We start from the raw sequence: 115,343 nt of genomic DNA on the forward strand, positions 1-115,343 counted from the left end.
GTCGTACCCCTTCACCTCACCGAAGCGCGACCCCGTCATCCAGTCCGAACGGGCCTGCTGGATGTCCTCGTTGGACCGCCCGATGAAGTTCCACCACATCACGATCTCCTCCTCGAACGGCTCGCCGCCCAGCAGCATCACGGCCGCGTCGGAGGTCGCCCGGAGGGGGAGTTCGGTGCGGCCGCAGCCCAGGTAGAGCATGGAGCCGGGAAGGACCGGTACGTCGTCCACGTGGGCCTCGCCCGACATGGCGAGGACGGCGTACTCGAAGTCGGGGTTCACGGGAAGTCGTGCTTCGGCGCCGGCCGTGAGGGCCAGATCCGCGCCGACGATCGGGGTGTAGGTGCTGCCCGGTGACGCGGCGCCGTCGAGTTCGCCCAGGATGACCGTCGCGTCGATGCCCGGTGCGGTGGCGTGCGGCAGATCGGCGTGGTGCTGGAAGTGCGGCTCGACGTGGCGGTGGGCATCGGGCAGGGCAACCCACAGCTGGGCTCCGTGCAGGAAGCGGCTGTGCGACTTGGGGGTTTCCTCCGAGTGGCTGATGGCCCGGCCCGAGGTCATCAGGCCGAGCTCCCGGGGGCGTACGGTCTGCAGGCTGCCGAGGCTGTCGCGGTGCAGCACCTCACCCTGGTGCAGCCAGCTCACGGTCTGCAGGCCCATGTGGGGGTGGGGCGCCACCTGCATGCCGGGTTCGTCGGCGATGTCGTCGGGGCCGTAGTGGTCGACGAACGCCCAGGCGCCGACCATCCGGCGGCCGAGGTTCGGCAGCAGCCTGCGCACCTCGGTGGACTCGCCGAGTTGCACGGTGCGGGGCGAGAGAAGCTCGCGCACCGGCTCGGCCACGACGAAGCCGCGTCCGCCGCAGACGGAGAGCACGGGCTGGCGATCGAGATTGCTCATGCGGTCAACCTATTCCCTCGCGGGGCACGGAGCCCCAGGATCCCGGCACAACCCTGCCAGGTCCCGCCGATGGCCCGCAGCTCTTCGTGTTTCGGCAGGTCAGCCGGGCGTCGGGAAGAGGCCGTTGGCGCCTCGTGGGCGACAAGCCCGCCCCGTGTCGCCCGGCCAACCCCGCCCCGCCCATGAGACGTCCGCCGTACGCCATTCACCTCGCGCTCTCCTCATGCCCCACCATCCGCTCCCCATCGTTCTACATCGTGTAGTAGGTTCTCGTGGCAGCCCCCGCCGGCCCGCTGTCGCGGCGCCGCGGGAGGCGGAGTTCCGCATGCTCTTCAGGAGGCTGACCGGCCGTGCCCCGTCGCGACATCCCGGATGACGTCCGGCCCACCCACCCGCCTCACGGCAGCCCCGCCGGCGGCCGGATCACCATCGTTTCCGCGAGTGTGGGCGCGGGGCACGACGGTGCCGCCGATGCGCTCGCCCTGCGTTTGGAGGCGGCCGGGTTCGCGGTGGACCGGCACGACTTCCTGGATCTGCTGCCGTTCCGGCTCGGCCGGGGCCTGTCCGACGCATACCACCGGCTGCTGACCAGCGCGCCGTCCGGCTACCAGCGGATCTACGCCGTCACCGAACGCTCGGGCTCCCCCGGCCCCGCGATCCGCGCCCTGCTGCGCAGCGCCGAGAGGCGTACGCTCCGGACGATCCGGCCACAGACGCGGGCGGTCGTGTCGACCTATCCGCTCGCCGGCCAGGTACTCGGCGCGCTGCGGCGCGGCGGGCGCCTCACCGTCCCCGCGTTCACCTACCTCACCGACTTCTCCGTGCACCCCCTGTGGGTCGCCCCGGGCATCGACGCGCACCTCGCCGCGCATCCGGTACCAGCGGCACAGGCGGCCGCGCTCGGCGCGGCCGGTGTGAGGGTGACCGGGCCGGTGACCGGGCCCCGTTTCACCGCGGCCGACGAGGCCGAACGCCGGGGCGCCCGGGACCGGTTCGGGCTCCCCCACGATGCCGCGCTCGCCCTCCTGGTGGCGGGGTCCTGGGGCGTCGGGCCGGTGCGGGAGTCCGCCGCGGAGATACGGGACAGCGCGGCTGCCGAGCCGGTCGTCGTGTGCGGGCGCAACGCGGCGCTGGCCGAGCAGTTGCGTGCGGACGGCTTCCGGTACGTCCACGAGTGGGTCGGGGACATGCCGCTGCTGATGCGCGCCTGCGACGTCCTCGTCCAGAACGCGGGTGGCCTCACCTCTCTCGAAGCGTTCGCCAGCGGGCTGCCCGTGGCCAGTTACCGGTGCATACCGGGACATGGGCAGACCAATGCGGCCGCCCTCGACGAGGCGGGTCTTGCCGCCTGGATTCGGGAGCCGCAGGGGCTCACCTCCGTACTGTCGGATCTCGTCAAAGGGCCTCTCGGGGAGCGCCAGCGTGCGGCCGGGCTTGCTCTTTTCGCGACGGCGCCCGGTCCCGCTGCCGTCATCGCCGACGCGGCTCTCCCCCGCGCGAACCCGACGGCGAAACCCCAACTCGCCCGGCATAGAGGGAAGTTGGTGGCTTCTGCCCTGACCGTCACCCTCTCGCTCGGAATCGGCGCGCCGCTCGCCCATGCCTATGAGAACGATCGCGGGCGGCTGCCTCACCTCGCCCACAGCTTCTTCGAAAGGTGCGAGCTGTGAGCTCACGTAGCACCAGGGCCGCGCTGGTCGTGGCCGCCGGGGCGCTGCCCGCGCTCGCCGTCGCCCACGCGGCGCCGGCCGTGTCCACCCTCGGCCCGCTGCGCAACCGCACCATGCCCCGGCTCGCCGGCCTCGGACACCCCGACCACATCGCGCTGACCTTCGACGACGGACCCGATCACCTGTCGACCCCGCACTTCCTCCGCCTCCTCGAACGGGAGGGCGTGCGGGCGACGTTCTTCCTGCTCGGCTCGATGCTCGCCCGCTCGCCGGGTCTCGCCAAGGAGATGGCCGCGGCCGGGCACGAGATCGGCGTACACGGCTGGGAGCACCGCCCGCTGGTCCTGCGCGGCCCGCGCGCCACCCATGACGACCTGGCGCGCGCCCGCGACCTGGTCGGCGAGGTCACCGGCGAGCGCCCCCGCCTCTTCCGGCCGCCGTACGGGGTGATGAGCACGGGTGCCCATCTCGCCTGCCGGGACCTCGGTCTCACGCCCGTGCTGTGGACGGCCTGGGGCGAGGACTGGCGCCGCCGGGCCACGCCGGGCTCGGTGCACGACACGGTGATGGGCTCGCTGCGCGGCGGCGGCACGGTGCTGCTCCACGACTCCGACTGCACCTCCGCCACGGGCTCGTGGCGCACCACCCTGGCCGCGCTGCCCGCGCTCCTCGACACCTGGCGGGCCCGGGGCTGGCGGACCGGCCCGCTGCGCGACCACGGCTGCGACCGGCTCTACGCCACGTAGTAGCTTGGGCTCCACCCGGTGGCCACCGGGATCAGCGCGGCAACAAAGGGGTACGAACGTGGCGAACGACGGCGCCGGGACGGCCGGGCGGCGGGCGCCCGGTGAGCTGGAGAACGAGGTGCTCGCCGCGCTCTGGGCGGCCGGCGAACCAGCGGCGGCCAGTACGGTCCGCGAGCACGTCGCCGGCGATCCGGCGTACACGACCGTCCTGACCATTCTGTCCCGGCTGTACGAGAAGGGCCTGGTCACCCGGAAGCGGGCCGGCCGCGGCTACCTCTACTCCCCCGTGCGGGACGAGGCCGGGCATGCCGCGGCCGGCATGCGGGCGCTCCTGGAGAAGGGCGGCGACCGGGCCGCGGTGCTCGCCCGGTTCGTGTCCGAACTCGGCACCGAGGACGAAGAGATCTTGGAGCAGTTGCTGCGCGGGCACAAGGAGGGCTGAGCGGTGCGCGTCGCCCTCTTCACTCCCCTCGCGGTCAGCGCGGTGCTCGCGCTCGCGGCGCCCTGGGCCGGCGGCCGGCTGCCGCCGCGCATGGCCGCCTGGCTTTTGACGCTGGCCTCGCTGGTCGCGGCGGTCGGCGCGGCGACCGCGCTCGGCATGATGGCCTTCACTCTCATCGCGCAGATCCCGGCCGTGGCCGCGGAGGGCGAATGGTCGCCCGGTCTGGTGGCCGCGCACACCCCGGTCAACTGGCTGGTGGCCGCGGTCTGCACATTGGCCGTCGTCGGCTGTGCGGGTGCGCTCGCGGTCAGCGCCTGGCGGCAGGGCGCGGTCTGGCTGGCTGCCCGACGGGAGTGCGGTGCGCTCCCAACTGGCAGTGATTTGGCGGTGGTTGACGATCCCGTACCGCATGCGTTCGCGCTGCCGGGTTCGCCCGGGCGCGTGGTCATCTCGTCCGGGATGCTGCGCGCGCTGTCCACCGACGAACGCTCCGCGCTGCTCGCCCACGAGCGGGCCCATCTGCGCCACCGCCACCATCTGTTCCTGCTGGTGCTGCGTCTGGCGGCGGCGCTCAATCCGATGCTGCGGCCGGTGGCGCGGGCCGGGGGTTTCGCGGTGGAGCGCTGGGCGGACGAGGAGGCCGGGACGCTGGTAGGCGACCGGTCGCTGGTGGCGCGGGCGGTGGCCCGGGCAGCTCTCGCGGCCAAGCGGACCCCACAACGCTCGCTGGCCGCGACCGGCGGCCCGGTCCCGCAGCGCGTACGGGCGCTGCTCGCTCCGCCGCCGCCCCTGCGCCGCGATCTGGTCGTGGCACACGCGCTTCTGATGGTGATCTGCTGTTCCAGCCTGGCGCTGTCCGCCAATGACATGGACCAGCTCTTCGACACGGCCTCGCCCGGCCACGCGTACGCGGCCGGGCGTCTCCACCACCATCACCACCACGAGGGCTGAGAGCCTGTCCGGGCCCGCCCGAGCCTCAGGTCGCGAGCAGCCCCCGGCCCAGCCAGTCCGAGGAGTCCTTCACGCCCGGCAGCGCGAAGAAGTAGCCGCCGCCGGTCGGGGAGATGTAGTCGACGAGCGGCTCGTCGATGAGGCGTTCCTGGGTCGCCTCGAACTGCCGCTTGACGTCCTGCTGGTAGCTGCAGAAGACCAGGCCCATGTCGAGGTTGCCGACGTTGTCGATGCCCCGGTCGTAGTTGTAACCCCGGCGCAGGATGCGGGTGTTGTCGGTCTGGGGGGTCCTGGGGTTGGCGAGGCGGATGTGCGCGTCCATCGGGATCGCGTTGCCCTGCGGGTCCTTGGCGTAGTTGGGGCTGTCGGTCTCGACCGCGCCGTCCAGCGGGGCGCCGGTGTCCTTGCGGCGGCCGAACATCTTCTCCTGCTCGGTGAGCGAGACCCGGTCCCAGAACTCGACGAGCATGCGGATCACGCGGATGACCTGGTAGCTGCCGCCGACCGCCCAGGACGGCTCGCCCAGCGTGTCGCCGACCCAGATCAGCCGGTCGGTCTCGCGCACGGACTTCACGTCCGGGTTGACGATGCCGTCCTTGAAGCCGAGCAGGTTGCGCTGGGCGCCGGTGGGGCGCGGCGCGTTCTGGAAGCCGTCGATGCGCCACTTGATCTGCATGGCGCCGCGGGTGTGCCGGGCGATGTCGCGCAGCGCGTGCAGGACCACGTCCTGGCGGGCGCCGCAGATCTGGAGCGAGAGGTCGCCGTGGCATTCGGCGGCCTTCAGGTTGTCGTTGGGGAAGGTCCGCATGGGCGTGAGGCGGACCGGCTTGGCCTTGGCGAGTCCGTACCGGTCGTCGAAGAGCGAGGCGCCGACGCCGACCGTGACGGTCAGCGCGTCGGCGGGGACCTCCGGGCCGAGGATGCCGTTGTCGGACGGCGGGGCGCCGACGCCGAGGTCGGCGGGGGCGCCGCCCGCGGTCAGGAAGCGGGCCCGTTCGGTGATGGTGCGCAGCAGGTCGGCGAGGTCGCCCCGACTGTCGGCTATGACGTCGAGGGAGACGAAGGTGGCGGCCGCGGGCTGTGGCGTGACGATGCCGGCCTGGTGGGCGCCGTGGAAGGGCACCTTCCCCGAGTCGGCGGTGCCGGCCGCGTGCGCCTCGCCGGTACCGGCCTGGCTCAGCGCGAATCCCCCGCCGGCCAGGACGGCACCGGCCGCGCCCGCGCCCAGGGCCGTCTTGACGAACGAGCGCCGTCCGGCGGGGCAGCCGCCTTGCGGGGCAGGGGTTTCGGCGGGCATGTCGGGGTTCCCTTCGGGGCGTGCGGCAGGTCGTTCGGCGGGCATCAGGCGGACTTCCGGATCTCCAGGAGGTCCGGCACCGGGGCCAGGTCCTCAAGGAGCTGGCCGGTCGCGCCGTTCAGGCGGGCGCGGCCGGCGGCGTCCAGCTTGTCGACGGGCGTCCAGCTCCGGTCGTGGTGGACCGAGTCGAGCAGTTTCTGTACGCGGTCGATGTCTGCGTCGACCCTGGGGAGCAGCTGCGCGTCCCGGGAGGCGAGCAGGGGGCGCAGCACGCCGAGGAGTTCGCGCGTTCCCGCGAGGTTGGCGTCGGCGGTGGCGAGCGTGGTTCCGCTGCCCTGGTCAGCGTCGCCGGTCAGCTCGAACTGGAGGGTGTTCTCCAGGATCTCGTGAGTGCGCAGCGGCAGGTCCGCCGGGTCGAAGTCCTGGGTGGGGAACGCCTTTTGGAGGCCCGTCACATCGTCGGCGAGGCGGGCGGCGGGCGCGGCGAGGTCACTCGCCGACTGGCCGTGCCACAGGCCGTACTCGACCCGGTGGAAGCCCGTGAAGTCCTTGTCGTTCACCCCGTCCGGGAGTCCGGCCGTGCGCCCGTTGATCTTCTTGTCGAAGTCCTGGAAGGTGCCGTAGGCGGCGCCGAGCGAGGCGTACGTACGGTGCGCGGTGAGCCAGTCGGTGCGCGCGGCGTCGAGGTTGCCGCCCGCTATGTCGTCGCTGAGCTGCTTGGTCTGGGCGACCAGGGTGGCCAGACCCTGGTTCACGTACTGCTTGTACGAGGTGAGGGGCGCGGCCAGGTCGGCCTCGGAGACCGGCACGACCGCCTTGCCCGCGGCGCCGCCGCTGACGCGTACGGACGCGGAGGTGACGGCCTTGCCGCCGGTGGGCACGCAGCGCCAGGCGTAGGAGCCGCCCGCGACGGTGGCGACCAGGTCGCGGGTGGTGCCGGGGGCCAGGCCCTCGATCTCGCCGTACACCGCGTTGCTCGCGGGGTCGATGAGATAGACCTCGGAGGCCTTGTCACCGGTGTTGTGCATCTGGAAGGTCTGGCGGCCGGGCTTCGGCGCGGTGAAGCCCTTGCCGCAGTCCTTCTCGGACACGGCCACGGTCTGCGCATCGGCCGGCTTGGAACCGCCGAGGGCGACGACCGCACCCGCGACGACCGCGGGGACGGCGACCACGGCGACCGGGATCACCCAGGCGGGGCGGCGGGACGCGGCCGTCTCGGGCTCGGCGGGCTTGCCCTCAGCGGCCGGTTCGGCGGACTCGGCGGACTCGGCCGACCCTGCCGATTTGGCGGGCGCCACGGGCTTGGCGGGCTTCACCGCGACCGTCCGCACGCCCCGTACGAACAGGGTCATCACCACGGCGAGGTAGCCGGCATAGGCGACGACCTGGAGCCACGTCATCGTCGGCGTCAGGTTGAACACGCCCTGGACGAGGGTGCTGTACCAGGAGCCAGGGTCGATGCTCTGGCTCAGATCCACGGCGTACGCGGACTTGCCGGGCAGCACTCCGCCTTCCTGGAGGTCGCGCAGGCCGTAACCGAGCACTCCGGCGGCTATGACGATGAGGACGGCGCCGGTGGCGGTGAAGAACTTCGTGAGGTTGATCTTCAGGACCCGGCGGTACAGGCCCCAGCAGAGCCCGGTGGCGATGACGATGCCGATGCCGGCGCCGATCATCGGGCCCGTGGACTCGCCGGCCGCGCGGGCCGTGGTCCACAGGAACAGGGCGGTCTCCAGGCCCTCGCGGCCCACCGCGAGGAACGAGGTGGCGACGAGCATGCCGGCGCCCATGGCGAGCGCCCCGGTGACCTTCTCCTTGATCTCGCCGGAGAGGCTGCGCGCGGAGCGGCGCATCCAGAACACCATCGCCGTGACGAACGCGACGGCGATCACGCTGAGCGTGCCGCCGAACGCCTCCTGGGCGGTTCCGGACATGCTGGCGGCGGTGAAGGTGAGCACCGCGCCGAAGCTCATCGCCAGGGCGACCGCCGCGAGCACTCCCGTCCACACCTGCGGCAGGCGGGACTTGGCCCCGGCGCGCACGAGCGTGGCGACCAGGATCGAGACGATCAGCCCCGCCTCAAGCCCTTCCCTCAATCCGATCAAGAAGCTTGGAAACGCGTCGTCCCACATGCCGTTCTCCCCAGCCCTGCAAAGGCGTGCCTCGCCTCAGTTAGCGAAGGCATACCTTAATCAAAGAGCCTGTGAGCCGTCTACGCGGGTGTAGTCAAGGGGTTCCCAAGGCATAAGGGGCCCAGGTGGCCGGCCGATCCGGACCTCGCGCTTCCATACCGTCGCACACGACCCGCAAGCGGCGGACGACCCCTCCCCGCAGACCTCACAGGTCGATCGTCTACAGTCCCGTAGACATTCACTTGGCGGCAATCACCGCCAGGTCGGACTCATTGGCCCAACCATGCCTGAATCAGGGGCAGTTGGGGCTGGGCGCGGCCGCGCCGGGAGGGCAGGAACGACCATGGGGCAGCCGAGCAGCGAGGCGACGACGAGGCCCGTACCGGAGGAACACCCCCACTGGGCCATGTCCCCGACCGGCTCCGGCCTGAGCAAGGTCCCCGCCGTCACGGCCGTCTTCTGGGTCGTCAAGGTGCTGACGACCGGCATGGGCGAGACCGCCTCGGACTACCTGGGGCGCACGCTGGGGCCCATTCCCGCCGGAGCCCTCGGGCTCGCCGGTCTGGTGGTCGCGCTGTTGGCGCAGTTCCGGAGCGACCGATACCGGCCCTGGACGTACTGGTCGGCGATCGTCATGGTCAGCGTGTTCGGCACGATGGCCGCCGACGTCGTCCACGTCGTGGCCGGCATCCCGTACGCGGTGTCCGCGGTGGCCTTCACCCTGGCGCTCGCCGCCGTGCTGATCGCCTGGTACGTCAGTGAGCGGACGCTGTCGATCCACAGCATCCGCACCCGCCGCCGCGAGGTCTTCTACTGGGCCACCGTGCTCGCCACCTTCGCCCTGGGCACCGCGGTCGGCGACCTCACGGCGGGCACGCTGAAGCTCGGGTACCTCGCGTCGGGCCTCCTCTTCACCGCCCTGATCGCCGTGCCCGCCCTGTCCGGCCGCTATCTCGGCCTCAACGCGGTGGCCGCGTTCTGGTGGGCGTACGTCCTGACCAGGCCTCTCGGCGCGTCCTTCGCCGACTGGATGGGCGTCCCGACCACCCGGGCGGGCCTGGGCTGGGGCACGGGCCCGGTGACCCTGGCCCTGGTCATCCCGATCGCAGCCCTGGTCGGCTATCTGGCAGCGACCCACAAGGACACCCCGCAGGACGACCCGACCCCCTGACCGGGCCGACCGAGCACCCGGCCACGCGAGCGCCCCACCCAGCGGGGCCGGTAACACGGCCCCGCCCCATAGGCCAGAGGCAGCCGCCGGACGGCACATTCCAGCCAACTCGACTGCACCGGGTGACAGTTCAATCACTCCGTGCCACATTGCTGCCCATGAACAAACCCGCCATCTGTCACGTCGTACCTCCCCACGTCCTCGACCGGCTCGCCCAGGCCGAGGACCCCGCCGTGTACGGGCCCGCGCGCCGCACCCTGGAGCACGACGCCCAGCTGCGTACCCAGCGCCGGATCACCACCGTTCGCGGCGCCGCGGCACCCACCGGCACCCCGTCCGACAAGCCCGAGCGCACCATCTACGACGCCGGGCACCAGGAGACGCTGCCCGGCACGAAGGTGCACTCCGAGAGCGACCAGCCCTCGGCCGACGCCACCGTCAACCGGGCGCACGCCGGCCTCGGTGCCACGTTCGAGTTGTATCTGAAGGCGTACGGGCGCCACTCCATCGACGACTCCGGACTGCCGCTGATCGCGAGCGTGCACTACGGCGACAAGTACGACAACGCCTTCTGGAACGGCGAGCAGATGGTGTTCGGCGACGGCGACGGGGAGCTCTTCCTCGACTTCACGCTGCCGGTCGACGTCATCGGCCACGAACTGACCCACGGCGTCACGCAGTACACCGCGAACCTGGACTACTTCGGCCAGTCGGGCGCGCTCAACGAATCCGTCTCCGACGTGTTCGGCTCGCTCATCAAGCAGTACGCCCTGAGCCAGAGCGCCGACCAGGCGGACTGGCTGATCGGCGCCGGGCTGCTCGGCCCGCGCATCCACGGCGAGGCGCTGCGCTCGATGAAGGCCCCCGGCACGGCGTACGACGACCCGCAGCTCGGCAAGGACCCGCAGCCGGCCACCATGGACGACTACGTGCGCACGAGCCGCGACAACGGCGGGGGGCACATCAACTCGGGCATCCCCAACCACGCCTTCTACCTGCTGGCCACGGCGCTGGGCGGCAACGCCTGGGAGCGGGCCGGGAAGATCTGGTACGCCACGCTCACCGGCGGCGAGCTCGGCGCGAACGCCCAGTTCGCCGACTTCGCGCGGCTGACCGCGGCGTCCGCGCGCAGCCTGTTCGGCGACGGCGACGAGATTCAGGCGGTGCTCAAGGCCTGGTCCCAGGTCGGCGTGCCGGCAGCCTGACGGACGGCCTGCCGACGACCGGCCGGTCGCACGGAATCGTCGCGCGCACCTCGTCGCATACGTCCTCGACCTCGGAGGTTTCGGGGTCGTGCCGGGGCGCGGGCGCGCGGTCGATCAGCCGCCCGGCCGGTCGCAGCAGCAGGTGTACGGCGAGCACGGTGGCGGTGCCGAGCAGCGCGAGGTCGATCCGGCCCGAGGCGGCGAGCACCCCGAGCGCGGCCGAACACCACAGCGTGGCCGCGGTGTTGAGGCCGTGCACGGAGGCTCCGTCGCGCAGGATGACGCCGCCGCCGAGGAACCCGATGCCGGAGACGACGTAGGAGGCGACCCGGGTGGGGCTGCTCTCGTCGCCGACCGCCTCGCTGTAGAGGACGAACAGGGTGGCCCCGGCGGCGACGAGGGCGTTGGTGCGCAGCCCCGCGGTGCGGGCGCGCCATTGGCGCTCGATGCCTATCAGGGCGCCGCAGCAGACGCCGACGGCGAGCCGCAGGGCGAAGTCGAAGGTGGTGAGGGTGGACATGGGAGCTCCTCTCACCCGGCCGGGATCCGGCCGGACGCGCCGACCGCGCGGCGCGCCGAGGACGGCGCTACCGCGGGCCGGAGGGGTGTGGGGACAGGGGGTCTCGCGGCCGATGCCGGTCCGCACTGCTGCGACTTCGCTCCATGTCCTCACCCCCTTCCCGTGCTCCTCGTGGCTACCGGACGACCGTACGCCTATTTGCACATCCGCGCAAATAGCGCCCCCGTCACTTCGCGTATACGGCGACGAAGTCCCTGGTCGCCTGGTTGTAGTAGCGCTCCGGCGGGTTCTCGAAGTCGAGGATGTTGGTGGGCTTCGGGTCGGCCGGGTTGTTTGTGGGGTCGTAGCTCATGAAGGAGGGCCAGGCGCGGTTCATGTCGAGCGGCATCGCGCGCACCGCGCCCGCCTGATGCATGAGTTCGGCCAGCGTGCGGGCGGTGAGGGCCTGGCCGACGACCATGATGACGTCACCCTGCGCGGTCACCCCGACCCCCGATCGCGGCACGAACATCCGGCTCTGGTCGGTGGCGCCCCACTTGGAGTCGATGTCGATCTCCGGCACGACCCTGCCGTTGTCGACCATGAGCTCCAGGCACTGCCGCACGCCGACCACGTCGCGCGTCATCCGCATGTCGCGGCCCCACTTGCCGATCCCGATCGAGCCGTCCTTGTAGAAGACCTCCGACGCCGCGCCGTCGCGCAAGTCCCCCGCCGTCTCGCCCTTGAGGTAGAAGCCGCCGCGCGAGCCGCCGTCGGTGACCTTGAAGCCGCCGTTCCAGGTGGCGAGGAGACCGGTGCGCTTACCCTCCGGAATGTTGGGCGGCACGGAAAAGGTGCCGCCCGGCTCGCGCACTCCGGGGTGCAGTTCGAAGCGCGCCTTCTTGCCGCTGATCCAGGCGACGGCCGCCTGGTAGGAGGTGTGGTCGCTGTCGGGCCGTACGTAGGTGCCCTGCACCACGGGTTCGCCGTGCGCCGTGCTCAGCACCCGCCACACGCCCTCGCCGGGCAGGGCCGGGGTGACCAGCGGCGGCATCGAGGCGCGCAGCGGCACTTCGTGGTGGTGGACCGGCATCGCCGGGGCCGTCGCCTTCATGCGGGCCAGCGCCGCGCTCGGCAGGGAGCCGCCGACCTGGGGCGGGTCGAGTTCGTACTGGAGATTCTCCAGCTTGTCGACGACCGTGCCCAGCTCGTGCTCGCGGGCCCAGCCGGCCAGGCGGGCCGCCGTGCTGTCGTCGCCGGGGTAGGTCAGCGCCTCCCCCACCGAGTAGCCGACCGCGCCGACGCACAGCAGGCCCACCGCGAGTGCGCCGCGCGTGGCGAGCTTGCGGCGTTTGAGCTGATGTGGCGTCAGGGCACCCCGGGACCTCCCCGGCCCCCGGCGTCGTCGGCCGGCCGCTGCCGCGCCGGGGGGAGCCGCCGCGTCCGGTCCGTTCCCCTCTCCCTGAACGCCGCTGCCCTCCGGCCGTCCCGCCCTGTGCGCCATGTCGCCCTCATCTCGGCCTTCTCGGGACCTCGCGGCCCCATCGCACGGAGGTATCACTCCTCCGCGGGCGGCAGCCGTGAGCGGTCTGCCATGCCGATTCACAACCTAAGCGGGCTTATCTCACATATCGACCGGGGTCAGGCGACCGGATTACCTTCCGGCCGCCCCGGACTCGCGCTCACCGAGTGAAGTGACGGGGTTTCATCCGGCCCGGATGCCGGGCGGCTGCCGGACAGCGATGCCGCGGATGCCTCGCCGGCGTCGCACGCGACGCAGCCCCAACCACCAACTACCTTCAGGAAATGGGGAGTTCGAGCTCCGGACGGTCCCACATCACGGCGGGCGGGTTGGCCGTCACGGTGCCGGTCCGCCTCGCCCCCACGCTGAGGTAGAAGCCCTCGGCGGGCGGATGCGAGACGATCCGTACGCTGTCGAGCCCGGCCGCCTGCGCCTCGCGCTTCATGTGGGCCATGAGGAGGCGGCCGATGCCGAGGCCCTGGGCGTCGTCCGCGACGAACATCAGGTCCAGCTCGGGCGGGCTCAGGATCAGCGCGTAGAAGCCGAGCACCCGGCCGTCCGGCCCGACGGCGACGTGGACCTCATGGGTCTCGATGTAGTCCGGGCCCACCCGGTACCCGGCGATCATCGGCGCGTACGGGCCCTCGTAGGCGCTGGAGGTGCGCACCAGGCGGGTCAGCCGCTTGGCGTCGCGCGCGGTCGCCCGCCGGACGCTCACCCCGCTCTCCTGATCCGTAACACGTGAATTCATGGGGAGAGTATTACTCACGAGCCCGTCCGCCTCATCCCCGGCCGCCCGGAGCCGAGACCAGGACGTCCCCGGCCGGGGTCCGGTAGTAGAGGACCGACCGGCCCGAGCGGCGCCGTCCCACCAGGCCGGCGTCGAGCAGGACCTTGAGGTGCCGGCCCACCGAGCCGAGGCCCTGGCCGGTCAGCGCCACCAGGTGGCTGGTGCTCTTCGGGGCGTCGAGCAGCACGAGCACGCCCGCGCGGGCCGGTCCGAGCAGCGCGCCCAGGGCCCCGGGCGCCGCCGTCCGGCCCGCTTCGGCGAGCGCGCCCGTGCAGGAGTACACGACGGCGTAGTGACCCCGGTCGTCCCAGGTCACCCAGCACGGGCGCGGGGTGACCGGCAGGAACAGGAGCCGGGCCGCCGAGATGTCCTGGGGCGGATGGTCGTACACGTTGATCTGGAGGCGGCTCTCGCCGAGCCAGCGCATCCCGGGCCGCATGTCGTCGAGCACCGCGGCCCAGCCGCCCCGGCCCAGCTGCCCGGTGCGCGCGATGATGTCGGCCTCGACGATCCGGCGGCGGCGCGGCCAGTCCGGGAGCACCACGTTCGTCCACAGCCACTCCAGGAGGTCCGCCGTGCGGTGCGCCAGATCCGCGCGGCGCAACACGGCAGGGAGCGGGCCGCCGATCGTCTCGGCCAGATCGGCGTGCACGGTCGCGGCCGGGGTTTCGCGGATCTCGGCCAGTTCCTCGGAGAAGGACCGCTCGCCGTCGCCGGTCGGCGTGGGCACGAGGTAGTCCGCGGTCCAGCGGACGCTGCGCACGGCACGTACGAGCTGGGCCGTGACCGGGTCGGCCGCCAACAAGGCCTGGAACGCGGGCAGTTGGGCATCGAGCCAGGCCCGCTCGCCCGGGTGGCGGGCCGTCGGGGCGAGCAGTGCGAAGAGGGTCGCGGTGGTCTCGGCCAGCGGCGAGACCACGAACCGGCTGCCCGCGAGCGTGTCCGCGCCGACCTGCCACCACCCCATGGTTTCGCCTCCCCGCGAAACAGTAACGCCCGCGCCGCGCGGCCCCGAAGACTCCCCGCCATGCCCACCACCTACCGGGAGCTCCTGCGCACACCGGAGTTCACCCCCTTCTTCCTCGTCTCCTGCGCCCAGGTCGCCGCGGCGACGGTGAGCGGCCTGGCGCTCGCCACCCTCGTCTACGCGGCGACCGCCTCCCCACTCCTGTCCGCGCTCAGCATGTTCGGCGCCTCGTTCACCCAGGTGATCGGCGCGAGCCTGTTGATGTCGGCGGCCGACCGGCTGCCGCCGCGCGCCGCGACGGCCGCGATCGCGCTGGCCTTCGCGGCGAGCACCGCCGTGCTCGCCGTCCCGGGCCTGCCCGTCGGCGCCGTCTTCGCGGTCCTGCTCTGTCAGGGCCTGGTCGCCTCGGTCGGCGGCGGGGTGCGCTACGGGCTGCTCGACGAGATCCTGCCGAGAGAGCGCTATCTCCTGGGCCGCTCGGTGCTCAACATGAGCGCGGGCGCCCTGCAGATCTGCGGGTTCGCCGTCGGCGGCGTCCTGGTGGCCGCGCTCTCCCCGCGCGGCACCCTGCTCGCGGGCGCGGTCCTGTACGTGATCGCCGCGGCCGTGGCCCGCCTGCGGCTCGCCCGTCGGCCACCCCGGGCCTCGGGACGCCCGTCGGCAGCCGAGACCTGGCGCGTCAACTCACGCCTGTGGGCGTCGAGTTCGCGCCGCCTCCTCTATCTCGGCCTGTGGGTGCCGAACGGCCTGATCGTGGGCTGCGAGTCCCTCTTCGTGCCCTACGCGCCCGATCACGCGGGCCTGCTGTTCGCCGCGGCGGCTGTCGGCATGCTGGCCGGAGACACCGTCACCGGCCGGTTCCTGAGCGCGAGTTGGCGCCGCCGGCTTCCCGTTCCCCTTCTGCTGCTGCTCGCCGTCCCTTACCCGGCACTCGCCCTGCACCCGCCCCTGCCGCTCGCCGTCGCGGCCGTGTCGCTGGCCTCCGTCGGATACGCGGCGAGCCTGCTTCAGCAGGAACGGCTCGTGGCGCTGGTCCCGGAGGGCATGACGGGCCAGGCTCTCGGGCTGCATTCCTGCGGGATGCTCGCCTTCCAGGGCATCGGCGCGGCCCTCGCGGGCGCGGTCGCCCAGCACACCTCGCCCGGGACGGCCATGGCGGTGACGGCTGCGGCATCGATCACCGTCACGCTCGCCCTCGCGGCGGGATCAGGCCGAATTCACGGGCCCCGCAGCCCTGTTGAGGGCGGGCGCCCCGCACCGCAGCGGCTGTCCGAGGCGTGAGGGAGGCGTGGCCGATATCGCGTGGTGTCGGGAGGACAGGGGGGACACGGGGTAGATAAGGGTCATGACCGACCATTTTCTGTCGCCCGCTCTGTACGTCTTAATGATCGTCCTGGTCATGAAGGTCATGGACGGGCTGCCGCAGCGGACGTTCAGCCTGCGCAGGCCACCGAAGGTGGCCATCGGCCTCTGGCTGCTGGTGGCGATCCCCTCCCTGCTCCAGTTCGCGTTCCCGGGGATCTACGACAACCTGCACCGCGACTCCGACCTGATCATCGACCACGGCCAGTGGTGGCGGGTGTACACCTCGTTCATGGTGCAGGACGGCGGGGTCGGCGGAACCGCGTTCAACCTCTTCGTGCTCGCTCTCATCGGCTTCGCCGCCGAGCGCGTGTGGGGCACCCGCATGCTGCTCGCGTTCGTGCCCGCCCTCATGCTGGTGTTCAGCGTCGACACCTTCCTGGTCCACGGGCCTCCCGGCGGCGGCAACTCGGGCCTGACCTTCCGGCTCGCCACCAGCATCGCCGGGCTCGCCCTGCTCATCCGCCCCGGCAGGCGCCACTACCTGCTGGCCGCCGCGGTCGTCGTCGACGGCGCGGTCCTGCTGCTGCTCGGCGACGGCCACGGCGAGCCCATGATCACCGGCATCGTCGCCGGCCTGATCGCGGCCCTCGTCCAGCGTCGCTGGCCGCTCGTGTGGCAGCCGGTCGCCGATGAGCCGGCCGCTCGGGGGATCGCGCCCGAGCCCAAGCAGGCGCCGCAACCGGAGAGCGACTTGGAGGGCCACTGACGCCAAGCACCGTACGGAGCAGTGGAGTTGACTGAGAGTGCACTTCAACTCCTAAGTTCGTCACCATGACGACTTCAGAACAGCACACCCCTCAGCACAAGATCGGATCGGGCTTCGGGGCCCGGAGCACCACCGCGGACGTACTGGCCGGGACCGACCTCACCGGGAAGCTCGCGGTCGTCACGGGCGGCTACTCGGGGATCGGCCTGGCGACGACCCGCGCGCTCGCCGGTGCGGGCGCCCGCGTCGTGGTCCCCGCCCGGCGGCTCGACGTAGCCGAGGCGGCCGTGGCCGGGATCGCCGGCGTCGAGGTCGACACGCTGGACCTCGCCGACCTCGACAGCGTGCGCGCCTTCGCCGACCGGTTCCTGGACTCCGGGCGCTTCATCGACATCCTGATCAACAGCGCAGGCGTCATGGCCTGCCCGGAGACCCGGGTCGGGCCGGGCTGGGAGTCCCAGTTCGCGACCAACCACCTCGGGCACTACGCGCTGGTCAACCGGCTGTGGCCGGCGCTCGCTGCGGGCGGAGGCGCCCGGGTCGTGGCGGTCTCCTCGCGGGGCCACCAGCTCTCCGCCATCCGCTGGGAAGACCCGCACTTCGCCCGCGGCTACGACAAGTGGCAGGCGTACGGGCAGGCGAAGACCGGCAACGCGCTGTTCGCCGTGCACCTCGACGCGCTGGGCCGGGACGCGGGCGTGCGGGCGTTCTCGGTGCACCCCGGCGAGATCCACACCCCGCTGGTGCGCCATGTCTCGGCCGAGGAGCGGATCGCCGCGGGCTGGGTGGACGCGCAGGGCAACTGGTCCTTCGACTTCAAGACCCCGGAGCAGGGCGCGGCCACCCAGGTGTGGGCGGCGACCTCCGCGCAGCTCGCGGGCCTGGGCGGCGTCTACTGCGAGGACTGCGACATCGCGGAGCACGCGCCGGCGGGCGCGGTCGGCGCCGTCGACGGTGAGCTCGACCACGACGCGCTCACCAGCGGGGTCCGCCCGCACGCGACCGACCGCGAGCAGGCGGCCCGGCTGTGGGCGCTGTCGGCCGAGCTCACCGGCGTCGACGCGTTCGCGGCCTAGCGCGCTTCAGCCCCGGTACGTCTCCAGGAGGCGCAGCCACACCTCGCTGATCGTCGGGTACGACGGGACCGCGTGCCACAGCCGCTCCACGGGTACCTCGCCCGCGATGGCTACGGTCGCCGAGTGGATCAGCTCGCCGACGCCGGGCCCGACGAAGGTGACGCCGAGCAGGACGCCCCGGTCCTCGTCGACGATCATGCGGGCCCGGCCCGTGTAGCCGTCGCCGTAGAGGCCGGCGCCCGCGACGCCGCTCATGTCGTAGTCGACGCAGCGCACCCGGCGGCCCGTGGCCTCCGCCTCGGCCAGGGTGAGCCCGGCCGAGGCGGCCTCCGGGTCGGTGAAGACGACCTGGGGGACGGCCACGTGGTCGGCGGTCGCGTTGTGGGCACCCCAGCGGTCGCTCTCCAGGACCGGCGTCCCGGCGGCGCGCACGGCGATGGCCGCCCCGGCGATCCTGGCCTGGTACTTGCCCTGGTGGGTGAGGAGCGCACGGTGGTTCACGTCGCCGACCCCGTACAGCCAGTCGCTGCCCTCGACACGGCACGAGTCGTCGACGGGCAGCCAGGAGCCGGGGGCGAGGCCGATGGTCTCCAGGCCGATGTCGTCGGTGCGGGGTGCGCGGCCGGTGGCGAAGAGGATCTCGTCGGCCTCCAGGCGTTCGTCTCCTTGGGGGCCGCGCACCGACACGGTCACCGCGCCCGTCGCCACATTGCGTACGACGTCGGTGACCGAGGTGTGGGTGCGCAGCTCGGCGCCCGCCTCGCGCAGCGCGTCGGCGACCAGCTCGCCCGCGAAGGGCTCCATCCTCGGCAGCAGCCCCTCGCCCCGCACCAGCAGGGTGACCTGGGCGCCGAGCGCCTGCCAGGCGGTGGCCATCTCGGCGGCCACCACTCCCCCGCCGACGACCACGAGCCGACCCGGCACCTCCTGGGCGCTGGTGGCCTCGCGGCTGGTCCACGGGTTCACGTCGGCCAGGCCCGGCAGGTCCGGCAGCTGGGCGCGGCTGCCGGTGCACACGGCGACGGCGTGCCGGGCCGTGAGGACGTGGTGCTCGCCCTCGGGGCTGGTGACGCTGACCTTGCGGGTGCCGTACAGGCGGCCGTGGCCGCGGTAGAGGTGGGCGCCGATGCCGTCGAGCCAGGCGACCTGGCCGTCGTCCTTCCAGTGGGAGGTGTATTCGTCGCGGTGGGCGAGGACAGCCCGGGCGTCGAGCGGGCCCTGCACCGACTGGCGCAGTCCCGGCACCCGGCGCGCCTCGGCGCGGGCGACGACCGGGCGGAGCAGCGCCTTGCTGGGCATGCAGGCCCAGTACGAGCACTCGCCGCCGACCAGCTCGCTCTCCACCACCGCGCAGCTCAGGCCGGCCGCCCGTACCCGGTCGGCGACGTTCTCGCCGACCGGTCCCGCACCCAGCACCACCACGTCGTATTCCTCGGCTTCGGTCATAGGCACAGTCTGGTGTGCGGTGTACTCCATGGCCACAGGGGCACACGCCAAGGACGGAATACCGCGGCGGCGCACGCGGTTGTGCGAGGCGGTCCCACCCCCGGGGCCGGGAAGAGGTGTGTGTGATGGCGACTGTCGAGCTGACCAAAGAGAACTTCGACTCGGTCGTGTCCGAGAACGGATTCGTACTGATCGACTTCTGGGCCTCCTGGTGCGGCCCGTGCCGTCAGTTCGCCCCGGTGTACGAGGCCGCGTCCGAGCGCCACGACGACCTGGTCTTCGCGAAGGTGGACACGGAGGCCCAGCAGGAGCTGGCGCAGGCCTTCGACATCCGGTCGATCCCGACGCTGATGATCGTCCGCGACAACGTGGCGGTCTTCGCCCAGCCCGGCGCGCTGCCCGAGGCGGCCCTGGAGGACGTCATCGGCCAGGCCCGCGGCCTGGACATGGACGAGGTCCGCAAGTCCGTCGAGGCGGCGCAGCAGAAGTAGCCCCCCCTTCTCCCACTCATCACGGCTCCCTCCCCGCCCAGGGGAGGGAGCCGTGACGTTGTCCCGGGCGGAATGCGCCATTGCTGGGTCCGGCCGGGGGCATCGGTTACCGGTCAGCTGCCTGTCCCCGCACACCTGTCGCGGCTCTCCACGCTGTGCGTCATGTGCGGTCAAGACGCCAACTGGCGCCAATCCGCGGCCAGTTCACGCCCACAGGGTTCGAGCCAGGGAGCGCTCCACAATGTGGTGATCCAGCGGACGTTGCGTGTGCTTCCTCCTACTCTCCGTCCTCATGCGAATCACACACCTGAGGCGTTTCGGCCTCGCCACGGTCCTCGCCTCCTCCCTCGCCCTCTTCGGCATGAGCCAGTCCGCGAGCGCCGACACCGCCGCCGACGTCAGCTTCAGCGCCGACCACACGGCGGCGACCCCCGGTGGCACGGTCAACCTGAGCATGACCTTCACCAACAACCAGACCACCGACGTGTGGTTCGTATACCAGTCGGTTCAGCCGACCTGGCAGACCACCCAGCGCACCGACCTCAAGTACGCGCTCGCCTCGTGTTCCGGCACGGGTGTCACCTGCACCGGGGCCGGCACCACCACGCTCGGCGTGAACTACTCGGTCCCGGTCGCGCCGGGCACCAGCCGCACCGTCACCATCCCGGTGCAGATAGCCGCGACCTCCGGCTGCAACGGCGACATCGCGTTCTACTCGTACGTCTACTACGAGTACAACAACAGCCAGAGCCACAAGGACGGCGTCTTCAACTCCCCGACGATGCACGTCAACTGCGCCACGCCCGCCCCCGCAGGCGCTCACTGACCAACCCCCGGCCGCGCCTGTCCGCGGCCCACGGATGCCGGTCGGCCCATCCCCCCGGGTCGGCCGGTTTCGTGTGTCCGGGATCGAACGTCCACGACCCTTATTCGAGTGAATGTTTCGCTCGCGTGGCCGAAAACCGGATACGTCCTGGAAAGCCGAGTTGTCTGGACCATTGGCGGTTCGCGCCGTCGTGCGCCCCCTGCCCCGAAAGCGGTTACTCCGCCGGGCCGCTCCGATTTTCCCGCCCCGGCACACCCCGCCAAGAGCATCCGGAAACCCGCGAATCTTCCTGTGCACCGGTCTGCGCCCCATCACAGCGGCCACGGTTTTTCGTCATGTTTCACAGTAGCCACTCGAAAACTCCTCGCAGAGCCGCACTATGTGACGCGTCAGAGCGGAACGGCGGGCCCTTCGAACAAGGGCAGGCCCGTTCCGTCGTGGGCGGGGTCCGCGCAGGCAGGGGAGCCGAACGGACCTCCAGGGGAGGGGACTTCACCGCGTGAAGCGGAACACACACCGCAGCAGACACATCACCGGCCTGGCCGTCGGCGCAGTGCTGCTCGCCATGGGCTTACCGGCGGCGCCGGCGTACTCGGCGACGCCCGCGCCGCGCATCGACCTGTTGGTCCTCGTCGTCTCGGACGGCGGCCCCGCCACCGAGGCCATCACCGCGGAACTGGACGGCGAAGGCACTCCGTACACCGTGGTCGACCTGAAGCAGTCCGGGCGGCCCGTGATCGACCAGGCCTTCCTCTCCGACACCGTGAACGGTCTGCCCCGCGCCAAGTTCCAGGCCGTGGTGCTGCCGAACGACAACCCCTTCCCGACCGGCTCCGCGGAAATGGCCGCGCTCGCCGCGTATGAGCAGTCGTATGCGATCCCGCAGGTCGACGCCTATACCTACGCGCGTCCACAGGTGGGTCTGCAACCCGCCGCCACCAGCGGCTACAGCGGCTCGGTGGACGGCATCAAGGCCCAGGTGACGGCGGCCGGCCGCAGCTCCGGGCCCTTCGGCTACCTCAACGGGAGCGTCCCGTTCGAGGACAACTCCCCCTCGGTGAGCGAAAGTTACGCCTTCCTCGCGCAACCGGCGGCGGGCGCTGACTTCACGAGCTACGTCGAGGCGCCGATCCCCGGCAAGACGGGCAACGGCACGCTCGTCGGCGAGTACCGCCACGACGGGCGCCGGGAGCTGGTCGTCACCTTCGCGTACAACCAGTACCAGGAGCAGTTCAAGCTGCTCGCCCGGGGCATCGTCGACTGGATGACGCAGAACGTGCGCCTCGGCGCCTCGCGGAACTACTTCGCGGTCCATGTGGACGACATGTTCCTCGGTGACGACCGCTGGGACTCCAACCTCAACTGCACGCCCGGCGATGTGGACTGCCCGCCCGGTCAGGGGGTCGAAAACTCGATCCGGATGACCCCGGACGACGTGAAGAACGCGGTCGCCTGGGAGAAGTCCCGGGGCTTCACGCTCGACATCGCCTACAACGGCGGCGGCAGCGTCGAGTACCGCGCGGAGCACAGCGGGGCCGACCCGCTCGCCGATCAACTGGCCCTGAACAAGGGCGACTTCCGCTGGATCAACCACACCTACGACCACGCCTTCCTCGGCTGCGAGCAGGACGTGTCGGTGGTCCCGTGGAAGTGCGCGACCAACCCGGACGGCTCGACGAAGTACGTGAGCCAGGCCGAGATATCCAAGGAGATATCCGACAACCAGCAGTGGGCGCAGAGCGTCGGACTGCCCGTCGAATCCGATGAGTTGATCACCGGGGAGCACTCCGGGATGAAGCTCCTGCCGCAGCAGCCGCAGGACAACCCGTATCTGGCCCCCGCGCTCGCCGCCAACAAGATCGACTGGCTCGGCGCCGACATGTCGCGCGACCCCGAGCAGCGCCAGGTGGGCCCCGCGCTCACCGTCGCCCGCTACCCGATCAACATCTTCTACAACGCGGGCCACGTCTCCGAGCAGGTCGACGAGTACAACTGGATCTACACCAGCCGCGCCCAGGGCGGCAGCGGCCTGTGCGAGAACCTTCCGAACACCACATGTCTGCCCACGCCGCTCAGCACGGCCACCGGGTACACGGACCACATCGTGCCCCTGGAGACCCAGGTCGCCCTCGGCCACGTCCTCGGCAACGACCCGCGGCCGCACTTCATCCACCAGTCCAACCTCGCCGAGGACCGGATCGGATATCCCGTCCTTGACGGAGTGCTCGACCAGTACAAGGCGCTGTACGCGGCCAGCGCCCCGCTGGTGAACCTGCGGATGAAGGACATCGGCGCCGAGTTGCGCAACCGGGGCGCCTGGAACACCGCCGTGAAGGCGGGCCAGGTCACCGCGTACCGGATCGGCGACAGCGTGACGGTGCAGGCCCCGGCGGGCGTGGCCGTCACCGCGACGATGCCGAACGGCACCAACCAGGTTCTGGGGAGCGGCACTTCGGCGTTCGGCCAGGCCTACGCCGGGAGCGTGTCCGGCTGGGTGTCGCCGCAGTCCGGACAGAGCAGTGTCTCGCTGGCGCTCGCGCCGGCTCCCGCCAGAGCCCTGGCACCGCAGTCCCGCCCCGCGCCGTCCGCCGAGCACCCGACGCCGCAGAGCGCACCGCGCACGCCGGTCCCCGCCGGTGTCACGAAGCCGGTTCCGTACAGCACCGAGCGGCGCTGACACCGGTCCGCCGAGGTTCCGAACGCCCGCCGCCGCCGCGGCGGCGGGCCGCCGGGCCGCCCTCACCACCCACCGCTCTCTTCAGCCGCGGAGCGCATGCATGCACGTACCACACCGCGCGCCGCGCTCCGGCGCGGCGCGGGTCACCCTGCTCACCGAGGGCACCTATCCGCACAGCCACGGCGGGGTGAGCGTCTGGTGCGACCAGCTCGTCACCGGAATGCCCGACATCGACTTCGACATCATCGCGGTGACCGGCACGGGCCGCGAACCCACCGTGTGGGAGCTCCCGCCGCACGCGTCCGAGGCCGTCTCGGTCCCCATGTGGGGCCCCGCGCCCGCCGGTTCGGCCCCGCGCGGCCGACAGGAACGGCGCCTGATGACGGCGTACGAACGCTTCCTGACCGCACTGCTCGACCCCTCGGCGGAGAGCGGGTTCGGTCCTGCGCTGTACGAGATGGCCCGGGCCGCCCGCGACGGCTCGCTCAGCCCCGCGCTGCGCGGCGACCGGGCGATCCGGGTCATGACCGAGGTGTGGAACCGGCCGGGGCTCGCGGTGTGCGAGGCACGGCCGACCCTGCACGACGCGGTCACCGCGACCGGGCTCCTGGAGCACGCGCTGCGGCCGCTCGCCGCGACCCCGCCGAGCCAGGGCGTCTCGCACGCGGTCAGCGGCGGAGTGGCCGTGCTTCCCGGGCTCGTCGGGACCGAACTCCACGGCGTGCCCCTGCTGTTGACCGAGCACGGCGTCTATCTGCGCGAGCGCTATCTGGGCTACCGGACCGCCCCGTACCGCTGGCCGGTCAAGGCGGTGCTGCTCGGGTTCTTCCGGCTGCTCGCCGAGGAGACATATCGGCGGGCCGCGCTGATCACGCCGGGCAACCAGTACAACCGGCTGTGGGAGGAGCAGGGCGGGGCCGATCCGCAGCTGATCCGCACCGTCTACAACGGGGTCGACCCGGCGGCGTTCCCGCCCGCCGGACCCGAACCCGAGACCCCAACTCTCAGCTGGGCAGGACGAGTTGACCCCATCAAGGACCTGGAGACGCTCATCCGCGCCTTCGCCAAGGTGCGCAGCGAACTCCCCGAAGCCACCCTGCGCCTGTTCGGCGGCACGCCCCGGGGCGGCGAGGCGTACCGGGAGCGGTGCGAGGCGCTTGCCGACTCGCTCGACCAGGGCGGCGCGGTCACCTTCGAGGGCCGCGTCGAGGACATCCGGGACGCCTACGCGGCGGGCAACGTGGTCATGCTGTCCAGCATCAGCGAAGGCTTCCCCTTCACACTGATCGAGGCCATGTCGTGCGGCCGGGCCACGGTCTCCACCGATGTGGGCGGGGTGCGCGAGGCGGTCGGCCCGGCCGGTCTCGTGGTGCCGCCGCGCGATCCGGACGCGATGGCCGCGGCCGCCCTGGAACTCCTCGGCGACCCGGTGCGCCGGGCGGCCATGGGGGAAGCGGCCCGGCTGCGCGTCGTCGAGCAGTTCACGCTGCGCCAGACCGTCGACACCTTCCGGGCCATCTATCTCGAACTCTCCGTACGCGGCGGGGCCGTCCCGGTCGGGCGAGGAGAACGAGGAGAACACAGCGAGGACACCACGATGGCCCTGCGCCTGGTCCCCGCCGAGCTGAGCCGGGTGGCCGGATGAGCGGGCCCGTCCGTCTGGAGCCGCCCGACGGCCGCGACGACACGCTGACGCTCCGGCTCGCCACGGAGTCCACGATGACGCTGCGCCTGCCGGGCCGGGCGCCCGCGCGCACGGGCAGGGACGCGGCGGTGGACCGGCTCGCCGCCGAGCTCGCCGAGCAGATCGGGCCCGCGGTCCACGCCTACGAGGTCGCGGCGCTGTTGGAGTCCGAGGGCCTGACGGCCCAACAGATCGCGGACGAGTACGGCCACGGCAACCTGTTCGCGCTCGCCGAGGACCTGTACCGGCGGGTGCCGCGCAGCTACCCGGAGCCGCCCGCGGCCGCCGACCCGTGGAAGCCCGACCCGGTGCGGTGCGCGCTGCGCGGCGCCCTGTTCGCGCTGCCCGGGCTCGCCTATCCGCTGACCGCCCGGCTGTGGCAGAGCGACCGTGCGGTTCTCGCCCTGGTCGTGGCGGGCCTCGTCTCCTGGGCGTGGGGGCAGGGCCTCGGCCACCGCGCCTATCTGCGGATGGCGTCGGGCCGGGCCGAGGCGGCCCGCACGCTGCTGGCGGGCGCGCCGCTCGGCGCGGTGCTGGCCTGCGCCACGGGCTTCGCGATCGTGGGGCCTAGCAAAGCGGCGTTCTTCGTGGCGGGCCAGTCCTGCTATCTCGCGGCCGCCGGGATCCTCCTGGTCCTGGCGCGCGAGCGGCTCCTGCTCGGCGCGCTCAGCCCGCTCATCGCGGGGGCCGCGGTCCTGCCGTTCCGGGAGCCGGGCGCATTGGTGCGGGTGGGTCTGTGCGTGCTCACCCTGGTCCTGGTGGTCGCGGCCGTCGGCCACTGTCTGCGGGAGGCGCTGAAGGAGCCCGCGGCCACCTCCTCGGCCGCGCCCCGGCTCGTCGCCTCACTGCCGTACGGGCTCTTCGGACTGGCCGCCGGTGTGCTCGTGGCGTTCGCCGGGCGGCTCCATCCGCTCGCGGTGATCGCGCTGACGCTCAGCATGGGACCGGCCGAATGGCTGCTCTACCGCTACCGGGGCCTGTCGGTCGCGGCGCTGCGGGCGACGGCCACCCCGGCCGCGTTCCGGTGGCGCTCGGCCGCCGTCCTCGGGGGTTGCCTCCTCGTCCACCTGCTCCCGCTGTTCCCCGCGGCGCTGCTCACCGGGGCGGAGCCCGCGCCCCTGCTCGCGCTCGCCGCGCTGCTGTGGACGGCGCTGCTGCTCCAGGCGTTCGGCATCGCCTGGCCGCCGGCCGCCGTCAGCCTGGCCGCCGCGGCCGGGGTCGCCTCGGCCGGGCTTCTCTCGCCGCCCCCGGGCCCGCTCACCGAACTGCTCTGTTGTGCGGCCGCCGCCGTCGTCCTCACCGGCACCACCCTGCACCTGCTCGGGCGGCCGACCGCGCACGCCTGACCCGTACCGCGCCCCACCCGGCACAAGGCGGGGCACCAGTCTCACGCACCGCACCCGAATGATCACCGAATGTTCTGAACAGCGTTGAAAGGAGCGGCAGTTGACTTCCGCACCGCTTGTCGCCGTCACCGGAGCCGAAGGCTTCATCGGCTCCCACCTCACCGAGGCCCTCGTCGCCTCGGGCCACCGGGTCCGCGCGATGGCCCAGTACAACTCCTTCTCGTCCTACGGCTGGCTGGAGACCCTGTCCCCCGAGGTACTCGACCAGGTGGACATCGTGCTCGGCGACGTCCGCGACCCCGGCTCGGTACGCGGTCTGGTCGAAGGGGCCGAAGCCGTCTACCACTTGGCCGCCCTGATCGCGATCCCGTACTCCTACCAGGCCCCGCACAGTTACGTGGACACCAACGTCACGGGCACGCTCAACGTGCTTGAGGCGGTCCGCGCCCTTGAGACGCCGCGCCTGGTGCACACCTCGACCAGCGAGACGTACGGCACCGCGCAGACCGTGCCCATCACCGAGGACCACCCGATCAACACCCAGTCCCCGTACGCCGCTTCGAAGGCCGGCGGGGACCGGCTCGCGGACAGCTACTACGCGAGCTTCGGCACCCCCGTGGTGACGCTGCGCCCGTTCAACACCTACGGGCCGCGCCAGTCGATGCGGGCCGTGATCCCCACCGTCATCGGCCAGGTCGCGGCCGGCTCGCGCACCATCACGCTGGGCGATCTGCGGCCGACCCGGGACTTCACGTTCGCCGCCGACACCGCGCGGGCCTTCCTCGCCGTGGGGACCGCCCCCGCCGAGCGCGTCGTGGGGCGCACGTTCAACGCCGGTACCGGCACCGAGATCTCGGTCGGGGACCTGGTGCGGCTCATCGGCAAGGTCATGGGCGCCGAGCTCGACGTCCGCGAGGACGAGCAGCGCATCAGACCCGCCAACTCCGAAGTGATGCGTCTGGTCGCGGACGCGAGCCGGCTCACCGAAGCCACCGGCTGGCAGCCGGGGTTCGGCCTGGAGCCGGGCCTGGAGCGGACCGCGGAGTTCTTCCGCGACCCGGGCAACCTCGCCCGCTACAAGACCGGCATCTACAACATCTGACCTCGCAAGGCCCATCCTCAGGGAGGCTCCCATGCACGCAGTGATACTCGCCGGAGGCAAGGGCGTCCGGCTGCGGCCGTACACCACGGCGCTGCCCAAGCCGCTGGTCCCGATCGGCGACCAGCACGCGATCCTGGAGATCGTGCTGCGCCAGCTCGCGGCCGCCGGGTTCACCGGATGCACCATCGCGATCGGCCACCTGGGCCAGATCATCCGTGCCTATGTGGGCGACGGCGAACGCTGGGGTCTCGACATCGACTACAGCACCGAGGAGAGCCCGCTCGGCACGATCGGCCCGCTGCTCACCATGCGGGACCGGCTGCCGAAGTCCTTCCTCGTCATGAACGGGGACATCCTCACCGACCTCGACTACGCGGACGTGCTCACCCAGCACCGCACCAGCGGCGCCCCGCTCACGATCGCCACGTACGCCCGCAAGGTGCTCATCGACTTCGGGGTGCTGACCACCGACGACACCAAGGTGGTGGCGTTCACCGAGAAGCCCAGCATGGACTACCGGGTCTCGATGGGCGTGTACGGCCTGTCCCTCGACACACTGGCCGGCTACACGCCGGGCCTGCCGCTGGGCTTCGACGAGCTGGTGCTCGACCTCCTCAAGGCCGAAACCCCGCCGCACGCCTACGCGTTCGACGGGTACTGGCTCGACATCGGGCGCCCGGACGACTACGACCGGGCGAACGCCGAGTTCACCACCCACCGTTCCCTCCTACTCAAGGGGGCCTGACCCGCCCATGCGCATTCTCGTACTGGGCCACAGCGGCTACCTGGGCGGCCATGTCGCCCGGGAGCTGCGCGCCCTGCCCGGCGTGCGGTTCTTCGGCGCGGGCCGGGGCCCGACGGCAGACCTCGCCGTGGACGTCGCCACCGTCGGCCCCGGCCCGCTCGCCGAACGGCTCTTCTCGTACGCCCCCGACGCCGTCATCAACTGCGCGGGGGCGGTGGGACCGCAGTCGATGGCGCTGGCCGAGGCCAACGTGCGGGGTCCGGCCGTGCTGTGCGCGGCGCTGCGCGAGGCCGCCCCGACCGCCCGGCTCGTCCACTTCGGCTCGGCCGCCGAGTACGGGCCGAGCGGGATCGGGGAGCACGTCACCGAGCAGTCCGCGGCCCGCCCGAGCACCCTGTACGGAGCCACCAAGCTGGCGGGCACCCTGGCCGTCACCTCCTCCGGCCTCGACGCGGTGGTCCTGCGGATCACCAACCCGGTCGGTCCCGGCGCGCCCGCCGCCGGGCTGCCGGGCCGCCTCGCCCGGCAACTGCGCGATCTGGGGCCCCGGTCCTCGGTGCGGCTCGGCGACCTCTCCGCGCACCGCGACTTCGTGGACGCGCGGGACGTCGCCCACGCCGCGGTCCTGGCGGCCACCGACGGCGGCCCGCTGCCCCCGGTGCTGAACATCGCGCGCGGACAGGCCGTCCCCGTAAGGGAGTTGGTGCACGAACTGGTCCGCGCCGCGGGGTTCAAGGGCCACATCGAGGAGAACGCCGAGGGCTCGGCGCGCTCGGCGGACGTGCCCTGGCAGTGCTCCGACCCGAGCGCGGCCCGCACCACCCTGGGCTGGTCTCCCCAGTACGCCCTCGCCGATTCGGTGTCGGCGCTGTGGGCGGCCGTGCGCGCCGAGCCGGACCGGGAACCGGTGCACTGATGCTGCTCGTTCCGCTCTACGTCCACCCCGCCGAGGACCCGGCGGCCTGGCGGCGGCTCGCCGATGCGGCGGCCGGCCTCTACGGGGTGGTGCTCAACGCAGCGGACGGGCCGGGCGCGGCCCCGGACCCGGCGTTCATCGAGCCGGTCGAGGTACTGCGCTCGGCCGGCGTCCGGGTGCTCGGCTATGTCGACCTGGACTACGGCGCCCGGCCGCTCGCCGACGTAGTGCGGGACGTCGAGCGGCATCGCGCCTGGTACGGGGCCGACGGCTGCTTCCTGGACCGGGCGCCCGCCGACCGGACCGGGCTGCCGTTCGTGCGGCAGGTCGCCCGGGCCGCGCGGCGGGCGGGCGCGGCCACCGTGGTGCTCAACCCGGGGGTGCATCCCGCCCCCGGGTATCTGCGGATCGCCGATCTCCTCGTCACCTTCGAAGGACACTGGGACACCTATGTGTCCGCCTTCACCCGCCCCGGCTGGGCCGACCGCCAGCCGCCGGAGCGCCTGTGCCACCTGGTGTACGGCGTGCCCGGGGCGCTCCTCGCGCTCGCCCTGCGAACGACCGGGGACCGCGGCGCGGGTGTGTGCTGCGTGGTCGAACGCGAGCTACCCAATCCGTGGGCGGCGCTGCCGCCCGTGCTTCCCGGAAAGACGCCATGAACCGCACCCTGGCCCGCACCCCGATGGCGCTGCTCTGCACCGCCGTCGCCCTGCTCCTGCTCGCCACCGCCTGTTCGTCCGACCCCTCGGACGACGACGCGGACGGCCCGGACACCCCGCGGCCGACGGCCACGCCCTCTCCTTCCCACTCCTCCACCACAACGCCCAAGCCGAGCGCGCCCGCCACTCCATCCCCCTCCCCGAGCGGTTCGGCCCCGGCGAAGCCGTGGCAGCCGAAGCCCGGCACCGCCTGGCAGTGGCAGCTCAACGGCCGGGTGCAGGACGGCCCCGATGTCCCGGTGTACGACATCGACGGCTTCGAGAACACCGCGGCCGACGTCGCCAAACTGCACGGCCAGGGCCGCAAGGCGATCTGCTACATCAACGCGGGCGCCTGGGAGAACTTCCGGCCCGACAAGGGGGACTTCCCGGCCGCGGTACTGGGCGAGAACAACGGCTGGGAGGGCGAGCGCTGGCTCGACATCCGGCAGATCGACGTGCTGCGTCCGCTGATGGAACGCCGCTTCGACATGTGCAAGCAGAAGGGCTTCGACGCGGTGGAGCCCGACCTGATGGACGGCTACGCCAACAAGACGGGCTTCCCGCTCACAGCCGCGGACCAGCTGGCGTACAACCGCATGCTCTCCGGGATCGCGCACGCGCGGGGTCTCGCGGTGGGGCTCAAGAACGATCTCCAGCAGATTCCCGAGCTGGTGCCGGACTTCGAGTTCGCGGTCAACGAGCAGTGCGCGCAATACGACGAGTGCGCCAAGCTCACGCCGTTCGTGAAGGCGGACAAGGCGGTGTTCCACGTCGAGTACGAGCTGCCCACCAAGGACTTCTGCGCCGAGTCCGACAAGCTCGGGCTCTCCTCGATGCGCAAGAACCTCAAGCTGGACGTCTGGCGCCAGCCCTGCTGAGCGGTCAGCCGAGGAGTACGGCGATCAGGGACAGGGACGCCATCGACAGGAGGGTCGAGAGCAGCACGGTGTCCCTGGGGAGCGACGTGTCGAGCCGGTATTCGGAGGCGAAGATGAAGGCGTTCTGCGCCGTGGGCAGTCCGGCGCAGAGCACCACCGCGAACAGCTCGTGCCCGCCGAGCCCGAAGGCCCACCTGCCCAACGCGTAGGCGAGCAGCGGCTGTACGGCGATCTTGAGGGCGACGAGCAGGCCGCGCTCGGCCCCCTCCCCCGGGTCGGCCGCGGCCCGTACGGTGAGCGACATGCCGAGCGCGAACAGGGCCGCGGGGACGGCGCCGCCGCCGAGGATGGTGAGCGGCGAGGTCACCTCGTCGGGCAGGTTCAGCCCGAGTGCGGCGACGGCCACGCCCGCAGCCGATGCCCCGACTACCGGGTTGCGTATGGGTAGTTGGAGCATCCGCAGCCAGCGCCTGCCCGCGTCCCGGCGTACGTCGAGTTCTATGAGCACCAGGATCAGCGGCGTGATGAACAGCATCTGGAACAGGGCCGCCGCCACGATGAACGACGTGTCGTGCAGGACGTGCACGGCGACCGGGATGCCGAGGTTCGCCGAGTTCACATAGGACGCGGCCATCGCGCCGATCGCCTGCTCGGCCTTCTTGCGCCTGAAGAGCCGCCTGCTCGCGACCAGCCCCGCGGCGAACACGGCGAGCAGGCTGAGGGCGAACACCACGACGCCGGGCTGCGCCAGCTCGCCGGGCCGTGACTTCGCCATCGTGAGGAACAGCAGCGAGGGCATGGCGAAGGTGAACGCGAAGCGACCGAGGACCTGTTGGGCCTGGTCGCCAAGAAGGTTGAACCGCCCGGCGGCCCAGCCGAACGCGGTGATGGTCCAGATGGGCAGGAAGCCGGAGAGAACCGAGTGCACGCGGGCAAGGATGCCCGACCGGTGTCCGATGCTCGCGGTCGGGGTCGCGGTATCCGAACGGCCGTCCGTGTCCGGCCCGTCACGTACGGCGCGCGTCGTCCTGCCGGGGTGGCCCGGCCAGTCGTCCGGTTGGTCGGTGACGCCGCCGACGCGGGGTGGGTGGCCCTCGCGCTCGTCGGTGGCCCCCCACCTTCGCCGTGCTCAAGGCCGCCGGAGCCGTCGGGCTGGCGCTCGGGCTCCTGGGAGTTCGGCTCCTCGGCATCGCCGCCGCGGTCGGTCTTGTGCAGTTCTTCCTCTGTGCCGTCATCAGACATGTACAGACCCGCGTGCACCACAACATGGCGTTTCCCGGGACGTTTCTGGCGTTGTCCGTGGCATCCCTCGCCCTCGCCCTGGCACGGTGAACGCCGACCCGCACGCCCTCGTCGGCAGGGCGAACGTCGCCGGATGCGGCACTAGAACGGATGGCCCGCCGGTTCGCGGCGCACCGTGGTCCAGCGCAGTTCGGTGAAGGCGTCCAGGTTGGCCGAGCCGCCGAACCGGGCGCCGGTTCCTGAGGCCGCGATGCCGCCGAAGGGCGCGACCGCCTCGTCGTTGACCGTCTGGTCGTTGATGTGGACGATCCCGGTCGGGATGCGGTCGGCGAGTTCCAGGCCGAGCGCGGTGTCCCGGGTGACGATGCCGAGCGAGAGACCGTACGGGCCGGCCGCCGCCAGGGCCACCGCCTCGTCCGGGGTGGCGAACGGGCGGACCGGCGCGACCGGGCCGAAGACCTCCTCGGCATAGGCGGGGGTGTGGTCGTCGACGTCGGCGAGCACGGTGGGGCGGTAGAAGAGGTCCCGATGGGTGCCGCCCGCGACGAGCCGGGCGCCGCGCGCGGTGCTGGACTCCACCAGGCCGTGGACCTTGGCGAGTTGGGCCCGGTCGATGACCGGGCCGAGGTGGACCTGCTCGCGGTACGGGTCGCCGACGGCCAGCGCGTCGGCCTTGGCGGCGAGCCGCTCGACGTACTCCTCGTACAACGAGGCGTGCACGAGGTGCCGGCCGGTGGTCATGCAGATCTGGCCCTGGTGGAAGAAGGACCCCCAGGTGGCCTGGGCGATCGCGCCCTCGATGTCCGCGTCGGCGAGCACGACAAGTGCCGAGTTGCCACCCAACTCCAGGTGGGCGCGCTTGAGTTGACGGCCCGCCGCCTCGCCGACCCGACGTCCGGCGGCGGTCGATCCGGTGAACGAGATGACGGGGATCCGCGCGTCGGCGACGAGTGCCTGACCGGTCTCGGCGCCGCCGGGCAGGATGTGCAGCAGCCCCCCGGGCAGTCCGGCCTCGGCGAACACCGCCCCGAGCGCGAGCCCGCCGCAGACGGCGGTACGCGGGTCGGGCTTGAGCAGCACCGCGTTGCCGAGCGCGAGGGCGGGGGCCACCGAGCGGATGGCGAGGATGAGCGGGGCGTTGAACGGGGCGATCACGCCGGTCACGCCGACCGGGACCCGCCGGGTGTACGAGAGCCGGGGCTGCTCGCTCGGCAGCACCTCGCCGAGCGGCCGGGAGGCGAGAGCGGCGGCCTCGTAGCACTCCTGCGCGGCGACGTGCAGCTCGAAGTCCGCCTTGCCGGACACCGATCCGGACTCGCGGACCAGCCATTCCCGCAGCTCGTCGGCGTGGTGCGCGAACAGGTCGCCCGCCCGGCGCAGGACGGCCGCACGCGCGAAGTGAGGGGTCCGCGCCCAGACGCCCTGCGCCGCCGCGGCGGCTTCGGCGGCCACCTCGACGTCCTCGCCTCCGGCGAGGGTGACGACACCGAGCGACTCCCCCGTGGCGGGCTCGACGACCTCGTACTCACCCCCGGCAAGCGTTCTGGGCTGCCACGTCTTGGGGTCGAGCAGGGTCATGAAGCCTTCTCCAGTCACTCTGTCGTCCGAGGGGAGTCGTAGGTGCCGCGCCGGGCACAACCGCCATCAACGGCCGTACAGGGAATGCCAGTTGAGCCGGGCGGGCATGCGGATGCATCCCGTACGGGACGCGGCCAGCCGGGTGCGCGAGCGGCCATCGTAAGGTGATTCACCGCTCAACGAAACCCGGAGCGGCCGCCTCGGGATTCTCAAATCCTTTGCGCACCAGGACTGTTAGCGCTGCAGCACGAGGGCCAGGCCCTGGCCCACTCCGATGCAGAGGGCCGCGAGGCCCGTGCCGGAGCCGGCGGCGGCCAGCTGGTGGGCGACGGCTCCGGCGAGCCGGGCGCCGGAGGCGCCGAGCGGGTGGCCGATGGCGATGGCGCCGCCGCGGGGGTTGACCACGGCGGGGTCGAGGCCGGGCCATTCGGCGAGGCAGCCGAGCGACTGGGCGGCGAACGCCTCGTTCAGCTCGAAGGTGGTGAGGTCGCCGAAGTCCCTGCCCGCCTTGGCGAGCGCCTTGTGGACGGCTTCGACCGGGCCGAGCCCGAAGAGCTGGGGCTCGATGCCGGTCACGGCGGAGCTGCGGATGCGGGCGAGCGGCTCACGGCCGGTGGCGCCCAGCCCCTCCTCGTCGACGAGGAGCAGGGCCGCGGCGCCGTCGTTGAGCGGCGAGGCGTTGCCCGCGGTCACCGAACCGTCCGTGCGGAAGGCGGGCTTGAGCCGGGCGAGCGCCTCCAGGGTGGAGGACTCCCGGATGCATTCGTCGCGGACCAGATCGACACCGTCGTACGGGACGACTTCGCCGTCGTACAGCCCCTTGGCCCATGCCTCGGCGGCCTTGCGGTGGCTGTCGAGGGCGAAGGCGTCCTGCTGTTCGCGGGTGATGCCGTGCTTGTCGGCGATGAGTTCGGCGCCCTCGCCGAGGGCGACCGTCCACTCGGCGGGCATCTTCGGGTTGGTCATGCGCCAGCCGAGGGTGGTCGAGTACATCTGCTGGTGGCCGGCGGGGAAGGCGCGCTCGGGCTTCTGGACGACCCAGGGGGCGCGGGACATCGACTCGACGCCGCCCGCGACGGCGATCGAGGCGTCGCCGACGGCGATGGCGCGGGCCGCCTGGATCACGGCTTCGAGGCCGGAGCCGCAGAGGCGGTTGACAGTGACGCCCGGAACCGAGACGGGCAGCCCGGCGAGCAGCACTGCCATGCGGGCCACGTCGCGGTTGTCCTCCCCCGCGCCGTTGGCGTCGCCGAAGTACACGTCGTCGATGCGGGCCGGGTCGAGCTCCGGGGTGCGCTCCACCAGCGACCTGACCACGTGCGCGGCGAGGTCGTCGGGCCGCACCGGGGCGAGCGCACCCCCGAACTTGCCGATCGGGGTGCGGACGGCGTCGACGATGTACACGTCGCGGATGCTCATCGGGTCTCTCCCACGGATCTCCTCACCGGTTCGGGGCCGCCACGGCGGCCTGTTCGCCCAGTGAAGTGATGTTCATGAATGGCTGCGCCCGAGTCTCTGCCCACCGCAGTCCGCTGTCAACGGGCCCCGGCCACAACGCGATCACCGTCACGGCCGGGCCGGGACCTCCCTGAGCACCACGCCGAGCCCGATGTCCAGTTCGGACCCGTCGACGAGCACCGCCTCGACAGCTCGGGTGGCGGAGTCGATCTCGGCCTCGATGCCGTGCCCGGCGTACCGCGGATAGCCCGAGACCCCCCACTCACCGGTTGCCTCGACGACGGCGGACCGCACGGCGCTGTCCACCACCGAGGCATCGCCCCGGTCCTCGACGTGCTCGGGAACGAGCAGGATCTCGAAACGCTGGGGGTGGCGACTGGCGCGCTGCGGTTGGTTGCTCATGCTCCGACGCTAAACACCCGGGGGCCCGACCGCACGCCGCCGCGTCCCGCGCACCTCGCAAGTCCCAGCCGACACGATCAAGTCACCTGGAGACGGCTAAGTCGTCACAACCCGACCACATCGGTCGCGGCTGGTCGGCACTGCGCCCACACTGCGACCCTCAACCATGCACCATCTGGGGGGCACCATGCGTCGCACCATCGCCCATGCCATCAGCTCAGGCGTGCTTCTCCTCCTCGCGGGCACCGCCTGCACAAGTGGAAACACGGTCACCACCAAGCCCAACGACAGCAAACCCTCGGCGACCGGGTCGTCCCGGGCCGCACAGTCCACAGCGGGCCGCCCGAAGACCGCCGCTGTCGGCGACACCATCACCCTCAAGGGAACAAGCAAGGGCGCGCAACTCGACGTCACGGTCAAGCGGTGGCTCGACCCGGCCGTGAGCGCCAATGGGTTCTTGGCTCCGAAGGACGGGAATCGGTGGGTGGCGGCGCAGTTCGAGCTAGTCAACACCGGCTCGGCCGCCTATGAGGACAGCCCATCGAACGGGTCGCAGGTCGCCGACACCTCTGGTCAGCGGTTCCACACGACGTTCGGTGAGATCACCGCCGGGCCGCTGATGCCCGCGGCCGCCAAGGTTGCGCCCGGCGACAAGGCCCTCGGCTGGATCCTGTTCGAGGTGCCGAAGACGTCGAAGATCGCCACCGTGCAGTTCACCATGGACAGCGGGTTCGCCGACCAGACGGGCCAGTGGTCCGTGAAGTAGCCCCGCCTCGGGCGCCCCGGCTGGCAAGGCCGAGGCGTCCACTCAGCTCGACTCGCGCGGCAGCGCCCTGGCCCCCATCAGGTCGTGCCGCTCCGGGGTGCCGTCCGGGTCGCGCACCACGCGGTCGACCAGCTCGGCCAGGTGGCGGCCGGTCACCATCTCCACGTGGACCGTGCTCAGGCGGGGGCGCAGCAGTCGGCCGAGCAGGAGGTCGTCCGCGCCGATCACCGCGGTCTCACCGGGGACATCGATGTCAGCGTCCTGGAGGGCGCTCATCAGGAGCATCGCGTACTCGTCGTTGTAGGCGAACACCGCGTCGAGGCCCAACTCGCGCCAGCGGCCCGCCAGTTCGGCCGCCGACTCCTCCGTGTACGCCATCGTCACCGGCTCGATCACCGCGTCGGTGCCGTGCGCGGCCTTGCGGGCGCCGGCCAGGCGGGGCTTGGAGAAGAGTTCGAGGCCGAGCTCCTCGGGGATCAGCACGCCAATGCGGCGGCGGCCCCGCTCACGGAGGTGGGCCACCGCGCTCTCGCCGATCTCGCGCTGGTCCATCACGAGCGCGTGGGCGCCCTCGACGCGCTGCGGGCCGAGCGTTATGACCGCCCGGGCCCCGGAGCGCTTGAGGAGTTGGACGCCCTGCGGGGTGAGTTCGATCTCGCCGAGCGAGACCACGGCGACCGGCCGCAGTTCGGCCCACGCGCGGGCCGCCTCGTCCGCGCCGAGCCCGAGGCTGCCGTACTGGACGACCGTGTAGTCCAGCCGGCGCAGCTCCCACTGGAGCTCGTTGAAGAACCGGCTGTAGAGCGGGCCGACCGGGATGTGGGCCGTGGGCAGCAGCACGATCCGGGTGTGGCCGGCGCGCAGGCTGCGGGCCGCGGCGTGCGGGACATAGCCCAGCTCCTCGGCGGCGGCGCGGACGCGGACCCGGGTGGGTTCGCTGATCCGCACAGCCGAGGTGTTGTTGAGTACGTAGCTCACGGTCGCCCGCGAGACCCCGGCCAGGCGGGCCACATCGGCGCTGGTCGGGACGGGACGGTCGGCAGGCTGCTTGGGTGTCTGGCTCATCGCGATCGGCATCTTTCCAGACGCATCCCGCTCGGGGTCTAGCGGATGGCCTGAATTCGATGCTACACAGTGCTTACACGAGCAATTGACACGTGTCACCAAACCCATCAGATGGCCTCGCCCCTTGCGGTCACCGGTGTCACGCAGGCGACCTTCCAGCACGGGACCCCTCAATTCCGGCCGGTCAGGACGCCACCCCGCGCCGCTCGTGCACCCCTCATCCGCCTCCTCACTCCTCGGAGGGCAGCGTGGCCCTTTCCTCCCCCGGCACCGGCATCCCGGTGGCCGTCACCGCCCCGGCTCCCCGGCCCGCACGCGGGCTGCTTCCGCTGCTCCTGCTCGGCAACACCGCCATGTACGCCCTCTACATCGGCGTGCCCGGCGTGCTGCTCGCGCTCCAGATCGAGCACATCGACGCGGCGCACAAGGTCGCCGACTTCGGTCTCGTCTCGGGTGTCTCGGCGATCTTCGCGACCGTGTTCAACCCGGTGGCGGGCGCGCTCTCCGACCGCTCGGGGCGCCGCAATCCCTGGATCCTCGGCGGCGGCCTGCTCGCGCTGCCGGTGATGTTCCTGCTCGGCACGGTCCACACGATCCTGCTGGTCACCATCGTGTGGTGTCTGGGCCAGGCCGTCCTCAACGTCTACCAGGCCGCCCTCACCTCGGTCGTCCCCGACCGGGTGCCGATGGCCGCGCGCGGCAAGGCGTCGGCCGCGGTCGGGCTCGGGCTGCCGTTCGGCTCGACCATCGGCGCGCTGCTCGGCGCGGCCTTCTCCGACCACTACCGCACCGGCTACCTGCTCTTCGGCGCGCTCGTCGCGGCCGCCGCGGTGATCTTCACCGCCGGTACGCGCGAGGAGCGGCGGCCCGCCAGGACACCGCTGCCCGTCGCACGACAGCTCGCCGCGTTCACCGAAGCGCTGCGCGACCACGACTTCCGTTGGGCGTTCATCGGCCGCGCGCTGCTCGTGCTCGGCTACTTCGCGGTGGCTGGATATCAGCTGTACATCCTCCAGGACCACACCCAGCTGCCCGCCGGGTTGGAGCCCGAGCAGGCCGTGGCGATCCTGATGCCCGTCAACGCGCTCGCCATGGTCGTCTCGACGGTGCTCGGGGGCTGGCTGTCCGACCGGCACGACCGCCGCAAGCTGTTCGTCGGCGCGTCGGCCGCGCTGTCCGCGGCAGCCCTCGTCATCCCGGCCGTTTCGCCGGGCTGGCCCGCCATGATCGCGTTCTCGGTCGTCAACGGCCTCGGCTTCGGCTGCTACATGGCGGTCGACACCGCGCTGGTCACCCTGGTCCTGCCGAAGGCCGAGGACGCCGCCCGCGACATGGGCGTCCTGAACGTCGCCAACGCGGGCCCGCAGATCGTCGCCCCCTTCGCGGCCTCGCTGATCGTCACGGTCAGCGGCGGCTACACCGCACTCTTCCTGGCCGGAGCGGCGCTCTCGGTCCTGGGCGCGCTCGCGGTGCGCCCGATCAGGTCCGTGCGCTGAGAGACGTACGGGTCCGGGGTCGGCGCACACCTGACGGTCGCGCCGGTCCGGGATCCGTATCCGTACGGTTTCGGGGCGGGCCCGCGCCTGACCGCCGCCCGCCCCGGCCCCGTACACCGACCGCCCGACAGCAACCACCCGCACCGAAAGGCACCACCGTGCAGCTCAACACCCGCACCTGGGGAGAGGGCGACCGCGTCGCGCTCCTGATCCACGGAATCATGGCGGACCACCGCACCTGGCGGAAGGTCGGTCCCGCGCTCGCCGAGCGGGGCTACCGCGCCATCGCGGTGGACCTGCGCGGCCACGGAGCGAGCGGGCGCGGCGAGTACACCGCCGAGCTCTTCGCCGACGACCTCGTCGAAACCCTCCCGGCCGGCGCCGAGTTGGCGATCGGCCACTCCCTCGGCGGGCTCTCCCTGTCGCTCGCCGCCGAGCGGCTGCGGCCGGCCCGGGCGGTCTACTCGGACCCCGCCTGGCACGTCAACTCCCCTCAGAAGACGGCCAGTCCGGAAGTCTTCGCCCTGTTCAAGACGGCGACCCGGGCCACGGTCGCGGGGCTCAACCCGCGCTGGGAGGCCGAGGACGTCGACATCGAACTGGAGACACTGAGGGTCTGGGACGAGAACACCGCGCTCGGCCTCGCCCCGATGTTCGGCACGGACCAGGCCCCCGCGAGGGCCGTCGTCCCCTCGCTCGTCCAGTTCGCCGATGCGAGCTTCCTGTACGACGCGGGCGAGGCGGCCCGCCTCGAAGCCCGCGGTTTCGAGGTCCGTACGGTCAAGGGCGCCGGGCACACCATCCACCGCGACGACTTCGAGGGGTTCATGGCGTCGCTGGACGGGTGGATCTGACGATTCGTCAAACACGCCGGGCGGCAGGGCATCCCCACGGCCCTGCCGCCCGGCGCCGGGTCGTCACTCGGGCAGGTCGTCGACCTTGGCGACGACGATGCCGAACAGGTCCGTGATCGCGGTGAGCGCGGCGGTCTGGAGGGCGGCCGCGGGCAGCACCGTGCCGTCGGGGGCGGCGAGGGCCACGTCCTCGCCCTGGTCCTCGGCCACCAGCGCCAGCGCGAGGTCCAGGCAGGCGCTGATCTCCGCACCAGCAAGGTGTCAACCCGCGCGCCGACCTCGTCGAAGGACCAGTGGCTGCAATGACGATTCCCTGTCACATCCGGACACGGGACTGGACCATCCGCTCGCCGGAGCCCCGTCGCCGCATGGCCTCTCGGGTTACGCTCCCCCGATGAGCGAGGACATGGTGGGGCTGCTCGGGCGGGTGACCGGAACGATCGGGCCCGGGCTCGTGGGCGAGGTCATCGTCAGGATCCGGGGCGGGGCCGAGCACTTCCTGGCCCACCCCGCGCCGGGCACCGGCCGGATCGAGACGGGGACGGTCGTGACGGTGGTGGAATACCTGCCCCCACGCACGGTGTACGTGATGGCCGCATACGACAACTGAGCGCTCCCACGCTCAAGTTGACCTGCGCTTTCACCAGTGCGTATCAAGATTGCGACAAGGAATCGTCAGCGTCTTCACGCCACCCGCGGCCGGGAGCAAACTCCCTCCATCAGTGCCGAGCGGCACTGCATGAAGGGGGCGCATGCCGATGGTCATCGGCGTCGCGGCGGGACTGGTTCTCGCCGCCATCATCGTTCTGGTCGGCCTGTTCAAGCTGATGTGGCGGGTGGCCGAACCGAACGAAGCACTCGTCATCTCCGGTTCGAAGCACCGGACCGAGGGGCTCGGCGAGGGCATGGGGTTCCGGATCGTCACGGGTCGCGGAACCCTCGTACTGCCTGGTGTGCAGGCGGTCAGGAAGCTGTCGCTCGATCTCAACGAGACCGAGCTTTCGGTGGACTGTGTGACGCAGCAGGGCATTCCGCTGAAGGTGCGGGGCGTGGTCATCTTCAAGGTGGGCGACGACTTCGTGTCGATCGCCAACGCGGCCCGCCGCTTCCTCGACCAGCAGCGCATGATGGCGGAGCGGGTGCACAACGTCTTCGCCGGTCATCTCCGTTCCATCGTGGGTGGGTTGACGGTCGAGGACATGATCCGGGACCGGGAGAAGCTCACCGGGCAGACCCGGGCCGCGTGCGGTACAGAGATGGAGAAGCTCGGCCTGATCGTCGACTCGTTGCAGATCCACGAGATCGAGGACCCGACCGGGTACATCAAGAACCTGGCGATGCCGCACGCGGCCGCGGTGCAGCGCGACGCGCGGATCGCTCAGGCCGAGGCGAACCTGCGGGCCACCGAGGCCGAGCAGGCCGCGTTCGCGCGGATGTCGGAGGCGACCCGGGACAGCGAGATCCTCCAGGCCGGCTATCAGGCCGAGCGGGACAAGGCCGCGGCGAGCTCACGGCAGGCGGGCCCGCTCGCGGACGCCGCCGCCCGACAGGAGGTCGTGGTCCAGGAGACCCGGGTCGCCGAGCTGGAGGCGCAGCGCCGTGAGCAGCAGCTCCAGGCGGATGTGCGCAAGCCGGCCGATGCCCAGGCGTACGAGAAGCGGACGCTGGCCGAGGCCGAGCGTGACGCCCGCATCTCGGCCGCGCAGGCCAAGGCGAAGGAGACCGAGCTCGCGGCGGCGGCCGAGGCGACCCGGGTCAAGACGGCCGCGGCCGCCGAGGCCCAGGCCACCGAGGCGCGCGGGCTCGCGGCCGCGAAGGCGACCCGGGCGACGGGCGAGGCCGAGGCGTCGGCGACGCAGGCCAAGGGCCTCGCGCAGGCAGAGTCAGCGAAGGCCCAGGGCCTCGCGGAGGCCGAGGCCATCAAGGCACGCGCGGCGGCCCTCGCGGAGAACCAGGAGGCCGTCGTCGCCCAGCAGCTCGCCGAGAACTGGCCGCAGATCGTGGAGGCGGGCGCTTCCGCCTTCGGCAATGTGGAGCACATGGTGCTGCTCAACGGCGCCGAGGGCATGTCGGAGATGTTCGCGAAGGCCCTGACGATGGGCGGCACGGGTCTGGGACTGGCGCGGCAGCTCCTCGCGTCGATGAACCAGAACGGCGATTCCCCCAACGGGCATGCTCCGGGCGCGAGTTCACCCCCCTCCAAGTCGATACCGATCACGGAGGAGGTCCGGCTGGGCGACAAGTAGCGTACGGATACCCGACGTTTGTCACCGTGCGCAGCCATAGTCTCAAGTGACCTGGGCGATAGGTGAGTTGGCCCCCGTCCGGCATTCGGACGGGGGCCTTTCCGTGGAAGCGGCTCAGGCGGCGGGCAGTGTCTGCGCCGAAGTCTCGTCGAGGTACTCCTCGCGGATCTCGCGCGGCCCGAACGGCCAGACCTTCTCGAAGCGTGCCCACAGGACGAAGGCGACGCAGCCGAGCGCCAGCCAGGCCAACGACCATTCGATGGGGTGGCGGCCGGGCGAGTTCTTGTCGGCGTAGCCGTAGATGGTGAGCCAGCCGACCAGGGCGATCAGGCTCGGCAGCGGGTAGAGCCACATCCGGTAGGGGCGGCGGAGCCCCGGCTGCCGCTTGCGCAGCACGGTCACGGCGAGGATCTGGGCGAGCGCCTGGACGATGACCATCACCGTGGTGAGGAACTGGATGAGGGTGGTCAGATCGGTGTGGCGGCCGATCATGAAGCCGACGGCGGTGATGACGCCCATGGTGACCAGGCCCAGCATCGGGAAGCGGTGCTTGGGGTGCAGCTTGGCGTACGGCCGGAAGAACACCTTGTCGCGGGCGGCGTCGTACGGGACCCGGGAGCCGCCGAGCAGGCCGGTGAAGACGGAGGCGAACGCGGTGACCAGGATGAGGACGGTGACGACGTCGGCGGCGCCCTTGCCCCAGGTCTTCTCCAGGACCGCGGAGGCGACCGAGGTGGAGGCGATGTCGTTCGGGTCCAGCATCCGCTGCCAGTCGATGACGCCGAGGGTGCCGATCTGGAGCAGCAGGTAGATCGCCATGATGCCGAGGACGGAGTAGATGATGGAGCGCGGCAGGGTACGCCCGGGGTCCTTGATCTCGGCGCCCATGTAGGCGGTGGTGTTGTAGCCGAGGTAGTCGTAGATGCCGATGGTGAGACCCGCGGCGAATCCGAGCCAGAAGTGACTGCTCGTCAACTCGAAGGCGCCGGAGGGATAGTTGAAGGCGAGGTGCGGACTGAAGTCGGTGACGGCGGCGGTGATCACCAGGGCCACCGAGGCGATCATCACGACCCACATCACCGCGGTGATCCTGGCGATGTGCTCGATGCCGCGCCAGAGCAGCAGGACCACGAGGACGATGATGCCGAGCCCGATCAGGTCACCGGAGGTCTTGCCGAGGTCCGGGGCGAGGTAGCCGAGGTACTGGACGAATCCGACGACGCCGGTGGACATGATGAGCGGGATGAAGAGCATGGCCGTCCACACGAAGAGGAACGGCATCAGCCGGCCCGTGCGGTACTGGAAGGCCTGGCGCAGATAGACGTAGCTGCCGCCGGATCCGGGCAGCGATGCGCCGAGCTCGGCCCAGATGAGGCCGTCGGCCAGGGCGAGTATCGCGCCCGCGACGAAGCCGATGACGGCCTGCGGCCCGCCGAACGCGGCGACCATCAGCGGGATGGTCACGAAGGGGCCGATCCCGCACATCTGGCTCATGTTGATGGCGGTGGCCTGGAAGAGTCCGATCCGGCGGACGAAACCGCCGGCCGGCGGAGGGGTTCCGGACACTGGGGTCCTCCCTGGGCTGATGACGAGAAGAGGAAGCTTTGCCGCCGATTCACCAGTGCAGGGATTCGCCTCGGCGTTGGGCGTGCTTAAGTTAAGGACCTTTACTTTCACCGTCAAGGGGTCGTCAGTGAACAGCTCGGACCGATGCGTGAGAATGATGCGATGACCAGCAGCGACGAGGGTGGCGACCTGCCCTGGAACCCGCAGCGGCAGCGCAGTTCCAATGAGCGGCTGCTGCTCGACCGGCTGCGCGCCGGGGGCCCCGCGTCCCGGGCCCAGCTCGCGCGGGACACCGGCCTGTCCAAGCCCACCGTGTCCAGCGCGCTCGCCTCGCTCGAACTGGCGGGCCTGGTCCGCGAGGCGGGCACCATCACCCCCGAGCGGGGCCGGGCCGCCGTGCTCTACGCACCCGACCCGACGGCGGGTTACGCCCTCGGCGTCGACATCGGCCGGGCCTGGCTGCGGATCGCCCTGGCCGATCTCGACGGCAAGGTGGTCGCCCGCTCCGAGGTCCGCAACCACGCCCGCACCTCGGCCACGATGGCCGACCTGGTCGTCACCAGCGCGCACCAACTCGTCGAGGGCTCGGGCGTGGACGCGGACAAGGTCGCCCAGGCCGTGGTCGGCACCCCCGGCGTGTACGACGCCGAGAAGCGGCGCGTCCGCTATGCCCAGCACCTGCCGGGCTGGGGCAGGCCGGGCCTCTTCGATCAGATGCGGGAGCGGCTCGGCATACCGCTCGCGGTCCACAACGACGCGAATCTGGCGGCGCTCGGCGAGTACACCTTCGGCGTCGGCGCGGGCAGCAGGCTCTTCGTGTACGTCATGATCGGCACCGGCCTCGGCATGGGCGTGGTCAGCGAGGGCCAGCTCTTCACCGGCGCGCACGGCGGCGCGGGCGAGATCGGCTTCCTGCCGTGGCCCGGCCGCCAGAAGCCGGACACCCTGGAGGACGCGGTCTCCGGCGACGCGGTCGTCGCGGCCGCGCGCTCGCTCGGCATGGCGGGCCCGCTCACCGCGAAGGACGTCTTCGACGCGGCGCGGGCCGGAACTTCCCCCGCGGTCAAGGCGGTTCAGCTGGAGGGCGAACGGATCGCGCACACCGTCGCGGTGGTCGCGGCAGTCCTCGACCCCGACCTCGTGGTGCTCGGCGGCGGCGTCGGCCACAGCGCCGATCTGCTCCTGCGGCCAGTACGGGAGACGCTGCGTGCGCTCACCCCGCTGCGGCCGAAGGTGGCGCGGAGTTCGCTCGGAGAGGACGCGGTGCTGCTCGGCGCGGTGGCGACCGCGCTCGGCACGGCACGGGACGTGGCCTTCGAGCGGCGCTCGGCGCACTGAGGACACCGCGTCACCGCTCAGGCCTGCGATTGACATGCCCCTCTCACCCCCTCTAGCTTGCTGGTACGAGTTAGTAAGGCTTCTTTACTTGGGTTCCTTCACTTGGGCGGTTCTCCTTCGTCGAGTTCGTCGAGCCGCTCCCGAACCCGAGCCGTTCTCGACTTGAGCTGTTCTCCAGCCGAGTCGCCCTAGCGATGCGCGGATGTTCCGACCAGCCCCCTGGGAGACCACCGTGTTCCACCGCCCTGCCTCCGTGCGCCGAAGGACCGCCGCTGTCGCGGCACTCGGCCTGGTCCTCGCCCTCACCGCCGGCACCTCGTCGGCGACGCCCAGCACGCCTCCTGCCAACGGCCGGGCGCCCGTCGTCGCCTCGACGCCGGGCAGCACGACCGCCCTCGCCGGATACGCGATCCAGTCGACGGCCAAGGTCACCGACTCCCCGGCCGCCGTATCGAGCCCCGGCTATCCCACCACCGGCTGGGTCGCGGCCGCCCCGCGCTCCACGGTCCTGGCCGCACTGCTCGCGGCAGGCAAGTACGCGGACCCCTTCTACTCGACCAACCAGCAGAAGATCCCGAAGTCCGACTTCACGGTCCCCTGGTGGTACCGCTCGGACTTCACCGTCGCCGACACGGCATCGCGCACCTACCTCGACTTCAGCGGGGTGATCTCCGCCGCCGACGTGTACGTGAACGGCAAGCAGGTCGCCGACAAGGGTGCGGTCACCGGCGCGTACACCCAACACGAGCTGGACGTAAGTGAGTTGGTGAGGACGGGCACGAACACGGTGGCCTTCCGGATCCAGCCCAACGACCCGAAGAAGAACGTCACGATGGGCTGGATCGACTGGCTGCAGCCGCCGCCCGACGAGAACATGGGCATCGTCCGCGATGTGGTCGTCAGACGCGGAGGCCGGGTCGCGCTGCGCGACGCACACGTGGTGACGTCCCTCGCGGTGCCGTCCCTGTCGTCCGCCGACCTGACCGTGAAGGCACAGGCCCGCAACGACTCGGCGGCCCGGGTCACCGCGACCGTGTCCGGCACGATCGGCCGGATCACGTTCAGCCAGGACGTCACGCTCAAGGCCCACGAGACGAAAACGGTCACCTTCACCCCGGCCGGCTTTCCCCAACTCCGCCTGACATCACCGCAGGTGTGGTGGCCGGCGGGCATGGGGGCGCAACCGCTGTACGACCTGAACCTGACGGCCTCGGTCGCCGGGAGCGCGTCCGATACGGCTCGCGAGTCGTTCGGCATCCGCGATGTGAAGGCCCCGCTGAACGCCGATGGCGCGCGCCAGTACTCGGTCAACGGACGCCCGCTGCTGATCAAGGGCGGCGGCTGGTCCCCGGACGAGTATCTGCGCTGGGACCGCACCTATGTGGAGGACCGGCTGAAGTACGCACTCGACCTGGGGCTCAACACGATCCGCCTGGAAGGGCACATCGAGCCGGACGAGTTCTTCGACCTTGCCGACCGCTACGGCATTCTGACCCTGCCCGGCTGGGAGTGCTGCGACAAGTGGGAGGGCCAGGTCAACGGCGGCGAATCCGGCGACAAGTGGACCGCCTCCGACTATCCGGTGGCGAAGGCGTCCATGGCGGCGGAGGCCGCCCGCCTGCGCGACCACCCGAGCGTGATCTCGTTCCTGATCGGCAGCGACTTCGCCCCCGACAAGACGATCGAGAAGAACTACGTGGACGCCCTGAAGGCGGCCGACTGGCCGACCCCGGTGGTGGCCGCCGCGTCCGACAACTCCGCCCCGATAACGGGGAGTTCTGGCATGAAGATGACGGGCCCGTACGACTGGGTGCCGCCGGACTACTGGTACAACAAGCAGGAGGGCGGGGCCACCGGGTTCAACTCCGAGACCAGCGCGGGCCCCGACATCCCTACCCTCGACACCCTGCGCCGCATGCTGTCACCGGCGGAGCTCGACACCCTGTGGAAGTCCCCGTCGGCGAAGCAGTACCACCGCTCCCCCTCCTCCACCTTCGCGACGCTGAAGCTGTACGACGACGCCCTGGCCGGCCGTTACGGCACCCCGACCGGCCTCGCCGACTACGTACGCAAGGCGCAGCTGGCGCAGTACGAGAACGTGCGGGCCCAGTTCGAGGCGTACGGCCGCAACGCGAAGGACGCCACGAAGCCGGCGACCGGGGTCGTGTACTGGATGTTCAACAGCGGATGGACGTCCCTGCACTGGCAGTTGATGGACCGTTACCTTGATCAGGGCGGCGCCTACTTCGGTGCGAAGAAGGCGAACGAACCGCTGCACATCCAGTACTCGTACGGCAACCGCGCGGTGTCGGTCGTGAACAGTCGCCGGGACGCGGCCTCCGGGCTCACCGCCCGCGTCTCGCTCTTCGACCCGGACGGCACCCGCGCGTACGACCGCACGGTGACGGGTGTGGACGTCGGCGGCAACGGCGCGAGCACCACCGCGCTGACCGTCCCGGCGTCGGTGGGCGGCCTGTCGACCACGTACCTGGCCAAGCTGGTGCTGAGCGACGGTTCGGGCAAGGAGGTGAGCCGCAATGTGTACTGGCTCTCCACCAAGCCCGACGTCCTCGACTACGCCCACACGGACTGGTTCCACACCCCGACCACGGCGTACGCAGACCTGAAGGGCCTGGCCGCGATGCCGAGGGCGACGGTGTCCGCGAGCGGGACGACGAAGGTGGACGCGGACGGCACGTCGACGACAACGGTGACCGTACGGAACACGGGCCCGGGGAGGACCCCGGCGCTCCTCACGGACGTACACCTGGTGAACGCCGACGGGGCCCCGGTCCTCCCCGTGCAGTGGTCGGACAACCAGGTGAGCCTGTGGCCCGGGGAGTCGACGACCGTGACGGCGACGTACCGCACGGCGGACCTGCACGGCTCGGCGCCGATGCTGCGCGTATCGGGGTGGAACACGGCGACGGCTACGGTGCCGGGGAACTGACGCGCACCCTGCGGGAGCTGTGCGCGGGGCTCGACATGACCCGCCAGTCGGTGAGCAAGCACCTGGCCGTACTGCAAGGCGCCGGCCGTGACGGCAGCGGGCCGTCAGCGATGCCCGTGGGCGTTGAGCCGGGCGGCCTGGCGCGTCAGGTGGTCGCGTTCGGCGAGGTTGGCCGCCTTGCGGGCCGCCTCGGCGTAGAGCCGCGCCGCCGTCGCCAGGTCGCCGTCGCGCTCGTGGAGGTACGCCGCCACCGCGATGTGGCGGGGCAGCGAGTCGTCAAGGGTGGCGAGCACCGCGAGGCCGGCCCGCGGCCCGTCGGCCTCACCGACGGCCACCGCACGGTTGAGCCGGACGACCGGGCTGTCGGTCAGCCGCACGAGCTCGTCGTACCACTCGACGATCTGCACCCAGTCGGTCTCCGCGGCGGTCTGCGCGTCGGCGTGCAGCGCGGCGATGGCGGCCTGCGCCTGGAACTCGCCCAATTGGTCGCGGGCGAGGGCCGCCTGCAGGATCGCGACGCCCTCGGCGATCGCTCCGGTGTCCCACCTGCCGCGGTCCTGCTCCGCGAGCGGCACCAGGCTGCCGTCGGGCCCGGTCCGCGAAGCACGCCGGGCGTGGTGGAGCAGCATGAGGGCGAGCAGCCCGGCCACTTCGGGGTGGTCGATGACGGCGGCGAGCTGCCGGGTGAGCCGGACCGCCTCGGCGGCGAGGTCGACGTCGCCGGAGTAGCCCTCGTTGAAGACCAGGTAGAGGACGCGCAGCACGGTGGCGACATCCCCTGGCTGGTCGAACCGTATGCCGGAGACGGTGCGCTTGGCCCGGCTGATGCGCTGCGCCATGGTCGCCTCGGGCACCAGGTAGGCTCGGGCGATCTGACGGGTGGTCAGCCCACCGACGGCGCGCAGCGTGAGCGCCACCGCGGACGACGGCGTCAGCGACGGGTGGGCGCACAGGAAGTACAGCCGGAGCGTGTCGTCCGCCGAGGGCACGGGCCCTGGCGCCGGTTCCTCGTCGGCCCGGTCCTCACGGCGGCGCCGGGCGGTGTCGGCCCGGGTCGCGTCCAGGAAACGGCGCCAGGCCACCGTGACCAGCCAGCCCTTCGCATCCCGCGGAGGGTCGGCCGGCCACGCGCGGACCGCCTCCACCAGCGCGTCCTGCACGGCGTCCTCGGCCGCCGCGAAGTCGGCTCCGCGGCGGACGAGGACGGTGAGCACGCTCGGCGTGAGGCTGCGCAGCAGTGCCTCGTTCACCGGGGAAGTCACTCCGTGATCGTGGGCGGCGCGGCCAGGAACGGGCGCACCTCCAGCCACTCGTGGATCGGCTTCCCGCCCGCGCCCGGAGCAGCGGACAGCTCCCCGGCCAGCTCGACGGCCCGCTCGTAGGAGTCGACGTCGATCACCATCCAGCCGGCGATCAGGTCCTTGGTCTCGGCGAACGGCCCGTCGGTGACCGGCGGCCGCCCCTCGCCGTCGTACCGGACCCACGCCCCCTCGGGAGCGAGCGCCTGCCCGTCGACGAACTCCCCGGTCTTCTCCAGCCGGTCCGCGAAGTCCTGCATGTACTGCATGTGCGCCGAGATCTCCTGCGGAGTCCACTGGTCCATGGGCACGCAGTTGACCGCGGATGGGGCGCCACGGTAGTGCTTGAGCAGCAAGTACTTGGCCATGATGTTCTCCTCGGTACTGATGCGACCCATTGTGGTCGCGCTCACTACGGGGACGGAGCAGATCCCGGGTTCTCGACATGGCCGCCACATCTTTTTTCTGGCTCTTCCGCCGGCTGATGCCTGCCGGAGCGTCTCCCACTCGGTCCGGGTGAGCTCGTACTCAAGGTCCGGGCCTTCGTCCAGCCGGGGTTCCCGGTGCGGGCGAACGCGACCCAGGCGCCGTGTACCTGGGCTGCGAGTCCTGGCGGGGCGGGGTCGGGGCCGAGCAGGCCGGTGTTCCCGTGCAGCCGGGGTTCGTCGGCCGTGTCGAACACGAAGGGCAGTTCAACGGTGTGGGCGGCGCCGAGTCGCCCGCCCAGGGCCGTCGAGCGGTACCCGAACGAGTAGAGGTGGGTGCGGCCGCCCGAGATCCGTGCGTGGGCCTGCGCCATGCGCGTCGTGCCGGCTTGGAACAAGGCCTGTCCGAGTACGGCGGAGTGGAGTTCGCCCGGTGTCGCGTTCGGCCGCGCCGCGCGCAGAGCGGCGAGTACGGTCCCCGGGTCTGCCTGGACGCGGGTGGCGGCGGCAAGCAGGTCGGCTTCCGTCGTGGACTCCAGGTGGCCCTTCGGTACGAGGTAGAGGTGCCCTTCTTCGGTGTTGGTGCCGATGAGCAGGTCGACGTTGCCGGCCGGGCCTTCGGCGAGGCTGTCGGCGGGCTGGACCGGCAGGACCAGGCTGAAGGGGCTGAGCCCGGCCAGCGGGTCCCTGGCCGTGCGGGTGTCGAGGTCGAGGCCGGCCAGTGCGGGCAGGGTCGCCAGGAAGCGCTCGTCCGGGATCGGGGCGAACGCCTCGGCGGTCGGTTCGACGCCCAGTGCGGCGGCTGCCGCGGCGGCGACCCGTTGCGCTTGTTCGGGGGTGAACGCGCCGGTTCCGTTGCCGCTTTGGATGATCGCTCGCCGGAACAGTCCGGTGGCCCGCGGTGTAGCGAGCAGCGCGCCGATGAGCGTGGCGCCTGCGGACTGGCCGAAGATCGTGACGTTGTCGGGGTCGCCGCCGAACGCCGCGATCGTGTCCTGTACCCAGCGGAGGGCGGCGAGCACGTCGAGTAGTCCGCGGTTGGCCGGGGCGCCCGCCAGATCGAGGAAACCGGGGATGCCGAGGCGGTAGTTCACCGTCACGAGGACGACGCCGTCGCGGGTGAACGCGCTGCCCTCGTAGAGCGCGGCGCGGTTCGAGCCGGTGGCGAAGCCGCCGCCGTGCACGAAAACCATGACGGGGCGCCTGCCGTCGTCGGCGGCGGGCGTGTGGACGTCGACGGTGAGGTACTCCTCGCCGGGCACCCAGCCCGGTCCGAAGTAGGGGGTCATGTCGAGTGGGCCGAAGTCGCGGGTCGGCTGGGGAGCGGTGGGCGAGGGCTGCGCGGCGTCGCGGACGCCGGACCAGCCCGGGTGCGGTGCGGGTGGGGCGAAACGGCCGGCCCCGGTCGGTGCCGCCGCGTAGGGCAGGGCGCGGTAGCGTTCGCCGGATCCGCCACGGATGCCGCGCACGGCGCCCGCCGGGGTTGTGACGACTGGATCTGTTTGCTGCGGCACGGGACACGTTTCCTCTCTGGAGGGAGACCTCAGGAGAGGCGGGAGTAGCCCGCCCACTCCTTGATCGCGAACTTCGACCCGCTGCGGACGACCTCTGCGGCGCCTTGGCCGCCGAAGTGCGCCGGGAAGACGAGTGCGTTGTCGTCGGCGGCGCGGCCGAGCAGCTTGTGCCGGGTGGCGCGGGCTTCCACCGGGTCTTCGCAGAAGCAGGAGTTGGTCTCCGGCTCTGCGACTTGTAGCGGCGTGTGCACCAGGTCCCCGACGAACAGGGCCTGATCGCCGCCGGATTCCAGGGTGAGTACGGACGAGCCGGGGGTGTGCCCGGGAGCGAGGTCCAGCCGCAGGTTCTTGTCGATCCGGTACGTCGTCTCCCACAGGTGGGTGAGTCCCTGCTGATGGACCGGCGAGACGCTGTCCTCGAAGACGTTCTGGTTCCCGCGGCCCAGTACGGTCGTGTTCTCGTTGGCCGGGTCCCAGAAGTCGAAGTCCCGCCGGGTCATCAGGTACGTGGCGTTCGGGAAGGTCGGCACCCAAGTCCGGCCGTCGAGGCGGGTGTTCCAGCCGACGTGATCGATGTGCAGATGGGTGTTGACCACGATGTCGACCTCCTCGGGCCGCACCCCGGCGGCGGCGAGGTGGTCGAGGTAGACCGTGTCCAGGCGGCTCCACACCGGCGCGTAGGGCCGGTCCTTGTGGTTGCCCACGCCGGTGTCGACGAGAATGGTGCGTCCCTCACTGCGCAGCAGCCAGGACTGGATCGCCGACTGGCACTCGTCCGTCCGGGGGTTCCAGAAGTCGGGCGCCAGCCATGCGCGGTGCTCGTCCCACGCGTCGTCGGGGCTGTCCGGGAAGAACTGGCCCGGGGACATCCGCGCCGAGCCGTAGAACTCTTTGATGCGGGTGACCGTGACGTCTCCGAGAGTGATCTGCTCCGGGTTCTGATCCATGTGGTCCGTCCTCAAGCGGGGTATGTCGCCGAATGAGACCGAGCCTGGACAAGGGAACGGGTCCGCACCACTCCCGCCTTGTCCTACCCCTCGCAGGGTGTGGCTGAGTGCGGGCCGCGCACCGAATACTGGGGCGATGAACGGACCCGGCCCGCTCGGCACCTTCCTCCAAGCCCGACGGGCACGACTGCGCCCCGAGGACGTCGGCCTGCACGACTTCGGACCGCGCAGACGGGTGGCCGGGCTCCGGCGCGAGGAACTGGCCCAACTGGCGGGCGTCAGCGTCTCGTACTACGCCCGACTGGAACAGGGCCAGTCCCGCGGCGCCTCGGCCGAGGTGCTCGACGCGATCGCCCGCGCTCTCCTGCTCGACCACCACGAGCGCGAGCACCTCGACCGGCTCGCCGACGCAACCCGCCACGCACCCCGGTCCCGCCGCCCGCGCCCCGAGAAGCTCACCGACGAAACACGCGACCTCCTCCGCGCCGTCAACGGCGTCCCGGCGATCGTGCTCGGCCGCCGTACGGACGTACTGGCCTGGAACACCCTCGGACACGCCCTCCTGGCCGGCCACCTGGACTTCCACGGCCCCAACGACCCGGCGCGACGCCCGAACATGAGCCGAATACTGTTCCTGGACCCGCACTGTCGAGAGCTGTACGCACACTGGGAGCCCAAGGCCCGCGCGGTGGTGGGCAACCTGCGCATCGCCGTCGGCAGGCACCCGGACGACCCGCTGCTCTCGGAGCTGATCGGTGAACTGACCGTGAAGAGCCCGGAGTTCGTCGCGCTGTGGGCGGACCACCGCGTGACGCCCTGCGACGCCGCCTCCTACGAGCTGCACCACCCCGTCGTCGGCACGCTGACGGTGACACAGCAGACACTGTCCATCGCCCGCTCACCGGACCAGGCACTCATCGTGTGCACCACTCCCGCCGGTTCCTCTTCCGAAGAGGCCCTCGCGCTGCTCCGGCAGGTGACCGGCCGCCGGGCGCCGTCAATCACCCATCGGCGGCAAGGCGGTTCAGCCACTCCTTCAGCAGATGCTGCTCGGCGCTGCTGAGGTTCGTCCGGTCGGTCAGCGCGGCGCGCAGCGCGCGGGCCGCGCCGGCCGGGCCCGGTTCCTGCACTGCGGGCTGCTGGTTGGTGACAGCGGTGACCATGGACTCCCGCAAGGTGGTCAACAGGGCCGGGTTGCGCCGGTCCTGGGGCAGGGACAGCCAGGTGAGCACCGCGCCGCGTGCCGTGGCGTTGATGATCTGCACCGCGAGTTCCTCGTCGACGCGGAGCCAGCCACCGGCGGCGAGGCGCCGGATGCGGCCCCTGAGGATCTCCATGCCGGCCTTGAAGGCGGCCGACGACGTCCTGTTGGGCTCGGTGTACATCAGCGTGAACAGTGCGGGGTTGGCCAGGCCGAATTCGATCGCGAAGTCCCAGCCCGCTCTCAGGTCGTCGATGGGGTCCTGGGGGTCGGGGTCGACGTGCTTGGTGGCGAGAAACGCGGCGAAGCCGTGCTCGGCCACCGCGTCGAGCAGGCCGTCCTTGTCGCCGAACAGCCGGTAGAGGGCCGGTGGCTGCAAGCCCGCCGCATCGGCGACCGCGCGGGTGGTGACCGCGTCGCGACCCCCGCGCGTCAGCAGGTCGATGGCGGCCTCGACGACGCGCTGCCGGGTCTGTTCCCGGCCAGGGGATGTGGTCTCGGCCTTGTCGGCGGTGTTGCCGCTCCGGCCGTGTGAAGGCGATGGCATGAATCAATGGTACCGCAGGATGATTTCCATCGTTATTATCAGTGCTACCTTGAACATGATTCCACTGGAACCACGCCATCGCGACACTGGAGCACATCATGATCATCGTGACCGGAGCCACCGGGCAGCTGGGACGTCAGATCGTCGAGCGGCTGCTCACGCTCGTACCGGCGGACCGAGTAGGCGTCAGCGTCCGCGACCCGCGGAAGGCGCAGACGTTCGCCGACCGAGGCGTACGGGTGCGGCAGGGCAGCTTCACCGACCCCGCCGGCCTCGCCCACGCCTTCCAGGGCGCCTCACAAGTGCTCGTCGTCTCCGTCGACAAAATGGGCGAGGAGTGCGTCAAACAGCACCGCACCGCGATCGAAGCCGCCGTCGCGGCGGGCGCCCGCCGCATCCTCTACACGAGCCAGATGGGGGCCGGCCCGACGTCGCGTTTCCAGGCGTGCCGCGACCATGCCGCCACAGAGGAGATACTGCGCGCCTGTGGCGTGCCGTTCACTTCGCTGCGCAACGGCTTCTACGCCGCCAGCGCGGCGCACTTCGTCGGCAACGCGGCGGAGCGCGGCCGGCTCGTGCTCCCTGCGGACGGTCCGGTCGCCTGGACCGCGCACGCCGACCTTGCCGACGCAACCGCCGCCATCCTGGCCGACGAAGGCCGTTTCGAGGGCCCCACTCCGCCGCTCACGGCTCAACGGGCACTCACCTTCGACGACATCGCCGGCATCGTCACCGACGTCACGGGCCGCCCCACGACGAGGGTCACCGCATCCGACGACCAGTTCCGGGAGCAGCTGGTGGGCCAGGGCGCACCGGCAGAGACGGCGGATCAGTTGCTCGGCATCTTCGCCGCCAGCCGTGCCGGTGAGTTCGCCGCCGTCGACCCGACACTCACCCGCCTGCTCGGCCGTGAACCCATAGCCGTGGGCGCGGTGTTGCGCGAGCGGCTGTCCAAGGACTGATCCGCAGCCCTGGGTTCCACTTGCCCACCAGCGCCTTTCCAGGTGCGACTGCTGTCGGCGGCCTTGCATCAAGTTGATTTCAACTTTGCGCAATTCGGCAACTATCATGCACGGCACGGGCGTTCCTTGCCCACGTCCAACGGTTACGCCGCCGGACTCGCGCAGCCCGGGAACGCGACCAACAAGGGGGGACTTGATGCGTTACCTGGTACGCGATCGCATGCTCGCCTTCCACGAAGAAGCCTGGATCGAGACCGAACAGCGGGAGAAGCTGTACAAGGTCAACAGGAAGCTGTTGCGCCTGCGGACCACGTTCCACTTCGTGGACACCCGCGGCGACCAGGTGGCCGGCATCGTCAAGAAGAGGGTGTCCCTCCACCACACGATCCTCATCCGGCGAGACGGCAAGGCAGTGGGCCGGATCAGCAAGCGGAGGTTCCGGATCTTCGGGGACCGGTTCAAGGTCAGCCTGCGGGACGGCCGACGGCTGAAAGTGGTCGGCAACTTCTGGGACCGCGAGTTCGACATCCAGCACGCGGGCACCACCCTTGCACACATCTCCCGGCGGTGGTTCAGCATCCGTGACGCCTACGCGGTCGATGTGCTGAGCGAGCAGGACGCGACGTTGCTGATCATCCTCGCGGTGTGCGTGGACCACACCCTCGAAGACCGCAAGGGCGAAAGGCTCACCAACCTCTAGACCATTGCCACCCGAGACGAGTCATGCCGGTTGCCCCCGGTGGAGTTGGCGGCCGTCGACGGGCAGAGCAGGATCCTCACGTCCGGGCAGGCGCTCCGGGAGCGCCTGCTGGACTCAACAGCGCGCCGCTGAGGCGGCGCCCGATCGGGAGAGAACGAACAACGCCATGATGGGCCACTCTCATGCCGTCAGCGGTGCCCTGCTCTTCGCGGGGACCGCGCCGTACCTGCCACCGTTGGTACTGCACACGCATCTTGCGCCACAGGAAATCCTGATGGGCACCGTGCTGTGCGCCGGCGCCGCACTGCTGCCCGACCTGGATCACCACGACGGCACCATCGCCAACTTCCTGGGTCCGGTCTCCAAGCTCCTCTGCCGGTTCGTCGCCTGGATCTCCGGCGGCCACCGCCACGCCACGCACTCGCTGTTCTTCGTGGCCTTCATGACCCTGGGCAGTTGGGCCGGAGTTTCCTACCTGGGCCGACCGTTCACCCTCAGTATGACCTTCTTCCTGCTGGCCCTCGCGGTTCGCGCCCTCAACATCTGCCCGCCCGGCCATGGCTTCCACGCCTGGGGCACCATCGTCGCGATGGCCGGTGTCGGCACGGCCGCCATCGCCAAGTTCATCCCGTCGGCGCCCGGTTGGCTGCCGTACGCCATCGGCCTCGGCTGCCTGGCTCACCTTCTGGGGGACTCGATCACCAAGCGCGGCGCGCCGTGGCTGTGGCCGCTCAAGAACCGCTACGAGATCGTGGTGATCAAGCGCAGCGGAAACAAGCTGGAGACGGAGATACTCACCCCGGCCATGGGCGTCGCCACCATTGCCCTGCTCTGGTTCAGTGTGCTCTCGCCCCACCCCATCAGCTGACGGACCGACGGACTGTGCGAGCAGCTCGACCGGCGGGCCGGTGGGGATGTTTCCACCCCGGCCGGGGGCATGGCAGCCGAATCCCGGGACGTCGTGATCCACGAACACCACAATGGCAGTGACGGTCCGCCGTCGCCGTGGCGGCCAACCGTCCAGGACTCCTCGTGGGTGAGCAAGAGAAAGAGGAAGACGTGAGTGAGAGCCAGCACCCGTCCGACGTGTCGGGCAGGCTGAATACCGGGGTCGCGCACAACGCACGGGTGTGGAACTACTGGATCGGCGGGAAGGACAACTACGAGGCCGACCAGCAGGTTGGCGACCAGGTCGCCGCGATGTTCCCAGTGATCCGGGACGTGGCTCGCGCAGACCGTGCCTTCCTCGGCCGTACGGTCCGATTCCTCACCGCCGACTGCTCGGTGCGGCAGTTCCTGGACATCGGCACCGGACTGCCGACCCTGGACAACACCCACGAGATCGCCCAACGGATCGCACCCGAGTCCCGGGTCGTCTACGTCGACAACGACCCCATCGTGCTCGTCCATGCCCGCAGCCTGCTGACCGGCACTCCCCAGGGAGTCACCGATTACATCGACGCCGACGTCCACCAACCGGACCGCGTCATCGAGGGCGCCTCGAACACCCTCGACCTTGAGCGGCCCGTCGCTGTCCTGATGCTGGGAATCCTCAACTTCGTCCTCGACACGGGCCAGGCGCAGGACATCGTGCGCCGCATCATGGCCTCGGTCCCCTCCGGCAGCTATCTCGCCCTCACACACCCCACCACCGACACCGACCTCGGCGGCGAGGGCAACATCGAGGCCATGAAGTTCTGGAACGAAAACGCCACGCCACCGATCACCGCCCGCAGCCGCGCAGAGATCAGCGCCTTCTTCGACGGCCTGGACCTGCTCACTCCCGGTCTCGTGTCCTGCTCGCAATGGCGCGCCGAGTCCAACTCCGCTGCCGCACTCCCCCAGTTCGGCGCAGTCGCCGTAAAACCCTGACAGACGCCGGCACGTCTACGCCGAAGGACGATGTGCAGGAGCCGGGTGCCGTGCTCACCGCCCTGCGCCTGCCGCCTGACCGCGGCGGCGCCGGCCACGGTATAGGTGCAGCCTCGACCCGCCAGCGGGTGGCTCGCCATCATCGGACCAGCGAAGCGAGCGTTGGCCCAAATGGTGGCAATTGGTGACGTATTGCGCATGTGCGTCGTTCCAAGAGGCGACGGGCTTCCCCCAGGGCGGCCCTGTCACCCCTCTCTGATCCACCGAACGGGAGCACAACCGTGATCAAGCAGGTTCTCGCCGGGGCGGCTTTCGCCACCGCCGCAACGATGGCCATCGCCGCGCCCGCCTCGGCCACCACGGGCCCCCAGGCCCCCAAGAAGCCCGCCAACGGGCTCCAGAGCATCCCCGCCAGCGCGCTCGCCGGCATCCTCGCCAACGCGCTCGCGCAGGGCGCGACCGTCAGCGGCACCGGTGCCACGGACTTCGCGACCCGCAACGGTGACACCGCCATCGTCGGCGAGGCCGGCGGCATCCTCAACACCTACGGTGCCTCGCTCGTCAACGTCGACGGTCGCTGCCTGGTGCCTCTGCCGGAGGGCGAGGGCATCGGCGGGCACCTCCTCGGCGGCCCCAAGGCCGCGTGCAACATCGCGCCCGTCGACCAGTTCCAGGCCCCGCAGAAGCTCCTCTGACCCTTCAAGACCGCTGACCTGCCCTACACAGCACACCAGCCCCGTGCTGCTGCCCGCACACCCTCAGGTGTGGGCAGCGGCACGGGGCCGGCAGGCACGTAACCACGCTGACACCATCGCCGCCTGCACGGCGAAGGAGAGGCGGCGAGCCCGGCACTGGGTGCGGTCTCCCTGTTCCGTGCCAGCACACGAACTCCGCACACACCGCCCAGCGACAGCACCCGGCGCCCACCCCATCTCTCATCCGCTGACAGTGGCAGCGCGTACGCCACGTCCCGGAGACGGCCCACATGCTCCTGTGGCCCGCGCGGAGACGGGCGCCTGCCCCACCCAGGATGGTGACAGCGGTCGGAGTCACAGCGGCGAGGACAATACGGATGCGCGTGGAAGCCCTTTTGGCAGTGGTCTGATCGGACACGACAGAAGTGCCGTCCTACCCTCCGGTGCACGACATCGTCCGCAGCGCTCCCATCCGAATGAGCCTGATCCACCAGTCCAGCTCACGGGATTGCCTTAGCTGTCCCACCGGCAGGTCGTGCCGCGGATCGGCCTGCCGGTGACGACCGGAAAGGTCGAGGGGCCAGCACCTGCACGGCAGTGTCTCGCGCGATCTGCGACCGCGACAGATCCTCCCGGTCCCTCTCCAGCCGGACCGCCGACTCCGCCGCCTCGGCCCGGAGTTCTGCCACACGCTGTCGAGCCGCGGTCTCCCGCGCCCGAGTCTTCCTGCAACGACACACACCATGGCGCCCCACCTCCACCCGTCCACGGTAGGAACACGGGGGGGGGAGGATCCAGCGGCAACAGGAGCAAGTCCCTGCCTCAGGTCGAACCGCACACGACTTCGTGGGAGGCGCCCCGTGACGCGCGTCCTCTCTCTTCCCCTGGAGTAATTCGATGAACCGCAGTGTGCTGTTGGAGACGCTGGAGGGCTGTGTTCCCGCAAGGCGGGGCGCCTTGATCGTGGCCCGGTCGTGGATGCATCCCGATCGAGGCCGGGTCGGTTGTCCGGCGCACCCTGCTGTGATCGCGGCCGCCGAAGAGGCCGGCCTCGCCGTCCAGGCGCGGGACCTGGGTGTCGAGCAGCAGGTGAGCGGGGAGACGACTCGTGGCGAGGGAACGATCTTCGCCGTGTCGTACGAAGACCCGGTAGGTGGTTTCCGCGGTCTCGCGGTCGCCGCGCATCGCGCGGACTTCGCCGCGATGGCGTGGGCCAGCGAAGAGATCGCCTCGTGGCGGTCGGTGATGCGCACCCGCCGGACCTTCACCCTTGATCCTGCCGACGGTCCCGCGCCGCGCAGCGGGGACACCGCGGCCTTCGCGGGGGTGTTCCCGGCGCAGCCCGAACCGCGGGACAGCGCATGGGCGGCCTGTGGTTGCGCTCTTCAGGCGCGTTGCCCGGCAGCAGGGGACAGCGCGTCCGCCATGCGTTCCTTCCGGGCGCGAGGGGATGAGGTTGTGCTGGTGGGGGAACCTGTGTGGGGCTCAGGCATCGGCGTTCCGGTTGCGTCGGGGGGCGGAGAGTCGTACCGGGTCAGGTCGGTCCGGGATGCCGAGGCTCTCACGGCCTGTGCCCCGGAGCGACTCGCTTTCGTGGTCGCGCCGGGCAGCGTGAGTGTCGAGGTTGCCCGGTTGCTCGCGGTCCTGCGCAGGAGGTTTCCCCGCTTGCGTGGACAGCACCCTGATCAGTGGTGCTACACCATGACCGACCTCCTCTCCGCGGCGCGTTCCGCGCTGGCCGAAAGCGATGTGCTGTTGCTGGCGGGAGCCGGTACCAGTCCGGTCGCGGCCGCTGCGCAGGCCGCCGCCGCCGTGACGCCGGTCCACCGGATCAGTGCGCTGGGCCAGCTTCGGCCCCGCTGCATCGATGTCGCAACGCTGACGATCGCCGATTGCGGAGCCCGGTTGGGTGGCCAGGTGCTGCAGGTGTTGTCCGGTCTGGGTCCGCTCGGTGTGCTGAGGCGTGCGACCCGTACCGAGTCGGTGCCCGTGGTGTCTCCGGTGGGCGGTGAGCGGACCGGCCGGGTCCGCTCCTGATCGCCGCACGGCCGGTGGTACGAGCCGACTTGATGACTGATCGCTGCTCCTTGCCCGCGTGGGTCAAGTGCCTGTTGCTTTTTTTTGGGGGGCAGCTCACGGCCGGTCCTCTGCGTCCTTCCCGGTCGCCCGTCGGGGCCGTAGTTGTTGTGCTCGGTCGAGGAGTGCCGCTGCTGCGCGGTTGTGGCGGTAGGGACGTATGCGAGCGATGAGTGTGGTGAGGTGTCCATCCACGCGGGCGCTGCTGATCTGGGAGTGCACGGTGAGGAATTCGGCCCAGGTGTGGCAGGCGAGTTCGAGACTGCCGCAGTTGAGCTGAGCCTCGGCGAGCTGGGCGAGGGTGATGGCGCGGGAGCGGTTCTCGGTGGGCGGCCGGTGGCGCAGGGAGGCTTGCAGAGATGTGGCCGCCCGGCGGTGATCACCCAGACTGCCGGCGACAACGGCGTGGTGGAGGGCCAGAGCTGCCGGGTGGTAGGCGCCGACCGGTGACGTGCTGGAGGCTGGCCCGTCGAGCAGGTGCTCGGCGGCTGTCAGATGGCGGGCGGCGGCCTTCGGGTCGTTCAGGCTCGCGCGGGTCACGGCGAGCTGGCCGAGGAAGAAGGCCTGTTGGCCGGGCGGGGTGTGGGGGAGGCCGAGGCTGACGGCCTGGGCGGCGAGCCGGTCGGCCTGCGGGAAGTGCCCCAGCGCGTGGGCCTGGACGCTCAGCCCTCGCAGGCCCAGTGCGTAGCCGGCTCGGTCGCCCGCCTCGTGGGCCAACGCGAGCGAGGTGAGGTAGTACTGCTGGGCTCGGCGGTGGAGGTTGGAGTCGAAGTGGGCGAAAGCACAGAGGTAGGCCATCTGCCCGGCGACCGTGCACAGACCGCGACGGAAGCGGGGCTCGGCCGGCATCCGGAGCCACCCGGCCGCACTGATGGCCAGAAAGCGGCTCAAGGCCTCGCGCATGACACCGGCGCCGAAGCAGGCGTCGGCCCGGGAGAAGACCGGCAGCAAGGACTGGCAGGCGGCCAGCTGCTCCGGCCCCACGACCGGGTCCCCCGTACGGGTGCTGACGGACCGTTCTGCCCGCGGTGCCCAGGTCGGGAGGGCCAGCCCGGCAAGGCTGTACACGGCGCCGGGAGAGTGGCCGCCCCGGCCGGGTGGCTCGTTGAGGTGTTCCAGCATGTCCACGGCAGCGTCTCCCCACGGCACTGGACCGCTCGCACCCGATTCGGCAGGAGCAGGGTTCAGGCCAGTGTCGGTGACGCTGACGGGTCTGCCCAGGGCCCGGGACAGCACTTCTGCCGCGAGTTGGGCGATGTGCGGGCGGGGCCGGGTGCCGGCGAGCCAGTGGGCCACCGTGGTCCGGTCGTAGGTGAGCGGCCACCCCTGTTCTGTTGCTGCCGCATTGAGCTCGCGGGCGAGCCGGGCACCGCTCCAGCCTGTTTCGGACAGCAGTCGGCGCAGTGGCTGGTTGGGAGTTCGGCCGGGTGTCGTGCGGCGGGACGGCATGGGCACTCCGCTTTGCGACGTTCAACATCCGTTTCTGTTCAACACGTTGCCCCCTGGAACGCCGCGTCCCTGAGGCCGAGGCGGAGCAGTCTTCAGAGTGAGACGTGAACGGGAGCAGCGGAAGGGCGCATTGGGGCGTTCATCCGCGCAGCGTGGGCGCCCGTACGTACATGCCATGTCTCGCTCCCTCAGCATTGCCACGCCGAGGTGACGTAATGCCCTTGTCGGGTATCCATGGTTTTCCTGTGGTCCGCGACCACGGCGGCACGGCCGGTCCCCGCTGCTCCGAACATCTTTCCTGGACGGCGGCTGGGCTGCTCGCCCAGGTCTTCGGCGACCCGACGGCCGGTTGGACCCGACGCCGGGACGATGGGCCGCCCCGTTCGGGAGCAGTACCGGCAGGTCCTGAGGAGAACACCGTGCAACGGCAGCGGACGACTACGACGGACGCGCCTGATCCCCGCCATGTTCACCTCTTCGCAGGGCAGGGGGACTTCCCCTTGTCACCGCTGCTTCGGGCGGCTGGTGCGCACGGGATGCTGCGCCGGGTCATGGGTGAGGTGTTCGAGGAAGTGGACCAGGTGGCGAAGCGCCGCGGACTGCCGTTGCTGGAGCCGTGGTTGCTGGGTCCGGCACCTCCCAGCGGGCGTGATCTTGCGCGGGCCCCGGTGGGGGTGGCGCAGTTGGCCTTGTTCGGGGCGTCTTTGACGGTGCACAGGGCCCTCATCGAACGCTTTGGGCCTCCTGACGCGGTGGTCGGGGTCAGTTTCGGGGAGATCCCCGCGTTGACCGCGGCAGGCGTCTTCGACGTGCCTCAAGGGGCGGCGATCGCCTGGGAACTGGGTCGCATCCTTACGAGTTCCTGTCCGGGCGGTCTGACCCTGCTGGGCTGCGGGCAGGCCGCGGCCCGCGGCATGGTGTCGCAGGCCGGCGGCCGGGAGGTCGTGGTGGCCTGCGTGAACGACTTCCAGGAATGCGTTGTCAGCGGCCCCGTCGATCAGTTGCGGCGGGTGGAGAAGAGCGCTGCCGCGATGGGCATCGCCTCGGCGCGGCTCCGACTGCCGTTCTCCTCCCACCATCCTGCGCTGGGCCGGCAGGCCGAGGAGTTCGCGCAGGTGGTCCGCCGTCACCCCGCACAGCCCATGAGCTGTGCGGTCCTGTCCGCCGTCGCCCGCCGCCCCTACGTTCCGGGAGACGACGTGCCGGCCCGCCTCGCCGACTGCCTGCTGTGGCCCGCCCATGTACCCGATGCCGTGGCTCTGGCCACCGGGCATGCCCTGCCCGGGCAGCGGGTGCGGCTGTTCGAAGCCGGCACCGGAAGCGCCTTGGCCGCGAACGCCCGGCGGATCCTGAAAGGGCGGTCCGTCACGGTGCATGCGCCACTGGCCGATCCCGGCTTCTCCTGGTGACCGCCCCTCCCCTGCTCCGGAGGCCCCCATGAACGCACCCTCACTCCCCCGCTCCGACACCGGCCCGCTGCACGAGCTGGTGCACAGTGGCTGTGCGCCAACGTTCCTCGCGGCCCTCCACCAGGCACTGCGCCACCACCCCGCGCCCGACCCTCCCGACCCCACCGGCAGGGACGCCCGCCTGACGGCACGCCTGCGTCAGCTGACCCGCGCCCTCCCGCGGGCCCGGGACCTGTTCCGCTCCCCCGCACAGCTCGCCGCCCTCGTCGCCTGGAGCGCGGCGGCCGAGCCGGCCCTGTGCATGACCGTCATCAATCACAGCGTCCTGGGGCTGGGTTCCCTGATCTGTCTGGCCCCTGACCACGGCCCGCTGCGCGAACAGTTCGAGACGCTGGAAACAGCCCGCGCGAAGTGCTCCTACCTGGTCACGGAGATCGGCCAGTCCAACAGTCACCTGGCCACCCGCACGGTCGCCGAGTTCGATGCACAGACCCGTGAGTTCATCCTGACCACGCCGGACCAGGGGGCGGTCAAGTTCTCCAGTACCGCCGCCCACGGCATCCCCCGCGTCGGCGTCGCCCTGGCCCGGCTGGTCGTGGAGGGGGACGACTGCGGCGTCTTCCCGTTCCTGGTCGAACTCAGCGACGCATCCGGTCCGCTGCCCGGCATCGAGATGACCGGCCCGGTCGAACTCAGCGCCCTGCCGCTGGACTACGCCTACGTCTGCTTCACCGGCGTACGGCTGCCGTGGGAACACTGGCTGCGCGACGATGCGACCATCGGCCCGGACGGTGCCTTCCACGAACCGCTCGGCTCACCGGACCGGCGCCTGGCGCGCACGCTGTGTGTGGGGCAGGCCCTGTGGGCCACGCTGCCCGCCGCGGCCGCGGCCCTCGCCCGGCAGGCCGGGGTGGCAGCCGTCCGCTACGCACGTCGGCGCCGCACCCAGGGGCGCCTCGCCCCCGGTACACCGCTGCTCGACTACCGCAGCCAGCAACATGCGGTGCTCGGCGCCATGGCCGATGCCTTCGCTCTGACCTGCGCCGCCGACCGCGCCCTTGAGCTGTGGGCCGCCTCCCGGTCCGCACAGCGCCAGGGTTCGTCCGACGGCGCCGACCCCATCGGGTTCGCCCCGTGGTCTGCCGTGAGCCGGCCACTGTCCGCGTACAAGGCCCACAGCGTCCGTGAGGCAGCACGGATCACCGCCCTGTGCCAGCGCCACTGCGGGTTCGCCGGATTTCTGGACGCCAACCGTCTCGCCTCCTACCGCGGATTCCTCGAAGCCTTCGAACCCGCTGGCGGAGACAGCCAGTTGATCTGCTACGACCTCGGGCGGGCCCTCGCCGACGAGGCCACCGCACCTTCATCGGACGACGTCACGCCCTTGCCGCCGCTCCAGGACCCGCAGTGGTGGCCCACGTTGCTGCGTCGGCACACCCAGGAGCTCACTCGCCGGCTGACGACCCGTCGTGACGCTTTAGCCGCGGCAGGCCACCACGCCAAGGACAGCTTCGCGGTGTGGAACCCCCTGCTCGACGAAGCGGCCGAGCTCGGATCCGCGTACGCCGCCCGGCTGGCCGCCGATGACGTCACCCGCACCCTGACCGCGATCCCCGACCCCGAGACCCGAAGCCGCCTGGAGCCACTCGCCGCGCTGCACGGCGCCCTGGCGGCCCGCCGCCATGCCGGCTCCCTGCTTGCCGGGGGCACGCTGGCCCCCGCCGACCTGGACGAGCTGCCGCGGGTCACCGACCTGCTCTGCGACGCGGTTCTGCCCCACCTCCGCTGGCTGGAGGACGCTTTCGCCCTGCCCTCCGACGTCGTCCCCGCCCCCCTGGGAGCCGAGGACTACAACCAGGCCCTCGCCCAGACCCTCACTTGGAAGCATGGAGCGATGTCATGAACCGTCCCGCTTCCCCACGCCGTATCGGAATCCGCGGCATGGGCAGCTACCTGCCCCGGCATCTGCGCACCAACGAGGAGGTGGCCTACCAGACCGGAGTGAGCGCCGAATGGATCCACGAACGCACCGGCGTCCGCAGCCGGCACGTCGCCGCCCCCGACGAAGCAGCCTCCGACCTCGCCGCCTGCGCCGTGCGAGCCGCCGCCACCGCCGCCGGTCTGGACGCGTGTGACATCGGCCTGCTGATCTGCGCCACTTCCACCCCCGACGAACTCGGCCCCTCCACCGCCTGCCGCATCCAAGCCCTCCTCAAAGCCGACCACGCCGTGGCCCTCGACGTCAGCGCAGCCTGCTCCGGCTGGCTCTTCGCCATCAAGGTGGCCCACGACTGGCTGCGCGCGGAACGCGCACCCCGCTACGCCGCCGTGGTCGGCGTCGAGGCCTACTCGAAGTTCCTCGACCCCACCGACCGGGCCACTTCCGTGCTCTTCGCCGACGGAGCGGCTGCCGCCATTCTCGGCCCCGCCGACCTCGAAACGGGCTTCCAGGACTTCTCGTTCGGATCCGACGGCACCCTCGCCGATCACGTCCTCATCCCCGCCGGCGGCAGCCGAAACCCCGCCACCGCGGCCACCCTGGCCGACAAAAGCCATTGCATCCAGATGGACGGACGCGCTGTCGGCCGCTTCATCAGCGCCATTTTCCCCCGCCTGGTGAGCGAAGCCCTCACCCGCAACAACCTGGACCTGGGCGACCTCGACTGCCTCATCGCCCACCAGCCCAACCCCGTCCTGCTGCACCGCCTGGGCGAGGAGCTCGGCCTCGACGCCGACACGCTCGTCATCGTCGGAGACGAGGTCGGCAACATCGGCGCGGCCAGCGCCCCCTACGCCCTGACCGCCGCGGCCGCACGCCACACCCTGCGCCCCGGCGCCCGCATCCTGATCACCGTATTCGGAGCCGGCATGACCTGGGGCAGCGCCCTGCTCACCTGGAGCGGTGCCCCCGCCGTACGCATCGGCCCCACCCCCGTTGCCCAGCCCGGACAAGAAGGGACCCCCTCATGACCACTGCCCCCAGCGCCCTCGACCGCTTCCGCATCGACGGAGCGCGCGCCCTGGTGACCGGAGCCTCCCGCGGCATCGGCAGAGCCGTCGCACTGGCCCTCGCCGACGCGGGCTGCGACCTCGCCCTGTCCGCCCGCACCGCGGCCGCCCTGGACGCCACCCTGAGAGGCGTCGAAGAACGCGGCCGCAAGGCCGTCGCCGTCCCGGCCGACCTCACGCACCCCGGCGCACCGGCCACCGTCGTCGACCAGGCAGCCGGCTTCTTAGGCGGCCTCGACATCGTCATCCACAACGCCGGCGCCCTGCCCACCGCACCGGACGGCTCCCCCGTCATGGTCCCCCTGCAGGGCAGCGAACAGAGCCACTGGGACCAGGTCATCGCGCTCAACGTCAACGCCACCGCCGCGCTGTGCCGGGCCGCCCACCCCTACCTGGCCGCCTCCCAGAGGGCCAGCCTGACCCTCATGTCCTCCGTCGCCGGACTGGTCGGCACCCCCATGATGGAGGCCTACGCCGCCTCGAAAGCCGCCCAGGTCTCCCTCGCACGCAGCCTCGCCAACGGCTGGGCCCGTCAGGGCATCCGCGTCAACGCCCTTTGCCCCGGATGGACCCGCACCGACATGACCGAATTCGCCGCCACGGGCCCGCTCTCCGACTGGCTGATGGCGCACGTCCCGCTCGGTCGCTGGGCGGAACCCGACGAAGTCGCCCTCGCGGCCCTCTTCCTGGCCGGCCCGGCCGCGGCATTCCTCACCGGCCACGCCCTCGTCCTGGACGGCGGCCTGTCCGTCCCCGACGGAGGACTGGCCGGCATCCCCAAACCGCCCTCGCCATTCGCCGCCTGACCTCTCTCCCGAAGGCACCCATGCATTTCGACGACACCACCGCCGTCATCACCGGCACCGGCTCCTGTCTCCCCGCAGACACCCTCAGCAACAACGACATCATCAGCACCGGAGACCTCAAAACCACCGACGACTGGATCCGCACCCGCACCGGCATCACCCACCGCAGGCGCATCAGCCCGGGGCAGGCCACCAGCGACCTCGCCACCGCAGCCGGCGGCGCCGCGATCGCCTCCGCGGGAAACCCCACCGTGGACATGGTCATCCTCGCCACCACTACCCCCGACCACCCCTGCCCGGCCACCGCACCCCAGATCGCCCACCGCCTGAACCTGGGCACCGTGCCCGCCTTCGACATGGCGGCCGTCTGCTCCGGGTTCCTCTACGCCCTGGCCACGGCCACCGCCCTCATCCGCGGCGGCCTCTGTCACACCTGCCTGGTCATCGGCGCCGACACGTACTCCACCATCGTCGACCCCCACGACCGTGAAACCGCCGCCCTGTTCGGCGACGGGGCCGGAGCCGCCGTCCTGAGCCGGGGCAGCCCCGCGACACCGGGCGCGATCCATGCGGTCGACCTCGGCTCCGACGGCAGCGGCCGCGACCTCATCACCATCCCCGCGGGCGGCTCCCGCCAGCCGAATCACCCGCCCCCGCCCGAACCCACCGCCCACTACTTCCACATGCACGGCCGAGAGGTCTACGCACGCGCCGTCCGCCACATGACAGGCTCCGCCCATCAGGTGCTCACCGCGGCCGGCTGGGCCCCGGAGACCGCACGCGCCTTCATCGGCCACCAGGCCAACCAACGCATTCTCGACTCCGTCGCCGACCGTCTCGGTCTGCCGACCGAGCATTGCTTCGGAAACATCGCCCGCCTCGGCAACACCGCCGCGGCCTCCATCCCCCTCGTTCTAACTGACCCCGCCGTCCACCATGCCCTCCACCCCGGCGACCGCACCGTCCTGACCGCCTTCGGCGGTGGCCTCACCTGGGCCTCCATCGCCCTCACCTGGCCATCCGCCACCCCCCGCAGCAAGCCTGCCGAACCTCCGAACCCAGCAAGGAGCCAGTAGCCATGGACACCGTCCTGACCCACCTCACCACGGTCCTCACCACCAAATTCGAGGTGCCCGCCGACCGGATCACGCCCCGCAGCACCCTCGCCGACCTCGAACTGGACTCCCTGGCAGCCGTGGAGCTCTACGTCACGCTCCAAGAACACTGGGACGTGCCCCTGGACGACAGCGAGGCCACCCCCGACCGCACCGTCGGGGAAATCTCCCGAACCATCACCACCCTCCTCCCCCGGCACGAACAGCCCGCGGCTGGCGACGAGTGCGGCTGATGCCCGACGCCCTGGCCGTCACCGGCATCGGCCTCGTGACCCCGGGCGGAATCGGGACCGAGGCCACCTGGCAGGCCGTATGCGCCGGACGCTCCACCGCCCGTACGGACCCTGAACTCGCGGGACTCCCCGTCGACTTCACGTGCCGCGTCCCCGGCTTCGGCCCCGACGCCCTGCCCGGCACACGCCAGCCGTGGCGCTACGACCGCTCCACCCAACTCCTGCTCGCCGCGGCCGCCGAAGCCCTGCGCTCAGCACGCCTCGATCCCGCCGACTGGGACCCCGCCCGCGTCGCCCTGGTCGTCGGATCCGCAGCGGGCGGCATCTCCACCCTCGAAACCCAGCACCGCAGATTCCTCGACCACGGCATCACCGGCCTGTCCCCGCTCACCCTCACCGCCTACCTCCCGAACATGGCCGCCGGCCACCTCACCCTCGCACTCGGCATCACCGGACCAGCCCTGCAGACCTCCACCGCCTGCGCCTCCGGGGCCAGCGCCATCATCACCGCCGGTCTCCTCCTCGACCTGGGCCTCTGCGACATCGCGCTGGCCGCCGGGGGCGACGCCATGACCACCCCGCTGTGCGCGGCCGCCTTCGCCAAAATGGGAGCGCTCTCCCGGCGGACACACGACCCCGCGCGCGCCTCCCGCCCCTTCGACAAGGACCGCGACGGCTTCGTCCTCGGCGAAGGCGCCGCCGTGATCGTCCTCGAACGCACCGCCCACGCCGCGGCCCGCCAGGCACCGACCAGTGCCTACCTCATCGGCCACGCCGCCACCAGCGACGCCCATCACCCCACCACCCCCCATCCCGAAGGCGACGGACTGCGCCGTGCCGTCCTCCAAGCACTCCACACCGCCGACGCGACCACCCACGACGTCGACCACATCAACGCGCACGGCACCAGCACCCGCCTCAACGACCGCACGGAAGCCGCCGTCATCCACGCCCTGTTCGCCTCCCGTCCGCCGTCCGTCACCTCCGCCAAAGGCGTCCTCGGCCACACCATGGGCGCAGCCGGAGCCATCGAGGCGGCCCTCACCGTCACGTCCCTGCAGCGCTCGACCGTCCCGCCCACCGCCAACTTCGCCGAACCCGACGCGGCCACCGCCGGCCTCGACCTCGTCACCGGCCGTGCCCGCCGGCAGCCGCTCACCGTCGCCCTCAGCCACTCGCTCGGATTCGGCGGCCACAACACCGTCCTCGCCTTCTCCACCAGCACCTGACCTCCGCGCCTTCCAGGCGTGACACTGCCCCGCCCCGCCCCGCCCTGCGGCGCGGGGCCGGCGGCCTTCCGGGGACGGGTCACTGCATTGGATTTGAATCAGCCCTGCGGCCGGCACGGCGTGGCCAATTCCCCTGCGACAGGTGGCGTAATCCAGCGCATTAGCTGCCCACCGGGGCCATGCGGATCGATTCGGACTATCAGGCGTCGGCACTACCGAACCTGACGGGTGGTCAGTTACTGAAGCCGTCGCGCTCGAAATGCCACCGGACCTGCGGTCGCGCCCTTTTTCGGCAGGCCTTCCCGTGGTGGCCGCGGCCAGCGACGACCGGCGCAAAATTAGCCATGAACGTCCTGCATTACGAAGTCATGGTTGTTACATGACCAACTCTTTTCCTATGCTGCTCATGCCGGGACGGGATCAGCAATTCCTGTAATTGCTCATGCCGTTTACCGCGCGCAAGGGAACGAACCGCACGCACGACAGACATGTGCACACAGAAATGGGGCCACACCGAAACGGCATGGCCCCAGGGACGCTTTGGTATGCAACGCCTCGCACCGGCCGTCGACTTGGCAGGCAACGGGCCGGCCGCGAGACACATGACCGCGACCTCATCGGAGGGTACCCGTGAATCACCCCAACCGGCTACGCACCGCGATACACAGCGACGGCACCACCCCCCTGATCGGCATTTTCGACATGTTCTCCGCGTCCGTGGCGGCGCGGCACTACGACGGGATGTTCGTCTCGGGATTCGGCTTCGCGGCCTCCCACTACGGCCTGCCCGACATCGGCTTCATCGCCTGGCCCGACATCGTCGCGTTCGTCCAGCGGCTGCGGCTCGCCTTCCCCCAGCAGCACCTGCTGGTCGACATCGACGACGGTTACGTCGACCCGGAGACGGCGTGCCACGTGGTCCAACAGCTGGAGAACGGCGGGGCCTCCGGGGTCATCCTGGAGGACCAGCAGCGCCCGCGCCGCTGCGGCCACGTGGACGGCAAGCAGGTGCTGGCTCTTGACCAGTACCTCGAAAAGCTCGACATGGTCCTCAAGGCGCGCCGAGACCTGGTCGTCGTCGCGCGCACGGACGCCACCGAGGAGGAGGAGATCCTGCGCCGGGCCAAGGCCCTGGCCGCGACCGACGCCGACGTGATCCTCGTCGACGGGGTACGCAGCATCGACTGGATCCACAAGGTGCGCCGCGTCATCGGCGACAAGCCGCTGCTCTTCAACCAGATCGCGGGCGGCAAGTCGCCGCGGCTCTCGCTGACGGAGCTTCAGGAGCTCGGCATCGACGTCGCGATCTACAGCACGCCCTGCCTGTTCGCCGCCCAGACCGCCATCGACGGCGCGCTGAGCGAGCTCAGGGCGGCCGACGGGCGGCTGCCCGAGCACACCCCGGCCAGTGTCGGCGTCGCCGAGTGCCTGTCGCTGCTTGAGCGGAACATCAGCCGCCACCACGGCCGTGTCCCGGCCGGCGCCTGACGGTGAGTCGGGAGGGGCCGCGTCGCTTGAGCGGCGGCGCGGCCCCGCGCCTCGTAAGTCCCGCTCCGTACAAGGAGATCCATGCTCCTCATCCTGCGCTCGGTCGCCCGTCACGTCCGGCACCGCGTGGACTGGTACATCGTCGCGCTGTTCGCCGTCATCGGCGTGGCGACGCTCGCCCCGGTGGAGGGGGCAGCGGCTGACGGCGTCTCGCTCGCCGTCCGGGTCGCCGTCGGGCTGCTGTTCTTCCTCTACGGTGCCCGCCTCTCGCCGCAGGCGGCGTACGACGGTCTGCGGCACTGGCGGCTGCACGTCCCCATCCTGGCTCTGACCTTCGTCGCCTTTCCTCTGGCGGGACTGGCGGCCGGGTTGCTGCCGGGTGCGGTGCTCGGCACGGAACTGGCCGTCGGTGTCCTTTTCCTGACGATCCTTCCGTCCACCGTGCAGTCCTCGATCGCCTTCACGTCGATGGCCCGGGGCAATGTGGCGGCGGCCATCTGCTCGGCGTCGTTCTCCACCGTCCTCGGAGTGGTGCTGACTCCCGTCCTGGTGGTCGCCCTCATCGGGCAGACCGGCGGCGAGGGAATGCCGATACGAACCTCGCAGCTCGGGGACATCGCCCTTCAGCTCCTGGTGCCCTTCCTCGCCGGGCAGGTGGCGCGGCGCTGGGTCACCGAATGGCTGGGCAGACACCGGGCGTTGATCACCGTGTGCGACCGGGGCTCCATCCTGCTCGTCGTCTACTCCGCGTTCAGCCGGGGCATGACCACCGGCATCTGGCAGCGCGTCTCGCCCGGGCGGCTGCTCCTGCTGGCCGCGCTGTGCGTGCTCCTGCTCGTCCTGGCCCTACAGCTCGCCAACGGCACTGCCCGCCTGATCGGCCTGCCGTACGCGGACCGGGTCACCGCCGTGTTCTGCGGCTCGAACAAGAGCCTGGCCAGCGGGCTGCCGATGGCCACTGTCCTGTTTCCTGCGGAGCGGGTCGGGATAGTGATACTGCCGCTGATGCTCTACCACACCATCCAGTTGGTGGCCTGCGCCTGGCTGGCCCGCCGCTGGTCGACCAACCGATCCGCCGACCCGAGAACCCGGCGACTTGGCCGGGCGGAACCACACCGCGAGGTTCTCGAAGAACGCGCAGGACCACCACAGGAGTACAACGGGCGCGATGAAGCAGGGAGGCCACGCAAACCCCGGGGACCCGGCCCAGGTCCGGCGACGAAGGTTTGGCCGCCGGTCGGGAGGCGGTCGGCACCCTACGGCGTGAAGACGCCTCCGGACACGAGCTGTTGACCGCCTGAACTACCCGGCTAGCGGCGGTACTTGACCGCCTCGGCGGACGGCAGGCCGACGGATTTCCGGGCGGCATGGCAGGCCAGTCCGCACCGCGTTCACGTGCGGGACCTGGGCGGGACGCCCGCTGAACGTGCCGTGCCGCCGGACCCGGCCGCCGCACCCACCGCCATCGCCACGTGCAGGGCGGCCCTGGCTCGAAGCGGCTCGGCTGTCATTCGGTGTGCAGGACCCGGGCGATGGTCTGCCGGGCCGCCGTTCGCGCCGGTAGCACCGCGCCCAGTGCGGCGATCGCCACCCCGGCAAGGGCCAGCAGCGCCATGGCTCCCGGGTGCCAGACGTCCAGCATCCGGTCCGGGAGAGCGAGGTGGGCGCTGCTCTCGGTCAGCGGGATCACCACACGATAGGCCGCCACCCCCAGCGGCAGCCCGAGGATCCCGCCGATCAGACCGAGCCCCGCCATGGACACCACCAGCATCACGGTGACCTGGCGTGGGGTCATGCCGATCGACTTCAGCATCCCGAGGTCGCGCCGCCGCTCCCGGCTGTTCAGCACGACCGTGTTGAACACTCCCATCGCGGCGACCACCGACAGCATCAGAGTCAGCGCGGAGGCGGAGCCGATCACCGTCATGGCTCCGGCGTTCACCGATGTCTGCGCGCTCGGATCGAGTCCGGGGTCGGCGGCCCGAACGGCCTTCATGTAGGCGGCGGTATCGGCTTGGGGGCTGAGCCGCACCCAGTACTGGTTGGCCTGCGCGCCCGGCGCCAGGGCGGTCAGTGTCGACCAGTCGGCGCGCATCATGTCCGCCGGCCCGGACATGACCTCACCGACCAGGGTCACGCGCTCCGTGCGGCCGTCCGCCGCGCCCAACGTGAACGAGTCACCGAGGCTCACGCCGTGCTTGGACAGAAATTTACCGGAGGCCACTACCTCTCCGCGGGTGCGCATCCACCGGCCTCTGGCCAGGTCGTCCTGCAGTACGGACCGGCCCTCGCGCGCGCCTTGGATCGTCACGCCCTGGCTCTGGCCGAGCAGCCGCACATCGGCGAAGCCCACGGCGGAGACGTCCGCCGCCTGCGGCAGACCGCGCAACAGCGTCTGTGCAGCGACATCGTCATGATGCGGGACGGATTGTCCGAACCTGGCTTCCCCTCGCCAGACGACGACTTGGAGTCTGCCGGCGCCCTCGACGGCGTCGCCGTAGGAGACCATGGTGGTCGCCAGGCCGGTCGCGAAGGTCACCGTCGCCACCCCGAGCAGCACCGCGGAGACGGTGAGCAGGGCCCGTCCGGGCCGGGCGAAGGGCAGACCGAGCCCCAGGGTCACCGAGCGCGGCAGTCGCGCGCCGGTCAGCCACCGCTGCACCTTCAGCCCCCGTCCTCCGCCGGGAGCGCTGCCCGCGCTGATCGCACGTGCCGCGGAGAGCCGGTGTGCGCGCAGCGCCGGGATCAGCGCGGCCAGCACCACGACCGCGGGCATGCCCAGCCCCGTGGACACGTACACCCAGGAGCTGACCGTCGGCGCGACGTTCACCGTACCGAGTTCCGCGCCCTGGAAGACCTGGTGCAGGAGCGGCCGCGCGACCACCGCGCCGAGTGCCGTCCCGGCCGCCGCGCCCACCGTCGCCGGGACGCAGACCATCACCAGATAGACCGCGACCACCTGATTGGGCGTGAATCCCAGGGACTTGAGCACCCCGATGTGCCGGAAGCCGGACACCACCGCACCACTCACCACATTGCCCACGATCAGGACGGCCACCAGCAGGCCGAGGATCCCGAAGGCCATGAGGAACGGTACGAAGGCATTGGGCTGGGAGGCGATCTGCGCCTTCAGCGTCAGGTACGACTGATGGGCCACCAGCGAGCCCGACGGCAGGCCGGTGGTCACCGCTGTCGTGCCGGCCGTGATCTGACGGGGCGTCGCGGCCCGGTCGAACCGGTACAGCATCTGGTACGTCGTGGGGTGCAAGGCTTCGATCTGCTCCGGGGACACCCACGCCTGCGCGGTTCCGCTCACGCTGGACGCGAGGCCGACGACGGTCAATGGCGCAAGCCCGGGCAGCCGGATCCGTTTGCCGAGCGGGGAGTGCGGCCCGGTGCCCATCCCGGGCGCGTCCGGCAGCGCCAGGACGAGTTGGCCGGGGCCGGTGGCCCAGTGTCCGGCGAACAGGTCCAGGCGGTCGACCGGTCCCCCCGGGTCCCCGCGCCCCACCACGGTCACCGGGCCCGTCCCCATCCCGGGCAGCTCGTCGGCCACGCTCCGCGGCAGGTCGACCACGGCTTGCGGAAACGGTCCCGCCGCGCCCTGAACCCCCGGACGGTGCGCGGTCCGCGCCACCTGTGCGGCCGGCACTTTCGCCGCGTCGAAGGTGGCGACGACATGCGCGCCCCGTGCCTGGCCGAAGAGCCGGTCGAACGGTCCGGACACGACGTCGAGCAGGCCGAGGGCAACCACGAGGGCCATGCTGGAGACGAGGACCACCACTGCGATCACGGAGGTCTGCAGCCGGCGGCGGCGCACGGCCGCGCGTGAGGCTCGCCACACCGCGCTCACGCCGAACGCTCCAGAGTCCGCTCGCCGGTGATCCGGCCGTCCGCCATCGTGACCAGGCGACTGGCGCAGCGCGTGGCGAGCCGCCGATCGTGCGTCACCAGCATCAGGGTCTGGCCCAGTTGGTTGAGGTCGATGAGCAGGTCCATCACCTGCTCGCCCGCGTGGCTGTCCAGCGCGCCGGTCGGCTCGTCCGCCAGCAGCAGCGCGGGACGGTTCATCAGTGCGCGAGCCACCGCGACCCGTTGGCGCTCGCCACCGCTGAGGGCCGCGGGATAGACGTTCCTGCGGTCGGCGATGCCGAGTTCGTCGAGCAACTCCAGGGCTCTGCGCCGGGCTTGGCGGGCCGGTGTTCCGGTGAGCTGGGCGGCCAGTGCGATGTTGTCGATCGCGGGCAGGTCGTCGATGAGGTTGAAGAACTGGAAGATCATGCCGATCCGACGGCGCCGGAAGAGCGCGAGGCCGGTCTCGTTGATGCTGCCGAGGTCCTCGCCGTGCACACGCACCGAGCCTGCGCTCGGCCGGTCAAGGCCGGCGATCATGTTCAACAGGGTCGACTTGCCGCAGCCGGACGGGCCCATCACCGCCACCGCCTCGCCCGCGCCGATCTCCAGCGTCACTCCGTCCAGGGCGACGGTGTCGCCGTACTCCTTGCGCAGGCCCCTCACTTGGACGACGTCCTGGCCGCGCACGGTGGCCGGGCCGGTTCCTGGGGCAGCGCCCCTGATGTGTTCGGTGGTCATGACAGGGACGGTAGGCGGCGTGGGCGTTCGGGGCGTCAGCCCCTGGAGGTAGTCCGCGGCGACGCTCATCCTGGCGATGTACGAGCTGGTCCTGGGGGTGGACGTCTGCTCGCCTCCTGCCTGGCAGGATGGACGCCGTGTGGATATCGGGAACGGGCTGGCTACTGACTGCCCTGGTGACGGGGAGCCTGGCGGTGGCGGGCAGCACCACCGTGCTGCTTGCCCGCGCCCGCCGCCGTTACCGCAAGGTCCTGGAGGACCGGCGCTGGCTGCTGGAGCGCGAACGGGAGGCCGCCGCGCGCACCGCGGTGACGGCCGAACGCGCTCGCATCGCCCGCGAGTTGCACGATGTCGTCAGCCACAAGGTCAGTCTGATGGTCGTTCAGGCGAGCGCCGCCCGCGAGGTGCTGGCCGCGCTGCCGAACGAGGCCGCGACCGCGCTGCGGGCCGTCGAGGGCGCGGGGCGCGACGCCATGACCGAACTGCGCCATCTGCTGGGCCTGTTGGCTCCCTCGCCGAACGGCGACGACGACGGGGATGAGCGGCACGGCGACCTCTCCGGGCTCGCACCTCAGCCGAGCCTGAGCCAACTGGGCACCCTCGTCGACCGGATCGCCTTCGCCGGCCTCCCGGTCGAGGTGCGCATCTCCGGCGAACCGCGCCCACTGGCGCCCGGCATCGACGTCACCGCCTACCGGATCGTCCAGGAGGCGCTCACCAACGCGCTCAAGTACGGCGACGGCGGCAAGGCGTCGGTGACGGTGCGCTACGCCGACCACAGTCTGCGGGTCGAGGTCCTCAACAGCGGACCGAGCGTGCTGTCCGCCGACCCCACGAGTCCGGGTGCCGCACCGGGTGACCACAAGCGCCGGTACAACGGAGCCGGGCGTGGCCTGATCGGTCTCCGCGAGCGCGTCGCCGTCTACGGCGGCCACTTCGACGCCCGGCGCCGTATCGGCGGCGGTTACCGCGTCCGCGCCCGCATCCCTCTGGAGAGCCCGTGACCGAGCCACCCCCCGACCTGCGCGCCCATGGGACCATCGGTCGGGATCTCAACGCTCCCGGCGAAACAGGCGGTCCGCGCGTCCTCATCGCCGACGACGAGGAGCTCATCCGCACCGGCTTCCGCCTCATCCTCACCTCGCGCGGCATCGAAGTGGTCGGCGAGGCCGCGGACGGCGTGCAGGCCATCGCGGAGGCCCAACGGCTGCGCCCGGACGTCCTCCTGATGGACATCCGGATGCCCCACCTGAACGGCTTGGAAGCCGCCAAGCGCATCCTGCGCCTACTCCCGGACTGCCGGGTCCTCATGCTCACCACGTTCGACCTCGACAGCTACGTCTACGCAGCGCTCGCCGCCGGGGCGAGCGGCTTCCTGCTCAAGGACGTCACCGCCGCCCACCTCGCCGCATCCGTACGGCTGATCAACACCGGCGACGCACTGCTCGCCCCCTCGATCACCCGCCGTCTGGTCGAGCGCTACGCCACCGCCCGCGGTGCCGACCAGTCCCCCGGCCAGGCTCCCCGCCCCACGGCCGGGGCCTCCGTGGTCCGCACACCCGCCATCCATCGCGACCTGGCCGCGCTGACCCCGCGTGAACTGCAGGTGCTGGCCCTGATGGGCCGTGGCCTGTCGAACACCGACCTCGCCGAAGCCCTCACCCTCAGCGAGGCCACCGTGAAGACCCACGTCGCCCGCATCTTCGCCAAACTCGCCCTCCGCGACCGCGCCCAAGCCGTCGTCCTGGCCTACGAAACGGGCCTGGTGACCCCTGGTGGCTCGGCCGCCGACTGACAGGCTTCCACGACGGATCGGTCCCGGCTCCGCCTCCTGGGGCGGCTCGATCAATCGCGGCAGCCACGGGGCCCTTCCGCATGCCGCCGCGAACATCCACCCATGGACCAGTAGGGATTCCTACCCGGTGCGGTCAAGTTGGCATCGATCCCGTACAGCCCCGCCTACCAGCACGCCTACCGGCACGGCGTCGTGCCGACCGCGCAGCAGAACCAGGGCATCAAAGACAAGCAGAACAGCTACGCCTGGTTCAGCCCGTTCGGCTCGCTCAAGCACCGTGTCATCGGGGCGATGCTGAGGACCGTCGGCGGCGGCAAGAGCTATCCGCTGGAGCTGATGCGGCATACCGGGGCTGGCCGACCACGGCGTTCGAGGACACTCGCCGCGCCCTCACGGACGGCCACATCCCGTACGGCTACCGGGAGGGGCAGAACGCGGCGCAGTTCTTCTGGCTCGACCTGCGGGCCTATCCGCCCCCGGCCGGGACGGCGGTGATTCCGCCAGCTGCTGTCCTGCGTCGAACCGGGCTGCTTCCGCCTGTGCAACACGGCCGTCGACACCAGCGAAGTCATGGCCTCGGTAGGCAGGGTGGCCGACCTCTTGGCGCCGTGGCGGAACGGTCGCCGTTGACCTTCCCGGTGCGGGGCGGACGCACAGTCCGCCCCGCCGCTCACGGGCATGACCGTGGCCATGGCGCGCTGGGCCTCCGCAGCCGCAACGGCGGCCCACGGCTATTGGCGGCATCAGGGAGCCGCCAACTCGGTCAGCCGCTGACCACAGTTCACCGGTGATCGGGCGCGACCACAGGGCGACCGTGCGCAGGAGACCGAGGCGGCACACCAGCCCGCTGGGGACCTACGCGGTCTCACGCCAGGTGGACTCGTGGGCTGCAGCTGGCGTTCGTCTCCCCACTGCCTCTCGTGGTCGGTCAATCGAGGCCGTCGACCTCGAAGCGCCAACGGGGGATTCCATCGTGCGGGTGCGGGCCATGGCCCCGTCGTCGTGCGTTACGCGAGCGCGGGCGAGCCGAGCAGTGCCGAGGCGGCCTCGACCGGGGTCAGGACGGGGGCGGGCGGCGCCTCGCCGATCGAGGCGCACTTGAAGCCGAGCGTCGTCATGGCCCGTACGACTTCCTGGGCGCTGAAGTCGCGGCGGTCCTGCCGGGTGATGACCGACCCCACCTGCTTGGCGGGGTAGTGGCGGCGGCCGATCAGTACGGAGTCACCCACGAGGGGTTCGGGCTTGACGCCCTTCATGGACTCGATCACCCCGCTCTTGGTGAGGTCGAACGGGAAGCGGGCGATGACACAGCGCATGTTGCCTCACAGAGAGAGGAGGGGCGGCCCGAGGGGGCCTGGCGGGAGATGGCTTGAGAGGGAACGACGCCCGGTGCCTGAGGGGCGACCGGTACGTGAACGGGCTTACGCCGCGGCGTTGTTGGCGCCGGAGGTCGGCTGACCGGCGCCGCGCGCGGACTGGCCGACGCGCCGCCGGTCCTGGGACATGCGGCTGCGGCGGCCGCGGGACGAGGCGGCGCTGCGCCGGGAGCGTTCCACGACGGGCACGCTGATCGTGACCGGGATGCCCGAGGGGGTCTGGGCGCCCGTGATGCGGCTCAACTCGGCGTCCCCGGACCGCACTTGGGTGATCTGCGGAACGATGCGAGCGGTGGCCATCAGGCGGCTCATGTCGCGGCGCTGGTTGGGCGTGACGAGGGTGACGACGCTGCCGGACTCGCCGGCGCGGGCGGTCCGGCCGCCGCGGTGCAGGTAGTCCTTGTGGTCGCTGGGCGGGTCGACGTTGACGACCAGGTCGAGGTTGTCGATGTGGATGCCGCGGGCGGCGACGTTGGTGGCCACGAGCGCCGTCACATGACCGGTCTTGAACTGGGCCAGGGTCCGGGTGCGCTGCGGCTGGGACTTGCCGCCGTGCAGCGCGGCGGCGCGCACCCCGCTGTTCAGCAGGTGCTCGGTCAGCCGGTCGACGGCGTGCTTGGTGTCCAGGAACAGGATCACCCGGCCGTCGCGGGCCGCGATCTCGGTGGCCGCCCGGTTCTTGTCGGCGCCGTGTACGTGCAGCACGTGGTGCTCCATCGTGGTGACCGCGCCCGCCGACGGGTCGACGGAGTGGACGACCGGGTCGGACAGGTAGCGGCGGACGAGGAGGTCGACGTTGCGGTCCAGGGTGGCCGAGAACAGCATCCGCTGGCCGTCCGGACGTACCTGGTCGAGGAGCTCGGTGACCTGCGGCATGAAGCCCATGTCGGCCATCTGGTCGGCCTCGTCGAGGACGGTGACGGCGACCTGGTCGAGGCGGCAGTCGCCCCGGTCGATCAGGTCCTTCAGGCGGCCCGGGGTCGCGACGACGATCTCCACGCCGGAGCGCAGCGCACTGGACTGCTTGCCGATCGGCATGCCCCCGACCACCGTGGCGAGGCGCAGCCGCACGGAGCGGGCGTACGGCATGAGTGCGGCGGTGACCTGCTGGGCGAGCTCGCGGGTGGGGACGAGGACCAGCGCGAGCGGCCGGCGGGGTTCGGCCCGCAGGCCGGCGGTGCGGGCGAGCAGGGCGAGGCCGAAGGCGAGGGTCTTGCCCGAGCCGGTGCGGCCGCGGCCCAGGACGTCCCGGCCTGCGAGCGAGTTCGGCAGGGTCGCCCCCTGGATCGGGAACGGCACGCTCATGCCTTCGCGGCCGAGCGCGGCCAGCAGCTGCTCCGGCATCGCGAGATCGGCGAAGGCTTCGACGGCGGGCAGCGCGGGGGTGGTCGTCACCGGCAGCGCGAATTCGCCCTGCGCGGCGGAGGGCCGTCGGCCGTAGCCGCCCGAACGGCCGGCGGAGCCGGGGCGGCCACCGCCCCTGGGGGTGCCGGAAATTCCGGAGCGGGTACGGGTTCGGGAGAAGCGGTCGTTCGGGGCGTTCGTACGGGTGCGGTTCACGGGGAACCTTCCTTGATGAGGCACGTATCAAGGAATTCCCGGAAATCGAACGGAACAGGGAATCGCGAGAACGAGCCAAGCGGATGCGAGGGCGAATCGGGGCCGCGCCGACATATGCGGGGCAGTCGCCGGATCGCCGAGCTGGCGAGTCGTCGGCGCCTGGAATTAGGGTGGGCCCGGCTGCCCGGACGGGCGGAAAATTCGCCGCGGACACGGCACGGCGCGGGCACTGTGCCCGGAAATGCAACGAGCTGGGGCCCGCACCCCAAGGTGCGGGCCCCAGCTACGAAGTACGCGTCGGCGTCAGGCGGGAACGATGTTCTCGGCCGTCGGGCCCTTCTGGCCCTGCGCGATGTCGAAGTTCACCTTCTGGCCTTCCTGAAGCTCGCGGAAGCCCTGGGCGGCGATGTTCGAGTAGTGGGCGAACACGTCCGGACCGCCACCGTCCTGCTCGATGAAGCCGAAGCCCTTTTCCGCGTTGAACCACTTCACGGTACCAGCAGCCATGTCAATCTCCTTCGGGGCATTTCCCGGAGTCCGCACCGTGCGCACTCCGCGTCACTGCGATGATTACCCCGCCGGATCATGACCGGACATACAAAAATGCGCTCACCGGCACGAGCGGCCGACAAGGGCACCTGAAGTTTCGGGAACCACAACTGCAACTGATATCGACAGTAGCACGCCCTCATCGCCGGGGACCGGAAAAATAATTAAACTCCGCCAGCCACATGAAAACCGGCACCGCGCCCTATGTCGATTTCTCTCTTCGCGGCGACAGATATGGGAGTCTCGCGCTCATGGCGGACGAGGGAGTGCGGGTGCGGGGCTGTGCGACGGGCGGGGTGCTGAACCGGCCCTGGAACACGCCGTGTTGAGGCGGTCGGTGGTGTGGTGGGCGGCCGTCGGCGCCGTGCTCGGAGGGCAGGCGCTGATGGGCCGGCCACCCGGCGCGCAGGCCGCCGCCCGGAAAGCGCCCGACGGTCTCGTGGTGACGAAGGTGGGCGATCTGACCGGTCCTGGGATCACGTCGCGGTTCGGGATGGAGGCCGCTGACCTGGGGATTTCCGCCCGAACCCCGGACGGACGGCTGTTGTTCGTGTTCGGGGACACGTTCGAGGAGGCGCGGGTGGGCGGCGAAGGGTGGCGTTCGCCCGTAGCGCTCTACGCACGCATGCTGCCGGGCGGGGAGGTGGTCTGGACCGGCGCGGTGGGCGGGCGGTACGCACAGCAGTTGAGGCAGTACCGTCACGACGGCTCCGAGCTGACGACCGTGCTGCCCACCGACGTCATCACCATCGGCACGGACATGTATCTGCACGTCGCGGTGCACCAGGGCTTCGGGAACGTGCGCTGGAGCGAGATCTGGCGTTCGCGCGACTCGGGGGCCACCTGGCACCCCACCGACGCCCGCTTCCCCGGCGGCCTGCACGGCGGGTGCTTCCAGCTGCTCACCTGGGGGCTCGGCGACGACGGGTACGTGTACGCGTACTCGACCGGGTTCCAGCGGGACAAGCCGGCCATCCTCCACCGCGTCCCCAAGGACCGGATCACCGACCCGGCCGCCTACCAGCCGTGGGGCCGGGCCGGGGGCACCTGGGCCTGGGGCAACCCGCCCACCCCCGTCCTGCACGGCAGGATCGGCGAGATGTGCCTGCGCCCGCTCGAAGACCGGTGGCTCCTGACCTGGTTCGACGCGGGCGAATACCGGATCGACGCGCTCGTCCTGGACACCCCCATGTCCGCGCACCACACCCCGGCCGCGCGCCGCAGGACCCTGATCCGGGGAGGAACCTGGACGAGCGAGGACGCTACGCACGTGGCCCAGCTGTACGGCGGCTACATCATCCCCGGATCGACCCTCGACGACCTGCACCTGTCGGTGAGCCAGTGGAACACGGCGGAGGGGTGGCCCTACCGCGCGATGCACTTCCGGATCCGCGGCGACCTGCTGTTCTGACGCGGGGCTGCCTCGGCTCAGTGGGCGAGTTCGGGCTCCCGCGGGAAGAGGTCCCGCTGCGAGGGGCCGCCCGGGGCGGTGGCGCTGGACATCAGACGGGCGGCCTCCGCCTTGGCCGTCAGGGGCGGGACGACCAGCAGATCCCATCTGCCCCGTCCGGGGGCGAGCAGGCAGATCGTGTTGGGGGTGTGGCGGCCGGTGGCCCGGTGCAAGCGGATCACGTGGTTGGCGACGAGGATGCGGCCGGGGAAGGCCGACCACATGCCGGGGTTCACGGCCACCTGAGCGATCTGCGGCCACGAGTGGGGCAACGCGTGGATCAGGGAAGGGAGTTCGGCCGTCAGGTCGTCGGTGCGGGGCCACCAGGCACCGTCGATGAGGTACGGGCCAGCCGTGGGCGGTGTCAGGCGCAGGCGTACCGGGCGCAGGGACGAAGCGGAGCGGAGTGTGGTGGTCATGGCGGGCCCTTCGTTCGGGATGGGGATGCGGCCGATCGGCCCGGGTCTGCGAGCTCTGGTGGTGGGACGGGGCCGTAGGAGGACCGGCCCCTCGTCACCCCACTCTCTGGCTCGGGCCTGGTTTGTTGTTGGGGCCCGGCTCGTGGACGGCTTCAGCCTTGGCCGGATCGACCGGGTCCGATGTCGGGGGCAGGGGCGGTGTCGGCGTACCGGCTGCCGCCGATTCCCTGCTGAGGAACGCGCCCAGTTCACCGATCGTGCTCATCAGCGGCGCCGGGAAGACGACGGTCGTGTTCTTGTCGACGCCGATCTCCACCAGGCTCTGCAGATTGCGGAGTTGGAGGGCGAGCGGGTGCGCCATCATCGTGTCCGAGGCGTCTCCGAGTGCCGCGGCGGCGAGCGATTCGCCCTCGGCGTTGATGATTTTGGCGCGCTTCTCCCGCTCGGCCTCGGCCTGGCGGGCCATCGCGCGCTTCATGCTGTCGGGCAGTTGGATGTCCTTGAGTTCGACCAGGGTGACCTCGACGCCCCACTCGGCGGTGGCGACGTCGAGGATCTCGCGGATGCCCAGGTTGATGCGGTCGGTCTCCGACAGCGTCTCGTCCAGGGTGTGCTGGCCGACGACCTTGCGCAGGGTGGTCTGCGCGATCTGGTTGATCGCGGCGTGCACGTTCTCGATGGCGATGACCGACTTCACGGCGTCCACGACGCGGAAGTACGCCACGGCCGACACGTCCACGCTGACGTTGTCGCGCGTGATGATGCCCTGCGACTGGATCGGCATCGTCACGATGCGCAGCGACACCCGGTGCAGCACGTCGACGAACGGGATGATGGTCCGCAGACCGGGCGTGCGGGTGCCGGCCAGCCGGCCGAGCCGGAAGAGCACTCCTTGCTCGTACTGCTTGACGATCTTGAGGGCCATGGCGAGCGCCAGCAGGAGCAGGATGACGACGACGATGACGAGGGTGATCAGAAGCTGCATGGTGCCGCTCCAATGGATGGGGAGCCCGGGGATCCTGAGCGGAGCCCCGAGGTCGCGTCACGGGGGGGGACGCGTCACGGATCAACTGCCGTGTTCCTGGCGGATGCGGCGCCGGGGGCGGAGGCGTCCGCGACCGCCCTCGCGCTGGTCGCGTCGGGCCGGGACGGCCGGGGCGTCGAAACGGCCGGGAACCGGTTGCGCGCCGCCGTCGGGTCCTCCCCGGCCGCCGGGCTGCAGCCGGCTGTAGTGGTGCACGGCGATCCGGTCGGCGTGCTGGGCGTTGAGCCGGTGGATGACGTACGCCGCCAGGACGATCAGGATCAGCATGACGGCGATGGTCAGGGCCGTGGTCATGGTGATCACATCCCGACCAGGAGGCGGCTGGGCCGGTCCGGCACGCCGATGTGCGTCGAGGTGGCGCCGCCCTCGTACTCCTTCGACTCGTCGGGATCCAGTGCCCGGCCGACCGCCGTGGTGCCGTGGCGGACTTCCTCCTCCGCGATGAGCGCGCTCGCGGTCAGCGGACGGCCGGCCGCGTCGGTCGCGGCGGCCATCAGGCGGGCGGCCGCGTCGGCGCTGGTGTGCGGCGGGATGACCAGCAGGTCGTAGCGTCCGGCACTGTAGGAAAGCAGCAGGAGCTTGTGCGGGTCCTGCTCCTTGAACCAGCCTGCCTTCACCACGTGTCCGGCGACGGGGATCTTCCGCGGGATGACCGGCCAGTGCTCGGGGTTCACGGCGATGCGGGTGATCCGGCTCCCCAAGGCGTCATCAAGTACCGCGACGAGGGCGGGGAGTTCACGCAGAAGGTCGCGGGAGCGCGGCCACCAGGCACCGTCCAGGAGCCCGGGGGGTGCGTCGGGAGATTTCAGCATCACACGGGCCGCCGGACCTGCGAGCGCTTCGCGCTGCGGACGGTGCACGTCGATGTCGGTGATGGTCGCGATCATGGCGCGAACCCGTCTCCAGGCCGCCGCCCGTGGACGCGGCCCGGTGTCATTGCTCACCGAGAACGACGTCAGCATGGAGGCCAGTGTGCGAAATACTCCCGGTACTCCGACAGTACTCCGCGGTGGGGCCGGACGGACGAGTACTGCGGAGAACGTTGGAGCGGACCCCGCCGCCGGTCCGCGAGACTTCCTCGCGGACCGGCCGGGGCGACGGGTCAGGCGTGCTGGTCCGCGGGCCGCTGTGCGTGCCTGCGGTCCACGACCGCCGGGAGTTTGCCGCTCGTCGGCGTGCGGTACAGCGCGGCTCCGTCGACCGCCTCGACGGTGAAGTCGAGCAGGTTCTCCTCGACTGCCGAGCGCACCTCCGGGTAGCCGGCGAGGAAGGCGTCGCGCGCCGTGTCCGGGTCGGGGGCGTGGGACCGCTCCATCCGAAGCGTGAGGCCCTCACGGGCGGGCCCGCTGGCCAGGAGGGCCTGCATCTCGCCGCTGTAGCGCAGCTGCTCCTGCGCGATGGCGGCGAAGCGGCGGTAGTTCAGGAAGTACGTCGCCACCCTCATCACCTCGCCGAGCCGGCCGAGCAGTTCGAAGCGCGGGGCGTGGCTGCCGCACGGGCAGCGTCCCGGCAGGGCCCGTCCGAGGTCGCCGATGACGTACCGGTCGAGGTGCTGGCCGCGGCGGGCCCGGGTGGTGAAGACGAGCCGTCCGGTCTCCCCCGGCGCCACCGGGCGGTCCGCGTCGACCTCGACGATCTCCAGGGTGTGGAGGTCGGCGTGGAGGTGGTGGACGCCGCCGGTGCTGCGCGTGCACTGGTAGCCGAGGGGGCCGAGGTCGGTGCTGCCGTAGGTGATGGAGTGGACGACCTCGATGCCGAACGTCTCGGTGAGGATGCGGCGTTGTTCGTCGGTGAAGTGCTCGCCGCCGTAGTAGATCTTGCGGATTCCGCCGTAGGAGCGCAGCAGGTCGGCTTCCTCGTGCAGGAGCTGCCAGAGGTAGGAGGGCATCCCGAAGAGGGTGTCCACCTCGTACGCGACGATCATCTCCGCGGTGGCCCGGTGGTCGGGGCCCGCGGCCATCGGCATCTGGACGCCGCCCAGGCGCTCCAGGATGGAGAAGAAGCTGATGAACCCGCCGTACATGCCGCCGCAGTAGAAGAGGTTGGCGGTGCGGTCACGCGCCGGGTCGTAGCCGGCGGCGAGCAGGCCGCGGGAGGCGGCCCGCATCTGCGTGTCGTAGTCCTCGTACGTGAAGAGCGACAGGGCGGGCGTGCCGGTGCTGCCTCCGCTGCGGAAGTACAGCTCGGCGTCGCCGAGCTCGACGCCGCGGTTGAGGTCCTGGACGGCGGCCTTGTCCAGCAGCGGCCCGGCGGGGCGCGGGAAGGCGACCGGGCGGGCGAGGTCGTCGAGGCAGGCGGTGGTGGCGAAGAGTTCGTCCGCCTGGACGGCGACGCGGCGGCTGTAGCGCTGGAGCGCGTAGACGCCGTCGTGCGGTTCACCGGCATAGCCGGCCGTCATGGCGCCGACGGGCGTGACCCGGGTGGCTCCGGCGGCCAGGACCAGGGTGGAGAGTTCGGCGATGTCGGTGCGGCTGCCCGCGAGGCCCGCCGTCTGGAGGTAGCGGCGCATGGGGCGCAGCGTCGCCATCAGGTGTTTGCGGGGCAGCGGCTTGACCCAGACGGTGCGGTGCAGCGGGGAGGCGGTGAGGGCCGGGCGGGTGTCGGCCATGACGCGCCACGTGCGGTCGGGGGCGGCGAGGACACGGGTGAAGCCGAGGTGTTCCTCCAGGCGGGCGAGGTGCTCGGTGGTGGTCAGTTCCGCGTACTCGGCCGGGTCGAGCTCGTGCGCGGCGGGCGCCGGCCGGGCGGCGAGGGCCGCGGCGAGCCGGTCGCAGAACGCGTGGAGTTCGCCGGTGTCCTCGGTGTCGAGGTAGACGATCTGGGGGCTGGAGCAGGCCTGCTGTTCGAAGAGGCAGACGTCCTCGGCCAGGGCGTTCAGGGTCGCCTCGTCGGCCCAGGCGTCCCGTGTGAGGTAGGCGAAGGAGATCTTGTGTCCCCACTCCACGAGGCGGCAGCCGGCCGGGACGTGGGCGGCGACGCCCGCCACGGCCGACTCGCCGCCCCAGACCGCGACGGCGTCGGCGGGGGCGCACATCAGGCGCAGCCAGTCCTGGCGGGAGGAGGGGAAGCGCAGCACGATGACGCGCTCGGCGAGGGCACCGGTCGGGTCCTGCGCGACGAGTTCGGCGAGGAGGTGCGAGGCGAGGAGGGTGTCGGCACTGCTGGTCTTGAGGACGTTCACGTTGCCGGCGAGGAGTCCCTCGATCAGGCTGAGCGGGGCAACGGTGGCGGCGTTGCCGGGGGCTATGTGCGCGACCAGGCCGACCGGCGCCCAGGCCTCGTAGACCGTCTCCTTGGCGTCGGGGCGGTTCAACCGCTGCGGGGAGGTGCTGCCCAGTTCGCGGCGGAGTTTGCGGGTGAGGGCGCCCCGGTCGAGGAAGGCGGCGAGTTCGGCGTACAGCTCCTCGGCGCCGTCCGCGGGCAGGTGGGGGGCCAGCCGGTCCCGGACGGGGTGGCCGGGGTCGCGCAGGGCCCCCGCCAGGGCGTCGCAGGCCGCCAGGACGGTCTCGGCGTCGAGGGGCTCGGCGAGCGCGGCCTCGACGGCGGCGGGCAGCGCGGCCAGTCGGTCGGCGGCCTCGTCGTCGCCGATGAAGGCGCCCTGCCAGTAGTGGTGGTTGGTGGTGTCGGTCATGACATTCCCTTCATCAGTTCGGCGGCGGCCACGGCACAGCTGCGGTTGCGGCTGACTCCGGCGCGACCGTGGATCGTGAACCACGGGGTGCCCAGCTCGCAGCCGCACTCGTCGCCCGGGTGGAGCGAGGCGAGGTCGCCCATGACGACGCTCTGCGCCGGTACGGAGGTGATGTACGGGGACACCAGGTGGAGGTAGCCGCGTTCGCCGTACGGGAGGGGTTCGAGGGTGCGGGTGGAACGGATGAAGACGCGGGACCAGACGGGTGCGTGGAGGTTGTGGTGCGCGCACTCGATGTACGGGACGCAGTGCTCGACGGAGCCGAAGGTGTCGCGGATCCGCTCCGAGGGAACGCCCAACTGCTCGGTGACGCGGGCGTACAGCTCGTGTTTTCCGATCTGCCGGTCGGTGTGGCCCTTCCAGCCGCCGCCGAGGATGATCAGGGACCCCTCGGGCAGGCGCAGTGGCGGCAGGCCCATGGCGCGCATCCGTTCCAGGGTGAACCAGAGGAACGCGGGGAAGCCGAGGATGCGGACCGGGGCGTCGTCCTCGGCGAAGCGGCGCAGCGCGGCGACGCAGCCGAAGGGGTCGAATTCGTGCCCGTTGCCGGTGTTTCGCAGGGCGTACTCGACCTGCCGGGCCGGGGCGAAGTCGCACAGGTAGTTGTCGGTGAACGAGGTGCCCAGGTTGAGGTCGCGGGCGGGTTCGTAGCTGTAGAGCAGGTAGTTGACCGGCTGGTCGGGGGTGATCCAGCCGTTGTGGTCGAAGATGCGGGCGACCATGCGCTGGGCGGAGCGGATCGTCCACTCGTCGAAGAACATCTGCGACTTCTGTCCGGTGGTGCCGGAGGAGGTCAGGTGCAGGTGGACGTCGTCCCGGGGGATGGAGAGGACCTCGTGGCGCTTGAAGAAGTTGGCGTGCACCAGGGGTGCTTCGTACGGGGTGCCGGGGAGGCCGGCTTCCCGGGTGCCGGCGTCCTGGAGGTCGCGGAAGAACGGGGACCGGTCCCGGTGCCAGGCGTTGATCTCCGCCATGGCCCCGGTGAACAGTTCCTCCTCCGCGGGACCGCAGCTGTAGGGATCGCTCAGATCGCAGAGCTGCTGGAGCCGGGCGAGGGCGGCGGCGTCGGGGACGTCGACGGGGGCGAGATGGGGGTTCGAGGGAGTCATGGAGCGACCTCACGTGAGGGCAGATGCGCCGACGCCCAGGCCGACACATACGAATCGAGGAAGGGCTGGAGCGGGGGGTCGACGACCACGCCGCGGAAGTCGATGTGCTCGGTGGTGCGGGACATCACCACGTAGTCGTGGAAGCCGTCCCCGTCCCGGCGCATGGCCGGGTACACGGCCCCGGCGATGAATCCCTGGGCGGCGAAGGCGGACAGCGCGGCGTGGTGTTCGAGGGGGACGAGCGCCTCGACGTAGCCGGCGCCCGCGCGGGTGAGGGTGCGGGTGACCGGCTCCAGCCACCCGGCGGCGGCCGCCGGGTCGGGGTGGGCGGCGACCAGGGCGCAGTAGCCCCCGGTGCGGTTGAGGTAGGCGTACACCTCGAAGCCGCCTCCGTCGGCGGGGGTGAGGAGGATGTTCGGGGTGTGCAGCGGGTAGAACCAGCGGCCGCCGTCGGGGAAGTGGGCATGGAAGCGCCGGCGGACGAAGGCCGGCGCCTCGATCACTTCCAGTGGAGCGGCCCCGGGCCCGGCGGGCAGCGGCAGCGGCGGCGTGGGCCGGGCGTCCGCGTAGCTGATGCCGAGGCTCTCCCCGGCGGTTCGCAGGAGCGGTGCCAGGAGGGCGGGCACCTCGGCCACGGGCACCCGGCGGTCCAGCACCCCCGGCGAGTGACGCGCGTAGAGTGCGAGGCTTTCTCGGCTGCCGAGGTCGACCGCGTTGGGCAGGATGCCCAACGGGCGGAAGCCGTGGCGGGCCACGACCCGCTGGGGTCCGGCGCTGACCGTCCGGACGGTGGCGTACACCGAGTCGAGGGTCCCGGCGTCGAGGGTGGCGGAGCACAGCGCCTCGGTGAGCCGTCCGGCGAGCCCCGATCCGCGCTGGTCCGGGTGGACGGCGAGTCCTTCGAGGCGGCCGATGCGGGTGCCGGCCTCGCCGTGGATCGCGGCCGAACCGGCGAGGGCGCCGGTACGGGGGCAGCGGGCGACGAGCCAGAGGGTGTGCGGGTCGCGGATGAGCCGGGACATCTCGGCGGGGTCGGTGCCCAGCGCCGTGGGGTAGTGAGGTCCGTAGACGGCGTAGTACAGCTGGCGGAGGTCGGCGATGTCCGTCGGCGCGGCCTGCTCGATCACGGCGGTCATCGGGTGCCTCCGGCGGCGGGCGTGGGGGTGGCAGACGGCGCCGGGTGCGCGGCGGTTTCGTCGTCCGGGTCGGCGCCGAGTTCCTCGGTCGTACGGGCCTGCCCGGGCAGCAGGAGCAGGGCGAGGGCGGCGGGCACCAGGCCGGCCGCCTGGATCAGGCATAGGGTCCGGGCGGAGAGGTGGTCGCCAAGGAGTCCGAACAGCAGCGAGGCGACCGGGAAGGTCGCTCCGAGCACGGCCTGCATGACGGCGAAGAAGGCGGGCTTGTCGGAGGCCGGGACCAGGCGCTGGAACAGGGCCACGAAGCGGACGCCGATCACTCCGACGCACCAGCCCGTCACCAGGAGGGCGCCGGCGATGACGGGCCGGGCGGCGATCACGCCGGGGACGGCGAGGGCGACGGCCATCGCGCCCAGGCAGGCGGAGCCGGCCACCGTGGGACGGCCGGGCACCCGGGCGCCGGTGAAGGAGCCGATGAGCGTGCCGAGGCCCAGGGACGCCTCCAGGAGGGACACGGTGGCGCCGTCGCCGTGCAGGACGGTGGCCGTGTACAACGGCATGACGACGAAGACGGCGGTGGTGAAGAGGTTGGCCGCGGTGAAGCAGAGCAGGATGGCACGGACGTACGGCAGCGCGCCCAGGATCTGACGCAGCGTCCGCCGCGGGGCGGGCTCGGCCGGGTCGGCGCCGGGCCCGGCGCCGTCGGCCGGGGTGCGGAAGCGGACGGTCGTGATGAGCACCGCGGCCGTGCCGTAGGCGACGGCGCAGCCCGCTGCGAGGCCGGCCACGCCGGCCACGTCCACGACGAGGGCACCGAGCAGGGCTCCGCCCAGGCTCGCGAGCGACTGGGTGGACAGTTCGAAGCCGGTGGCCGCCTCGATGTCCTCGTCGTCGACGAGTTGGGGCACGGACGTGGTCAGGCACGGGTCGAAGAAGGCCTGGCAGGTCGCCAGGGCCAGGGCCGCCGCATAGACCGCGACGACCGGCAGGTCGCTCGCGGCGGCCCAGACGGCCAGGGCCGCGGCGGCCGTTCCCGCGCCGGCGGCCGCGACGCGCAGCAGCGATCGGTGGGAGCAGCGGGCGATGGCGCGGGCGACGAGCGGGGCCAGGGCCACGGCGGGCAGGGTGCTGACGGCCATGAGCAACCCGGCCGCGAAACCACCGTCGCCGGAGGCCGCGTAGCCGATCAGCCACCAGGAGGCGCCCACCTGGAACATGCGCGTCCCGGCCTGGGTGAGCACCTGGCCCAGCCATACCGCCCCGAAGGCGCGGTTGCGCAGGACGAGCGGGAGCCGGCGACCGGGGGCCGCCGTCGGGGTGCTCATGCGGTCGGCCTCTCGTCGAGGACGCGGACGAGTTTGCCGGAGCGGGAGTTGACGACGAGGTCGCGGTGACGGGTCCACTCGACGCCGAGGGGGTGGACGAATCCCGTGTCGACGCTGTCGGGGTAGAGCGGCCGGGCGGCGTTCAGCCCGGTGACGACCGCCTTGGCCAGGACGTCCAGCACGCCCGGGTCGTGCCCGGGGGCGGTGGCAAGGCGCAGTATGAGGCCGTCGCGACCCGCCCAGCGGCGTACGACGAGTTGCGTGCCGGTGACCAGGCCGTCGGTGTCGGCTTCGGCGACAGCGCTGGTGGCGTCGTCCCAGTACAGCGAGACGGGCCCGACGCGTACGCCTTCCTCGGCACGGCCCAGGATGCGGAACGCGCCGCCTTCGGTGTCGGTCCACTCGGCGCGGTCGCCGGCGGGGTAGCGGATGACGGGCATGAGGCTGCGGAAGAGCTGGGTGACGACGACCCGCCCGGGGCGGCCCGCCTCGCGGATCGGTTCGCCGGTCGTCTCGTCGAGGATCTCCACGACGGTGTGCGGGGTGAAAGGCCGGTGCGTGCGCGTGTCCGGGCCGGCGACGGGCCTGCCGAGCAGGCCGCCGTCGACGCTGGCGTAGCCGAGCGAACGGGGTACGGCGTTGGGGAACGCGTCCGCGAGGAGGCGACGCTGGTCGGAGAAGAGCGCCTCCCCACCGAAGAACAGGAGCTCCACCTGCGGAAGTTGGCGGCCCGCCGCCGTCAGGTGCTCGGCGAGCCGGCACAGGGTGGTCGGCGTGCCGGCGACGACGTGGGCGCCGAAGTCCTGGACGGCCGAGACCGTCGACTCCAGGGGGGCTCCGCCGCCGATGGGCAGGCGCACGTTGGCCACGGGAGCGTGTGCGAGCGAGTCCAGGATGAACAGGAAGCTCGCGTAGAGCTCCCCGGCGTAGAACAGATCGGCCACCCGATGACCGGGCCGCAGGCCCGCGTCGACGAGGCCGGCGCCGAACGCCGTGACGAACTCGCGCCACTCCTCCCGGGTGTAGCAGGAGAAGCGCGGCGTGCCGGTGGTGCCGCCCGTCTTGAACACGACGGCTTCCGCCAGGGGGGCGGTCAGAACGCGGTTGTCGTGCAGGGTATTGGCGGCCCAGAACGCGTTCTGATCCACCACGGGCAGATCGGTGAGGCTGTTCACCTCGGGCGGCAGGTCTGCGTAGAGGTCGGCATAGAAAGGGGAGCAGTCTCGGGCGAAACGCACGAGGTCTGAGAACCGCTGGACGGGCATGCTGCCTTTACCTGGAAGATGAAAGTTGAACGGGAATGGAGATAGGTGGCATCCACGGCGCGCAGGTCCCCCGACCTCACCTGTTGACCAATCAACAAAGTGCGCGTGTCCTGCAGTTCGCAGGCGTGAGCCAACCCTGATCCCCACTCACATCATGGAACACGGAGAACGCACCACCAAATCGATGGCAGGTGCGGCCGCGCCACAGAACATGTTTCCGGCCCGCGTGACCGAAAGTACGGCGCCGGGAAAATGACGTCGAGGCTGTCCGGAGATCCGTTCCAGCGCCTTTGGAACGGATGAATGAAAGAGAACGGCGGTGGGCCTCTCACCCGTCGCGGCGGGCGATCACCCGGTACGCGTTGGAGAACCGGGTCCGCCGCAGCAGCGGGTTGATCAGCTGGTCGATTCCGTACGCCACGATCAGCACCGGCACGGCCGCCCACACCAGCGCGAACCGAGCGGCCCGGGCGGCGCGGCCCGGGCGGTGGGGCCGCCAGGGTGCGTCGTCGCGCGGCAGCAGCCGGTCGAACAGGAACCAGGTGGCGCACGCCAGGTCGGCCGGGATGTGGGCGTCGCGGCGCTCGGCCACCTCGATGGTGAAGCCGAGCTCGCACAGCCGTCGGCACAGATTGCCCATCGGGACCATGTTCAGGTGCTGGGGCTGGAACCAGGGCAGCCAGAGCCGGCCGAGCAGCCGTCCCGACAGCGACTCGGGGTCGGGGACCTCGATCAGGAGATGGCCGCCGGGCGCCAACGCCCTGTGCGCGGCGGCGAGTTCGCGGTGCGGGTCGAGGGTGTGCTCCAGGTAGTGGAACATGCTGACCGCGTCGTAACGGCCCGCCATCTCGTCGGCGAGGTTCACGAAGAGTCCTCGGTACGCCTCCTGGATCCGGCCTTCCTTGGCCGCGATTTCGACGCCCTCGCCCATGTCGAGGCCGTCGAAATCGGTATCAGGCAGCACCTCCTTGGCGGTGGCGCAGAAGTGACCCAGCGAGGTGCCGACGTCCAGCCACCGGCCGGGCAGGGCGACCCGCCCCAGGGCCCGGGCGCTGCGACGGAACCGTTTCTTGCTGCCGTTGCCCTCGAACATCTTGGCCGTCGTCTCGGCGCCGAGCCCGTCGTAGAAGTCCCGGTAGTAGAAGTCCAGACCCTCCTGACTCAGCCTCGGGTTCTGGAAGACGTGGCCACAGCCCCGGCACTGGTCGAGGACGAACTCGCCCGGCTTGCCCTGGATGAGATCCGTGGTGCGGAACTTGCGGCACAGCTCGGTGCCCAGGCACCACGGGCAGTCGGTGCGCGCCGGCAGGAAGAAGCGGCCCGTGCCACGGGCCAGCTCGTCCTGGTACGAGGGGCGGAGCTGGGCGATCCGTTCACTGTCGGGCATGTGCGTCCCTCTCGGTGGGGGCTCTGTCGGGGCTGTGCGGGGGCTTCATCGGGGGCGTCTCGCGTCGGGCGTGGCGGCGGCGAGTTTCTCCAGGCGCGTGGCGGCGGCCGACTCCCCGCCGGCGGTGCGGAAGGCGTCCCGGACGCGACGGGCCGCGTCCCGGTAGCCCGGCTCGGTCACCACCGCGTCCAGGGCCGCGCCGATCTGCTCGCGCCCCGCCCGAGCGAACCTCACCCTCAACCCGGCCCCGGCGCCGACCACTTGGGTCGCCACGACCGGCTGGTCGTCCCGGATCGGGGCGACCACCAGCGGCACCCCGTGCCACAGCGCCTCGGTGACGGTGTTGTGCCCCGCGTGGCAGACGACCGCCGACATCCGCTCCAGGACGGCGACTTGCGGCAGGTGCGCCCTGACCAGCACATCGGGCCCGGGTGGCACCGCACCGAGCAGCCCGCCGGGGTCGCAGACGACCGCCCGCAGCCGTCCGGCGCGGGCTCGGACCGCCGCGACGCTCTCGGCGAGGAAGCGGCCGCCCGCGTCGATGTTCGCCGTACCCAGGGTGACCAGGACGGATGCCGTCCCCGGCGCCAGGTCGAGCCACTGCCAGGGGAAGTCCCCGGAGACGGCGCGCCGGGTGGCCAGCGCCGGCCCGACGAAGCAGAGGTCCGTCTCCGGCGCGGCGTACGGGCCGGTCAGCTCGGGGGTGGTGAAGGCAAGGGTGAGCGCCGGTGAGAAGCGCGGGTCGTACGTGGCGGCCGGATCGCCGATGCGCTCCCGCAGCTCCCGGAGCAGCCCGATGAGCCAGCCGCGCACGCCCGGCATCGCGGCCATGCTCTCGGTGAGCTCGGCCGAGGTGGTCGACGAGGTCGCGAACGGCACACCGAGCCGCTCCGCCACCAGGGCGCCCGCCACGGTCTGCTGGTCGGCCACCACCACGTCCGGCCGGAAGGCAGTGATAGCCGCCGCCACCCCGGGCGCCATCGCCTCGGCGAGCGGGCAGAGGAAGTCGGCCCACAGGAACTTCAGGGCCGCGATCCCGCGCAGTTGGGGCGGCCGCCCCGCGAGGTGGTCGGGCCCGGCGCACACGTACACCCGGGGCCGCTCCCCCACCAGCCGCTCGACGATCGCGGGCCGCCCCGCCCACGCCACCTCGTGGCCGCGCGCGGTCAGCTCGGCGGCGACGGCGGCCGCCGGGTTGATGTGCCCGGTCAGCGGCGGCACGACGAACAGGAAGCGGCTCACCGGACCGGCCCCGGTCCGCTGGGCTCGGGCGCGGCTTCGGCATGCTCGCGGACCCAGTCCAGGGCGAGCCGCCCGACGGCGTCGGAGGCCTCGACCAGGACCGAGTGCTTCTGCCCGGGCACCACCGCGACCGAGCAGTGCGGCAGCAGCGACCGCAGCCGGGCGGACTCGGCGGCCACCAGGCCCTCCTGCCCGTTGACGAGGAGCACCGGGCAGCGGACCCCGCCGAGCTGTTCGTCGGTGAGCACCCGTCCGGTGGGCATGTCCTCGGCGATGGTGGTGGCGCGTACGAGCCGGGCGGCGGCCCGGCCGAGCCGGCGGATGTGCGCGTCGTGGCGGGCGTCGCCGGTCCGGGTCGAGGAGAGCGTCCCGTACTGCTCGGTGAACCACACCAGCGCCTCGTCGTCCCCCATGTCCCCGGCGTGGCGCAGGGCGTTCGTCATCGTGTGGGACCAGGCCCGGCTGGCGGGCCCCGACTCGACCACGGTGACGGTGGCGACGCGCTCCGGCCGGTGGACGACGAAGTCGAGGGCGACCGTGCCGCCGAAGGAGTTGCCGACGAGGTGGACGGGGTGGGTGATGCCCAGTTCGTCGAGCAGGGCGTCGAGATCGGCGGTGAAGTGCTCCAGGGTGTAGCCGCTGGACGGGCGCTCGCTGCGGCCGTGTCCCCGCAGGTCGAACATCACGGCGTCGAACCCGGCCTCCGCGAACCGGGGGCCGAGGGTGAAGTAGTAGCTGGCGAGGCTGTCGATGAAGGCGCCGTGGACGAACACCACGGTCCCGTAAGGCTGTTGGCGGGTCGGGCGCAGCCGCTGGACGTGCAGGCCGAGACCGTTCGCGCGGATCATGACCATGGCGTCGCTCCCGCTTCCGGGGCCGCGCCGAGGCTGTGCAGCACATGGTCGACGAGCCGTCCGACGGACAGCTCGATGACCTCGTCGATCTCCAGAGAGGCCACGAACTCGGCGAAGTTGACCTGTTCGCCGTACCGCTCCTGGAGGCGTCCGGACAGCATGACGAGGTCGATGCTCTCCAGCTCCAGGTCGTCGCCGAACAGGGTCTCGGGGCGGATCTCGGCGGGGTCGGGGGCGTAGTCCCCGAGCACCTCCACGATCAGAGCGGCGATCTCGGCCAGGACCCTCTCCTCGTCCGGAGGTGCGAGGGGGGCGGGCCCGGGGGGCCGTTCGCTGGTGGTCACTGAGTGCTCTCCTTGAGGGTCGTCGCAGACGTGGTCCAGGCCACGACATGGGTGGGGTCGACGAGGGTGCAGTGCACGTGGTGGTGGCGGCCGTCGACGGTGACGGTGAGGGAGTCGGGGGCCGCGCCAGTCACTTCGAAGGCGTGCGGCCGCCCGCCGAACCCGGTGCCCTCCGCCTTGGCGGCGGCCTCCTTGGCCGCCCAGAACCGGGTGAACCACAGGGCCTCGGACTCGCCGGACCCGGCGGCTACGAGCCTGCCGAGAAGGGCGAGTTCGCGGGGGCCGAGGGCGACGCGGTGGGTCTCGGGGGTGCGGTCCGCGATCTCTTCGACGTCGATGCCGACGCCGTTCGCGTACGGGCCGTGCCCCGGCGGGCGTACGAGTGCGACCGCGAGGTCGCCCCGGTGGGCGAGGGACAGGTCAAGCGCCGGCAGCCTGCGCCCGTGCACCCCCACCGCGCGCGGCCGCCCCGACTTCTCGTTCACGATCTCGATCTCGGCCGGGAACACCGCGCCTTCGCCGCGCTCCCACAGCCACCGCCGGACCGCGTCCTTGGCGGCGATCCGGCCGAGCAGCCACTGCCGCCGGCCGCGCGGCGGCCGCGCCTCGTACGCCGCCCGCTCGGCCCGGCCCAGTTGCATGCGCGTCAGCAGGTCGCGGGAGGCCAGGTCCGGCCATGCGTCCCGCAGCAGGCACCAGCCGCCGGGCTGCGCCTCGGCGAGGGCGCGGTGTTCCGGGTAGCCGCCGGACCTGCGCGCGTCGAGCCCGGAGAACCGGCGGTCGCGCCAGCCGGAGAGCTCCGCCCACACCGTCCCGTCGGGCAGGGTGAGCCGGACGTCCGCGAGCAGGGTGTCCTCGGTGAGCGAGGTGATGACGGCGTGGCAGTCGACGCGGGTGCCTGTGGGCGGGGGCGGCCCGTGGAAGCGGGCCCGCTCCAGGGCGACCGGGAAGATCACGGTCCGCGTGTGGTGGGTCGACATCAGCCAGTAGCCGAGGAGTTGGCCCACGTTGTCGAGGAGCGCGCCCGGCGCGGCCGGCGTGGTGATGGTGCCCCGGACGTGGCCGGGCCCGACCCCGTGCAGCGCGGTGACGCCCCGGAAGGCGGGCCCGTGGAACATCCACCGGTCCTCGTACAGCTGGGCCGCCGCGATGTCGGGCGGGTGCTCATCGGCCGCGTCCAGGGGTGGCGCTGGTGGCGGGGCCGGGTAGGCGGGGGCGAGCTGGACGGTAGCGCGGGCGTACGGCCCGAACGCGACCGCCCACCGGCCGGGGCCCTGCGGCCGGGCGGTGATGGTCACGTCCACGGCCGGGATGGCGTTGACCCACTTCTCCAGCCGCACGTCGTGCACGGCGACCGCCCGCTGCCCGGGCGCGGCACGCTCGGCGGCGGCCATCAGGTGGTGCAGGACGGTGGTGGCGGGGACGACCGGATGCCGGTCGGCGGGATCGGGCCAGCCGGGCCGCTGCGGGAAGAAGCAGTGGTCGAGGAGGTAGGGCATGGCGGTGGTGGAGACCCGGAGTCGGGTGCGGTGCTCGGGGGGTGGGGTGGCGCTGTCCGGTGCGGCCGGTGTGACGGACGCCGCCGGAGCCCCCGCGCCCTCCAGCACGGCCGTGACGCTGTCCACCGTCTCCCGCATCAACGCGTCCAGCTCGGCTGCGACGGGGTGGCGCCGGGTGAGGGAGTCGCTCAACAGGCGTGTGGGGATGGGGAGTTCGGCCTCCCGTTCCGGACGGGGGCGCAGCTCGGCGCGTAACTCGTCCAGGCGGTGGGGGTCGAGAGGGACCAGCGCGGCCGTGAGGTCGAGGGGGATCGGGGCGGCGGAGGTGCTCGTCGCTTCCGAGGCGCGCGGCCTGCCGGGCCGGGCGGGCTTCGGCTCATACCCCTCCGCCCACAGCCCCGTCTCCACCCGGAGCAGTTGCGCCAGTCCGCCGCGCCGGGGCGAGTTGGCGCTGAGCGTGAGGTGGTCGCGGTCCTTGAGGGTGTCGTCGATCAGCGAGGTCAGACGGCCCGTGCCCACCTGGACGAAGGCGCGGAAGCCCGCCGCGTACATGGCGTCGACGAGTGGCCGGAACCGTACCGGCTCCAGGAGGTGGCGGACGAACAGGGCGCGGACCTCGTCGGGGCCGGCCGGGAAGGGGGCCGCCGTGGTGCCGGACCAGACCGGGACCCGCTGCGGAAGGATCTCCGCCGCGTCCACGCCCCGCTTCATGGGGCCCAGATACGGGGCGAGCATCGGCGTGTGGAAGCCGGAGCGGAACGGGAGCACCTGGCAGATCACGCGTTCGGCCCGGAGCTTCGCCGCGAACTCCTCGACCGGCTGTTCCGGGCCGCACACCATCGACTGACCGGGCGAGTTGTCGTGCGAGAGGACGAGATCCGGCCAGTCGGTGAGCGCCTCGCTCACCCGGGCCGCGGGGGCGCCGATCGCCGCGAACGCCAGGCCCGGCACCCGGAGCGAGTCGGGGTCGAAGGAGGCGAAGAAGTCGTCCGCCTCGTCGGCCGCGAACATGCCGCCCGCGATCATCGCCGTCCATTCCCCGACGCTGTGTCCGGCGACCCCGTCGGGCCGGACGCCGAGCGCGCGCAGGGCTTCGTCGAGGATCCGGCCGACGCGGAGCACACCGAGCCCGTGCCGGGCGACGTCGGTCGCCTCGGTGTACGCACGGCCCGGCAGCCGCAGCCCGTAGTGCTCGGCCACCTCATCCACCCGGGGGGTGAACTCGGCCTCCAGACCGGGGAAGACGAACGCCACCTTGCCCCCGCCCGCCTTCCCGAGCAGCGGGCGCGGGGCGAACCACACGTCGCTGCGACCGCGCCACGGGCAGCCCTGGGCGACCGCCCGGCGGGCGAGCGCCAGCCGCTTGGCGGTCGGGTCGACGATGCCGAGCCGGGCGGCGGGGGTCTCCGAAGTGCCCTGTGCGTACGGGACTGAGGCGCTTGGCCCGTACGCGGCGGAAGCAGCCTGCGCGGACGAGGCGTCGCCCCGCGCCCGTACCGTCGTGTCGTCCGCGTCCAGGAGCCGCGCCAGGTCCTCGGCCGTGTCGGCGCTCAGGCGCAGCACCCGCTCGGGTTCGCGCACGGCCGCCCGGGGCCGGGCGGGCACGGCGCCCGGGGCCTGCTCCAGGACCACATGGGCGTTGATCCCGCCGAACCCGAACGCGTTGACGGCGGCCCGGCGCAACGGCCCCTCCCACGGGCGGGCGAGGGCCGCCGGGCGGAACCGGGTGCGGGCGAGGGCGGGGTGCGGTTCGTCGCAGTGCAGGGTCGGCAGCAGGGTCGCGTGGTGCACGGCGAGGGCCGCCTTCACCAGTCCGGCGACGCCCGCGGCGGGCATGCAGTGGCCGATCATCGACTTCACCGAGCCGATGACGGCCGCGTCCGCTCCGTCCGCTCCCGGCCCGAACACCTCGGCCAGCGTGGCCAGTTCGGCCGCGTCGCCCGCCGGAGTTCCGGTGCCGTGCGCCTCCAGGAGGCCGAGGGAGCCGGGGGCGCGCGGGTCGAGGCCCGCCGCTCGCCAGGCCTGCCGGACGGCGCGGGTCTGGCCGCCCGGGTCGGGGTTCATCAGCCCAGCGGCACGGCCGTCGCCCGCGACGCCGGTGCCACGGATCACGGCGTACACACGGTCGCCGTCGCGTTCGGCGTCCGCGAGTCGCTTGAGGACGACGACGCCCGTGCCCTCTCCGACGAGGATGCCGTCGGCCGCCGCGTGGAAGGGGCGGCTGCGCTGACTCGGCGAGAGGGCGCGCAGTTGGGCGAAGACGCTCCACAGGGTGATGTCGTGGCAGTGGTGCACCCCGCCCGCGAGCATCAGGTCGCAGCGGCCCGCGGCCAGTTCGCCCACCGCCTGGTCGACCGCGATCAGCGAGGACGCGCAGGCCGCGTCCACCGTGTACGCCGGGCCCCGCAGGTCGAGCCGGTTGGCGATGCGGGACGCCGCCAGATTGGGGACGAGTCCGATGGCCGACTCCGGGTGCTCGGGGCCGAGCGCCTCGGTGAAGGCGGCCCGCACCCGGTCGAGCTGGTCCGGGGCGAGGTGGGGCATGAGCTCGCCCAGGGTGCGCGTCAACTGGTGGGCTGTGCGCACCCGTTGGTCGAGGCGGACGAGGCCCGGGTTGAGGTAGCCGCCCCGGCCCAGGACGACGCCGACCCGGCCGCGCTCGGGCAGCCGTTCCTCGCCGCCCGCGTCCGCGATCGCCCGGGCCGCGACCGAGAGCGCGATGAGCTGGTCGGGCTCGGTACCCGCCACCGAGCTCGGCATGATGCCGAAGCGGGCGGCGTCGACCTCGGCGAGGCCGTCGACGAAGCCGCCGCGCCGGCAGTAGATCCGGTCGGCGGCGCCGCCCTGGTCGCCGGGCCGGTAGTAGACCGGGTCCCAGCGCCCCTCGGGCACCTCCCGCACGGCGTCCACACCGTCGACGAGGTTGCGCCAGTAGGCATCCAGATCCTTGGCACCGGGCAGCAGGACGGCCATGCCGACGATGGCCACAGGGACTTGACGCTCCGTCAAATCCTCTGTGTAGTGCGTCACTTCGGCCATGTCACAAGGCCGATGCCGTGTAGACGACGGACGTGGCCGACTCGTCGCCCCAGGCCAGCTCCCGCAGCAGGGCCAGCGCGCCCTCCTCGCGGTCGATGAGGACCACACCGCGCCGGGCGTACTCGCGGGCCAGGTGCGGGGTGACCATGCCGCCGTGCACCGCGGACGGCGCCCACGGCCCCCAGTGCACGGTCAGCGCCCGCCGCCCGGTGCGCCGCGCCCACCGCTCGCCGAGGCCCGCGAGCGCGTCGTTGGCGGCGGCGTAGTCGCTCTGGCCCCGGTTGCCCAGGACGGCGGAGACGCTGCCGAACAGCACGGCCGTCCGCGGGCCCTGGGGCAGCTGGGACGCGGCGTCGAGCAGGGCGCGGGCGCCGTCCACCTTCGTCGCGTACACCCGCCGGAACGACTCGGGGTCCTTCTCCTCGATGAGCCGGTCCTCGATCACGCCCGCCGCGTACACCACCACGTCGATGCGCCCGTGCTCCGCCTGGATCTCCTTGACGGCCTGGGCCACGGCCGCGCCGTCACACATGTCGGCGACGCGGTACGCGGCGGGGCTGCCGAGCCGCCCCAACCGGTCGAGGGTGTGGGCGACTTCACGGCCCGCGAGGACGTTGGCGACCTCTCGCTCGATCGCGGCGGGAGCCAGCTCGCCCCGGGCGGCGAACAGCGCCCGCAGCGCGGGCGCGTCGGCGGCCCCCGTGAGCTCCGGTTCCTCGGGCCCGGCGGGCAGCGGGGTCCTGCCGAGGAGCTCGATCCGGCAGTGGGAGGCCGCCGCCAGCGCCATGGCGAAGTCCGCGGTGATCCCCCGTGCGCCTCCGGCGAGCGCGACGACACAGTCCCGGTCGAGCCCGATCGCCGCCGCTTCGGCGGCCCCGTCCCCGGCGGGCCCCGCGCCGGTACGCGCCAGGCCGCCGAGGCCGCGCTCCACGAGCGCGTACCCGTAGCGCCCGGCTTCGGTGCGCACGACGACGGGGGCGTGGTCCTCGGCGTACAGCTCGGCCAGCAAGAAGTCGGCCCGCCGTGCGGCGGTGGCCGCCGGGTCGAGGTCGACGACGCGGGCGGCGAGGTCGCCGTACTCCCGCCCGATGGTCCGGAACAGCCCGTGCAGCCCCGCCCCCGCGTCCTCTCCGGCGCCGGACACGGTCCTGCCGCAGATCAGCCAACGAGGTGCGAGGCGCAGGGCGGCCCGGAAGACCTCGAAGGCCCCGGGGAGCAGCGCCCCGCCGCCGTCGGACGGGGCTTCGGGGAGCACGGCTCCCAGGTGGAAGACCCCGTCGAGGGGGCCGTCGGTCGGGTCGAGCCTCCGATCGGTGTCGTACGCGAGGACGTCCGCTCCCCTGTCGACCAGCCGGGCCGCCAGCTCCTCGGCGGTCGCGCCGCCTCCGAGCAGGGCGAAGCGCCTGCCGTGGAGGTCGGGGTCCGGCGGTGCGGCGGGCACGTCGAGGGGCGTCTCCTCAAGGAGGAAGCGGCGCGGGGCGACGCCACGGACGGGTTCGGGTTCGGGTTCGGTGATCGCGGGCGCGGCGTCGGCCGGGGTCTCGTGCCCGGTGATCCACTCGGTGATCGCGGCGACCGTCCGGGCCCGGGACAGCTCCTCCATCTCGGCGTCGTCGAAGGTGCGGGTCCCCGCGAGGTGGCGGGCAAGCTCGCCGATGATCTCGGTGCGCTTGATGGAGTCGATGCTCAGGTCCGCTTCGAGGTCCAGATCGGGTTCGATCATGTCGGCCGGATAGCCGGTCCGTTCGCTGATGACGGTGAGCACGGCCTGCTCGATGTCGACCACGACCGGACGTGGGGCCTCGGCGACCGGAGCCTCCTCGGCCACGGCCGGTTGGGGAGCTGCTTCCGTGCGGGCGGGGAGAGGAGGCACCGGCGGCGGGGAGGCGGCGGCGCCCATGGCTCCCAAGTGCGTGAGCAGAACGTCCCGTTGGGCCGCCACGAGCTCGCGTGTCGTGCGCAGGTAGTCCGCGATGAGTTCTCGCTCGTCGTGCCGGGGGTCGCTGTCGCGCGTCACCGTGCTCGTCTCCAGACTGACCCGTCGGGCCGGTTTCAGTGCTCCGGGGAGCAGTTCGCCGGAGCGGGTGCGGACGAGTTGGCCGTCCACGGTCCAGCCGCTCGGCTCCGGCCGCGCCGGCACCGCGCCCCGGCCCTGGAGGAGCCGTTCGGCGCGTACCGGCACGCCCGCGACCGCGAGCCGCGCCAGAGACTCAAGGAGGCCGCGCAGCCCGGCGCCGGGGCGCGGCTCGCAGGCAACCGCCAGGTGTGGCCGGTCGCCCAGGATCTGGCCGACGAGGCCGGTCAGCACCGTGCCAGGGCCCGCCTCGACGAAGATCCGCGCCCCGGCCGCGTACATCGCCTCGACCTGTTCGGCGAAGCGCACCGGGGACCCGATCTGCGCGGCCAGTTCGGCTCGTACGCCATCGGGCCGGGCCGGATAGACGGCGGCCGTCCGGTTGGCCCAGACGGGGAACTCCGGCGCCCTGACCGTGTGCCGGGCCAGGACCGGGGCGAACCGCTCGCCCGCGCCCGCGACCAGCGGGCTGTGGAAGGCGCAGGCGACCGGGATGCGCCGCACGCCGTGTCCCGCGCCCCGGAGGTGCTCCATCGCCTCGTCGACCAGGACGGTGGGGCCGGAGACGATGGTCTGCCGGGGGCCGTTGCGGTTGGCGGCCACGACCCGGCCGCCGAGACCGGCCCCGGCGAGGACGCGCTCCACGTCGGCCGGGTCGGCCGTGACCGCGGCCATCGCGCCGGGGTCGTCGCCGAGCGAATCCAGGATCGACTCGGCCCGGTGGGCGCTCAGGTCGAGCAGCGCGTCCGGGGTCAGGGCTCCGGCGGCCGCCAGGGCCACCAGCTCCCCGTAGGAGTGCCCGCCCGCCATGTCGGGGCGTACGCCTGCCCACTCCAGTATCTGAGAGGTCGTCAGGCCGACTATTCCGAGGGCTGGTTGCGCCATGCGCGTGTCCTTCAGCGCCTCCTGCCGGCGTTCGGCCACACCCGAGTCGAAGGCTTCGGGCGGATAGAGCACGGGGGCGTACGCCCCGCCCTGCCGCACCAGGTGCGCGGCCTCCGGGAACGCGACGAGGAGCTCGGCGAGCATGCCGGGGCGCTGGCTGCCCTGACCGGGGAAGAGGAGGGCGACCTTGGGGTCGGTTCCGAGGCCGCCGGGATCGGGCCCGTCCGTATCGAGCCCGTCCGCCCCCGGCCCTCCGGCGCGGCTGCCCGACTCGGCCCCGTCCGTCGCGGGCTCCTCCGCCGCGTACACCCCCCGTCCCCGCTCCCCGTCCGGCGCCTTCCGCAGCAGGCCGCGCAGTTCGCCCACGCTCTGCGCGACGACCGCGATCCGCACCGGGCCCGGCCGGGTCGCGGCGCGCCGGGCCGCCACCAGCGCCGCGTCCCTCAGCCGCAGGCCCGCGCCCGGGCCGTCCAGCTCGCCAAGCAGCCACTGCGCCTCCCGCCCGGCCGCCGCGGCATCCGCGCCCCGGAACAGGAACAGCTCGGCCGACCACGCCTCGTACCCCTGGACCGGTGGCGCGCCCGCGTCGTGGGCGGTGAGCACCGCGTGGAAGTTGGTGCCGCCGAAGCCGAACGCGCTGACCCCGGCGATCCGTTCGGCCACCGGGGCCGCCCACGGCCGGGCCTCGGCGTGGAAGGCGAAGGGACTGGTGGCGGGGTCCCAGGCGGCGTTCGGCTCCTTGAGGTGGAGCGTGGGCGGCGTGATCCCGGTGTGCAGGGCCATCGCCGCCTTGATCAGGCCCGCCAGGCCCGCCGCGCACTTGGTGTGGCCCAGCTGGGACTTGACGGAGCCGAGGGCGCAGCCGCCCGGCGCCGCGCCCGACTCGGTGAACACGGCTGTCAGCGTGGCCAGTTCGGTGCGGTCGCCGACCACGGTCCCGGTGCCGTGCGCCTCGACCAGGCCGACCCGGGCGGGCGACACCCCGGCCGCCCGGTAGGCCCGTTCCAGCGCGGCCCGCTGGCCCTCGGGCCGGGGCGCTGTGAGCCCGAGGGAGCGGCCGTCGCTAGCGCTGCCGATGCCCTTGACCACGGCGTACACCCGGTCGCCGTCCCGCTCGGCGTCGGCCAGGCGCTTCAGCGCGACGCAGGCCACGCCCTCGCCGAGCACGGTGCCGTCGGCGGAGGCGTCGAACGTACGGGAGCGGCCGGTCGGGGACAGCGCGCGGACGGAGGAGAAGAGCAGGTAGTCGTTGATCCCGTTGTGCAGGTCGGCGCCGCCGCACAGCACCAATTCGCTGCTGCCGGAGACGAGTTCCTTGCAGGCCACGTCCAGCGCGGCGAGCGAGGAGGCGCAGGCCGCGTCGACGGTGTAGTTGGCGCCGCCGAGGTCGAGGCGGTTGGCGATCCGGCCCGCGATCACATTGGCGAGCATGCCGGGGAAGGAGTCCTCGGTGAGCTTGGGCAGTTGCTCCTCGACGGCGGGCGGTATCTCCCCCAGGTAGGCGGGCAGGACCGTGCGCAGGGTGGTCGCGCCGGAAAGGTCGCTGCCGGACTCCGCGCCGAAGACCACGGACGTACGGGAGCGGTCGAAGGGCCGCTCGCCGTACCCGGCGTCCTCCAGGGCGCGCCGGGCCGCTTCGAGGGCGAGGAGTTGTACGGGTTCGATGCTGCCGAGCGAGGCGGGCGGGATGCCGTACGCGAACGGGTCGAAGGGGATCGGCGGCAGAAAGCCTCCCCACCGCGACGCGGTCGTGCCGGCGCGCTCACCCGTGGCGTCGTGGTAGACCTCCGGGTCCCAGCGGTCGGCGGGGACTTCGGTGACCGCGTCGACGCCGCCGACGACGTTCGCCCAGTACGTCGCCAGGTCGGGGGCCTGGGGAAACATGCAGGCCATGCCGACGACGGCGATGTCGAGCGGCTGCGCGGCAGGCTCCTCGACGGCGTCCTCGACGGCGCCCAGTGCCTCGGCCAGCTCGGCCGCCCGCCGCTCGGCGAAGGCGGCGGCGCCCCGGCTCACCGCGTCGTGCAGTGCGCCGACGGTCGTGGCCGCCGAGCGCAGCACGGCCACCTCCCCGGCCATGAACATCCCGGCGTCGAGCTGGCGTTGCTCGGAGACGGCTCGCAGCTCGTCGCCCTCCCGCTCCACCCCTTTGCTGGCGATCCGCAACCGCCCTATGTTCAGTCGCTCCAGTTCCTCCCAGGCCCGGCGGTCGGGGGTGCCGTCGGCGTCCAGACGCGCGCGGGCGGCGGCATAGTCGGCCGTGTACGGGCTTGCGACGCAGCGAGTGGCGTGGCCCGGGGCGCTCTCCAGGAGCGCGGTGGCCCCGGCCGCGATCACCTGGCGCTGGAAGACCGGCTGGATCGCGCCGCACTCGACCGCCTCGGCCGTGAAGAGGTAGGCGGTGCCCATCAGGACGCCGACCGCGACGCCGCGTGCGGCGAGCGGCGCGGTGAGCACGGCGGCCATGGCCGAGGAGCGCTCGTCGTGGATGCCGCCCGCCAGCAGCACCTGGAAGTCGCCCGCGGTGCCGGGTGCGCGAGCCACGTACTCCTCGACCACCGCCAACTGCGCCTCCCACAGCGGAAAGCTGTTGCGCGGTCCGACATGTCCGCCGCATTCGGCGCCTTCGAAGACAAATTTGCGCATGCCCATGTCAATGAACTGTTTGAGCAGCGTGACCGACGGCACGTGCAGGAACGTCTTGATGCCGGCCGCCTCCAGGTCGGCCGCCTGGGAGGGGCGACCCCCGGCGATGATCGCGTGCGTGGGCCGGACCGCCCGTACGGCCGCCAGTTGTTCGGCCCTGATCCTGCTGTCCGTGAAGCCGAGGATGCCCACGCCCCAGGGCCGATCGCCCAGTTCGTCGCGGGTCTCTTCGAGCAGGGCGCGGCTCCGCTCACCGTCGGACAGGGCGAGCGCCAGCATCGGCAGCGCCCCTTCGCGCGCCACGGCCGCCGCGAAGCCCGCCCGGTCGCTGACCCGGGTCATCGGGCCCTGCACGAGGGGCAGGCGGGTGCCCAGGGCGTCCGCCATCGCGGAGCCCGCCGCCAGGGTCCGTGCCACGGCCGGGTCGCCCACGGCGGCGATAATCGCCTCCCGCACCCCGCGCACGGCACCGGCCACGGTGCCCCACCGCTCGGCGAACCGGGCGGCGAGGAACCCGTCCTGGCCTACGGGGAGTTGGAGTCCCATGCGGGCGTTCCGCAGCGCCCGGACTCCGTCGACGACACTCGTCTCGGACCCGTCCATCGTGCGCAGCGCGGCCGCCGCCTCGTCCGCGATCCCGGACTCCGCGAGCAGGGCGAGCTGGGTGTCGAGGACGACCCCGGCCGCGCCGCCGACCACGGCCGCCGCCGCCGTGCGCGGGCCGATGCCCCCGCAGGCCCACACGGGCAGGCCGTACGCCGGGTCGGCCAGCAGCGCCTGGAGGAGGACGAACGTGCCCAGATCGCCGCCGCGACCCCCGCACTCGCTGCCGCGCGCCACGAGCCCGTGCGCGCCGTCAGCCGCCGCCCGGCGCGCCTCCTCACGGCCTCCGACCTCCACCAACACCCGGCATTCATCGGCCAGTTGGCGGACCTTCCAGTCGGTGTCGGCGGCGAGCAGCACCACGGGCGGGAGGGTGCCGCCGCACCCCTCCGCGACCTCCTCGGGCGTCAGTGCGCAGGACGGCCCGACGCGGACGGCGAACGCGCCCGCCGTCCAGCGCCGTACCCGCGCCAGCGCCTCTCTCGCACGGCGGTCGCCCGCCCCGAGATCCAGTACGCCGAGTCCGCCGGCCCGGTGGACCGCGGCGACCGAACGCGGGTCGGGCAGGCCTAACGGGCTCAATCCGATGACAAGTTCAGGGTTCGGCGCTACGGGCGTCATGAACACTCCGAATCAGACCGATGAAGCCGCGAGGGGGGTTGGCGGCAGCGGTGAGCCCCGGGGCATCGGGGAGCGGCGGGCCCGCCGGACGACCGGGGGCGGACCGTCCGACGGCGCCGGACCGCGGGTGGAGCTCGTGCCACTGCCTGGAGGTGCGCTGATACGGGGACTTGCGCTGCCGATACAGGGAGGTGCGCTGATACGGGGACGTGCGCTGGTGCCGGAACTCGTACCGCTGCCGGAAGTCATGGTGGCGCGGGGTCGCGCGGGGGCCGACCTTACCGATCGCGAGGAGCGGCTGCCAGGGTGCCTTGCGCCCCGCCGCCCCCGGTCGTCCCGGCTTCCCCATCGACTCCTCACCTTCCCTGACGTTCCGTCATATCTGACGTGCCGTCATATTGCAATCGTTTCCGCGCCGTCGGTGGCCGGGCGCCCGGTCGGCATCGAGGACGAGGTAGGTCAAGACCTGGGGCCGCCCAAGGCCGGAGCGACCATCAGGGTCCAGCTCTGGCCCGGCGCTGCCGCGTCGGGTTGACCGAGGACGACGGAAGAGGTGGGCGCGGGCTGCGGGGCGTCCAATGCCAGGCCGGTCGCCACGCTGGTGATGGTCAGTTGGCCGGTGGCGGCGTTCTGGATCACTCGCCATTTCTGGTACGGGCTGTTCGGGTCGTAGCCGTTCAGCACCCAGGCTCGTCCGCCGGCCGAGGCCGGACCGGTGAGCGTGCCGTGGACCTGCGCACCGGTGGCGCAGTTGTCGGTGATGTGTACTGTGCCGTCGGGGTTGGGGTCGAACCGCCACTGCTCCGAAGTGTGGGAATTCCACCAGGTGTTGATGTCGCCGGACGCCCCGTCCGGCGCGCTGCAGGTGCCCTGGACCTCCAGGACCTGACCGCCGGTTCCGCCGGCGCTGATGGCGTGATACCGGCCGTCCCCGATCACTGCCGCCGGGCCGGTGGTCGGCAGCGGCCTGAGCCGGTACAGGGCAACGCCGTGCGGGGCGACCGGAGCACTGATCGTCCCCGTGACGTTGCCGGTGGCGCCGGTCCACAGCTCTTTGGAGGAGTAGCCGGGGCCGGTGAGGCCGAGTGCGCTCAGGCTGGTCGAAATGGTCTGCGTGCTGGACGGATCCTGGTTGACCAGCAGCACGGCCGTGTCACCGTTGGCCAGGGGCCGCTTGAGGACGAGCGGTGCGGTGCTGCTGCCCGGCGGATCACCGACCAGGGTGGCGGGCTTGGCACCGTCCTGGTCCACGGCGACGACGTCGGCGTTCTTGTAGATCGCCAACGCCGAGTCGCTGATGCCGGTGGACCACGTGACGCCGTCGCTCGTGTGCTGGGAGTCGGCCGAGGTGCGCAGGTCCGCGCCGGAGATCAGCGGGGAGGCCATCATCGACAAAATGGACAGCTCGCTGCGCGACTCGGTGTCGGACATGGGCTTGTGGCAGAGGCAGGTGTCGGTGACGCCGTACAGGCCGTAGGGACTCTGCCAGCCGGCGAACATCATGTCCATGTCGTTCCAGCTTCCGGGCCTGACGTTGCCCGGGTAGCGCAGGGCGGTCCCCAACTGACCGTTGTACAGGACGCCTTCCAGGTCGGGGCCGCGGTCGCCGCCGATCCTGCACAGGTTCGCCACCTGCCCGCACCACACGCCGGTCGGGGCGTACCCCGGGGCCTGGCGCGCGGGTGTGCCCGCCGCGACGACCACCGGGTCGGTACGGGCCGGGTCGTCCGGTGCCAGCAGGTACGGCACACCGGTGTGCACGGGCTGCGCCGACACGCTGAGCACCACACGAGGGCGCCCCCGGGCGGCGGACGCGGCGTCGAGCGCCCGCTGGAAGTCCTGGACCCGGGCGTAGATGGACCGCGTCAGTTCCCTGCCCTCGCCCTGGGTGTAGTAGTTGTAGCCGTCCGGGCCGACGATCTGCGGGCCGTACGGACAGTCGTCGTACTTCACGAAGTCCACGCCCCACGCGACGAAGTCGGCGGCGTCGGCCGACTCGTGCCCGAGGCTTCCCGGGTGCCCCTGGCACGTGGTGTAGGTATCCGTGGCGTACAGGCCGAACTTCATGCCCTTGCCGTGGGCGTACCAGCTCAGGTACTCGATGCCGTTGAGGGTCCTGCCGTTGACGGTCCGGGAGGGGAAGTGGTTCGGATCCGGGATCAAGTGGCCCGTGGTCAGGTCGAATCCGGTCCCGTCGGTCCCGCTCGTGGGGTTGCGGTTGGCGTCGTAGAGCTGCATGGCGCCATAGGAGTTCTTGACCAGGTCGGCGCTCTGGCCGTCGCGATGGTTGAGCGACCAGCCGTCGTCGATGGTGACGGTGTCGTAGCCCGCCGCGACCAGGCCCTTCGAGGCCATGAAGTCGATGGTCTGGACGACTTGGTCCTGGGTCACCGCGGTGCCCAGGGTGTTCCAGGAGTTCCATCCCATCGGAGGGGTGGAGGCAACTCCGTTGTCCAGAGCGGCCGCCGGGGACGACATGGCGACCGCGGCCGTGAGGCCTGATGCCGCCAGCGACAGCGCCGTGAGGGCACGAAGCGTGGTGCGGGGCCGGAAGCCGGAGCGGGATCGGAGCCGGAAGCGGGAGCGGGGCATCGCTAAACGCATGAAGGCACTCCAAGTGCGCGACTGAAGGAACGAGGGGGTGCGTTTGGTTCTGTTGAATCCATCCCCAGAGGTCGACGATTGAGGGAATCTTCAAACAGAAAGCAACGCATGATAGCCAGTCAGAAAAGCAGTCCTCAAGGCTTCGCGCAGGATCAGCTCCTCACGCTCAACGCCGAAAACCCAAGGAAAAATCGGATCGCCGACCCTCTTGACATCTCTGTGCAATGGCACTGTGATATGTCACATCACTGTTGAGCGTGTTGGATTCTGATGGTTTGACGGGCCCTTGGATACCGCACGCTCAAGTCGGCGCCAAGGCGCGTCGCATCGTTCAAATCGTCGCCGGGTCGTCGAACACCGCGCCCAGCGCGAGATGCGCGCCGCCACGGGCCGCCGCCGCGAACCCCAGCGTGGAGAGCCGGACTTCGCAGCCGCCCGCGTTCGGGGCCATGACCCGCTCGTGCACCACCTCGCGGACCCGCTCGATCATGAGGTCTCCGATGTGCGTGAAGTAGCCACCGAGGACCACTACGCGGGGGTTGAGCACGTCGGCCAGCAGCGCTACGCCCAGACCCAGATCGTCCGCGACCCGGGCCATCGCGGCGCGGGTGCGCGGGTCGCCGTCGTGAGCGCGGGTGCGCAGCAGGGCGAAGCGGTCCTTGAGTTCCACGGCCGGGTCGTGCAGCGCGTCGCCCTCGTCGGCGGCGAGCCGCAGGATGGCGTCGAGCCCGACCATCGTCTCCCAGCAGCCGCGCCGTCCGCAGGCACAGGGTCGGCGCTCCGGGTCGAGCGGCATGCGGCCGACCTCGCCGGCGAACCCGGCGGCCCCGCGCAGCAGTCGGCCGGCGCTGATGACGCCCGCGCCGATGCCGCGCTCTCCCGTGACGCACACCATGTCGTGCACGTCCGTGCCGCGCGCCAGTGCGTACTCGGCGAGCGCGGCGAGCTTGGCGTCGCTGTCCAGGGCCAGGCGCGGTGGGGGGCGCGGCGAGCCGGGCCCGCAGTCCGTCGGTGACGGCGACGTCGCACCAGCCGATGGCCGGGGCGTACCGGGTGGTGCCGGTCGCCGCGTCGACGACGCCCGGTACGGCGACCGTGATCCCCACTGGGCGAACTCCGCTCTGTTGAACGGCGGTTCGGCAGGCGTCGATCTCGCGGGCGGTCAGGTCGAGCACGGCCTCGGGGCCGGCCGCGCCGACCGGGACGGTGACCCGGCGCTCGTGGAGCGGTTCGCCGTCCAGGGCGAGCGCCAGGACCTGGACGTAACTGGTACTGATCTCCACGCCGACCCCGCAGACGGCATGACCGTCGAGGTGGACCAGGGTGCCGGGGCGCCCGCGGGCTCCAGCTACGCGCAGCCCAACTACTGTGACCTGATCGGCGTCTGGTGGATCCGGACACCGGCGACTGGTACGGCCTGGTGCACAACGAGTTCACCCCGAGCCCGTTCGGCGACGGCCTGCACTACGACGCGATCGACTACGCGGTCTCCAAGGACCAGGGCCACACCTGGGACATCCAGAGCCACGTCCTGACCTCGCCGTACAGCACGAAGCGCGGCGACACGACGGCGTTCGCGCACGAGACGTACGACTACGGCAACGGCGACCCGCGCCTGTTCGTGGACACCGCCTCCGGCTACTTCTACGTCTACTACAACTCGCGGGTGATCCCGAAGGGCGGTGTCCCGGCCCGGTGGACGCGTTGGCGATGCGGTAGGAGCCGTCACCGTTCGGGCTGAACACCCACTTGGCCCCGGCCCGGGCGTGGACCGACATCACCGGCAGCAAGGTCGGCGCCGCACGGACCGCCGCCGAGCAAACGCTCACGTTCACGTTCACGGCGGTGGCGAGGTCCAGGCGGTGAGGCCGTTCCCCACCGGCCCGGCCTCGTATGCTCCTGCCGTTGCGGACCGAACCGGACCGTCCTGGTCCGGTTCGGTCCGCCCGGCAGGTCCGTGCGACGGGTCCGTGGGACCGCGTCCTGATCAGGCGGCTTCGGGCCCTGTCGCCTTGATGATCGCGAACACCCCGCCCTGCGGGTCCTGCACGACGGCCATGCGGCCAGCCATCATGTCGAACGGCGGCTTGAGGACGGTGCCACCCGCCCTGATCAGCGCATCGACTGTGCTGTCGGTGTCGTCGACCGCGAAGTACGTCAGCCAGTGCGAGGGCGTGCCCGGCGGCAGGCCGTCGATGCCGGAGAGTGCCTGCATGCCGCCGACGGTCCGGCCGTCCACGTTGAGCGCGAAGTAGCCGTCCGCTTCCTCCATCGCGGCGGCTGTGATGCCCAGCGTCTTGGAGTAGTAGGACGAGGCGGCGTCCGTGTCGCTGGTGTTGAGCTCGTTCCAGATGATGGCGCCGGGCTCGTTGACGATGCCCGCACCGGGGAAGTCCTTGGCCTGCCAGAGGCCGAAGACGGCGCCCGTCGGGTCGCTCGCGACAGCCATCCGGCCGAGCGTCATGACGTCCATGCCCGGCACCATCACCTGGCCGCCGTTGCTCGCGCTCTTCTTCTCCGTGGCGTCGAGGTCGGCGGTGGCGAGGTAGGTCGTCCACACCGTCGGGGGCATCGGGTCGGGCGTGCTGCCGTCCGGATTCATCGCGGCCATGATCCCGGCGACCGGTTGGCCGTTCAACGAACAGAGCGCGTAGCCGCCGGTTTCGGGCGGCCCCACCTCTCCCTGCCAGCCGAACAGATCCCGGTAGAAGTCGAGAGCCGCCTGCTGATCGGGAACCATCAAATCGACCCAGCAAGGGGTACCGGGCGCGTACGGACCACTGACTTTGGGCATGAGCAGCCTCCGTGGACTGACTGGGCGGGTCCCGGAGCGGCGTACGCAGAGAAGGCCGGCCCATGGTCTGACTGTGGATGTGACCTCACATCCACTCAACCATTGGTCGGCGTGGGGTGCACGGTCACGGGTGGCCGTCAGGTGCGGCATCGTCAACCGTGGACGGGCGGGCGGTCCGGGTCGGGCCGCCGCGAGGAGAACTCCGGGGCCTGGACCCTTCCGGTGTTGCTTCGGATCGGCGGTGCGGACTTCCGTCCGCACCGCACGATCACGCAACTCCAGCGGATGTTTCCTGTGGGCAGCCATGGCCGCGACGCTCATCATGCACCGATGGGCCGTCGTAGGTGCTCGCCCGAGGCCAGAGACTCAACTCCCTGGCCAGGTGCGATGCGGCAGCCACAGGACTTCGCAGCAACCCCGGGTCAGAGGGCGCTGTTGTTGCAGCCCATGCTCGAACCCATGTGGGTGTTCTGCGCACCCGGGTTGCCCTCGCCGTTGAGCGCGTTGCCCAGCAGACCGTTGAGGATGCCGACCTGGCCGAGGACGTCGACGTTCAGGTCGTGCGACTTACAGTTGCTGCTCTGCCCGATAGCGAACTGGTCGCCGCCCTTCCCGCCGTCGTGCGCCTGCGCCGTGCCCGCGGCCAGCATTGCGAAGCTGCCCAGGGCAGCGACCAGGACGGCCGCCTTGCGATCTCCAATGGAGTGACGTGGATACGATCCGTGGCAGATCGATTCCTTACGGTCACGAAAATTAATATTAAAGATCCCCAAACCGCCCGATGGCGCGCCGGAATCCGCCGACCTTGTTCCGGAACCACCCTGAAGTCGTAACGCGTGCGAGCGGCCCCCTCCCCGTGCTACATGGCGTCGGGCCCGGCGAACGCTCGTCGGCCGTGCACGAGTAGCTCACGTACCGCTGGGCCGTGCGTGCCCTTCCAGATCAGGGCGAGCAACGCCGGTGTTTCTACGTCATCGATGGTGCGTGCGGTGAGGCGGTCGCGGTGGCTCGCGGCCATCGAGTTGCTGAGGACGGCGACGCCGAGCCCGCGGGCGGCGAGGTCGGCGATGGCGTCCGCGGCGCTGGCCTGCAGCGCGATCGCGGGGTGGAGGTTCTGCGCGGCGCAGGCACGGTCGAACACCGTACGCAGGCCGGTGCCTGGTGGCATGCACACGATCGGGTGGGCGACCAGGTCGCGCAGCGTGACCCGCCGCTGTTCGGCCAAGGGGTGCCCGGCCGGAACCGCTACGACGAGCCGCTCGCTGATGATTGTCAGCGCGTCCAGCCCGTCGGGGGTGGCGGTCGCGGTCCCGATGAGAGCCACATCGATGGTGCCGGCGCGCACCCCCTCGACGAGCCGGTCGGAGCCGTCCTCCAGCAGGGAGATCTCTACACGGGGATGCGCCTGGTGGAACGCGGAGAGAGCGTCGAAGAGCGGCGTGAGAGTGCAGCCGATGACCATCCCGACCGTGAGCCGACCCCGGATCAGATCGGTGACCTCGTCCACCGCCTGGCCGACCGCGCCGGCTGCGGCGAGCGCCGCGCGGGCGTGTTCGAGCGCGGCCTTTCCCGCGACAGTGAGGGTGACGGTGCGCCCGGACCGGTCGAAGAGCTCGGCGCCGAGTTCACGTTCCAGCTGTCGGATCTGGGCGCTGACGCCGGACTGGCTGATGTGCACCCGCTCGGCCGCCCGCGTGAAGTTCTGCTCTTCGGCGACCGCAACGAAGTATTCCAACTGCCTCAGATCCATGAATGGTGATTCTACTTTTCAGAAGAACCATCTGTTGGACTTCTGATGAGCCGGCGACCAGGCTGGGAGTCACAGCAGCCCGATGCAGGAGAAGAGGCAAGGAACCATGTCGGAATACGAGAAGGCCATGCGCCCCGAAGACATCACGCGCTTGTTCGTCGAGCGGTCCAACGCCGGTGATGCGGCCGGGGTCGCCGCGCTCTACGAAGAGAACGCGGTGATGGCCTACCCGCCCGGCAGCGAGACCGTGGGCCGGGAGGCGATCCGTGCGCTGTGGGAGAAGGTGCTGGCCAACCGTCCCCGCTTCGAGCCGGAACAGCCGCTGCCGACGCTGATCAGCGGAGACATCGCCCTCACCTCGACCCCGCCGAAGGACGGGACCGGAGCCCGGGCGCAGGTCGTCCGGCGCCAGCCCGACGGAAGCTGGCTGCGCCTGCTCGACCAGCCCGAGTTCGTCCCACCCACCCGCTGATCCAGCCGGGCCTGGCAGGGCAACGCCGGTCATTGACCAGGAGGCGTCGGCGGCGGGCACCGTGAGCCCCGCCTGCCGATGTGATCAGGCGACCAGTTCACTGATCTCGAAGAGGTGCCCGTCGGGGTCTCGGAAGAACGCCCGGATCTCGTAACCCCGATCCACCGGCGGAGTCAGGAAATCCGCCCCCCGCGTCCGCAGGGTTTCGTACGCGCCACGGCAGTCACGTACCCGAAAGATCAGTTCAGCGCTGACCTGGTCGGCGTCCGCGGGCGGCGCCATGGTCACGGTGGGCTTGTCCTCGGTCGGGCCGCCACCCTCGACCAGGAGCATCCACGCTCCCAGCATGCTGAGCACGCACGCGGACTCGTACTCGCGGTCGACGCGCGCCCCCAGCACCTGCTCGTACCACCGTCGCGAGGCCGCGACGTCGGAAACGACGAGCAGCCGGGTCATCTCCATGTCCTCGGCCGGAAACACGTTCATGGGATGGCGCCTCCTCGCGACGGGTCCCACCGCTCGGGGGGGGGCCGTTCCCTCCCATACTCGGGCCTTGCGCCCGTCGCGCCACCGGAGCAGCATGCCCTCGCCGAGTCGCCGGTGGTACGGGGACGAGCCACCATGGGCAGGGCGGCCCTCGCATGCCACCGTCGTCCCCTTTCGACACGTGGAGGTCCGATCCCATGACCACAGACACCGCGCACGGGGCAGGCCACGATCTTGTGAGAGTGCTCGTCTTCGGGGCGTCGATGCGTGCCGATTCCCTGAACGGCCGTCTTGCCTCGCTGGTCGCCAGGCTGGTGGAACGCGCAGGCGCGACAGTCGACCTGGCCCATATGCGGGAGTTCTCCATGCCGGTCTACGACGGGGACGTCGAATCGGCCGAGGGACTGCCGCCCGGCGCGCTGGCCCTGCACGAGCGCCTGAAGGTATGCGACGCGTTCGTGATCTCCGCTCCCGAGTACAACGCATCGGTGCCTGGAGTGCTGAAGAACGCCGTCGACTGGGTGTCGCGCGTCAAGCCTCAGC

At 71.7% G+C, this 115,343-nt stretch carries 97 protein-coding genes (1 of these 97 running past the window's edge); 50 read left to right on the forward strand and 47 right to left on the reverse strand.

Annotated features, from left to right (window positions below; all coding sequences use genetic code 11):
* A partial coding sequence (locus tag ADK54_RS10620) for a pirin family protein (RefSeq protein WP_053725325.1) occupies positions 1-900 on the reverse strand: 900 nt, incomplete at its 3' end.
* Positions 901-1,250: 350 nt separating this feature from the next.
* Here ADK54_RS10620 and ADK54_RS10625 point away from each other — a divergent pair.
* Genes ADK54_RS10625 through ADK54_RS48255 form a run of 4 tightly spaced genes read left to right on the forward strand, consistent with a single transcriptional unit; the run spans position 1,251 to position 4,709 of the window.
* Positions 1,251-2,570, forward strand: a complete 1,320-nt coding sequence (locus ADK54_RS10625) for an MGDG synthase family glycosyltransferase (RefSeq protein WP_199826925.1) — start codon at positions 1,251-1,253, stop codon at positions 2,568-2,570.
* On the forward strand, positions 2,567-3,316 hold the full coding sequence (locus ADK54_RS10630; protein ID WP_053725326.1) for a polysaccharide deacetylase family protein: 750 nt from the start codon (positions 2,567-2,569) through the stop codon (positions 3,314-3,316). The genes ADK54_RS10625 and ADK54_RS10630 overlap by 4 nt, the downstream gene beginning before the upstream one ends.
* 58 nt (positions 3,317-3,374) lie before the next feature.
* A complete protein-coding gene (locus ADK54_RS10635) occupies positions 3,375-3,758 on the forward strand; it encodes a BlaI/MecI/CopY family transcriptional regulator (protein ID WP_053725327.1) in 384 nt (127 codons plus the stop codon).
* Positions 3,759-3,761: 3 nt separating this feature from the next.
* A complete protein-coding gene (locus ADK54_RS48255) occupies positions 3,762-4,709 on the forward strand; it encodes a M56 family metallopeptidase (RefSeq protein ID WP_053725328.1) in 948 nt (315 codons plus the stop codon).
* Positions 4,710-4,734: 25 nt separating this feature from the next.
* On the opposite strand, the gene efeB is transcribed toward ADK54_RS48255, so the two are convergent.
* Entirely contained in the window at positions 4,735-6,006 is a 1,272-nt protein-coding gene (gene efeB, locus ADK54_RS10645) for an iron uptake transporter deferrochelatase/peroxidase subunit (protein WP_053725329.1), read from the reverse strand.
* 44 nt (positions 6,007-6,050) lie between these two features.
* Complete coding sequence (gene efeU, locus ADK54_RS10650; protein WP_053725330.1) at positions 6,051-8,138, reverse strand: iron uptake transporter permease EfeU; 2,088 nt, start codon at positions 8,136-8,138, stop codon at positions 6,051-6,053.
* A gap of 343 nt (positions 8,139-8,481) precedes the next feature.
* Here efeU and ADK54_RS10655 point away from each other — a divergent pair, with 343 nt between their 5' ends.
* Both ADK54_RS10655 and ADK54_RS10660 read left to right on the forward strand, forming a co-directional pair.
* A complete protein-coding gene (locus ADK54_RS10655; protein ID WP_078966273.1) occupies positions 8,482-9,309 on the forward strand; it encodes a hypothetical protein in 828 nt (275 codons plus the stop codon).
* 158 nt (positions 9,310-9,467) lie between these two features.
* Complete coding sequence (locus tag ADK54_RS10660) at positions 9,468-10,514, forward strand: M4 family metallopeptidase (protein WP_053725332.1); 1,047 nt, start codon at positions 9,468-9,470, stop codon at positions 10,512-10,514.
* Here the strand turns inward: ADK54_RS10660 and ADK54_RS10665 are convergent.
* The 4 genes from ADK54_RS10665 to ADK54_RS10680 all read right to left on the reverse strand — a co-directional run bounded on the left by ADK54_RS10665 (position 10,477) and on the right by ADK54_RS10680 (position 14,292).
* Entirely contained in the window at positions 10,477-11,034 is a 558-nt protein-coding gene (locus tag ADK54_RS10665) for an MgtC/SapB family protein (protein ID WP_078966274.1), read from the reverse strand. The two genes, ADK54_RS10660 and ADK54_RS10665, sit on opposite strands and share 38 nt — an antisense overlap.
* Before the next feature lie 226 nt (positions 11,035-11,260).
* A complete protein-coding gene (locus ADK54_RS10670; RefSeq protein ID WP_078966275.1) occupies positions 11,261-12,517 on the reverse strand; it encodes a phosphodiester glycosidase family protein in 1,257 nt (418 codons plus the stop codon).
* 295 nt (positions 12,518-12,812) lie between these two features.
* Positions 12,813-13,286: a GNAT family N-acetyltransferase gene (locus ADK54_RS10675; RefSeq protein ID WP_053725334.1), complete on the reverse strand. Its 474-nt coding sequence runs from the start codon at positions 13,284-13,286 to the stop codon at positions 12,813-12,815.
* Positions 13,287-13,317: 31 nt separating this feature from the next.
* Positions 13,318-14,292, reverse strand: coding sequence for an ArsR/SmtB family transcription factor (locus tag ADK54_RS10680; RefSeq protein WP_053725335.1), 975 nt, complete (start codon positions 14,290-14,292; stop codon positions 13,318-13,320).
* 60 nt (positions 14,293-14,352) lie between these two features.
* On the opposite strand from ADK54_RS10680, the gene ADK54_RS10685 reads away from it, so the two are divergent.
* The 3 genes from ADK54_RS10685 (at position 14,353) to ADK54_RS10695 (ending at position 17,439) form a co-directional block, all read left to right on the forward strand.
* Positions 14,353-15,573, forward strand: a complete 1,221-nt coding sequence (locus ADK54_RS10685) for an MFS transporter (protein ID WP_053725336.1) — start codon at positions 14,353-14,355, stop codon at positions 15,571-15,573.
* Positions 15,574-15,637: 64 nt separating this feature from the next.
* The gene (locus ADK54_RS10690; protein ID WP_159047726.1) at positions 15,638-16,363 is read left to right on the forward strand and encodes a rhomboid family intramembrane serine protease; all 726 of its coding nucleotides are present in this window, start codon (positions 15,638-15,640) and stop codon (positions 16,361-16,363) included.
* Positions 16,364-16,428: 65 nt separating this feature from the next.
* Positions 16,429-17,439, forward strand: a complete 1,011-nt coding sequence (locus ADK54_RS10695) for an SDR family NAD(P)-dependent oxidoreductase (protein ID WP_053725338.1) — start codon at positions 16,429-16,431, stop codon at positions 17,437-17,439.
* A gap of 6 nt (positions 17,440-17,445) precedes the next feature.
* Here ADK54_RS10695 and ADK54_RS10700 read toward each other — a convergent pair whose 3' ends face one another.
* Positions 17,446-18,885 carry a dihydrolipoyl dehydrogenase family protein gene (locus tag ADK54_RS10700; protein ID WP_053725339.1) on the reverse strand — a complete coding sequence of 480 codons (1,440 nt, stop codon included), beginning with the start codon at positions 18,883-18,885 and terminating at the stop codon, positions 17,446-17,448.
* A 125-nt stretch (positions 18,886-19,010) separates the two neighbouring features.
* Between ADK54_RS10700 and trxA the strand changes: the two genes are divergently transcribed.
* The 10 genes from trxA (at position 19,011) to ADK54_RS10750 (ending at position 30,251) form a co-directional block, all read left to right on the forward strand.
* Positions 19,011-19,376 (forward strand): thioredoxin, encoded by a 366-nt coding sequence (gene trxA, locus ADK54_RS10705; protein WP_053725340.1) that lies wholly within the window; start codon positions 19,011-19,013, stop codon positions 19,374-19,376.
* A gap of 292 nt (positions 19,377-19,668) precedes the next feature.
* Complete coding sequence (locus ADK54_RS10710; RefSeq protein WP_053725403.1) at positions 19,669-20,202, forward strand: hypothetical protein; 534 nt, start codon at positions 19,669-19,671, stop codon at positions 20,200-20,202.
* 565 nt (positions 20,203-20,767) lie between these two features.
* The gene (locus ADK54_RS10715; RefSeq protein ID WP_053725404.1) at positions 20,768-22,879 is read left to right on the forward strand and encodes a hypothetical protein; all 2,112 of its coding nucleotides are present in this window, start codon (positions 20,768-20,770) and stop codon (positions 22,877-22,879) included.
* A gap of 100 nt (positions 22,880-22,979) precedes the next feature.
* On the forward strand, positions 22,980-24,524 hold the full coding sequence (gene pelF, locus ADK54_RS10720; protein WP_078966276.1) for a GT4 family glycosyltransferase PelF: 1,545 nt from the start codon (positions 22,980-22,982) through the stop codon (positions 24,522-24,524).
* Positions 24,521-25,909, forward strand: coding sequence for a hypothetical protein (locus ADK54_RS10725; protein WP_053725341.1), 1,389 nt, complete (start codon positions 24,521-24,523; stop codon positions 25,907-25,909). The genes pelF and ADK54_RS10725 overlap by 4 nt, the downstream gene beginning before the upstream one ends.
* Positions 25,910-26,009: 100 nt before the next feature.
* A complete protein-coding gene (locus tag ADK54_RS10730) occupies positions 26,010-27,011 on the forward strand; it encodes an SDR family NAD(P)-dependent oxidoreductase (RefSeq protein ID WP_053725342.1) in 1,002 nt (333 codons plus the stop codon).
* Between the two features lie 31 nt (positions 27,012-27,042).
* Complete coding sequence (locus tag ADK54_RS10735; protein WP_053725343.1) at positions 27,043-27,756, forward strand: nucleotidyltransferase family protein; 714 nt, start codon at positions 27,043-27,045, stop codon at positions 27,754-27,756.
* A 7-nt stretch (positions 27,757-27,763) separates the two neighbouring features.
* Complete coding sequence (locus ADK54_RS10740) at positions 27,764-28,672, forward strand: NAD-dependent epimerase/dehydratase family protein (protein ID WP_053725344.1); 909 nt, start codon at positions 27,764-27,766, stop codon at positions 28,670-28,672.
* Complete coding sequence (locus ADK54_RS10745; protein WP_053725405.1) at positions 28,669-29,331, forward strand: spherulation-specific family 4 protein; 663 nt, start codon at positions 28,669-28,671, stop codon at positions 29,329-29,331. The genes ADK54_RS10740 and ADK54_RS10745 overlap by 4 nt, the downstream gene beginning before the upstream one ends.
* Positions 29,328-30,251, forward strand: a complete 924-nt coding sequence (locus ADK54_RS10750; protein WP_078966277.1) for an endo alpha-1,4 polygalactosaminidase — start codon at positions 29,328-29,330, stop codon at positions 30,249-30,251. The genes ADK54_RS10745 and ADK54_RS10750 overlap by 4 nt, the downstream gene beginning before the upstream one ends.
* Positions 30,252-30,255: 4 nt before the next feature.
* Here the strand turns inward: ADK54_RS10750 and ADK54_RS10755 are convergent, their stop codons facing one another.
* Positions 30,256-31,179, reverse strand: coding sequence for an AEC family transporter (locus tag ADK54_RS10755; RefSeq protein WP_234392000.1), 924 nt, complete (start codon positions 31,177-31,179; stop codon positions 30,256-30,258).
* A gap of 155 nt (positions 31,180-31,334) precedes the next feature.
* Here ADK54_RS10755 and ADK54_RS10760 point away from each other — a divergent pair, with 155 nt between their 5' ends.
* Positions 31,335-31,583 (forward strand): DoxX family protein, encoded by a 249-nt coding sequence (locus tag ADK54_RS10760; RefSeq protein ID WP_078966278.1) that lies wholly within the window; start codon positions 31,335-31,337, stop codon positions 31,581-31,583.
* A gap of 51 nt (positions 31,584-31,634) precedes the next feature.
* Here ADK54_RS10760 and ADK54_RS10765 read toward each other — a convergent pair whose 3' ends face one another.
* From ADK54_RS10765 to ADK54_RS10775, 3 genes are all read right to left on the reverse strand, one after another.
* A complete protein-coding gene (locus ADK54_RS10765; RefSeq protein ID WP_053725347.1) occupies positions 31,635-33,071 on the reverse strand; it encodes a benzaldehyde dehydrogenase in 1,437 nt (478 codons plus the stop codon).
* Positions 33,072-33,305: 234 nt separating this feature from the next.
* Positions 33,306-34,490, reverse strand: coding sequence for a thiolase family protein (locus ADK54_RS10770; protein ID WP_053725348.1), 1,185 nt, complete (start codon positions 34,488-34,490; stop codon positions 33,306-33,308).
* Positions 34,491-34,637: 147 nt separating this feature from the next.
* A complete protein-coding gene (locus tag ADK54_RS10775; RefSeq protein ID WP_053725349.1) occupies positions 34,638-34,931 on the reverse strand; it encodes a hypothetical protein in 294 nt (97 codons plus the stop codon).
* A gap of 187 nt (positions 34,932-35,118) precedes the next feature.
* On the opposite strand from ADK54_RS10775, the gene ADK54_RS10780 reads away from it, so the two are divergent.
* On the forward strand, positions 35,119-35,697 hold the full coding sequence (locus ADK54_RS10780; protein ID WP_053725350.1) for a DUF4352 domain-containing protein: 579 nt from the start codon (positions 35,119-35,121) through the stop codon (positions 35,695-35,697).
* A 42-nt stretch (positions 35,698-35,739) separates the two neighbouring features.
* On the opposite strand, the gene ADK54_RS10785 is transcribed toward ADK54_RS10780, so the two are convergent.
* Positions 35,740-36,762 carry a LacI family DNA-binding transcriptional regulator gene (locus tag ADK54_RS10785; protein ID WP_053725407.1) on the reverse strand — a complete coding sequence of 341 codons (1,023 nt, stop codon included), beginning with the start codon at positions 36,760-36,762 and terminating at the stop codon, positions 35,740-35,742.
* A 248-nt stretch (positions 36,763-37,010) separates the two neighbouring features.
* Between ADK54_RS10785 and ADK54_RS10790 the strand changes: the two genes are divergently transcribed.
* Positions 37,011-38,258, forward strand: coding sequence for an MFS transporter (locus ADK54_RS10790; RefSeq protein WP_053725351.1), 1,248 nt, complete (start codon positions 37,011-37,013; stop codon positions 38,256-38,258).
* Between the two features lie 158 nt (positions 38,259-38,416).
* Entirely contained in the window at positions 38,417-39,112 is a 696-nt protein-coding gene (locus ADK54_RS10795) for an alpha/beta fold hydrolase (protein WP_053725352.1), read from the forward strand.
* Positions 39,113-39,175: 63 nt separating this feature from the next.
* Here ADK54_RS10795 and ADK54_RS43225 read toward each other — a convergent pair whose 3' ends face one another.
* Entirely contained in the window at positions 39,176-39,322 is a 147-nt protein-coding gene (locus ADK54_RS43225; protein WP_420717292.1) for a hypothetical protein, read from the reverse strand.
* Positions 39,323-39,518: 196 nt separating this feature from the next.
* On the opposite strand from ADK54_RS43225, the gene ADK54_RS10800 reads away from it, so the two are divergent.
* On the forward strand, positions 39,519-39,722 hold the full coding sequence (locus tag ADK54_RS10800; RefSeq protein ID WP_053725353.1) for a hypothetical protein: 204 nt from the start codon (positions 39,519-39,521) through the stop codon (positions 39,720-39,722).
* A gap of 142 nt (positions 39,723-39,864) precedes the next feature.
* Positions 39,865-41,358: a flotillin family protein gene (locus ADK54_RS10805; protein WP_053725354.1), complete on the forward strand. Its 1,494-nt coding sequence runs from the start codon at positions 39,865-39,867 to the stop codon at positions 41,356-41,358.
* Between the two features lie 114 nt (positions 41,359-41,472).
* Here the strand turns inward: ADK54_RS10805 and ADK54_RS10810 are convergent, their stop codons facing one another.
* Positions 41,473-42,924 (reverse strand): APC family permease, encoded by a 1,452-nt coding sequence (locus ADK54_RS10810; protein ID WP_078966280.1) that lies wholly within the window; start codon positions 42,922-42,924, stop codon positions 41,473-41,475.
* A 162-nt stretch (positions 42,925-43,086) separates the two neighbouring features.
* Here ADK54_RS10810 and ADK54_RS10815 point away from each other — a divergent pair, with 162 nt between their 5' ends.
* Both ADK54_RS10815 and ADK54_RS10820 read left to right on the forward strand, forming a co-directional pair.
* On the forward strand, positions 43,087-44,262 hold the full coding sequence (locus tag ADK54_RS10815; protein WP_053725355.1) for an ROK family transcriptional regulator: 1,176 nt from the start codon (positions 43,087-43,089) through the stop codon (positions 44,260-44,262).
* 202 nt (positions 44,263-44,464) lie between these two features.
* Positions 44,465-47,212, forward strand: a complete 2,748-nt coding sequence (locus tag ADK54_RS10820) for a glycoside hydrolase family 2 protein (RefSeq protein WP_107090505.1) — start codon at positions 44,465-44,467, stop codon at positions 47,210-47,212.
* A gap of 104 nt (positions 47,213-47,316) precedes the next feature.
* On the opposite strand, the gene ADK54_RS10825 is transcribed toward ADK54_RS10820, so the two are convergent.
* From ADK54_RS10825 to ADK54_RS10840, 4 genes are read right to left on the reverse strand one after another with little or no spacing between them, the layout of a single operon-like run.
* Complete coding sequence (locus tag ADK54_RS10825; protein ID WP_053725356.1) at positions 47,317-48,462, reverse strand: RNA polymerase sigma factor; 1,146 nt, start codon at positions 48,460-48,462, stop codon at positions 47,317-47,319.
* Between the two features lie 8 nt (positions 48,463-48,470).
* The gene (locus ADK54_RS10830; protein WP_053725410.1) at positions 48,471-48,878 is read right to left on the reverse strand and encodes a YciI family protein; all 408 of its coding nucleotides are present in this window, start codon (positions 48,876-48,878) and stop codon (positions 48,471-48,473) included.
* A 44-nt stretch (positions 48,879-48,922) separates the two neighbouring features.
* On the reverse strand, positions 48,923-50,449 hold the full coding sequence (locus ADK54_RS10835; RefSeq protein WP_078966281.1) for a carboxylesterase/lipase family protein: 1,527 nt from the start codon (positions 50,447-50,449) through the stop codon (positions 48,923-48,925).
* A 29-nt stretch (positions 50,450-50,478) separates the two neighbouring features.
* On the reverse strand, positions 50,479-51,396 hold the full coding sequence (locus ADK54_RS10840) for an MBL fold metallo-hydrolase (RefSeq protein WP_053725357.1): 918 nt from the start codon (positions 51,394-51,396) through the stop codon (positions 50,479-50,481).
* 136 nt (positions 51,397-51,532) lie between these two features.
* Between ADK54_RS10840 and ADK54_RS10845 the strand changes: the two genes are divergently transcribed.
* On the forward strand, positions 51,533-52,459 hold the full coding sequence (locus tag ADK54_RS10845; protein ID WP_078966282.1) for a helix-turn-helix domain-containing protein: 927 nt from the start codon (positions 51,533-51,535) through the stop codon (positions 52,457-52,459).
* Here the strand turns inward: ADK54_RS10845 and ADK54_RS10850 are convergent.
* Positions 52,398-53,144, reverse strand: a complete 747-nt coding sequence (locus ADK54_RS10850; protein ID WP_053725358.1) for a TetR/AcrR family transcriptional regulator — start codon at positions 53,142-53,144, stop codon at positions 52,398-52,400. The genes ADK54_RS10845 and ADK54_RS10850 overlap by 62 nt on opposite strands.
* A gap of 98 nt (positions 53,145-53,242) precedes the next feature.
* On the opposite strand from ADK54_RS10850, the gene ADK54_RS10855 reads away from it, so the two are divergent.
* The 6 genes from ADK54_RS10855 to ADK54_RS44810 all read left to right on the forward strand — a co-directional run bounded on the left by ADK54_RS10855 (position 53,243) and on the right by ADK54_RS44810 (position 59,410).
* Positions 53,243-54,106 (forward strand): SDR family oxidoreductase, encoded by an 864-nt coding sequence (locus ADK54_RS10855; RefSeq protein WP_053725359.1) that lies wholly within the window; start codon positions 53,243-53,245, stop codon positions 54,104-54,106.
* A gap of 196 nt (positions 54,107-54,302) precedes the next feature.
* Positions 54,303-54,806 carry an LURP-one-related/scramblase family protein gene (locus ADK54_RS10860; protein ID WP_053725360.1) on the forward strand — a complete coding sequence of 168 codons (504 nt, stop codon included), beginning with the start codon at positions 54,303-54,305 and terminating at the stop codon, positions 54,804-54,806.
* A 169-nt stretch (positions 54,807-54,975) separates the two neighbouring features.
* A complete protein-coding gene (locus ADK54_RS10865; RefSeq protein WP_234392003.1) occupies positions 54,976-55,674 on the forward strand; it encodes a metal-dependent hydrolase in 699 nt (232 codons plus the stop codon).
* A 191-nt stretch (positions 55,675-55,865) separates the two neighbouring features.
* Entirely contained in the window at positions 55,866-56,678 is an 813-nt protein-coding gene (locus ADK54_RS10870) for an SAM-dependent methyltransferase (protein WP_053725362.1), read from the forward strand.
* A gap of 281 nt (positions 56,679-56,959) precedes the next feature.
* Positions 56,960-57,373 carry a hypothetical protein gene (locus tag ADK54_RS10875; protein WP_053725363.1) on the forward strand — a complete coding sequence of 138 codons (414 nt, stop codon included), beginning with the start codon at positions 56,960-56,962 and terminating at the stop codon, positions 57,371-57,373.
* 897 nt (positions 57,374-58,270) lie between these two features.
* The gene (locus ADK54_RS44810) at positions 58,271-59,410 is read left to right on the forward strand and encodes a hypothetical protein (RefSeq protein WP_063801945.1); all 1,140 of its coding nucleotides are present in this window, start codon (positions 58,271-58,273) and stop codon (positions 59,408-59,410) included.
* A 96-nt stretch (positions 59,411-59,506) separates the two neighbouring features.
* Here the strand turns inward: ADK54_RS44810 and ADK54_RS10885 are convergent, their stop codons facing one another.
* The gene (locus tag ADK54_RS10885; RefSeq protein WP_063801946.1) at positions 59,507-60,898 is read right to left on the reverse strand and encodes a hypothetical protein; all 1,392 of its coding nucleotides are present in this window, start codon (positions 60,896-60,898) and stop codon (positions 59,507-59,509) included.
* Between the two features lie 536 nt (positions 60,899-61,434).
* Between ADK54_RS10885 and ADK54_RS10890 the strand changes: the two genes are divergently transcribed.
* The 9 genes from ADK54_RS10890 (at position 61,435) to ADK54_RS10930 (ending at position 71,480) form a co-directional block, all read left to right on the forward strand.
* Positions 61,435-62,307 (forward strand): ACP S-malonyltransferase, encoded by an 873-nt coding sequence (locus ADK54_RS10890; protein ID WP_078966295.1) that lies wholly within the window; start codon positions 61,435-61,437, stop codon positions 62,305-62,307.
* Between the two features lie 28 nt (positions 62,308-62,335).
* Entirely contained in the window at positions 62,336-64,210 is a 1,875-nt protein-coding gene (locus ADK54_RS10895) for an acyl-CoA dehydrogenase (protein WP_053725367.1), read from the forward strand.
* Positions 64,207-65,277, forward strand: coding sequence for a 3-oxoacyl-ACP synthase III family protein (locus tag ADK54_RS10900; protein WP_053725368.1), 1,071 nt, complete (start codon positions 64,207-64,209; stop codon positions 65,275-65,277). The genes ADK54_RS10895 and ADK54_RS10900 overlap by 4 nt, the downstream gene beginning before the upstream one ends.
* Entirely contained in the window at positions 65,274-66,122 is an 849-nt protein-coding gene (locus tag ADK54_RS10905; RefSeq protein ID WP_053725369.1) for an SDR family NAD(P)-dependent oxidoreductase, read from the forward strand. The genes ADK54_RS10900 and ADK54_RS10905 overlap by 4 nt, the downstream gene beginning before the upstream one ends.
* Before the next feature lie 20 nt (positions 66,123-66,142).
* Positions 66,143-67,198, forward strand: a complete 1,056-nt coding sequence (locus ADK54_RS10910) for a beta-ketoacyl-ACP synthase III (protein ID WP_053725370.1) — start codon at positions 66,143-66,145, stop codon at positions 67,196-67,198.
* A 2-nt stretch (positions 67,199-67,200) separates the two neighbouring features.
* Positions 67,201-67,470, forward strand: a complete 270-nt coding sequence (locus ADK54_RS10915; protein WP_053725371.1) for an acyl carrier protein — start codon at positions 67,201-67,203, stop codon at positions 67,468-67,470.
* On the forward strand, positions 67,470-68,699 hold the full coding sequence (locus ADK54_RS10920) for a beta-ketoacyl-[acyl-carrier-protein] synthase family protein (RefSeq protein WP_053725411.1): 1,230 nt from the start codon (positions 67,470-67,472) through the stop codon (positions 68,697-68,699). The genes ADK54_RS10915 and ADK54_RS10920 overlap by 1 nt, the downstream gene beginning before the upstream one ends.
* Positions 68,700-69,329: 630 nt before the next feature.
* A complete protein-coding gene (locus ADK54_RS10925) occupies positions 69,330-70,187 on the forward strand; it encodes an isocitrate lyase/PEP mutase family protein (RefSeq protein WP_053725372.1) in 858 nt (285 codons plus the stop codon).
* Positions 70,188-70,268: 81 nt separating this feature from the next.
* The gene (locus ADK54_RS10930) at positions 70,269-71,480 is read left to right on the forward strand and encodes a bile acid:sodium symporter family protein (protein WP_078966285.1); all 1,212 of its coding nucleotides are present in this window, start codon (positions 70,269-70,271) and stop codon (positions 71,478-71,480) included.
* Positions 71,481-71,694: 214 nt separating this feature from the next.
* On the opposite strand, the gene ADK54_RS10935 is transcribed toward ADK54_RS10930, so the two are convergent.
* Both ADK54_RS10935 and ADK54_RS10940 read right to left on the reverse strand, forming a co-directional pair.
* The gene (locus tag ADK54_RS10935) at positions 71,695-74,040 is read right to left on the reverse strand and encodes an ABC transporter permease (protein WP_053725373.1); all 2,346 of its coding nucleotides are present in this window, start codon (positions 74,038-74,040) and stop codon (positions 71,695-71,697) included.
* Positions 74,037-74,780, reverse strand: a complete 744-nt coding sequence (locus tag ADK54_RS10940; protein WP_078966296.1) for an ABC transporter ATP-binding protein — start codon at positions 74,778-74,780, stop codon at positions 74,037-74,039. The genes ADK54_RS10935 and ADK54_RS10940 overlap by 4 nt, the downstream gene beginning before the upstream one ends.
* Before the next feature lie 128 nt (positions 74,781-74,908).
* Here ADK54_RS10940 and ADK54_RS10945 point away from each other — a divergent pair, with 128 nt between their 5' ends.
* From ADK54_RS10945 to ADK54_RS45860, 3 genes are all read left to right on the forward strand, one after another.
* The gene (locus ADK54_RS10945; RefSeq protein ID WP_078966286.1) at positions 74,909-75,784 is read left to right on the forward strand and encodes a sensor histidine kinase; all 876 of its coding nucleotides are present in this window, start codon (positions 74,909-74,911) and stop codon (positions 75,782-75,784) included.
* Between the two features lie 35 nt (positions 75,785-75,819).
* Positions 75,820-76,575: a response regulator transcription factor gene (locus ADK54_RS10950; protein WP_053725413.1), complete on the forward strand. Its 756-nt coding sequence runs from the start codon at positions 75,820-75,822 to the stop codon at positions 76,573-76,575.
* A gap of 138 nt (positions 76,576-76,713) precedes the next feature.
* A complete protein-coding gene (locus tag ADK54_RS45860; RefSeq protein WP_159047727.1) occupies positions 76,714-77,070 on the forward strand; it encodes a hypothetical protein in 357 nt (118 codons plus the stop codon).
* A 512-nt stretch (positions 77,071-77,582) separates the two neighbouring features.
* Here ADK54_RS45860 and ADK54_RS10955 read toward each other — a convergent pair.
* The 3 genes from ADK54_RS10955 to ADK54_RS10965 form a co-directional block, all read right to left on the reverse strand.
* Positions 77,583-77,891, reverse strand: a complete 309-nt coding sequence (locus ADK54_RS10955) for an SCO5918 family protein (RefSeq protein WP_053725375.1) — start codon at positions 77,889-77,891, stop codon at positions 77,583-77,585.
* A 105-nt stretch (positions 77,892-77,996) separates the two neighbouring features.
* A complete protein-coding gene (locus ADK54_RS10960; protein WP_053725376.1) occupies positions 77,997-79,511 on the reverse strand; it encodes a DEAD/DEAH box helicase in 1,515 nt (504 codons plus the stop codon).
* A gap of 303 nt (positions 79,512-79,814) precedes the next feature.
* Entirely contained in the window at positions 79,815-80,018 is a 204-nt protein-coding gene (locus ADK54_RS10965) for a cold-shock protein (protein WP_031141049.1), read from the reverse strand.
* 364 nt (positions 80,019-80,382) lie between these two features.
* Here ADK54_RS10965 and ADK54_RS10970 point away from each other — a divergent pair, with 364 nt between their 5' ends.
* Positions 80,383-81,471 (forward strand): DUF4185 domain-containing protein, encoded by a 1,089-nt coding sequence (locus tag ADK54_RS10970; protein ID WP_234392001.1) that lies wholly within the window; start codon positions 80,383-80,385, stop codon positions 81,469-81,471.
* Between the two features lie 17 nt (positions 81,472-81,488).
* Here the strand turns inward: ADK54_RS10970 and ADK54_RS10975 are convergent, their stop codons facing one another.
* From ADK54_RS10975 to ADK54_RS11055, 17 genes are all read right to left on the reverse strand, one after another.
* Positions 81,489-81,929, reverse strand: a complete 441-nt coding sequence (locus tag ADK54_RS10975) for a DUF5994 family protein (protein WP_053725378.1) — start codon at positions 81,927-81,929, stop codon at positions 81,489-81,491.
* 94 nt (positions 81,930-82,023) lie between these two features.
* On the reverse strand, positions 82,024-82,914 hold the full coding sequence (locus ADK54_RS10980; RefSeq protein ID WP_053725379.1) for a slipin family protein: 891 nt from the start codon (positions 82,912-82,914) through the stop codon (positions 82,024-82,026).
* A gap of 81 nt (positions 82,915-82,995) precedes the next feature.
* The gene (locus ADK54_RS10985) at positions 82,996-83,268 is read right to left on the reverse strand and encodes a hypothetical protein (RefSeq protein WP_053725414.1); all 273 of its coding nucleotides are present in this window, start codon (positions 83,266-83,268) and stop codon (positions 82,996-82,998) included.
* Positions 83,269-83,273: 5 nt separating this feature from the next.
* Positions 83,274-83,861, reverse strand: coding sequence for a DUF5994 family protein (locus ADK54_RS10990; protein ID WP_107090506.1), 588 nt, complete (start codon positions 83,859-83,861; stop codon positions 83,274-83,276).
* 215 nt (positions 83,862-84,076) lie between these two features.
* Positions 84,077-86,605, reverse strand: a complete 2,529-nt coding sequence (locus ADK54_RS10995; protein WP_053725380.1) for an acyl-CoA reductase — start codon at positions 86,603-86,605, stop codon at positions 84,077-84,079.
* Positions 86,602-87,774 (reverse strand): acyl-protein synthase, encoded by a 1,173-nt coding sequence (locus ADK54_RS11000; RefSeq protein ID WP_053725381.1) that lies wholly within the window; start codon positions 87,772-87,774, stop codon positions 86,602-86,604. Before ADK54_RS11000 ends, ADK54_RS10995 begins: the two co-directional genes overlap by 4 nt.
* Entirely contained in the window at positions 87,771-88,910 is a 1,140-nt protein-coding gene (locus tag ADK54_RS11005) for a GNAT family N-acetyltransferase (protein WP_053725382.1), read from the reverse strand. Before ADK54_RS11005 ends, ADK54_RS11000 begins: the two co-directional genes overlap by 4 nt.
* Positions 88,907-90,235, reverse strand: coding sequence for an MFS transporter (locus ADK54_RS11010; protein WP_078966287.1), 1,329 nt, complete (start codon positions 90,233-90,235; stop codon positions 88,907-88,909). The genes ADK54_RS11005 and ADK54_RS11010 overlap by 4 nt, the downstream gene beginning before the upstream one ends.
* Positions 90,232-91,500 carry a phenylacetate--CoA ligase family protein gene (locus ADK54_RS11015; RefSeq protein ID WP_053725383.1) on the reverse strand — a complete coding sequence of 423 codons (1,269 nt, stop codon included), beginning with the start codon at positions 91,498-91,500 and terminating at the stop codon, positions 90,232-90,234. Before ADK54_RS11015 ends, ADK54_RS11010 begins: the two co-directional genes overlap by 4 nt.
* 328 nt (positions 91,501-91,828) lie before the next feature.
* Positions 91,829-92,887 (reverse strand): class I SAM-dependent methyltransferase, encoded by a 1,059-nt coding sequence (locus ADK54_RS11020; RefSeq protein WP_053725384.1) that lies wholly within the window; start codon positions 92,885-92,887, stop codon positions 91,829-91,831.
* 45 nt (positions 92,888-92,932) lie between these two features.
* Entirely contained in the window at positions 92,933-94,129 is a 1,197-nt protein-coding gene (locus tag ADK54_RS11025) for a glycosyltransferase (RefSeq protein ID WP_053725385.1), read from the reverse strand.
* On the reverse strand, positions 94,126-94,983 hold the full coding sequence (locus ADK54_RS11030; protein ID WP_053725386.1) for an alpha/beta fold hydrolase: 858 nt from the start codon (positions 94,981-94,983) through the stop codon (positions 94,126-94,128). The genes ADK54_RS11025 and ADK54_RS11030 overlap by 4 nt, the downstream gene beginning before the upstream one ends.
* The gene (locus tag ADK54_RS11035; protein ID WP_053725387.1) at positions 94,974-95,327 is read right to left on the reverse strand and encodes an acyl carrier protein; all 354 of its coding nucleotides are present in this window, start codon (positions 95,325-95,327) and stop codon (positions 94,974-94,976) included. Before ADK54_RS11035 ends, ADK54_RS11030 begins: the two co-directional genes overlap by 10 nt.
* Complete coding sequence (locus ADK54_RS11040; protein WP_078966288.1) at positions 95,324-99,865, reverse strand: type I polyketide synthase; 4,542 nt, start codon at positions 99,863-99,865, stop codon at positions 95,324-95,326. Before ADK54_RS11040 ends, ADK54_RS11035 begins: the two co-directional genes overlap by 4 nt.
* A 1-nt stretch (position 99,866) precedes the next feature.
* Positions 99,867-106,694 carry a type I polyketide synthase gene (locus ADK54_RS11045; protein ID WP_053725388.1) on the reverse strand — a complete coding sequence of 2,276 codons (6,828 nt, stop codon included), beginning with the start codon at positions 106,692-106,694 and terminating at the stop codon, positions 99,867-99,869.
* Between the two features lie 459 nt (positions 106,695-107,153).
* Positions 107,154-109,298 (reverse strand): alpha-galactosidase, encoded by a 2,145-nt coding sequence (locus tag ADK54_RS11050; protein ID WP_078966289.1) that lies wholly within the window; start codon positions 109,296-109,298, stop codon positions 107,154-107,156.
* A gap of 331 nt (positions 109,299-109,629) precedes the next feature.
* Positions 109,630-110,268 carry an ROK family protein gene (locus ADK54_RS11055; RefSeq protein WP_078966290.1) on the reverse strand — a complete coding sequence of 213 codons (639 nt, stop codon included), beginning with the start codon at positions 110,266-110,268 and terminating at the stop codon, positions 109,630-109,632.
* Between the two features lie 417 nt (positions 110,269-110,685).
* Here ADK54_RS11055 and ADK54_RS11060 point away from each other — a divergent pair, with 417 nt between their 5' ends.
* Entirely contained in the window at positions 110,686-111,039 is a 354-nt protein-coding gene (locus tag ADK54_RS11060; protein WP_053725391.1) for a hypothetical protein, read from the forward strand.
* Between the two features lie 246 nt (positions 111,040-111,285).
* Here the strand turns inward: ADK54_RS11060 and ADK54_RS11065 are convergent, their stop codons facing one another.
* The 3 genes from ADK54_RS11065 to ADK54_RS11075 form a co-directional block, all read right to left on the reverse strand.
* A complete protein-coding gene (locus tag ADK54_RS11065) occupies positions 111,286-112,092 on the reverse strand; it encodes a VOC family protein (RefSeq protein WP_053725392.1) in 807 nt (268 codons plus the stop codon).
* A gap of 422 nt (positions 112,093-112,514) precedes the next feature.
* Complete coding sequence (locus tag ADK54_RS11070) at positions 112,515-112,742, reverse strand: hypothetical protein (protein WP_053725393.1); 228 nt, start codon at positions 112,740-112,742, stop codon at positions 112,515-112,517.
* A gap of 209 nt (positions 112,743-112,951) precedes the next feature.
* Complete coding sequence (locus ADK54_RS11075; RefSeq protein ID WP_053725394.1) at positions 112,952-113,842, reverse strand: LysR family transcriptional regulator; 891 nt, start codon at positions 113,840-113,842, stop codon at positions 112,952-112,954.
* Between the two features lie 106 nt (positions 113,843-113,948).
* Between ADK54_RS11075 and ADK54_RS11080 the strand changes: the two genes are divergently transcribed.
* The gene (locus tag ADK54_RS11080) at positions 113,949-114,314 is read left to right on the forward strand and encodes a YybH family protein (protein WP_053725395.1); all 366 of its coding nucleotides are present in this window, start codon (positions 113,949-113,951) and stop codon (positions 114,312-114,314) included.
* A gap of 84 nt (positions 114,315-114,398) precedes the next feature.
* On the opposite strand, the gene ADK54_RS11085 is transcribed toward ADK54_RS11080, so the two are convergent.
* Positions 114,399-114,800 (reverse strand): VOC family protein, encoded by a 402-nt coding sequence (locus tag ADK54_RS11085; RefSeq protein ID WP_053725396.1) that lies wholly within the window; start codon positions 114,798-114,800, stop codon positions 114,399-114,401.
* A 197-nt stretch (positions 114,801-114,997) separates the two neighbouring features.
* Here ADK54_RS11085 and ADK54_RS11090 point away from each other — a divergent pair, with 197 nt between their 5' ends.
* Positions 114,998-115,343 carry the 5' portion of an NADPH-dependent FMN reductase gene (locus ADK54_RS11090; RefSeq protein ID WP_053725397.1) on the forward strand. 326 nt of this gene lie beyond the right edge of the window, so only the first 346 of its 672 coding nucleotides appear in the window; it begins with the start codon at positions 114,998-115,000; the stop codon falls past the right edge of the window.

Source organism: Streptomyces sp. WM6378, from assembly GCF_001279695.1.
Lineage (GTDB): Bacteria > Actinomycetota > Actinomycetes > Streptomycetales > Streptomycetaceae > Streptomyces.

Coding starts and splice junctions, on each gene's coding strand:
- ADK54_RS11015 (WP_053725383.1), bottom strand. CDS start 91,500: ATGCCCGTCCAGCGGTTCTCAGACCTCGTGCGTTTCGCCCGAGACTGC.
- ADK54_RS10680 (WP_053725335.1), bottom strand. CDS start 14,292: ATGGGGTGGTGGCAGGTCGGCGCGGACACGCTCGCGGGCAGCCGGTTC.
- ADK54_RS11030 (WP_053725386.1), bottom strand. CDS start 94,983: ATGGTCATGATCCGCGCGAACGGTCTCGGCCTGCACGTCCAGCGGCTG.
- ADK54_RS10930 (WP_078966285.1), top strand. CDS start 70,269: ATGCTCCTCATCCTGCGCTCGGTCGCCCGTCACGTCCGGCACCGCGTG.
- ADK54_RS10655 (WP_078966273.1), top strand. CDS start 8,482: ATGGGGCAGCCGAGCAGCGAGGCGACGACGAGGCCCGTACCGGAGGAA.
- trxA (WP_053725340.1), top strand. CDS start 19,011: ATGGCGACTGTCGAGCTGACCAAAGAGAACTTCGACTCGGTCGTGTCC.
- ADK54_RS44810 (WP_063801945.1), top strand. CDS start 58,271: ATGAACCGCAGTGTGCTGTTGGAGACGCTGGAGGGCTGTGTTCCCGCA.
- ADK54_RS10715 (WP_053725404.1), top strand. CDS start 20,768: ATGGGCTTACCGGCGGCGCCGGCGTACTCGGCGACGCCCGCGCCGCGC.
- ADK54_RS10985 (WP_053725414.1), bottom strand. CDS start 83,268: ATGACCACGGCCCTGACCATCGCCGTCATGCTGATCCTGATCGTCCTG.
- ADK54_RS10740 (WP_053725344.1), top strand. CDS start 27,764: ATGCGCATTCTCGTACTGGGCCACAGCGGCTACCTGGGCGGCCATGTC.
- ADK54_RS11005 (WP_053725382.1), bottom strand. CDS start 88,910: ATGACCGCCGTGATCGAGCAGGCCGCGCCGACGGACATCGCCGACCTC.
- ADK54_RS10815 (WP_053725355.1), top strand. CDS start 43,087: ATGACCAGCAGCGACGAGGGTGGCGACCTGCCCTGGAACCCGCAGCGG.
- ADK54_RS10900 (WP_053725368.1), top strand. CDS start 64,207: ATGAACCGTCCCGCTTCCCCACGCCGTATCGGAATCCGCGGCATGGGC.
- ADK54_RS10675 (WP_053725334.1), bottom strand. CDS start 13,286: ATGAATTCACGTGTTACGGATCAGGAGAGCGGGGTGAGCGTCCGGCGG.
- ADK54_RS10695 (WP_053725338.1), top strand. CDS start 16,429: ATGACGACTTCAGAACAGCACACCCCTCAGCACAAGATCGGATCGGGC.
- ADK54_RS11070 (WP_053725393.1), bottom strand. CDS start 112,742: ATGCTGGCCGCGGGCACGGCGCAGGCGCACGACGGCGGGAAGGGCGGC.
- ADK54_RS10865 (WP_234392003.1), top strand. CDS start 54,976: ATGGGCCACTCTCATGCCGTCAGCGGTGCCCTGCTCTTCGCGGGGACC.
- ADK54_RS10910 (WP_053725370.1), top strand. CDS start 66,143: ATGCATTTCGACGACACCACCGCCGTCATCACCGGCACCGGCTCCTGT.
- pelF (WP_078966276.1), top strand. CDS start 22,980: ATGCACGTACCACACCGCGCGCCGCGCTCCGGCGCGGCGCGGGTCACC.
- ADK54_RS10805 (WP_053725354.1), top strand. CDS start 39,865: ATGCCGATGGTCATCGGCGTCGCGGCGGGACTGGTTCTCGCCGCCATC.
- ADK54_RS10830 (WP_053725410.1), bottom strand. CDS start 48,878: ATGGCCAAGTACTTGCTGCTCAAGCACTACCGTGGCGCCCCATCCGCG.
- ADK54_RS10895 (WP_053725367.1), top strand. CDS start 62,336: ATGAACGCACCCTCACTCCCCCGCTCCGACACCGGCCCGCTGCACGAG.
- ADK54_RS10885 (WP_063801946.1), bottom strand. CDS start 60,898: ATGCCGTCCCGCCGCACGACACCCGGCCGAACTCCCAACCAGCCACTG.
- ADK54_RS10700 (WP_053725339.1), bottom strand. CDS start 18,885: ATGACCGAAGCCGAGGAATACGACGTGGTGGTGCTGGGTGCGGGACCG.
- ADK54_RS11065 (WP_053725392.1), bottom strand. CDS start 112,092: ATGCCCAAAGTCAGTGGTCCGTACGCGCCCGGTACCCCTTGCTGGGTC.
- ADK54_RS10845 (WP_078966282.1), top strand. CDS start 51,533: ATGAACGGACCCGGCCCGCTCGGCACCTTCCTCCAAGCCCGACGGGCA.
- ADK54_RS11075 (WP_053725394.1), bottom strand. CDS start 113,842: ATGGATCTGAGGCAGTTGGAATACTTCGTTGCGGTCGCCGAAGAGCAG.
- ADK54_RS10765 (WP_053725347.1), bottom strand. CDS start 33,071: ATGACCCTGCTCGACCCCAAGACGTGGCAGCCCAGAACGCTTGCCGGG.
- ADK54_RS10750 (WP_078966277.1), top strand. CDS start 29,328: ATGAACCGCACCCTGGCCCGCACCCCGATGGCGCTGCTCTGCACCGCC.
- ADK54_RS10780 (WP_053725350.1), top strand. CDS start 35,119: ATGCGTCGCACCATCGCCCATGCCATCAGCTCAGGCGTGCTTCTCCTC.
- ADK54_RS10725 (WP_053725341.1), top strand. CDS start 24,521: ATGAGCGGGCCCGTCCGTCTGGAGCCGCCCGACGGCCGCGACGACACG.
- ADK54_RS10735 (WP_053725343.1), top strand. CDS start 27,043: ATGCACGCAGTGATACTCGCCGGAGGCAAGGGCGTCCGGCTGCGGCCG.
- ADK54_RS10975 (WP_053725378.1), bottom strand. CDS start 81,929: ATGACCACCACACTCCGCTCCGCTTCGTCCCTGCGCCCGGTACGCCTG.
- ADK54_RS10905 (WP_053725369.1), top strand. CDS start 65,274: ATGACCACTGCCCCCAGCGCCCTCGACCGCTTCCGCATCGACGGAGCG.
- ADK54_RS11010 (WP_078966287.1), bottom strand. CDS start 90,235: ATGAGCACCCCGACGGCGGCCCCCGGTCGCCGGCTCCCGCTCGTCCTG.
- ADK54_RS10955 (WP_053725375.1), bottom strand. CDS start 77,891: ATGCGCTGTGTCATCGCCCGCTTCCCGTTCGACCTCACCAAGAGCGGG.
- ADK54_RS10665 (WP_078966274.1), bottom strand. CDS start 11,034: ATGTCCACCCTCACCACCTTCGACTTCGCCCTGCGGCTCGCCGTCGGC.
- ADK54_RS10990 (WP_107090506.1), bottom strand. CDS start 83,861: ATGATCGCGACCATCACCGACATCGACGTGCACCGTCCGCAGCGCGAA.
- ADK54_RS10965 (WP_031141049.1), bottom strand. CDS start 80,018: ATGGCTGCTGGTACCGTGAAGTGGTTCAACGCGGAAAAGGGCTTCGGC.
- ADK54_RS10860 (WP_053725360.1), top strand. CDS start 54,303: ATGCGTTACCTGGTACGCGATCGCATGCTCGCCTTCCACGAAGAAGCC.
- ADK54_RS10945 (WP_078966286.1), top strand. CDS start 74,909: ATGGACGCCGTGTGGATATCGGGAACGGGCTGGCTACTGACTGCCCTG.
- ADK54_RS10820 (WP_107090505.1), top strand. CDS start 44,465: ATGTTCCGACCAGCCCCCTGGGAGACCACCGTGTTCCACCGCCCTGCC.
- ADK54_RS10800 (WP_053725353.1), top strand. CDS start 39,519: ATGGTGGGGCTGCTCGGGCGGGTGACCGGAACGATCGGGCCCGGGCTC.
- ADK54_RS10785 (WP_053725407.1), bottom strand. CDS start 36,762: ATGAGCCAGACACCCAAGCAGCCTGCCGACCGTCCCGTCCCGACCAGC.
- ADK54_RS10940 (WP_078966296.1), bottom strand. CDS start 74,780: ATGACCACCGAACACATCAGGGGCGCTGCCCCAGGAACCGGCCCGGCC.
- ADK54_RS10840 (WP_053725357.1), bottom strand. CDS start 51,396: ATGGATCAGAACCCGGAGCAGATCACTCTCGGAGACGTCACGGTCACC.
- ADK54_RS10855 (WP_053725359.1), top strand. CDS start 53,243: ATGATCATCGTGACCGGAGCCACCGGGCAGCTGGGACGTCAGATCGTC.
- ADK54_RS10670 (WP_078966275.1), bottom strand. CDS start 12,517: ATGGCGCACAGGGCGGGACGGCCGGAGGGCAGCGGCGTTCAGGGAGAG.
- ADK54_RS11085 (WP_053725396.1), bottom strand. CDS start 114,800: ATGAACGTGTTTCCGGCCGAGGACATGGAGATGACCCGGCTGCTCGTC.
- ADK54_RS10710 (WP_053725403.1), top strand. CDS start 19,669: ATGCGAATCACACACCTGAGGCGTTTCGGCCTCGCCACGGTCCTCGCC.
- ADK54_RS10920 (WP_053725411.1), top strand. CDS start 67,470: ATGCCCGACGCCCTGGCCGTCACCGGCATCGGCCTCGTGACCCCGGGC.
- ADK54_RS11040 (WP_078966288.1), bottom strand. CDS start 99,865: ATGGCCGAAGTGACGCACTACACAGAGGATTTGACGGAGCGTCAAGTC.
- ADK54_RS11000 (WP_053725381.1), bottom strand. CDS start 87,774: ATGACTCCCTCGAACCCCCATCTCGCCCCCGTCGACGTCCCCGACGCC.
- ADK54_RS10850 (WP_053725358.1), bottom strand. CDS start 53,144: ATGCCATCGCCTTCACACGGCCGGAGCGGCAACACCGCCGACAAGGCC.
- ADK54_RS10660 (WP_053725332.1), top strand. CDS start 9,468: ATGAACAAACCCGCCATCTGTCACGTCGTACCTCCCCACGTCCTCGAC.
- ADK54_RS10690 (WP_159047726.1), top strand. CDS start 15,638: ATGACCGACCATTTTCTGTCGCCCGCTCTGTACGTCTTAATGATCGTC.
- ADK54_RS10770 (WP_053725348.1), bottom strand. CDS start 34,490: ATGAGCATCCGCGACGTGTACATCGTCGACGCCGTCCGCACCCCGATC.
- ADK54_RS10915 (WP_053725371.1), top strand. CDS start 67,201: ATGGACACCGTCCTGACCCACCTCACCACGGTCCTCACCACCAAATTC.
- ADK54_RS11020 (WP_053725384.1), bottom strand. CDS start 92,887: ATGCCCGACAGTGAACGGATCGCCCAGCTCCGCCCCTCGTACCAGGAC.
- ADK54_RS10980 (WP_053725379.1), bottom strand. CDS start 82,914: ATGCAGCTTCTGATCACCCTCGTCATCGTCGTCGTCATCCTGCTCCTG.
- ADK54_RS10890 (WP_078966295.1), top strand. CDS start 61,435: ATGCTGCGCCGGGTCATGGGTGAGGTGTTCGAGGAAGTGGACCAGGTG.
- ADK54_RS11050 (WP_078966289.1), bottom strand. CDS start 109,298: ATGCGTTTAGCGATGCCCCGCTCCCGCTTCCGGCTCCGATCCCGCTCC.
- ADK54_RS10685 (WP_053725336.1), top strand. CDS start 14,353: ATGCCCACCACCTACCGGGAGCTCCTGCGCACACCGGAGTTCACCCCC.
- efeU (WP_053725330.1), bottom strand. CDS start 8,138: ATGTGGGACGACGCGTTTCCAAGCTTCTTGATCGGATTGAGGGAAGGG.
- efeB (WP_053725329.1), bottom strand. CDS start 6,006: ATGCCCGCCGAAACCCCTGCCCCGCAAGGCGGCTGCCCCGCCGGACGG.
- ADK54_RS11045 (WP_053725388.1), bottom strand. CDS start 106,694: ATGACGCCCGTAGCGCCGAACCCTGAACTTGTCATCGGATTGAGCCCG.
- ADK54_RS10775 (WP_053725349.1), bottom strand. CDS start 34,931: ATGAGCAACCAACCGCAGCGCGCCAGTCGCCACCCCCAGCGTTTCGAG.
- ADK54_RS10995 (WP_053725380.1), bottom strand. CDS start 86,605: ATGACCGACACCACCAACCACCACTACTGGCAGGGCGCCTTCATCGGC.
- ADK54_RS11080 (WP_053725395.1), top strand. CDS start 113,949: ATGTCGGAATACGAGAAGGCCATGCGCCCCGAAGACATCACGCGCTTG.